This is a genomic window from Nitrosospira sp. Nsp18, from assembly GCF_900103145.1.
In the GTDB taxonomy this organism is placed as follows: domain Bacteria; phylum Pseudomonadota; class Gammaproteobacteria; order Burkholderiales; family Nitrosomonadaceae; genus Nitrosospira.
Window position 1 is genome coordinate 1 of the sequence record NZ_FMWY01000012.1, and the last position, 91,111, is coordinate 91,111.

A 91,111-nucleotide genomic window follows, 5' to 3' on the forward strand; every position below is an offset into this window, starting at 1 on the left:
GGAAATAACGCCAATTCTGGCAATTTCCTCAGACCTTGTATACCCCTCAACGTTAATATCTGTAAGGCTTGCGGACGTATTTCAGGGACGACTAACAAGTAGGCTATCAATCTCAATCACTGCTCATCCGGTGTCTAAAGTATCTAATCGCGTTCGCAGCATTTCAACTTCATCCAGCAGCTGCAGAGCCAGTGCTACGCCGGCAAGGTTGACGCCAAGATCGTGCTGTAGCCGCAGCGCCACTCTGGCGCGGCGCATTTGCGTGCCCGTAAAGCGCCAGCGCTGAGGCTCATGCTCTTCCGCCGCTTCCGGGGTGAGCAGGCCTTCGTCTACCAGTTCGATGATATAGCCGGTTTGTACGGCACAGGCGCGGCTAAGCTCGGACAGCGTCAGGGCGTTCTGCTCATCGATAACGATTGCGCTGAGCTCAGCCTGCGCTTCGGGGAGTCTTCCAGGCCGGATGTCCGGCCCTCTATTTTCCTCCATCATGACGGCACTCCAAGTTTGGCCCGGGGATTGAAAGACTTGAACTGCTCGGCCATGTTCCGGTAGAACGACTTGGCCGTTTCATCGGTGGCTGGCGGCGACACGATACGCAATACGACATAAAAATCTCCCGGCGTTTTGCCGGGGATGCCGCGTCCCTTCAACCGCAACTTGCTCCCTGTAGCGGAACCCGGAGGTATCTTGAGTTCAATTGTTCCGCCGGGTGTAGGTACTTTCACGGTTGCGCCCAGGGCAATTTCCCATGGCGCAACCGGCAGATCGAGATAGACGTCGTTGTCCTCCACCCTATAGTAGGGGTGCGGGCGAAATTCAACTTCAAGATACAGATCCCCGCGTTTGCCCTGTCCCTGGCCTGGTGCGCCCTGTCCTGCAAGGCGAATATACTGCTTGGGTCGAATACCGCTCGGGATGACGACGTTGAGCTTGTGTTCGCGCGTCGATACACGTCCCTGACCGTCGACTTCGGGCACTTGCAAAGAGATGGCGCGGGTGGCGCCCGTGTAGGAATCCTCCAGATCGATCATTACTTTCGCATAGTGATCCTCGCCCGGAGCGTGATGGGATGGGCTTCGGCCAGCGCCCGGCGCGCTGCCGGACCGGTTGCCCTGTGAGTGAAAGCCCCGGCCGAACAATGATTCGAAAAAATCGCTGAACTGCGAAGCGTCCCCCCCGGTAAACCCCTGCTGGGAAAATTCGAAACCGGCATTCCAGCCCGGCGGCGGCCGGAACTCCTGGTTTGCTTTCCAGTTCGTGCCGAGCTGGTCGTATGCAACCCGTTTTTCAGGATCCTTGAGAACTTCATAGGCTTCGCCCAACTCTTTGAAGCGGGCTTCAGCCTGTGGTTCCTTGCTTACGTCCGGATGGTACTTGCGCGCCAGCTTCCTGTACGCACGCTTGAGGTCGTCCTGCGAAGCGTCGCGTGCGACACCCATTATTTTGTAATAATCCTTGTATTCCATCGATAAGCGAGCTTCTATAAATTGCATCGTGCGGGAAAATCGCCCGCTAAATCCTGTTTACGCTTCACGGTCGCCGCTTTACGGACTGATTTTATACCCGATCGTGTTTTAAATTAAATGTTGCGGCACACATTCTTCCTGAAGTGCCAATGAACTGGCCAAAAGAACTGGCCAAAACCTGGTGCTCCTGGAACGCGAACTTTCAATATTTGAAAAAGGAAAAACGATCGTACGTTCTGGAGCTGCCGCGACAATTCCAGAACGTCATATTATTTCCCGAGGACGAGCTTATACTCGAATCTGGGCAGCTGTCTCAGATCCGCTTTGGTTTTCCCGGGAAGAATGACCTTAGGGACGATTTGTGAGAAGTCATTCGTGGGAATCGCGACCATATAGGTGCCACGGCCCGGAAATCTACCCAGGTTAACAACGGCAAAGGTCAAAGATCCGTCTTTGGTAACGATAAAGTCATCAATTTTTCCAATTTTCTGGTTAGCGTCGTTATAGACAGTTGCTTTTTTCAGCTTCGAAACGCGCCAGCCGCTCGCAATAAGACCGGACTGGACCGGGTCCCGCACGGCATCGTTGCTATCGGCGGCAGGCGTATCCATGCCGGGAGCTGTCGTAATGGCACCCGGAGCAGCAGTGGGCCCGGGAGCAGGACCCCGCATCGGCCTGCGGTCTGGTTTCATTCCGGGAGCGTTCGTCATGCCAGGAGCGGCAGTGGTTCCAGGAGTGTTATTCATATCCTTGCGAGTTGTATCCGTTCCGGGAGCGCTCGTCTGCGCTGCTGCTACACCGATCAAGGAAAAGCTGCAAATTGCGGCAATAATTATTTTTCGCATACACTTCAGGTTCATGTTGGTCTCCTATTGTCTGCCATCTAATTGCGCGGCCTTGCGGTGCGCCCACTTCCTGTACCCCCCCTGATGTCGTTCTGCGAAGCATCGCGTCCGACACCCCTTATCTTTTAATAATCTTTGTATTCCAATATTGAGCAAGCTTCTACAAATTAAATCGTGCGAGAACATGCCTGGCGAAATCTTGTTTGCGCTTCACCCCACCGCTTTGGCGCCCACCTGCTTCAGCGAGCTGACTTTATACCTGAGCGCGTTTTAATGTTGCGGCGCACATTCCTCCTCGCGTCGCAACTGAACTGGTCAAAACTTCCCGCTGGAACGCGAACTTCCAATGTGAAGCAGGAAAAACGATTTCGCGGCCGGGAGGCCCCGAGACAACTCCCGGACGTCATATTATTTCCCCAGGATGAGCTTATATTCGAATCTGGGCAGCTTTTCCAGATCAGCTTTGGTCTTCCCGGGAAGAATTGCCTTGGGAACGATTTGAGAGAATCTATTTACGGGAATAGCAACCAGATAATTTCCATACCCCAGGAATCGGCCCAGGTTAACAATGGCAAAAGTCAAGGAGCCATCTTTGGTAACGATAAAATCATCAATTTTTCCAACTTTCTCATTGGCGTCGTTATAAACGGTTGCTTTATTGAGTTTCGATACGCGCCAGCCAGTGGCAATGAGGCCGGACTCAGCCGCAGTGGGCGCAAGAGCGCTGTGGTAACCTTCAGCGGGCGTATTCGTTCCCGGAGCAGTCGTAATGGCGCCGGGGGCAGCAGTGGTTCCCGGAGCGCTCTTCATATCCTCGCCGGTTGTACCCGTTCCGGGAGCACTCGTCATATCCTTCTGGGCTGCCGCTATGCCGACCAAGGAAAAGCTGCAAATTGCCGCAATAATTATTTGTCGGATACGTTTCAGGTTCATGTTGATCTCCTATTGATTGATTGGTGCCTGCTATTTAATTGCGTGGCCTCGCGGCGCGCCCATTTACCGAAGGTGGTCCGGTTCCACATCTGCAACGTCATGCCGGACCCCTCTGGAATCTTTATGTCCGTATCCGCTTCATCATTAGTGATGGGAACCTCTCGAAGGTGACAATGCCTCCTCCGCACCGTTTTGTCGGCTCTCTGTGTGTATTACGCACCGCCAGCAACGGCGGCGTCACCCGTCGGCGCCAAGCGATGATGGGGTTTGCCTTCGGCAGCGAAATCGATAAGCCCTGGAGGAGCACAACCACCTGTTTTTTCGGGTTTCTGTTTTGGAAGCAAGGGCGTATACCTCTCCAATCGCGCATACACAGGAAGCATGACGGGTAATTACAATGCATAATTTTAATCAAAGCGCAGCCTGAATCCAAACCGCAAAGGGACGAGCGTGTTTAATCACTGAGGGCGAGGATTCACAACCGGTCAATGCCTGTGCGGACGTCAATTAGACGTCAATTTATCCCGTATTTCCCTGAACAAATGTAAGCGAATATTCCTCTATGAACAGTACGCCAGCGCACATAAGTTCGGGTGTATTGACGTATTCGTGCTGTATTTGTATGGTCGATCTCCCGACTATCTGGTAATGCGGTTATGTGCGGTGGCATACAGCGAGTAAATGCAAATGCTGTATCGTAGTCGCGGCAAAGTACAGGCTAGTGGGCCATGGGCTAAATAACGCAGAGGAGGGGAAGTGATGACCAACGCAAACAGGCACCCAGGTAAGGAAGCGCCGCCGGGGGAAACGAATTGCAAGGAAACCGGTCTGGTGACAGAGGACGTAAAGCTTACCAAACCGGATTCCGCGCAGCAGGGGCACGAGAAGGCAGAGGGGCAACCTCTGCTTCCGCACGAACGGGATGAAACGACCGGCGCCGCGTCAACCGGTAATCCTAATGAGACCGCGCTTGGACGTGCCGTGATGGGGCAGGCGGCGGATGACATCGAGCGTGGCCTGGAGGATACCGATTGCAGGGGAATACCTTCCGATATTTTCGGCTCCGGCCACTGCTCGCTTCCTTCAACCGCTGAAAGCAAGGACCCCGGAAAAAAAGGCGGGGATAATCCTTCCGGCGACAAAGACAAAAAGGCCGGTAAATCCCCTTGAGTGGGCGATCGCATTAGCGTGAAAGGTTGCCGGCCGTATGTGCCGAGCCAGGCGATGGGGCTGGCATGTGCGGGCAGGGCGTGCTGCTACCGCCAGGAATTTTTCATTAATGAGGAGCGGTTGATGAAGAGAACTGAATTCACGAAAGCAGGTTTAGCCTTGACATTTCTCGCCGTATTTTCGACGTGCGGATTTGCTGAGAGCGATAACCCGAGCCCGAGCACATCGTTGCCGCCGACACGATCGCAAGGTCACGCAGAGTTTCTTTCAGGCGGTATCGGCGGGGATGAATCGGATGCTATAAAGAAGGCAGCAATTTCATGGCCACTCATGCTTGAACTGACACAGACAAGCACACCTCGCGCTGAATATATCAGTGATGTCCCGATAACCATTAGCGATGAATCGAGCAAGATTGTCCTGGATACGGTTGCGGAGGGTCCTTTCCTGCTGATAAAACTTCCCCCGGGAAAATATTCTCTGGTGGCCAGCTACCAGTCGATAAAGCTTTATCGCCAGCTGAATATTCAGAAAGGGCAGCACGAGAAGCTTACACTGATCTGGCCTGCCATTCCGTAATAGCTCGGGCCTGTCCATTTTCGGGTTTTGTCAGGCCTGCAGGCGCGACGGTTCTTCCGCTACAGCCTTCATTAGGTGCGAGACCGGTCCAACCGGTTATGAATATCCGTCGCCGCGAGAGCGGCATGCCCGACAGCCACACTGATCTGATTCAGTTCATCAACCACATCTCCCGCGGCGTATAAAGCAGGAACCGTCGTGCGCTGATGACGGTCCACAATCAGTTTTCCTTCTTTATTGCATCTGGCGCCTAATTTGGTTGCCAGCGCCGATCTCGGACTTTCGCCCAGCATGGGGTAGATGACGTCGAAATAAAGTTCTTTTCCGTCCGAGAGAGTAATCGTGGGCTTGGCCTCCCCGAGGACGCGAATATTTCGGGGGTTATCCTCAATCACTTCAATATGTGCCCGGCGAAGTTTTCTTCGCTCGGCCTCTTCCAGCGTCGCTTCAGAGAGAATCAAGGTCAGGGCGGGAGTATAACTGCGCAAGAACAAGGCGTGCTTTATCCCTTTTTGCGCCGAAGAGGATAGCACCGCAATCCTTTGATCCTTTGCTTCATAGGCGTCGCAAATAGGGCACAGGCGAATGACGCCGCGCTTGATGCCGGTTATCCAGTCAGGGATGTTGCGGATTCTATCCGCTGTGCCGGTCGCCAATAATACGGTCGCTGCATGCACCGCTGGAGAAGCTCCGTTGCTTTCGACGCTGCCCGCAGTAGTCGCTTCGAATGCGTTGCCAGTTCGCTTCAGGGCTGTAACCTCGCCCGTTTCGACACTCACATTGAAATGCTCTGCCTGTTTGCGCAACAGATGCAGCAGTTGCGTGCCGGATACCCCTTCAGGAAAACCTGGGCAATTATGACTGGCGGGAATGAGTGAGGCGCGGCTGAATCCGTTATCCACGATCATAATCGTGCGGCGAAACCGCGCTAGATAGATTGCAGCCGTCAAACCAGCGGGTCCTGCGCCAATGATCAGGCAATCGACCCTATCGATGGGGCTCAGGTTCATCGTGTTTCATCGTTTTAATCGCAAAGAATGGGGATGCATCTGAAAGGACGCCTACACAACGCGAGTTCTGCCGGCGACTGTACTCCTATTGTCTTTTCGCTTCCGTACGAAGCAACACATTAAGCGCAGCAGCCCGCTGACGGTATGTAAGCACATGGACACTTGCCAGCCAATGTCAGTAAGTCTAAGAAAAAAAATGTAATCCTGAATGCCGCCGGTTTCACCCTCAACTTCACGCTCAACTTGAAATGTTCTGCCTGCTCGCCGCGGTTGCAGCAGTTGCGCGCGGGGCAGCCTTTCAAAGCAGGCCGGGGCAACGATGACTGGTGGAAATGAGGATGTGGCTGAACCCGTTATCCATGGATCGCAATCGGGCGAAGAAATAGCTTCCCTATGTATGATGTCGCACGGAAGCCGCTGCGTGGAGAGATCAATATGGTCGTTAACGCAAAATCCCTCGATTACATTCAGGAGCAGATCTATGAAAGCACCCGATAAAACAGACAATTGTTCTACCGTCGGTGGTCCCGCCCATCAGGACGGCACGCCAGCGAATGATTTCACTGCCAAGCTTGCCGGCGCGCAGGAACTGGCTGCGGCGATGCCTTACAATACCAACAAGGCGCTCGAATACGGAGACGTTTCCGGCGTTCCGGAAAAAGGCCAGACGGTGGAGCCTGCCGATCCCGCTACAACGGGGAGCACGTTAACCGAAATGAATGGCTCCGATAAAACGGGCAGTGGCGATCCACAGCCCGGCTTCAACGCCGGCAATGAATCGCTCGATCGGGTGCGGGCCGATTCAAGCGGCCGGGTGTTGACGACCAACCTGGGTGTGCCTGTCGGCGACAATCAAAATTCCTTGAAAGCCGGCTATCGCGGTCCTGCTCTGCTGGAAGATTTCATTCTCCGGGAGAAGATCACGCATTTCGATCACGAGCGCATACCGGAACGCATCGTACATGCGCGGGGCTCGGGCGCACACGGATACTTTGAATGTTACGAGTCATTGGAAAGATATACCCGCGCTTCCCTGTTCTCGGCCGCCGGAAAGAAAACTCCCGTATTCGTGCGTTTTTCAACGGTATTTGGGGAACGCGGTTCGGCCGACACGGTGCGGGATGCACGGGGCTTCGCCGTAAAATTCTATACCGACGAAGGAAACTGGGATCTGGTGGGGAACAATATTCCCGTATTTTTTATCCAGGACGCAATGAAATTTCCTGACCTGGTGCACGCCTCCAAGCCTGAACCGCATTTCGCCATGCCGCAAGCTTCAACCGCGCACGATACCTTCTGGGACTTTGTTTCGCTTATGCCGGAATCGATGCACATGCTGATGTGGGCGATGTCGGATCGCGGGATACCGCGCAGCTTTCGCATGATGCAAGGTTTCGGCGTTCATACTTTCCGCCTGGTGGCAGCTGATGGCACATCAAATTTCGTGAAGTTTCATTGGCAACCGCTTGCCGGGACCCACTCGCTTGAATGGGACGAGGCAGTTAAAATCTCTGGGGCCGATCCCGATTTCCACCGCCGCGACCTGTGGGAAGCGATCGAGTGCGGAGCCTACCCGGAATATGAGCTTGGCATGCAAATTTTTACTGAAGCGCAAGCCGCCGAATTCAGCTTCGATGTGCTGGACGCGACGAAAATAGTCCCGGAAGAGCTCGTGCCGGTTATGCCCGTCGGCAAAATGACACTCAACCGGAACCCGGATAATTTCTTTGCTGAAACAGAGCAGGTTGCCTTTTGCGCGGCGCATATCGTGCCTGGGCTGGATTTCAGTAGCGACCCGCTGCTGGCAGGCCGCATTCACTCTTACGTCGATACCCAGATATCGCGCCTGGGCGGGCCGAATTTCCACGAAATACCCATCAATTCTCCGGTGGCGCAAGCGCATAACAACCAGCGGGATGGAATGCATCGTCAGACTATCAATCGAGGCCGTGTTGCCTATGAGCCGAATTCGCTGGGAGGAGGGTGCCCATTCCAGGCCGGCGCAGCCGGCTTCACCTCATTTCGCGAACCGGTGGAGGGGGATAAAGTGCGTGGGAAGCCGGAGCGGTTCGCCGATCACTATACCCAGGCAACATTATTCTGGAACAGCCAGGCCCCCATCGAAAAAGCCCATATCATCAACGCATTTCGTTTCGAGCTGACGCGGGTGCAAACACCCGCGATACGGGAACGGATGGTTTCGCTGCTCGTCAATGTTGCAGAAGATCTGGCGGAAAGTGTCGCCGATGGACTTGGCATGCGTGTTCCGCCTGCTCAACCGAGGGCAACGCAAAATCCACCTGTGCCGGAAGTGATGTCATCGCCCGCACTTTCGCTTTTTGCCCGGCCGGGCGAGAGTAGTATCCGCACACGCAGAATCGCAATTCTGGTCGCGGATGGGGTAGATGGAAAGTCCGCAGCGGCGTTATACGCCGGGCTCTCGAGCGAGCAGGCCGTGCCGCGTTTTGTGGGTGCCCGCCTCGGCGCCGTACAAGCCGTCGATAGTGATGCGATCGAAGTCGACGCCACCTTTGAAACAATGCCATCTGTTCTTTTTGATGCCCTTGTAGTGCCCGGTTTCCGCGAAGGTAGCAAGGTTCTGGCGCATTCAGCGGAGGCTGCCCAATTCATCAAGGACCAGTATCGCCACTGCAAGCCCATCCTGGTACTGGGAAATGGCAGGAGCATGATCGAAAGCGCAGGTGTAAAATTGACGCTCCCTTCCGGCGAGCTCGATCCTGGAATACTTTATTTTCAGGATGGCAACCTTGACGATATCCTGCCGCAGTTCATTGAAGCGATTGCCGCGCACCGCCATTTTGAAAGGGAAATCGAGCCGCCTCTGTCAACGTAACTCGGTGAACGTAACTTTATCAATGTAACTCAGTCCATGTAATGAACCCGCAGTTACGGGCGGCCGGTGCGCCGGCCTGCCCGTTGCGTATCAAGGATGGAATAATTCTTTAGCGGATGAAAAAGATGTAACTTCACTTCCGCGATGCTGCGGGACGGCAACAAAGTGTATGCGCCGGCGATTTTACAGCGCGTACCTGGGACCGTTCCGGACGCTCTGCTTTGTCTTGTCGGGCTGCCTCGCCAGCCGCGGCACAAGCATCTCCCTCATCTGTACACGGTGTCTTTGCCCATGTTCTTCCAAATGAATTCAGTTGCCACCTTGCTGGTGGCGCTCGTTTTATCGTTGGTTAGCCCCTTCTTCAACACGGTACTCGCGAATGAACAGGTTCCTCAACCCACCGAGCCCGCACAACTCGCCCCAGCACAACCAGCGCCAGCACAGCTGACCCCGGCACAAGCGAAACGTACGCTTGCCATTCTTCAGGATGACAGGAAACGAGCAGAGCTCGAAGAAACCCTGAGCGCAATAGCCCAAGCCACAGGCGGAGTACCGCTCGATGTCACCATGCCCGCTGCAACTGCTACGCCTGTAGAGCCTGCCGAACCGGCGGTAGAAAAAAAAGCACTGCCTATAGAACTGGCGAAAGGCGGCCTGATTGCCCAGGTGTTTGACCTGTTGGCAAAACGCGTGGATGCCGTTGTTGATCAACTGCGATCCACTACGCGCATGCTGTTTCAGATCAGGACCGTGGGCGACTGGTGGGAGTATAACCTGGGTGTACCGGAGCGCCGCGCGGTGGTGCTCGATGCGCTGGCGGAAACAGCCCTTACACTGGCTGGAGCGCTTCTCGCGTTTTGGCTGCTGGCGTTCGCGCTCCGTCGCCCTCGCAAGCTGGTCGAGGATCGCGCGGCTGCCCGTCAGGCCTTCAGGCAGCCGGCCGTTGCACAACCGAAAGGGGAAGCGGTCCCTGGTCCGGCTTCCCCGAGTGAACAAACTGTTGAGTCCAAGCAAAAGGTCCCCGCCGCTGATCGACACTGGAGCCTTCTGCGCCGCCTGCCGTTTGCAGTCGCGCACTGGGTACTGGAATTGCTTCCGCTGGCTGCTTTTGTTGCTGTCTCCATCGTATTGCTCAATGCGTTCGGGGGCCGGTCCACTCCGTTTTACAGTGCTACAATCTTGATAGTCGGCGCGTTCGCCACTACGCGAATTGCGTTGAGCGTGGTTCATCTCATGGCCTCACCGCTCGGGCAGCGCCTTCGGCTCATGCACATCAGCGATGGCGCAGCGGATTTCCTCAATCGCTGGCTGCGGCGAATTGTCGTGGTCGCGGTATTTGGCACCGCCATTGCCGATATCGCCCTGCAAACGGGCGCCACCTCCGATACGCATCTTGCGCTTTCCCGGTTGGTCGGCCTGGCTGTTCATGTGATGTTGCTGATCATGGTTTTCCGCAGCCGCAAAGCCACGGCGGCTGCTATCCGTGGTACCGCTTCAGATAACCAGGACTTGTTAGGAATTCGCGGGATGCTGGCAGATAGCTGGTCGTTTGTCGCGACATTCGTTATCGTCGCCATGTGGTTACTATGGTCGGCAGGGGCGGAGAACGGTTTTCAGCACGTGCTTCAAGTCTTTGCCTGGTCCGCGGCGGTAATCGTTTGCGCGAGTCTGGTGTCAATTTTTGTTCTGGGCGCGATTGACCGCGCATTCATCGAAAATATAGAAAACAAACGGGCGCAGCTGGGCCAATCCGACCAGCCTGCGGTTACGCTGCCCGAGTCCGCCGCAAAAAACACTTACCACCTGCTGGTGTATCGCGCGGTCTCCACGTTGATCGGCATCGTCGCGTTCATTGCGTTGTTGCAAGTGTGGGGCGTGGATACCCTTTCCTGGTTTGAAAGCGGGTCAGTAGGGCGCCGCCTTGCTTCTGCTGTCGCCACAATCGCCGTTACCTGCATGATGGCGTTCATGGCTTGGGAAGCGCTCAACAGAGCGATGAGCCAGCGCATCGACCAGTGGACGGAGGTTGGGGATGCTGCGCGGGCCGCACGTCTTCGCACTTTAGTGCCCATGTTGCGGGCCACCGTGTTCTTTATCATTGGGCTGATCGTGCTGCTCGCAGCGCTAAACCAGCTGGGCATTACCATTGCGCCGCTGTTGGCGGGCGCCAGCATTATCGGTGTCGCGTTGGGCTTCGGCTCCCAGAAGCTGGTGCAGGATTTCATTACCGGCCTCTTCCTTCTGATGGAAAACGCCATTCAGGTTGGCGACTTCATCACGGTGGCGGATGTGTCGGGGTCGGTCGAGCACCTGTCGATACGTACCGTGCGTCTACGTGCTTCCGATGGCGCGTTGCATGTGGTGCCGTTCAGCTCCGTTTCAACCGTCACAAATGTCAATCGCGGCATTGGCAACGCCTCCGTCAGAGTCAGCGTAACGCCCGACTCGGATGTAGACAAGGTTCTTGAGGCGATCACGAGCGTGGGCGAAGAGATGCGGGCCAATCCAAGATTCAAGGATCTGATCCTCTCGGATGTGGATATCTGGGGGGTGGATCAGGTCGATGGCTCAATGATTACAATCCTTGGGCAAATACGCACGCTGGATAGAGGCCGGTGGCCAGTGCAGCGCGGCTTTAACCGGCTCATCCTGCAGCGCTTCCGCGAATGGGGCATTCAGTTTGCCAATCCCCAGAAAAGGCAAGTGGTGGCGCAATTGCCCGGATCTTCCCCAACACATCCGCCGGAAGCCGAGGCAGGGACCGGCACGGCCGTTATTGCAGCGCATCAGGGCGAAGAGTCCAAAAACTAGGTGAAGGAGGCTACAACCGGCATGGCTTGCCGCACCATACTACAGGCCCAGCCCGAGCCGGTAATATTCCTATCTCTATAAATTGCTTTCACTATTGGCAGGCTGTCATTCCGGCATATGTGCGCGGCCGAACAGCAGTTTCACGGCTTCCGTGTAGCATGGCCCAAAGGCAACCATGATCTTATCTTACGAGCCAATTATCAGTAATCAAATCAGGTGTGATCAATATGAGAAAAAAACAGGAATCGCAAGGCTTTCTCAAACGCGCAGTGACCTCAGGAACCATAAGTGGATTGGCAACCGCGACCGCTGCACTAGTGGAAGGAAAGCGTGAAACGGGCTCATATTACGCGCCCCTGAACGCGACGAGTCATATCTTATGGGGAGATGAAGCGGCGCTTCAGGATAGCCCTTCACTAAAATATACGCTTACCGGTTTTTTGCTGAACCATGCTTCGGCAATATTCTGGGCATTGTTTTATGAAAAGTTATTTGGCCGACGCTTTGCAGAGCATGGCCGCGCCCGCGCCTGCAGCCGCACCGCGCCGGCACCGTTGGCGGAACCCATCCTCGGGGCAGCGGCAATAACAACGGCCGCCTATGTAATCGATTATCACCTTATCCCTAACCGTTTCACGCCGGGGTTCGAAAAACGCCTTTCCCCAAAATCACTGGCTATTATTTTTGTCACACTCGCCATAGGGCTCGCTGCGCGTGACCTGATCGCTAGTCACCAGCATGGTATGGACTTTTGGGCTGATGGCGTTAAGGCGGGCTGATCTCGGAAATTTTTTGCCGAATTCTTTCGTGTGGCGCCTCGGCCATTCGCCCAGCATGGAACAGCCGGAATTACCGGAAACGGGTTTGCCAATTCCACTGATACCACCGTATACCGCAAAGCCGAAACCAAAGGCTTTCGTGAACAGCAAACGCCAGCCATGCCGATCTGCCGCCGCATATTCAGGAATGAGTCGTTTGTTCCATCATGGTAGCAGCGAAATACGAAGTGCCGGCAAACATTGCCCTGGCGGTGGTGGAGAAGGAAAGCGGCATGGCAGTGGGTACGCAACTCGAACGAGACCTGCGATGTAGGCCCGATGCGATTCAATACCGCGTATCTTTCCGATCGGGCAAAGTATGGCATTACCGCAATCCATGTCGCGCAAGCCGGGTGCTATGCATTGATCTGGCCACATGAGTTGGAATATGGCTCGTGTGGCTTCAAATATGTTGAATTCGAGCCATCAACAGGTGTTACCACAAGCGACTACCCGCCCTTGGCGACTCAGCCGGCAGCGACTTCAAATCACCTAATCCGTAGTCCACCAGCCCTTGAAAAGACCGATACATGAGCGCATGCCACCTTTAACAAATTGGACTGTCCGGATTGCCATATCGCTTGATAGCTTCCCGGTAAAGTTGCGCAACGTTATTTATGCCCAGTTTCCAATAAATATTGTGACGGTGGGTTTTGACAGTAGCCAGAGCGATTCCCAGCTTTTGACTGATTTCCTCGTTTGTCATCCATTGTGCAAAAAGCCTCAAAACCGACTTCTCACTTTCCGTCAGCCTCATGTACGGAGGCGGCTCTACACCTTCCGGGAGATTTGGATCGATAAAATTTCTTCCCGCCATCACAGTTCCAACTGCCTGCTCCATTACCGATAGATCCGTGCCTTTCAATAAATAGCCGCCTGCACCGGCATCCATTGCCTCCCATAAGTGTTCCATTTTTTTGCTTGCGCTATATATGAGGATAACCAAATCCGAATAACATCTACTGAATTCTTCAGTCAGATCGATGCCATTTTCCTTCCCATCCTCGATATAGATATCCATTATCGCAAGATCAGGTTTGCTGCTTTTTGCAGTTAGCCTTGCTTCTTCCACTGTCTGAGCGACAGCCACTACCTCAAATCCCTGCATCATGCTCAGGTAATCGCGCAATGCTCCAACTATTGCAGGATGATTGTCCACGATCAGGACTCTAACGGGCTTTGTATCGGCCATGGCAAGTTGTGATCCTTAAGAAATGGGGTATATGGCTAGTACGTTTGTACCGCTGGTTGATGATTTAATGTCAAGACTTCCTCCTACGGATTCAACACGTTTTCTCATGCTCGATAAGCCCATATGACTGCTAGAGCTGTTGTTGACGAGCGTTGTGTCAAAGCCACAGCCATCGTCGGAGATGGCAAGCTTTACATAATGCTCCGCTCCTTCCAGACGAACCGAGGCTTTTTTTGCACCCGAATGCTTATCTATATTATGTAATGCTTCATTTGCAACCAGAAATAGCACCTCCTCAACTCTCTCATTCAGGTTCTTTACCTCCCCTGTAACGTGAATGTCAATCGGTATCATGTCGGCGGTCCTATGGCTGACATGCCTAAATAGCTCGTTTGCCAACCCGACTTGGGGATTGACGATACCAATGTCATCTATTATCTGGCGGAGCCTCACAAAAGTATCTGTCAATAGTTCCTTTGCTAATTCAAGATTAATCCTTGCTGAATCTGTTTTTCTATCGATTCCAGATAATTGCCTGATCGCGATTTCTATTCTGGCTTTGATGGCAGCCAGCATAGACTGAATACCATCGTGCAAATTTTTCCGAATTCTCTCGCGTTCCTCATCTCTTGCAATTATTATCCGCTCCCTCTGTACTTCAAGCTCTGCGTTTGCCTCGCGGAGCCTGTCGTCGGCTGCTGTACGCTCCTTGATGTTCAGCATTAAACCCAGGAATATTGCGGCCACTCCCAGAAATGAAATCACGGCGATCCAAAGCATTGTGTTGGCGATATTTCGGGACACTTGCGTATTAATCTCTTCCAGAGCGACATCGACATCATCCAGGTAAATACCCGCACCCAACACCCATTCCCATTTTGGAAGAGCAATAACATAAGCAAGCTTTGGAACAGTTTTTTTTGTGGAAGGCTTTTCCATCATGTACTCGACAAAACCGCCGCCTTCATGTGCAAGATCTATTAGCTTTTGAATAATAAGTGTCCCATTGGCGTCCCTGCGATCCAGCTGAATTTTTCCTTCCCTCTCCTGTTGATTGGGCTGTACAAGAATCTTTCCATGGAAATCATTAACAAAAAAATACCCATCATTACCAAACTCCAACCTTCTCAGTATGTCTTTTACTTTCTCTATCTTGGAGTCATCCATATCGTCTGAATCATAGAACGGAGCGATGGCTTGCTCCGCCAACGTGACATAATTCTTCAACTCGGCTTTTTTGCTGGCCCGATAGATGGGCTCAATGGCTTCGCGCTGCTGCTTCATTAATGAAACAGCTTGAAAATGGATAGTTAATGCAATCGCTGAAAGTGCCAGCAGTAGTGGCAGGATGGCGAAGAGGATAATTTTTATTCTTAATTGCATGGTTTGCGCAATGTATCGTTAATTCCAAATATCTGCATACGCAGAATTACCTACGCCAACTTACCTACGCCACATTATGTAAGTAAGTTGGCGCTCGTCCCGTTTTAACCAAAAAGTTATGCTTTAAATAGTGTTGACGCAGGAATCAATGATTCCTCCCAATTCTTGGAGTCATCCATATCGTCTGAATCATAGAATGGAGCGATGGCTTGCTCCGCCAACGTGACATAGTTCTTCAACTCGGCTTTTTTGCTGGCCCGATAGATGGGCTCAATGGCTTCGCGCTGCTGCTTCATTAATGAAACAGCTTGAAAATGGATAGTTAATGCAATCGCTGAAAGTGCCAGCAGTAGTGGCAGGATGGCGAAGAGGATAATTTTTATTCTTAATTGCATGGTTTGCGCAATGTATCGTTAATTCCAAATATCTGCATACGCAGAATTACCTACACCACATTATGTAAGTAAGTTGGCGCTCGTCCGGTTCTAACCAAAAAGTTATTCTTTAAATAGTGTTGACGGAGGGATCAATGAATCCTCCCGATGCCCGGCACATCCTTGACTTGGAGATGACGCGTGGAAATCCCCCCAACGATGCCAAACCCTCGGCGAAAAGCAGAAAAGAAAACCCCCCAATGGGTGCATATTCTAATTGCGATGATGCTGGGTATTGGTACGGGTTATATGATTTTTGAAAATTACCCTGCTGACGAAGCAACGCAAATTGCGGGTTATATTTCTCTGATATCAGATATTTTTCTGCGCCTCATAAAGATGCTGATTGGCCCCTTGGTATTTTCGACGCTGGTCGTGGGAATTGCTCACATGGGAGATGCAAAATCGGTGGGGCGGGTATTCTTCAAGGCTTTTGGATGGTTTGTAATTGCCTCCGTGATATCCCTGTCGCTGGGAACGTTGATGGCTAATCTATTGCAGCCTGGCCTGAACCTTGGATTAACTCTGCCCCCCCTCGACGCTACCGCCAATCTGAAAACCTCATCATTTACGTTAAAGGATTTTGTTGTCCACCTGGTGCCAAAGTCATTTGCGGAGGCATTGGCAAATAACGAGATTCTACAGATTGTCGTATTTTCGATGTTCTTCGGTGTAGCGTTGGCCGCTCTGGGGGATGTAGGCAAAACTCTGACAAGAATAATGAATGAGCTGGTCCACGTGATGCTGAAAATCACAGCCTACGTAATGCTGTTGGCACCAGCAGCAGTATTTGCAGCGATTGCGGCCACCATAGCAACCAGTGGTCTGGGTATTTTGTCGAAATTTGCTGTTTTCATGGGTGGATTCTATCTTGCGCTTCTAATCTTGTGGTGTTTGCTGGTGTTGGCTGGTTTCATTTTTCTGGGACGGCGCATATTCAAATTGCTGACGTTGATCAGGGAGGCGTTTCTACTGTCTTTTGCAACAGCGAGTTCCGAAGCGGCTTATCCAAAAATCCTCGATGCCCTCGATCGCTTTGGCGTCAAGCGCAAAATCTCCAGTTTTGTCATGCCGATGGGCTACTCATTCAATCTGGATGGCTCGATGATGTATTGCACATTTGCAATACTGTTTATTGCTCAGGCGTATGACATCTCGTTATCAATTGCCACTCAGCTAACGATGATGGCAATCCTGATGATGACGTCCAAAGGAATGGCGGGCGTACCGCGTGCATCACTGGTGGTCATTGCCGCGTCGCTGGATCACTTCAATATTCCTGAGGCAGGCCTGCTGTTGATTCTGGGTGTCGATGCCTTCCTGGATATGGGGCGTTCGGCGACTAATGCCGTGGGTAATTCGATTGCCGCTGCTGTGGTCGCAAAATGGGAAGGTGAGTTGCTATCCGAAGCTGATGCAATTGCGAACGCAAGGATGCTCGATGCAGAACTCGCCTTGACGCTTGATCCGACCCACAAGGACTGATTTGACCGGCTTCGCAATATGCAATTCAGTCGATCAGTGGCAACAGATTCTGACTAAGTCATCGACAGGGAATCAGTGCGACAGCAGCATGATCAGATAGTCAGGTACACCGCAGCACTACGCTTGGACACGGCCGAGACCGAACCAAGCGAAGTTGCAAAGATAAAGAAGGAGTCGGGACAAGTTTTCCTATTTTAAGACGCTCAAATTCATTTTCATATACGCAACAATAGGTACGCAAAATTACCCCCTTGTGCTAGTTGCCGGATAATTTTAAGGTAATCTCGAAGTCTGAATGCGCATGCCAGGCCAGCTCTATAGAAACGTATTCGCATATACGAAAACAGAAAAGGTGCAGACAGATGATAAGCAGGAATCTTGTCTTTAATCGGCATGCGGAGGGTTTTCTCAGGATGCGCTATATTTGAACCCAAGAAGATGTATGAAGGGGACATAAAAGATAAAAAGATACTGGAATAATTATTGGACAGATGACCAGGTCACCATTAACCCAGCCTGTCACCCCGAATCACCTTCAACTTTTACTCTCTCGCAACCTTTCCATGAGCCATCTTTCCATGAGCCATAACATGACACCCATTAAAAATCTGGTAATTCTTTTTCTCCTGTTTTTTGGATTCAATGCTGTTGCAGGCGCGCAGTCAAGCGAATGGGAAGCGCTCAGTAGCGAAGCAACGTTGCTTTATCAGAAAGGCCAGTACGACAAGGCGGCAGTAGTTGCTAAAAAAGCACTTGCGGCGGCTGAGAAAACGTTCGGATCCAATCATCCCAATATGGCTTTGAGCCTGAACAACCTCGGGCTTTTTTATCGAGTCCAAGGGCAATACGCGCAGGCCGAACCGCTCTATAGGCGATCACTGGCGATCAGGGAGAAAACGTTCGGGCCCGATCATCCCGATGTGGCCCAAAGCCTGAACAATTTAGCTGGGCTGTATAACGCCCAGGGGCAATACGCGCAGGCTGAACTGCTCTATAAGCGGTCACTGGCGATCTGGGAGAAAACACTCGGGCCCGATCATCCCGATGTGGCAAACGGCCTGAATAACCTCGGGTTGCTGTACCGAACCCAAGGGGAAATTACACAGGCCGAGCCGCTCTATAAGCGATCACTGGCGATCTGGGAGAAAACACTAGGAGCCGATCATCCAAAGGTGGCCTTTAGCCTGAACAATCTTGCAGGATTGTATCAATTCAAGGGGCAATACGCGCAGGCCGAGCTGCTCTTTAAGAGATCGCTGGCAATCAAAGAGAAAGTTTTCGGACCCGATCATCCCGATGTGGCCTTAAGCCTCAACAACCTCGCTTCGCCGTATATCGCCCAGAGGCAATACACTCAGGCCGAGCCGCTCTATAAACGGTCACTGGCGATCAGGGAGAAGGCACTTGGACCTGATCATCCCGATGTGGCCCAAAGCCTGAATAATCTCGCGGAACTGTATCGAGTCCAAGGTCAATACACTCAGGCCGAGCCGCTCTATAAGCGGTCACTGGCGATCAGGGAGAAGGCACTTGGACCCGATCATCCCGATGTGGCAAACAGCCTGAACAATATCGCGTTGCTGTATCACTCCCAAGGGCAGTATGCGCACGCCGAACCGCTCTTAAAGCGATCGCTGGCGATCTTTGAGAAAGCATTCGGACCCGATCATCCTGATGTGGCAAACAGCCTGAGCAATCTCGCGGGATTCTATCGAACAACAAACCGAGTTAGCGAAGCTGAAGCGCTGGAGCAACGGGTAGCAAGTATTCAGGCAGCCAGGCAGTAAGCAACTCCAGACGGAAAGGTGAAACGGTGCTGCCAAAGTTCAATCCACGTGGAAATAATGGAGGAAAGGGGAAATGAAATCGTTTATTCAGGCACTGAAAAAATATGCAGTATTTGATGGAAGAGCGCGACGAAGGGAATTCTGGATGTTCACCCTTTTCACCGTAATCCTTGGATTTGCCATTGGTCTCATGGCCAGCTTTATTGAAGTCCTTGGGATCGGAAAAGATTTATTTGAACCTGTACACATTACTTATGGTGCCGTCATGTTTGTTCCTGGCGTCGCTGTTGGTGTTCGTAGAATGCATGACATCGGACGAAGCGGTTGGTGGCTTCTTATCCCTCTAGTTAGCCTTGTGTTTCTATGCTTGCATAGCCAACTGGGCGAAAACAAATATGGATCAAACCCCAAAGATGATCTAGCTGGTATTCAACCGAACCTGGGTGAAGTTTAGAAGATGGGTAGTTCCAGGTTGAGCATCAAGTTCCACTATGCAATAGCTACAAATGTCTCTACAATTCCGCCGCGAACGGGCAAAGCTCTAGCTCATCAATTCGTAGATCTAATTTCGTAACCTGTATTTTGAAGGCCGCTAATAAGAGGTCGCCGTCAACCTAGGATTTGGAGAACAGAAGCAGTGATAAAAAAAATATTGGTGATAGTAATTTCTAGCGTTTTGCTTTTTAGCTCGGGTTGCTCTGTTTTCATGGCTGCAAAGCAACCGGACAAGAAGAACGTTGAGTTGTTTAAACTCGGCACCCCACGAAGCATGCTGCTAGGCGAGTTCGGCCCACCGGTCCATAGCGAGTTAAGAAACAGCAAGAAATTTGAAATTTTCAAGTTCGTTCAAGGCTACAGCACTGGGGCAAAAGCTGGCAGAGCATTGTTCCATGGGGCAGCAGATGTAATGACTTTGGGCTTGTGGGAGGTCGTTGGTACACCCGCCGAGGCTGTTTTTAGCGGCGATGAGATGGCATTCGAGGTCTCCTACGATCAGGATAATAGGATCGAGCAGGTGACTGCGTTAAAGAAATAGCCAGAGCTTTTAGTGGGCTGGCTTTTCATTTTGACCCTTAAATAAATCCGAATTTCAGCCCTTAATTCAACCCATATTTGTAGGAGAAATAATTGAAAATCTCACTCTTCACTGTTTTATTAGTCGTGTTTATATCAGGCTGTTCTACATACTCAACAATTCGTTATTCAATCGCGCCTGACAATGTGGTTGCTCTAAGGTCCCTAGATGGAAAAGTAGTAAACGTTGCATCCTTTAGTGCAACGAATCCAGATCAGAAAGAGATAATGTGCCGAGGCGTAGGTCCGATAAAGACCCCTGATAATGAAACATTTGCTGAGTTTATTCGGAAAGCGTTGCTGGACGAATTACGGATGGCGAACGTATTTTCCGCCGCAGCTCCTGTAACCCTCACAGGCAACCTCAATTCAATAGACTTCTCCTCTATGAATGGAACATGGAATCTATCACTCACAGTCAATTCGTCTAACGGTAAATCCATGTTTGTGTCTGAGAGCTATCCCTACACATCAAGTTACTATGGTGAAACGGCGTGTAATCAAACTGCTCAAGCATTAATGCCCGCAGTGCAGAATTTAGTTGGACAGATTGTCCGCTCTACAGAATTCGGTAGTCTGATTACTCCTTAGATCTCTTCTTTACAAAAAAATTGAGACCGTACCAACACGTCACATAATAATTGCATGAGGTTGTCCTTTTGCAATACCCAATGGCAGCGTCGGCCATGCGGCCCACGCTGTTCCTTTCTGTCCTAAGAATTTTTTAAGAAGGCTTAGGCGGACGAGGGGCTGAGTGTCGTCGAGAATTGGAACAGCGCCAACGGTTTCGTGTTCTTCGGCAAGGCGGCGAGATCGCTACCAACTGGGTTGATGAGCAGAAAGTTTCTGTCCGGGCTTTGAACCTGCTACAAGCGTCTTTGGTCTACGTGAACACTTGCATGCTGCAAACTGTTCTGGTTGAGCCGAAAATGGGTCGCCCGGATGACGCCGTACGATTATCTACAGCCACGTCAATCCCTATGGTCGCTTCGATCTCAATCAAATAGTCGGATCGGTTTATTTGAACAACACCTTGAGTATTTTAAGTGGAATCTCTGCTGATACGCCGCAATGCTTCCTCCAAATACGTCCACGGCCCGTTCGCTCAACTGCCGTTTCCATTCGGTAATCTGGTTGGGGTAAACTTCAAACCGCTGTGCTAGTTCGGCCAGCGTCTTATCACCGACCAGCGCCGCCAGTGCTACTTTGACTTTGAATACCGCTGAATGTGTCCGTCTCGCTCTTTTTGCCATTTTTCGCTCCATATCAAAGCCCCGCAGGGGCCACCTACAAAAGGTAGCAGATTTTCCACTTATAGACTTATTCTGATTCTTTGGACCACTTCTCATTTGAAGAATACCTTAACGATCCAAGGAATATGAGTGAGGAATATGAAAAAATGTGGAGGGCGTCGTTTCGTTATTGATGGAAAACCTGTAGGATTTTTCCGGTGGCAGGAAAGTTGACCGGCTTAACGCATGCTGGTTTTAGAATATTGCCGCCTAAGTCACTAATTGTTGCTGAAGTCGTTGCTAATGTCGTGGAAGCCATATGACAATGGATCACTTATCAAGATAAAACGAGAGGATCAATATGAAATTGGAATCGCTGGCATTGCACTATGGGTATGAATCCGAAGCGACGACGAAAGCGGCGGCGGTTCCCATATATCAGACAACTTCCTACACCTTCGACAATACCCAGCACGGCGCCGACCTGTTCGACCTGAAGGTGGCGGGGAATATTTATACGCGCATCATGAACCCCACCACCGATGTGCTGGAAAAGCGCATCGCGGAGATGGAGGGCGGGGTCGGCGCGCTAGCCGTGGCTTCCGGCATGGCGGCGATCACTTATGCCATCCAGTGCATTACGAGCGCTGGCGACAATATCATCAGCACTGCCCAGCTCTATGGCGGCACTTACAACTTGTTTGCCCACACGTTTCCGCGGCAAGGCATAGAGGTGCGCATGGTCTCGCATGATGACTATGGCGCGGTGGAGAAACAGATAGATGACCATACCAGGGCGATTTTTTGCGAATCCATCGGGAATCCCGCCGGTAATGTCGTCGATATTGAAAAATTGGCTGATATCGCGCACAAGCATGGCTTACCGCTCATTGTGGACAGCACCGTTTCCACGCCTTACTTATGCCAGCCTTTCAAGTTTGGCGGCGATATCGTCGTACACTCGCTCACGAAATACATCGGTGGCCATGGCACGACGGTGGGCGGCGCGATAGTCGATTCAGGGAAGTTCGACTGGGTGGAACACAAAGCGCGTTTTCCGCTTTTGAACGAGCCCGACTCGTCCTATCACGGGGTCGTGTATACCGAGGCTTTTGAGAACGCAGCGTATATCGGCCGGTGCCGGGTTGTGCCGCTACGCAACACCGGTGCGGCACTGTCGCCGCATAGCGCTTTTCTGCTACTGCAAGGGCTGGAAACGCTGGGCCTGAGAATGGATCGGCACTGCGAAAACGCATTGAAGGTCGCGCAATTCCTGGAGCAGCATCCAAAAGTGGAGTGGGTCAACTACGCGGCATTGCCAAGCAACCGGTATCATGACCTGTGCAATCGGTTAAGCAAGGGAAAAGCGTCCGGCCTGCTGAGCTTCGGGATCAGGGGCGGGGCTGCCGCCGGTGCGCAGTTCATCGATGCGCTGAAGATGATTTTGCGCCTGGTCAATATCGGCGATGCAAAATCGCTTGCTTGCCACCCCGCATCCACCACCCATCGCCAGCTAAATCCGGAAGAATTGAAAGGGGCCGGGGTTTCGGAAGGCCTGGTCAGAATATCCGTGGGTATCGAGCACATCGAGGACATCATCGCGGATATATCCCAGGCGCTGGATGCAGCGGATTGAAACGCTTGGGCACTCGCTTGTAGCTCTCGTGGATCCATGGAGGCTGACGATGAAGAAAACCGGTTTTGCGGAAGATGTTCGCTTCAAGATGCGGGCGCTCGTGGTTGCGCTCTTGATAGTTGGGACGCCATCGGCTGAAGCCCAAGAGGCATCGTTGGAAGCGCAAATTCGCGAACGCTCGGCGGCAGTCGAAAAGCAACTGATCGATTGGCGTCGCGACATTCACCAGCACCCGGAACTTGGAGACCAGGAGCAGCGCACATCCCGACTTGTCGCAGAGCACCTGAAGCGTCTGGGTCTGGATGTCCGGACCGGAGTGGGCAGAACAGGCGTCGTCGGCATTCTGAAGGGCGCAAAACCGGGACCGGTCGTAGGACTGCGCGCCGACATGGATGCACTGCCTGTCACGGAGCCTGAGGGACTGCCTTTCGCCTCCAGGGCGAGGGCAGCTTATCACGGCGACGAGGTGGGGGTAATGCATGCGTGCGGCCACGATGCACACACGGCGATGCTGATGGCGACAGCCCAGGTCCTTGCAGGCATGAAGGAGCAATTGCCGGGAACGGTGATGTTCATTTTTCAGCCGGCCGAGGAAGGCTCCAGCATCGTCATGCCCGGCGAAGGCAAAAGCTGGGGGGCAAAGCTGATGCTGGAGGAGGGACTCTTCAAGAACGTTAAGCCGGATGCCGTCTTTGCGGTTCACGTCATGCCGGGGCCATCTGGCGAGATCAGTTGGCGCACGGGCGCGACCACAGCAAGTGGCGACATGCTCAAGATCAGCGTCCACGGCCGTCAGGGCCACGGTGGCATGCCGTGGAATACGATTGATCCGATCGTCACGTCAGGGCAAGTGCTTGCAGGTTTGCAGACCGTCGTCAGTCGGCGAGCGAATCTGGCATTGTCTCCTGCAATCGTAACGATCGGCATGATCAAAGGCGGGAGCGGGCCGAACATCATCCCGGATCGCGTCGACATGTCAGGCACTATCCGGGCCTACGATCAAAGCGTTCGCGACCAGGTCGGCCGGGATGTGAAGCTGAGCGCCGAGCACATTGCCGAGAGCGCCGGAGCGAAGGCTGAGGTTGCGGTCATACCCATCTACGCAACCACGGTCAACGACACTGCGTTGGCTGCAAAGATGGAGCCGATCATTCGCAAGGCTGCCGACGGCAAGGTCGCCGTTGCGCGGTTGACCGGGGCATCCGAAGATTTCTCCTATCTGGCGCAAGAGGCTCCTGGCTTGTATCTGTTTCTGGGCATCACGCCCGAAGGCCAGGATCCTTTAAAGGCGGCGCCAAACCACAGTCCGAATTTCTTCGTCGATGAGCGGGCGCTCGTGGTTGGTACGCGGACCATGGCACTGATGACGGCCGCCTTTTTGACGGGCCAGGTTGTGGACGTTTCGAAGTAACCGAGACCCGGGCTGCCTGACCGCGTTGGCTTATTTCCCGCTTTCCAGCGGCATATCTCCCGTATTGACCGCTTTGCGAAAAATACTCATTTGTGGCGGAGCGGTGAGATCGGTGCGGGTAAACGATACAAAAAGCAGCAACGTATGATTGTTGTAATAGGTCTCGGCAAGGAACACGGGCGTGGACTGGACAAATTGCTCTGACGGCAGCTTGAAGATATCCAGGTAGAACTTTACATATCCGGTCTGAAATTGAGCGACGAGGTTGCTTTTTGGGTAGTGGAGCAGCCTGCCGCCAGTCCGATAAAGGCAGCACTCAAGGCGATGTTCTTCAACAGACTGAACATTCGTTCCTCAGCTTCTCCGACGTGGCTCTCATGTGACATCGCGCGCCAGCCGGATACCTGAAAACTGCCAGCACGTGCTCGCCGGTAAGAAGTTGCGGAAGCTTGCGCGAATCCGCTCCTTCGGAATTGCACAGGAGCCTCCACGCAGCACGTACTGGTTCACCATCGATCTGCTGTTGTATTCGCCCACCGCCTCATCCCATACCTGCGACATGGGTTCATTGGCATTCGCTTTTGCCGGGTTGTAGCCGGGGTAGGGCGAATAGCTCGACTGCGTCCATTCCCACGCATCGCCATAAAGCTGGGCAAGCTCCCCACTATCAGCCGCATCAGCGATGGTACCCGCAGAGCAAGGATGAAAACGGTTGTTATCGGCAAAACACCCCTCTATTTTCTGTTGCGAGGCGGCATTCTCCCACTCGGCTTCGCCAGGTAGCCGCGCATCGGACCATCGTGCGAAGGCGTCTGCCTCGTACAGTGAGATGTGGATGACAGGTAAATTCAGATCCAGCGGTAGCGGGCCGCTGAGCGTGAATTCGTCCCATCCGTCGTCATTCCGGCGCCAGTATAGGGGATGGTTACGCTCGTTGGTCTTCATCCAATCCCATCCTTCCACGAGCCATACTGCGGGGTTGTCGTACCCGCCCGTTTCCATGAAGTGAAGATATTCTCCGTTGGTTATCAATCGCGATCCCAATTGGTAGGGTTGCAAATGCTGCTTGTGCCGGGGGGATTCATTGTCATAGCTGAACCCCTCGCCCTGGTAGCCTATCTCTACAAGACCCCCATCGAAATGATGCCATTCGAGCGGATGAGGTGCTGCCGGGTGCGACGTCGATTGTGGCGCCTGCGGCGGTTTATAGCACGGATTCAACGGGCTCTGCGATAAGAGGTGCTTGATATCGGCGAGTATAAGCTCCTGATGCTGCTGCTCATGATGCAGGCCAAGGACAACCAGCATGCGCAGCATTTTATCTTCGGGGGATTCTCTTAAAAGCCGACCCATCCGTTCGGAGACATTTTGGCAATAATCCCGGGTTACCAGCAATGAAGGCCGCGTGAACAGTCCTCGCTTGGGATCGGGATGGGGCTGCCCGGTGGCATTATAAGAACTGAACATTGTGCGAAACGCACTATGGAAGGGTTTGAACGGCTTTTCATAATGCTGGAGCACAAAGGCTTCAAAGAACCAGGCGACATGGCCCAGGTGCCACTTCACCGGGCTGGTCTCCGGCATCGACTGTACGCAGCAGTCCTCATCGAGCAGTGGCTCGACCAGTTCCAGTGTCCGGTTGCGGATGGCGGTACATTTAGGAAATAGTGATGACAATGTCATAATTGTTCCTTCAAAGTGGGGTTCGCAGGAGATTGGATGTGGTAATTCTAATCGAGAAGAACAGCTTGCTAAAGAAGCATGATTGCTCTGCCCAAGTTTCCACCAAAAATCTTGGGTTCCGATCCTGGCAGTACATCAATATCCCATAGCCTACGCTCATTCAGCGCGACGCAACAGTACCCTCATCCCGGTTCAGCCGGGCGGTGGAACGCCGCGAGCGATTGATGTTCTAATCAGGTGAAATGATATTGATGTGTTCACTAATGCGAGCTTGATGCGTTAAGCTAAATTGCAAAGGTGCGCTGATACAGAATTGGAGCTTATGTGAAAATTAAATTAGTATGCCTTATCGTCCTTGGGCTCGGGCTGACTTCCGGCTCCGCGTCGTGGGCAAGGGGTGGCCACCATGGCGGAGGTCACGGCGGAGGCCATCATGTGGGTGGCCACCATCATTATGGGGGAGGTTTTTATCCGGGCTATGCCTTCGGTGCATATGGACTAGGATTAGGGATGGGTTATGGCCTGGGCTATTATGGTGGTTTTCGCTACGGTGGCTATGGCGGCTATGGCGGCTGGGGCGGGTGGGGTGGCTATGGCGGTTATGGTTATGGCGCCCCGTACTATGCCTATCCCCCCGTAGTGGCTGTGCCAACGGCTCCGCCAGTATATATTCAACAACAGCAACCGCAGCCCCAGCAAGCTGTGCCGCAGCCACAAATTAATTACTGGCACTATTGCAGAAATCCGGAAGGCTATTACCCTTACGTTAAAAAGTGCCCTGATGGCTGGTTGCAGGTAGCGCCGCAACCTTCCACCCAAAATTGAGACGAGAATTTACCATGACAAAAATGCATCACGGGGCGCCTTTACTGTTGGCACTGCTTGCGCCTTTTTTCCTGGCGTCGTGCGCAAGCATTCCCAGCGGCCCCAGCGTAATGGCATTGCCTGGCTCAGGCAAAACATTCGATCAGTTTCGTGAAGACGATACCTACTGCAAACAGTACGCGAGTGCGCAAATTGGGGGAGAGACGCCGAATCGCGCCTCGATACTCAGCGGCTTGGGAACTGCCGCCATCGGTACAGGTGTTGGCGCGGCGGCAGGTGGGGCTTTCGGCGGGGGAACCGGTGCTGCGATTGGCGCCGGTAGTGGCCTCTTGCTGGGCGGACTGATGGGAACCGGCACGGCGCGTGATTCAGGCGATATACGTCAGCAACGATACGATACGGGTTATATCCAATGCATGTACGGTAAAGGTAATCGGGTACCGGTATCCGGCCAGGTCATGGATAATTCCCGTAACCAGCCTTTGGGGGCGCCGTCCCAACCTTTATCGAGCCCTACAATGCCGCCGCCTCCGCCGCCTGGAAACCCTCCACCCCCACCGCCATAAACTCCGGTACTGTATTTGGTGCAGGTTGGCGGCAAAGCGCCCTATGCTTGGCGGATCTGATGCGCAAGGGCGCTAAGTGGACAAAATGGCCGGATGCCCGTTTTGTCACGTACGAGGTTACTGCTTCGCCTGTCGAGCGGTGAGGAAATCGCGATTTTCTCGCTCCTTTCTTGCCTTGATGAAATCAGCCAGGGATCTCGAAATGCTTCATGAAAATCAAATCTATTCTGTTGGTTCGAGAGGGCGTCTTGCAGGGTCAACGCGGCGAAGAAAGCAGTTCGAACAAAGCAAATTCCTCTCGCTACGGATGTTGATCGAGGCTTAACGTACGATTTTTTTCGTTTCTTGAGCTGACCCCTTTTACTGCCCTATGGGCAGCTAGTCTGCCCCGCCTCCACTTGAGGAAAATTTATCGAGGTATTTTTTGATGATGACTTTGCCCGGTATTTTATCCGCCTGGCTGAAGACAACGTAGTTGATGAGGCCGTGCACCGCCATAGCGATCAGCAACCCTTCGAAAATTCCCACCTTATAAACCAGCAAGGCGCACACCGTAGCCATGACCATCGCATATTGCCCGTAATGGATCACATGCCAAAGCCCCATAATCATTTTCCAGCCGGTAAAAATCATGATGGCGGCCAGCGAAAACTTGGGCAGATACTCCAGGTACTGTGAGTTCATGACGAAGAAGGTGATCACGATTCCGATTACGAGCACCGAGAACTTGGTCCTGGCACCCGCCAGCTTGTTGGTCGTACTTTTCGCCAAGCCGTCCAGATTGGTCATGCCGCCGAAGAAGCTTGCGCCCATGTTTCCTATCCACATGGCGAGAAGGCTATTGTTTGTATTGCATTTGCGTCCCAGCGGATCGATTTTCTCGATTGCGGCATTGCTCATGACCTGCTCAATAACATCGATCACAGCCAGCATTGCCGCAAAGCTGATTATATAAACCCAAGTCAAGGCACTATCAAAATGCGGCAGCGGCAGCGCGAGCATAAGGTCCACGTTATCCACGTGCAGCATCGGGACGGGCAGGAACTGCGCTACAACAATGCTCGCGCCGATCAGCAAAAAGTAAGGTACAGCAGGTTTGTTGTCCTTGTATTTGGAGAACAGGTACAAAAACGCAACAAATCCAGCCAGGGAAACAAGCGCCATCTGAATACGCGCCCCGTTCCAGAATACCTCGGCCGACTCCTGCTCTGCCGGTATCTCGTAAGTAAACGTAAGGAACTTCAGCGCTATCTTCAGGCCAACCCCTGCCAGGAGGCCCTCGACAAGATAGCTTGGCACAGCCAGCAAAATATACTTCTGCCAGTTGAATTTCCATATCAGGGCTTGCATCGCGGAGGTCAGGAAAATGACGAACGCCATGTTTTCCATCCCGAAGTTTGCAACACCCATCGCCAGCACAGGCGCGAGGCCTGCGGCGACCCCAGGTGCGCCAATATAATTGCCGGGTTTGATAAAAGCATTAATCCAGCCGATGAAACATGCAAACGCGACGGTTGCGAGCGCAACCTTGATGGGGTAATCGGACATCAACGCGATGCCGACAGACAGGGGAATGGCCATTGCGCCGGTTATGATGCCGGCTTGTATGTCGCGAGCGAGGTATCTCGCTTCAAATGCGGCAGAGGCCGGTTTAATGTCCAGCTGTATTCCGGCACCGGCCGCCGCAGGGTGTGAATGATCCGGCGATACGGGAATATCGTGGTGCTTGGTTGGAGACATATAGATCATTCCTTCCGAAGGTAACTGCTGCTGGTTTACTGGAATGTGCCGGGGGGTTGAAAAAAACCTGGGTTACGCCTGTCTGATCCCGGTAAATTTCCCTATTTTTTTGCCCTCTTTGATGCTCCTTTGGCGTTCCTGACAGCGTCGCGCGTCCTTGGGGACGTGCTGCGCTTCTGTTTATCGTAGGCGGAACCAACGTCATCATCTGCAAGGAAATCAGCAGCCATGTCTGAATCTGGCCTGACGAAGTCTACGCTTGCGCAAAACTGGATCGCGTCCGGTTCTATCTCACTGGGGATCGCACGTTCCATCGCTTCGAAGGGGGCGTGCGGCGACGCGCGGGGAAGGGCCGATACTTTCTTGTGGGCGCGGTCCGCATGAGATTTTGAAAGCATGTCAGCGACCAGCTTGCGGTCAGCATCGCGTTCCTGCTTGAGCTGCTGAAGCGCAACTGCCATGCGTTCCAGCGCGGGTTGTGCCGTCAGCATGAATTCCGAAATCACGCTACTCATGCTTTGCCCGCTCGCCCCGCTGATCCGACGCAAAATGGCGTGTTGCTCCTCGGTAAGCGTAATGGTTATACGTGGCTTGGATGTAGGCATATCTTTTCTCTTCTATGGAGCCGATAGTGATGCACCTGATGCTAGTGCATCACCTAGGTGATTGTCAACTGCATCTTTCGACGGGGCTTAAAGTTTGATGTGGTGGATTCAATAGATCAGTTAGTGGTTTGACGCTTATGGAGCGCGAGGAGATCTCAAGGGGTCTTGTCTTGCGCTGCTCATTTCGACAAATCACTGCAAAGCTTGGGAGGGCGCTATCAACCATTAGTCACGAGGTTAATCGAAACGGCGGCGCTAAAAAATATCGGGCGGCTGAAGCGGACGAGAAAACCTGGCAACGAGCGCTTCGGCCCAAGCCTTGCCGACTCTCGATGCTCATGGAGCATCGCGGGCGATATGGTGACTGTGTTCGCCCTTATCGCCCATGTGAATAGGCCAGGAGCTGCGCGGAAGGACGAAGCCGCTTGCACAGCACCCGGAGCTTGCGCCGCACCGGAAGGTCCGACCCGCCGGACTCTGTGCACGAGCTGGTGCGTCGAACTACATCATTTTTTACCGTGTGCTGGCGGAGGGCCGCACTGTGGAGATTTTGCGAGTGAAACATGCGGCGCGTCACGCGCGCCATGAAAGGCATCGAATTAATGCAAACGTCGAGATGCTCAACCACTCACAAAATTACTGGAAAACCCTGTGGATAACACGGTTAAGTGACTGCTTGCCGGTACATTCTCTACCTGGTCAGTATTTAGGCGCGAACCCCCCAAGACGGGATGAATTAATGCCTGATTGGAGATGCAGGATGTGAAACTGAACTCGGCTTTAGCTCTTTAGAGAGTCAGTTTCAGGAGGGGTTTTCAGGAGAGGTTTTCGGCCAGAAATAGATCAAACCTGTCCGTTTTCCACGCTCTCCGAAAAAAAGTCTTTCACGTTTCCAAGGCATTCCTGACCTTGGCGATGTCGACCTTGGGAGCACACATTATGTCATGTCGCATTCCCGACGTTCCAGCTCAACTAAGTCATCAGCGGTAGAACCAACGCCGCCGCATACGATAACTAATATCGTTTTATACCCTGATAACGCTGCAACTTTTTCGTACACTGCAGCGAGCGCAACGCCGCAAGCAGGCTCAACGACGGTTCCATGGTCTTTCAAAAACTGCAAAGAAGCGGAAACGGCCAACTTGTCCGGCAACACAACACTTTCGATTCGGTGATTTTTTGAGTATGCCAATGCTTGTGCACAAACTATGCGTGCTCCCAACGTCGTCGCAATACTCGATATGGTTGCAAGCTCGACAAGGCGTCCCGCGTTTAAGGATTTCGCATAGGAGTCCGCACCTTCAGTTTCAACAGCGATGACAGGCACATCGGCACCTCCATTCCGCTTCAATCCTTCTATAACACCGCACAGGAGGCCGCCGCCCCCAACTGACAGAACGATCGCATCAGGCTTTAGACCAGCAAGGAATATTTCATCAATTAGACTGGCATGACCTCTCCAAATCAGCGGGTCATCGAAAGGATGTATATATGCATCGGCAGGTTGCATAAGTGATAGTGCAAATCGGTGCGCTTCGTCCAAAGACTTCCCCTGGACTATAACTTCCGCATTCTCTAAGCACATCAAATTCACCGCCCGCTTCGAGGCTGTCTCAGGCACCACAATGATTACCGGTACCGAAAGGCGCCGTCCAGCAAAAGCAACTGCCAGCCCTGCATTCCCGCCCGATGACGCAATGAAGCGTTTTGCTCCTCGTTTTAAATATTCTTCGCATGCATACCCGATTCCTCTGGTCTTGAAAGAGCCGGATGGTTGCGCGGACTCCATTTTCAGCCAAATGGATTGACCCACTTTACGGCTAATCGAGTGGGATTCAATTAGTGGCGTTTCAATATATAGCGGCATTTATGATTTAAAGTTGGGCCTGACTTCAAAGAGAGGCAGATATTCGTACAACCACGCACGGGAGGTATCCCTGGGGCAATCCAAATTAATGTGACGCCCTCGAAGCAATATAATCGCGTTTCGCAAGTTGCGACACCGTCCTGTGGTGAACAGCAGATTCGGTGGCTTTCTCTGCCGCCAGCTTGTATTTTTGCACCAGGCCGACCGCAAGCCGTTTCTCGTGTTCCGCTGCTATTTCCAGCAGTTTACTCGCCCGGTTTTCAAACCGCCTGGCGAGGCCGTCGTGGTCGACAAAAGGCCTGATATTTTGTGCAGACACACTCGTGTCGTCCTTCTTTGCTTCTATTACACCGGTCTCCGAGCAGCCCGCTAGTAGGCCCAGGGTGGATATAGCCGCTACAAACTTTCTTATTTCTTTTTGCATGATAGGTAAACTCCAATGAAATGGATGAAGTGAAAGCCGCTTTATCGTAATGCGACCCATGCTTCGAATTGTACTCAGTATTACTATAAATAAAAGTAACATGTTTTGATTGTAATCATAATATTTCATTTATATATTACGGTACCTTGAATCCTAGCTGCAGCATCCTCGAATATGCCAAAAAAATGGTGATCTGATGTGGAAATTCCAGACCAGACAGAAAGTCAATTTTTCGGCAAACTTGACCTTGAAAGGAGGGCTGTTTGCAATGAAGAAGAAGCGGTTTTCAGTGGAGCAGATTGTGTTGGTATTGAAGCAGGCTGAGCTTGGGATGCGGGTGGCGGATCTGATCCGGGAGGTGGGTATCCTGGAACAGACGTTCTACCGGTGGAAGAAGCACAATGATCAAGGATCTTCCCAAGGTCCCAAACAATAAGGTGACTGTGACGCACCTCACAGCGATGCCAACCCGCAGACTCATGCTTATATTCTTGACTTGGCGTATGCGCTTTGTGCCGATAAAGCGGCGGGACGTGAAATTTGGTCCGGTGGCGCTGAACCGCTGGCCTTTGCGCCCAACTGTACCCGACTCAACTGCGGTACATGTGAGTGCAGGGTCCGAACTCCGATGATCCAGCAGGATATCCTGCTCGAAGCGGTTCGTGATGGTGGATGATGGAAGAGCGTTTATGGCCTGCGGGGAAGCTTGACGCCGCGGATGACCTTGTCCAGCTGGAGATCCGCTTTTTTTGCCGCTCGTTCGCTTTCTTTCGTTAATTCTTTCTGCACAAGGCCTGCGAAAGCGACCAGATCCTGCCGGGGGTATGCATCCTGCACACCAGAGTCCTGAAAGAATTCCGCAATCCAGCGCGCATCCAGTTCGGTGCTTCCTGCTTCCCGCACATATTCATCCGCTGCCATTTTGACGTAGTCCGTCAGTTTAGGCATCTTTTTCTCCTTGTTCATGTCTATAAATGAATTTAGGTCTACTATGGACACGTGTCAAGGAACCTCTATTCCATGCCGAGGACTATATGATCCAGCAAAATCTCAAGCTTAGCGATGTGGCCGTGGAACGCACTGAGCTCGTGGACTTGTGCGATGTGAAATTCGACAACAGTTTTGTGCGGTGCCTCCCGGGTGACCCGGTGACAAATAATGTGCCCCGTGCAGTGCGCGGAGCATGCTATACCCGCGTCGAGCCGACCCCGGTACGCGCGCCACGGCTGCTCGCCTGGGTCGAACCCGTGGGGGAGATGCTTGGCATCTTGCCGCCGGGCTCGCCTTTAGGCATGGCGGCGGACGTACTGGGTGGCAACCGTATCCTTCCCGGTATGCAACCCTATGCGGCACGCTACGGCGGTCATCAGTTTGGCCATTGGGCGGGGCAACTGGGTGACGGCCGCGCCATCACCCTGGGCGAGATACTCCGCCCTGACGGCAGGCGGTTTGAGCTGCAGCTCAAGGGCGCAGGCAAAACGCCCTATTCGCGCACCGCAGATGGCCGTGCGGTGCTCCGTTCATCAGTCCGCGAGTTCCTGTGCAGCGAAGCCATGCATTATCTCGGGGTGCCGACAACGCGCGCATTGAGCCTGGTTGCAACAGGTGAATCGGTAGTGCGCGATATGTTCTATGATGGCAATCCGCAGGCCGAGATGGGCGCCATCGTCTGCCGCGTCGCGCCCTCGTTCATACGCTTCGGCAGCTTCGAAATTCTTGCGGCCCAGGATGAGCCCGATGTACTCAAGCGCCTGGCGGATTACGTGATACGAGAGCATTTTCCTGAACTGCCGATACCATCCTCTTCTACACATTCGATATCTTCTCCTGTTTCCGTACCTTCGATTTATGCCCGCTGGTTCGAGGAGATCTGCCGGCGCACCGGCTTGCTGGTTGCCCACTGGATGCGCGTAGGCTTTGTCCATGGCGTGATGAATACCGACAATATGTCGATCCTGGGATTGACGATCGACTATGGCCCTTATGGCTGGCTGGAAGGTTTCGATTTTCAGTGGACACCCAACACCACGGATGCCCAGGGACGGCGTTACTGCTTTGGTAACCAGGCGCAAATCGCGCAATGGAATCTTATCCGTCTCGCGAACGCGCTCGCGCCCCTGATCGGGGATCACGCCGCGCTGGAGCGGGGATTAGCGGTCTATGGCGAAACCTTTAATAACACTTGGCGTGAAATGCTGGCCGACAAGCTCGGACTCGCCTCACTGAACCATAGAGATGACGATGCGCTCATCGGCGAGCTGTTCGATTTGCTGCAACAAGTCGAGACGGATATGACGTTGTTCTTTCGCGCCCTGATGGAAATTCCTGTGAATGGCACGCCCGGAAGCACAGCCGGAACAATGGGCAACTCGGCGATGGACAACTCGGGCAACCCCGGCAACGTAGATCATATGGATGATAGGGCACTGGCGGAGCTATTCCGGAAGGCATTCTACGATGAGCAGCGAGCATTCGAACCCGCACAGCTTGGCCGCCTGTCCGGTTGGCTGCGTCGTTATATTGCCCGGCTGCGCCTGGATGATAATCCTCCGGATCTGCGTTATCAGCGGATGAGCCGCGCCAATCCCAAGTATGTGCTGCGCAATTACCTTGCTCAGCAGGCAATTGAAGCGCTGGAGCGCGGCGATGCTTCTATCATTACACGGCTCATGGAAGTGCTGAAACATCCATACGACGAGCAGCCCGAGCATGACGAGCTTGCGGGCCGGCGTCCCGAGTGGGCGCGGCACAAGGCGGGCTGCTCGGCACTATCGTGCAGTTCGTAGCTTCCGAGGAATACCGGCGTACAGGCAAAAAAGGAGACAGGAAGGACCCGGTTTCTTGAGCTTGGGTTTCTTGAGCTTGGGCTTATTAAGATGAGTGCACCATGACGTCGCCATGGTGTTGTATGGGCTGCGCGGCGGTGTGCTTTACCAGTCGTGCCCTTTATTCTTGCTACAATTCGATATGGGCTGAAGCTAGGGTTCCATACAGTATCGTACGATGGGAAAACCACCTCTCGGTTGATCTGAAAGACCAAAGCAGATAATCGCTGGCGAGAGCTACCGCCTGAAAAATCAGCGTGTGGCGGGTATGGTAAAGAGTAAGCGGGAGATCGCTCCCAACGCATAAGCCGTATGCGAACGTAATGTGGGTGTATCAGTTTCAAATCGGCGTTCGCTGCAAAAGTGTGTCAGTTTTAAATCGGTATTGACATGGGCATCAACACCTACCAATACCGGGTCGTTGCAATGGAAGATTTCGTCATGAAGTCCAACCAGAATCTGGGAGAGGTCCTGGGTTTGGTTGATGTCTGTGGCGCCCTGAGCGGCGACTTGATGCAGGTTGTGTACGCGGCCCACGCTGATGGAGACGCCCAGAATGTCGCGCATGAATTCCATCACGCCACGGTAGGAGCTGTGGCAAATGAGTGTGAGGGCAAGAGCGACCTGACGCAGCCATACTTTGGTCACAGGGAGGTAAAACAGAACTCCATCATCACCAGCCGTTTGTCCAAAGGCATCCTCCAGTGCGTCCTGGGCTTTTTGTCTTTTGCTCGTGGATAAACTTGCGGCTGACCTCATTCTCAGCGGCGAGGTGGCTGATGTTGCCCGCACCTGCCATCGCCGGAATGGCCAGCTCGATACGTTGGACCGAAAGAAGCTTGGTCGCCGGAAAAGTCGTTGTGGTCATGCCGATATGCTGCGGTAAATGAAGGGCGGCAAGTATCCATGACATTGAAGATCGCCCCTTGGCTGGTCCAATGCAGTGCTGAAACCGTGTCCACGATCAGCCTGCAACGCCGTCCACGATAGGCTGAAATATGCACCCGGTTGCGAGACGGCCTTTCGGATATTGGCGGTTTCGATTGAATCATCGAAACCGCCATTTCTTCTGAACTGAACGGATTAAAATAGCCTACTGCTCGGGTGAAGTAAATCCCACGCTCGTATGTTCAGGATCCAATCCAGTGCCGAGGATAGAAACGAGATTCTTGACCGTTACCTCGTATTCGGTATTCGGTTCCAAATCTGCTTTCAAGTGCACAATAAAGCCGGTCACTGTATCCAATGTTGCGCTCGTCACCTTTGCGTCGGGGTTCAAGCTGTAGTTGGCCACGTTTGTTCCGCTGGCGTCATCCAATGCCAGGCTGAAGTTCAAAACAACGTCGGAATCCGAAATTGCCGCAGCTTGCTGGAGCGATATTTTTGAAAGCGACTCACCACCAGCGCATTCGGGCAGATTTCCACCAGCGATCGCGACATCCACCGTTTGCGACCGGCATGCCAAAGAGGGGTCGTTGAGCGGGTCGTTCGGATTGCCTTTGGCATTGGCGGGACTGACCAATTCAAAAAGGGCGGCCCATTGCTTCCTGGCTTCCAACAGATAAGCCATGGCCGGGGCACTGGACCAGCACAACTTGCCTATCACGCCAAAGGCGTACCAGTCAGCCTGGCCGACGCCAGAATAGCCGAAACTGTTCTTCGGCTCGCCGCCATAAAAGCACGATATGCCGTGGGCCATTGCCATGAACATACCTTCATAGTTGAATCCTTTCATTCTCCCTAATCCGCCGCTTACCACAACGGTCTGGCGCCCGAGGTACTCAAACGCATAAAGATTGGGAACGATATCCAAAATATCAAAATAGAAGTCAATGTCTGGATAGAAGCCGGCAAATTGCTTCACGATCGTATTAAACGTACCCTGAGAGATGTTATTGCTAATGGGGGCTTGGGAGCCATTCTTGGCAATATCGGCGGCTTGGTCCTGCGTGAACAAGGCTTGCGCGCCATACGGTATGTATGCGGTTGCCACGCTATAGGTTTTGAAGAGGCCCGCCGCCATTATTCGCCGGCCAACATCCTGGGACTTCATATTTGAACCAACGAATTCAAACAGCGCTTCGGCACGTTTTACGGTGTTGGCATGTGTTGTGTCATACCCCGGGGTTCCCAGTGTGGGCTTGGCCTCATAGCCATCTTCTTTCATCTCAGCGGGCAACTGATCGAAATAGAGTTGCAGGGTGTAGTCGCCGGCCACCACGCCGCCAGCCAACAACAAATGGCCATCTGGTTTTTTGTGCCACGCCTGGTCGGTGGAAATGTGATGCACACCGCCATCATAGGAACCGATGCTGATCAAGTCTAAGCTCACCGGGTCGCCATCTTTGTCCACCAGTTGCTGACCGGGACGCAGCTTCTCTGCCCTGGTGTATTTGCCATCTGCCAACAGAAATACCTGATCTGTACTGCAGATCAACTCATGGGGGGTTTTTCCGGTCAGGGAAATGTAGACCATCATGGGTTGGTGACCCTTTGAACCGGTGCCTGCACTGAAGTTCACCACCGCCTCTGCCCAGTTGATTCCCAGCTTGCCATCAGAAGAGTCTGCGGATCCCGCCATGACCGCCTCGCCTACCGTGAACAGATAAATAGCTTTGCCGCCGCCTGGAATCGCAATAACGGTATCGTTGGCAAAACAGCTGCAACAACAATAACAAAATGAAGGCCCCCAACCAGTACCCTGGGCTGCGCATTGGGCAAAAAATGTGGGGGCCGGGAAGTACAAATACGACTGACCATTCGTACACGCCGTACATTGAACCGGCGTATACATCGTCGCATCTCCACCGTTACCACAGAGGGAATGGTACGACGCGCTTTGGTTAACAACGTCTTGACAATGGTAGTCACCACCACACAGGGGCAGCATGCCCTGCTGGGTCAATTTTTGATTACATACAGTGGAATCGTAGCCCATATTTCACTCCTTGATTAAAATTTATGAATATCGATTGCGTGACTAAATGACTGAAATTCGTTCTTGTTATTTGGAAAACAACTTCATCGTATCGCCTCCTTTTTTGTATCTGCATTTACAAATATTCCCTCTACTGACATCCAATCCGGCCATTGGCCGATTTGTCAGCCTCCCTGGGGAATGGGTTCGTTCCAGCGATTGAATCCTGGGCGATCAGGATGCGGCTCGGGACAGGTGTCGCTGGGTCTACGGGCCTTCACCGAAGCTACGCAACCACACTTGCTGCATACCGACCGCTCATCCGCAGCCGCACCGGCAATGGCGTACAAGGTTCGTTGATGCTCAGGCGGAGCCGTGAGGTTTGGACAGGCACTACACAGTTGGAGCCGGTTGCGGTAGGTATCTTCTGAAACTGTTGAAAAGCCGGTCTTTACCCAGCGCGCCAAAGATTCGCCAGCATTTACCAGCAAGGTTGTCGTGCTCAAACTCTCTGTTGCGGCTATTTCCGGTGGGTTGGCAAGCAGATGTGCCAAAAACTGCGGCGCCCCCCGGCAAACCAGCAAATGGTTGGCGTACGTTGAATCTGCAAGGGCGGCCTTCAGCACTGCTTCGCTTACAGGTTCGTTCAGTCCCAGTGTGGCCCCCATCTCCATGCATTGCTGCTCCATGCTGCTTACTGCGATTGTTTCCATTACGTCTCTCTCCTATGAATTACGGTCTATGGGTTGCGGTTTATTGGTTGTGCAATTTGAATCAAAATACTTTGGCGTCATACAGGGCAACCACCTGCAAATCCAGCAGTTTTTTGCCATCGATGAAACCGCCGCTCAGCAGTGGGCCGAGCGAGGTATCTTGAAGATTGAATTGAAGTTTCCAGGCTGCCGACAGCGTCTTGCCATTCCATTCTGGTGCGTCGATCACCGCCTGCCCTCCCGTGATGGTGAAGGCCGGGGCCGTAACCGTGCACGCCGACAAGGACAGAAAGCTTGCACCGTCCTGGATTTTTATTCCAGCAGCAACAGTCAGTTGCAGAATTATTTTGCTGTATGTGAGGCTCTTGAAATAGCCAAGCTGCGCTGGATTAACATTCAGGGTCAGCGTCTGGTTGGAACCGTCACTATGGTCGACTAGAAAAGTTTGCCAAGCACTGCTTTGCATACTACCGTCAACATAAACCCCACCCGTAAGAGGTGTCTGACCCAAAGCAGTCTTCACCTGCGTTTCCAAATTGCCATCGAAAAGCGCCGAGTAACGTAGCGTAATGATCACGTCCGACAACTGTTCGAAATCAAAGCGGTTGGTATCCAGGGGCATGCTCAACGTCCAGTCGGAAACCGCACCGGTGTTCTCAAAAGGCAGATAGCGTTGATCCTGGAAATCCAGCGTAAATAAACCAGAATCATCCAGGCCGCGTGAGATCGCAATGCTCTGGTTTTGCGCCCAATTCTGTCGCACGCCCTTTGGCATGTCACCCGAAGGGGCGAGCAAATACTTGACTGCTTCTATGGTGCCATCGGTCGCCACACTGTTTTTGGTTTGCGTCAAAATCGCCTTGATGTTCTGGTAAGGCCCCACCACCGCCGGTATGGAGACCGATACGGTTTTGACCTTGCGCGAATATTGGCCAGGGTAGTCGTAGTCGAATAGTGCTTCAGTCAGCGAGAATGAACAGGCACCCGTGGTTTTGAGTGTCAACAGCTGGTCGGGCGCAATCATTGCCAGCGAGATGGTTTTTTCCACCTCCAGGCGGCGCTTGTCACCGGTTTGGAAGCTGGCGTCCATGCGGTTGAGCGCAAGCCTGAGCCCTTCGCCCGCAGTCAGGCCTTTGTGCAAACTATCCCAATAGTCGAACGACAGGAAGGTTTGGTCACTATCCGATTCGAACTGGTAGGCGGCCTCGGCCTGGCGCGCGACCTGCAAGGCCAGCGAATAGGTCTGGAAATAGACCGCACTCAAACGACCCATCATCCATTGGTATAAATCCTGGTTGGTAAATTTACCCTTCAAATAGCCTTCAATGGCTTTGTTCTGATCAATGGTTTTCTTCTGCACGGCCAGGTCTTGTTGGGCCGACTGAAGTTGCAAATTGGTGGCCACAATTTGCTGGGTGAGACTGTTGGTATCGGCTTGGGCAAGTTGTTTCTGCAAGCCCCAATCTTGGCTGCGCCGGTCATAACCACCCATGGTGGAAGCCCGCTGCGCGATGTAGTTGCTGATTTCAGCACCAATCTCGAACACACCGGAGGCAGCATTGACTGCGGAGCCAATCTGGATGCCGCCATAAGTCATTGCAAAAGGTGAGCCGACTTGGGGAACCGCGTAGGCGATGGTGGCCGCTGTTTTGCTGATGCTTCCGAGGATGTTTGCAGTCAGAGCCGCCTCGGACGCTGACAGGCTGGTCTGCTCATAATTACTCAAGCCGTTGTTGATCAAATCGGTGTAAAACTTCAGGCGATTGTTGGCGCCACTTAGCGCGGCGCTCTGCGATTGCAGCGTGGCCTGCAACTCCGCAATGCGATCCAGTCGAATCTGGGTCGTCATCTCAAGAATCTGACCCTCTTGATTGGTGCGCAATGCCGCCAAGGCTTCCGCATCATTTTTCTCCAGAGTGGACAACAGTGAATTGCCCAGTTCGATCAGAATGCTGCAGAGATTTTTCGCGGCGCTTATTGCCGGACCGAAACGATAGGGCGATAGTTGTGGCTTGGAGGACGCGCCTGCCAGAACATTATTGCCCGCCAAAGATGCCTTGATCAGATCCAGCGGATTGATCGGCGGCTGGAACAATGCCAGCGAACGGGTCACGCCCTCAATATTCATGGAGTTGTTGATCTTGTACATCCGATCCTGAACCGTGTCCCAGCGGCTCATCAGGTTGCTGTTTTCAGGTACACAGAAATAGTCGTACAAATCGTTGAATGCGTGGCCCATCATCGGGTTGTCCGAGCCGGAACCACCTGGTATGAAGTGCTCCAGATCGATTAGGAACTGGGGAATACCATCCGGATATTTCGCTTTGATTTGCGCGAAGTCCAGCACAATGCCGCTGCCAGGGCAATCGCCGACCTTTTCTGGTTTTGGCCCCAGCAAATCGTAGGCATAGACATACAACATGTAGGCCCCGGTGATGGATTCCCAGGAATCCTGGGTGAACAGCTGATCGCCCCAGGCAAGCAAGTTGTCGATGTATTGCATCAAGGTCGATTTTTCGAAAGCACCGATGCGCAAGCGGGCAATCGCAAACGGATCGAAAGGATCGTCGTTGTAGACTTTGACGGCCGGATTGTCGTCAGAGAGCATGTCCTTCAGGGTTTGCAGCGTGTGATTGCGGAAGGGGCGGAACTTCCAGAAGTGGCTGGACGGGGCACTCAACTGGTAGTTGAGAAGGATGTTGCGGACCATCAGGACCTGGTCATTCGTCAGCGTTGGATCAGCCGTTTGCAAAAAGCTGAGGTCCGTACTTGCCGTGAAATCGGGATTCACCTCCCCCGCGCCGCTCAAGATCGATACGGCAGGCAATGGGGGATTTTTTTGGAGTTGTGTGACGATAGTGCCGGCCTGCTGCATCGAGATCGCCTGACCGGTCTCATTGAAAATCGTATCGGCAGCGACATATTGCTCCGGCACAGTCGGATTGAAAACATATTGCAGCCAGATCTGGGCCTCTTGAAATTGCTGGTTGGTGTTCAGGCTATAGGCCACCAACATCGGTGTATGGTAGAAGATCTCCCAAAAATACTGTCCATACAGCCCATCAAAATCAACTTGCGTGGCATCCAGTGCGCTAGGCCAGTTCAGATTTGATTTGGAGGGTGTAAACCGGTCAAATGGCAAAACGGGTACGACCGGAATTTCCTGGGTTTTCAAATTCAACAGGCTGTCAACACCATTGACAAACAGGGCACGGCTGATCTTGCTGACTGCGCCGGTGGACAGGCGCGTGACGTCAAAGTGGAAATCACCGGTTGAGGTGAAGTTTGCGGCTGAGCCTCGATTGGTATAGGTCAGGGCAATGGCTTTTGGCGCCTGTGCGAGTATTCGGTAAATTCCTGCAATCTGGCTTTGCGATATCGTCTTGAGCAATAGCAAGTTGCCCAAACATAGCTGTACATTTGCTCCGGTTAGGTGTTCTTCATCAATGCGCCCATTCGGGTCAACCAAAGGTGGCAAGGTTTGCAATGCCGCATAGATTAGTTGCGAATCTGCATAACTAATTTTGTCGCTTACAAAAGCATCGTCAAATATGATTGGCGAATTTCTAAGCGCGTTGAGTAGGTATTGAAATTGAGCCGCCGTAAGCCCAAGATTGAGCAATATTGCCTGCAGATAGGCAACAGTGACGTTAGGCGCGAGGCGGCCATTTTGAACGAGGTTAAATTGGGTCAGTATGGCGAAGATTTGTGCGGATACGCTCGCCTCAATGCTTCCAGGGGTGGTCCCTTGGTATTGCATGATCGCGAAGGTCGGCTCAATGCGCGGGTCTCCAACCGTCAGGCCTTCGGCAAATGTGGAGAAAGACTGTACTCCCTTGCTATCCTCCTTCGGAGACAGCAGGAAAATCTCGTCTTGCACGAAGAACAGGAACCAACCCGGTTGTGTGCCAACCGGCACTATCTTGGTCGAGCTGCCGCCAACCGAGCTGAATAACTCGGTAGCATCCATATGGTCAAGCAAGACTTGCAGCGCGGCCGAATACTGCAACGGGCCAAATTGGTTATAAACAGTCATTGCCGACAGACCCGAATAGAGATCCAGCGTAGCCATCGCGGCCGACAACACATTACCTTTCGCATCGATGACGTTGGCTGCCAGCAATGACTGGTAAATTTGCAAACTTTGGGCGGATGAAATCCCGGTACTGATAAATGAGTAGCCGTTGACTGAAGTCGCCTTGCTGCCCGAAGTCAAACCAACTGTGCCCCCGGCATTGCTATTGTCGGTAATAGGCTGGCCGCTTTGGGATATCTGCATGATGTCGCCGGAACTTTGCATTTCGGCGCGAATCAGTGACAGCGGCGTCTGCTGGAGGTAGGGGTCCGCAAGCAAGAATTCCTGGCGCTGGACCAGAACATCACTCTCAAGGCTGAGGTTCAAAACGGACACTGGACGCAGTTTGACGTTGCCGGACAACTGCCCAATCACCATCCGGTTATGGTCTTCCGCGCGGCGATGCAAACTGGCCCAAAAACTCCCCGCATTGGGATCGGTGGTAGGCGGAGACGTCTCCGCGTTCATCACGGCGCCAGTATCCAATACATTGGGGCCATACATCACAACCAGCCGCTCAGCCTCTGCCTTGAACGACGGTGGGGTCACATAATTTTGCGCATTGACATTGAAGGCAAAAACCTTGTTCCAACTGGCGGCGCCTATGTCGAACAAGCCATCAAAAATTGCCTGATCCTTAAGGGTAATCTTGCGGCTGTCATCTGACTGGAACAAAACGACATCCTGGTCCACGAGGGTTTGTGGTTGCACCCATTCCCCCTTCTGGTTCAAAAAGGAGTACATGACCGACACAGTGTAAGTAACACTATTACTGGTTGTGACCGTACCGTCATTGCCGGAGACCGCGGATGTATTGTTCTTCTTTACTTCATTCCAGAAAAGGAAGGGGCGGCTGAAAGCATAGACCAGTGTGCAGTTCGGGGAATCGATGGACAGGTCGATCTTTTCCCACGGTGTCCAGGGCATGCCAGCGGGCTGGCTGCAGTAGTAAAAGGTGTAGGGTCCGGTTTTGGTGCGCGATAGTAGATAGATGGTATCGGTGTCGTTTATTCTGGTCCGATAGGCGTCGACAGGCTTCAATTGGGCTACTTCTGAGAAGCCGTTGACGTAGGTCGCGAAGGCTGAACTGACATATGCCTTGGTTACGTCCGATTGCTGCAATGTTTGCGAAAGCGCTGCAAATTGCGGGGTTGTATTCTTTCGAAGGCTTGGGATCAGATAGTTTTCCGGATAGACAAAGATCTCGCGATTGGCTTCCCAAACCCGGTAATTCATCATCCATTCCCACCACACATCCTGCACCTGCGTCATATCCACGACACCAGGCTCCAACTGAAGACGGCAGCGCTGCAGATAGAGCTGTGACGCGTTCAATGCCTCTACGATGTATGAAATCGTGGTGGTGGGCCCCATCTCCACATCGGTCAACAGGAACTCGTAAACATTGCGCGCGTTTTTTATCGGCGCATCGTCTGTATTGAGCTGGGATAGCACCAGAGCCAACAAAGCATCGCGCAGGTGCACAGCCAGATTGCCGGACAACAAGCTCCAGATCTCGTCCCATTTTGGGCCATAGACACTGGCCACTCTTGCCATGACGGCAGCTGCAGTTTGGTTATAGGTAGGCCAATTATTAAGTGCCTGCAGGTCAGCCAAGGCAACGACTGAATCCATGAATCCGGGATTGGCGCCCAGACTGCGCATCAGGTTGATGCATGTCTGCAAATTCGCCAATCGCAAGCTGACGACGATTACATTGCCTAGCGGACCCGACAGAAGCTCCTCCACCACGCTTGGCTCCCAGCCGGTTGCCTTTTGCAGCACCAGCAAGCTGTCCGCAGGCGGCGCCCCAATGGACGCAAGCCGGATATAGCTCAGCAGGTTCTGTTGCAAGTCCCCATAGTCTTGCATCATTTGCTGGACCTGCCAGATGCTCTGGATGGCATCCCATGACAGGGAGTCAAATGCAGTGGTCAATTGATAGGCTTCAGGATATGCCGCCACATTTGCCAAGATGGCATCGGCAAGACCTAGTGACTGCGCCATGATCAGCCAACGCGACACCCATTTCAATACTGCCTGGACATAGTCCCCATATTTGGGTGTCTTGCCGTCACTATCCGGCGTTAAGAATGCGACCGTCCAGTCTGTCACTCCGGCCGGTAGCGTCACTGCGGCCAGTGCCATCGACATCGCGGCATTCACCACGGTGTTGTCGGCACCAAAGAGTACTGCCACCTGAGCTTGGATATCACTCGCAGCAGTGGGTGACGATAGGGGCACAATGACCCACAGGCCTTGTTGCCATGCCTCCACGTTGTCAGGTTGATAGAGCGGGTTGACGTAGACACTGGGAATTCCGTTAACGATGTAGTCCAGCTGGTAGAGCGACAACCCTATTTGCGTCAGCCACTGGCCTTTGTCCGTCAGGCTGTTGATCTCCAAGACTGTCGGTGTTGCTGGTGTCTTGACCGCCGCAAGCTTCAACAGTAAGAGATAGCGACTCATCGGCAATTGCAAGCTGCGGCTTAGCAGTACATGCCGATACAACACCGAAATCGTCTGCACCGTCAATTGCTGCGGCTTGTTCACTCCAACCAAAAACAGCCCCAGTGCATTGACATCGGCAAGGCCAATCCCCAATCCGGGCAGCACCCGGTTGATGGCATTGATGTCTGCAGTCAGTTGCGAACCGGGTGTCCATGGCAGTGGTGTATCGGTGTAGCCAGGATTCAGCGGATTTCCGGATGGATGGTAGGGCGCGTTATTGGCCACAATGGCCGTTGAATTGAAGAGTTGGTCAAACGCAGATCCCGCTGCGTTGACTCCTTGCCCATAGGTCTTGATCGGGCCCAATAGCACGGAAGACGTTGGCAAGTCCAATCCCAGCTTGGAGCCTGCTGCGATGAGTAATTGCAGTGAAGTTAAAGCGTCATTGGAAATGATCGGTGTAGCCCCCGCCTGAACGCATCGCAATGCCCAGTCGATGTCAACAGCGGGTTGTCCAACAACCGCAACCAAACGCTGGAAGCGGTTGATTTGATCCAAAGACTTCACGCCCAGGTTGCTCAGAAGCGCGGGCTGATCCTTTTGTTGAGTCAATGCAACCCATTTCCCAGCCAATCCTTGGTTGATGAAGAAGTTCACCTGCAGACCGGCCTGCTGCTCCGAATCGGACAAATCCTGATTCAACAGCGTCAACATATCAACAAAGCTCATCCAGGTTTTGGCCATGAATGTGTCAGCAACATTCAGTGTGCTGATGTCGCTAACGTTGTAGTACGGTGCTACCTGGGCATTGGTCGTGAGTTCGGTCGTAATGATTTGTTGCTGGTCTGGCGAAAGCCCCAGGCTCTGCGCTGACACAGTGCTCGGTGCAGCTTTCCAGGCAGACAATATCTGACCATAGCTGACCCCGACCTTGTCCAGCAAAACGCGAATCTGATCGAGAGGGGCGTTGAAAGGCAAGGCCTGCGGATAGACCAGGGTAGTCGCCACCTGCTCAAGCACATCAGCACCGGTGACTTGCGCCGCTCTGGCGATCAAACGTTCATTGACGATTTGCAGGTAGGGAACTGGTGTATTCGCATTGGCACAGGTCAGTTCGATTTGCCAAATGTCCGGGCGTCGGGTGGTGAAGAGAAACTGCGGGTCAATGGTTCCAGTATTCGGAGTGGTGACATACTGGTCAATGATTCTGAGCAGATCTACCAAATAAGCCGCCGGGCCAAAGATGGAGCGACATTCCGGGCAACCGCAATAATCCAGGGAGCCAAACATGTCCTGGTAACTGGGGAGATTCTGAAAGGTCTGCTTGAGCTGGGCGCTGACGGTGTCCATTCTGGAATTGCGAAAATAGGACGATGCGACGGCGCCGTTTACCGACGCCCACAAATGCATGGAGCTGTTGCGAACACCCATGGCACGCTGATGCAAGTTTTCCGCTGCCTGCGCATCAAGACCCAAGGGGCCGCCGTGCTCCGCCACAAAAGACTTGAGAGGTATGCGCGCCAAGTGGTTTGCAGAAATGATTCCACGCCCCATCAGCCCCTGGGCCACATCGGGGTCCGGATGCAGGTTGAGCAAACGCTGATAGGTTTTCAGCTCGGCCACTTTGCCGGCCATATTGTCCTCGGTGATTCCAGCCGCTCCAAGCTTGGCTTGCAATTGTGACAATTCATCCGGGTTGTGAAAATCAACCTGACGAACGTCAAAGCCTGGATCGGCTTTGTAAAATGATGCCAGACTACTGTCTGCGATTTGCGCGGTATCGCTTGTCATGTATTTCTCCCTTTATCTGGCTTTATAAAAAAACACGCATTCTGCGTAGAGAATCTATGTCATTGAATGGATGAAACCTGCATTTTTCCTCCGTACCATTTGACATATACATCCTTGAGTGGAGCAGGAAGCACTCTAAATTTGTTGGAGCTATTTCCCGAGAACACCATGTGCATCAACTCATGTTGACCGGGCCCATAAACGCTCTCTCGCGTGCTTCGTTGGGTAAGCATCATGTTTGATGTTTGGTTGGCGAATTCCGGATAGATGGCTTTGAAAAGTATGTGATGAACCTCCGCCGGCCGTCCGCTAATTGCCTTCAAGTGATCATTTAGGCTCACGCTGCTAATATTTGTGTCAACGTCGACCGATTGAAAGAAACTCGTGGTCTTGGAGCGCATCACTGAATACAGAGGAATTTTTCGCTTAGAACCTGTGTAATCCTCCATGCTCTCTCTCCATTGACTGCCCAGCAAATCATTGAATTGAAAATGAAGCGGTTTGCTGGCTTCCAAAGCCAAATGCATGTCGGAAAGGGTGGTGGAGGCCAACGCTTTGCCCCCGCCTTTCAAATCAAAATCGATGCGATCAGCCAGGTCGGTGTAGGTTTTGACCACACTCGTCGTTGGCTCGCCAAAATGATCAAGAATGCTCGTCAGATCCGTATCCGAGGTCAAATAACTGGCCGTGTGTTTTACTTGCCATTCAAATGGATTGCTTACCGGGGAGGATGAGGACGATGACGTGGCCTGAGGTTTTTTCTTGGCCATTCCCCCCACGTCCACATGTGTTATCGGGTTCCCGCCCACAAACGCATATAAATTCATCCCATCCACTGTCCCAGCCGGGTCGGGACTAAGCCACCGCCCCAACCACGGCGCGTAGTACCTGGCCCCGTAGTAATAGAGCCCGGTGCTGTCGTCGAGCTCTTTGCCTGAATAGCGGTAGTCTTTGAGCTTCACTTCGGCTTGATTGGGTCCGGCGATGATTGCGGTGCCACCATAGGGAAAATACTCTTCATAACTGATCAGTTGCGCGTCTCTATCGTATTCGGACGTGATCGACCCCAGGTTGTCACCCACTTGAAAACGTAGACTTCTGGTTCCAGCCTGTGCACCTGTGACGCAGTAATGCATGATGAGTACACACGTGGAGCCATCCATGACCCGCAGGGTTTGCCTTTCCATGCTGATGGTTTCGGCACCTTGCGCGTTGACGCTGATGTTGCGTTTTATTTGGTAATTTCCAAGGTAGAGTTTGTCTTCGATGAGCGTAACGGCACCGCCGCTTGCCATGCGCTCGCTGACTTTGCGGGTGCGCTGTTCGTTGCTGCCATAGACGTAATAGTCGCAGTCATCCAACTCCTCGGGCCGCTCAATGACCCCGGCTTTCACCAAATTCTCACAGCAGTTGTATGACAGCGCTACCGTGTTGCTGATCTCGAGTTGGCGCAGATTTCCCGAGGCGTCATAGGCATCAGGCCCAAGGTCTTTTAGGCGGTTTGAATCATCTTCGACAGGAGTACTCTTGGCCCATGATGACGACGCAGCCACATGCTGCTTATTGACCAGGTTGCCAGAATCGTCGTAGGTATAAATTTCGCTGTAATTTTCCAGCTTGTCGGCATCGTTGACGTCGGGAAGCTGGCTGAAGATAGCCTGCTTGAAATCACCGGCAGTGATGTTATTTTTGTAGGTGTCCGCATTGATCCCCGGATGCTGCCTGCCGTTGACATTGGTCAATCGGTACAGTGCATCGTATGTGTAGTCTGAAAGCGGATCGACCTTTTGGTTGTTGTGGAACACGGTTTTAAACGTATTGTTCCAACTGCGCGTAATGTTGCCGACCGGGTCATAGGTGTAGTTGATGTCCTGCACGGTTTCGATGAATGTACCTTGTCGGGTACTTAGCAGGCCCAATAGTCGCTGGGTGGTCAACTCATAAGAATAATTGCTTGTGATGCCGTTACCATATTGAATGCGTATCCTCTGCCCATTGGCGTCGTAGTCAATCTGTTGGATAACTTGATGTTTGGATTGGTCGCCAAATGTGACATCCACCTGACTCAATCGACCCGCCTGCTCATAGGTATTTGCTGTGACCGAGCCATCCGGTGTTGTTTCAGATATCAATAATTTCAACGCGTTGTAGGAATATCGGCTGGTGAATACCTCGTTCTCCAGTACCGGCAAGGGATGGCTGTTCCAGTCGATTGGTGCTTTGTAGTCGGTGACCATCTGCCGGGATGTTTCCAGCAACTCCCCCTGCAGGCCAAATTGGCTGTTTACCGCGATGCCGGACAGATCATTGAGCTTGTAGAGTTGGCCTCGCAGGTTGCGATGCGGGATCAGCGGCTGGGTTTCGCCATAAACGAAGACTTCGACCAGATTGAAATCGGCATAGGAAGTAATGGGATCATCATTCGGCAGTTTCTTGATGCACAGGGCTGAGCACCTGTTCAATCTATCGTAAGAAATCAACTGGCAGTATTGGCGTGCGCTCAACGACCAGAGTTGGTTGCCAAAAATATTACTTAAATGCCTCTCGGTTCCAGCGTCAACGCTATCGACATAGACAGGATCTTTTTGTCCCATGGCGTAGCGATATTTGAAGTTATAATAGTTGGTGGCCTGAGTTTGATTGGATTTGAACAGCCGGGGGTCGATTGACAACAGTAGTCTGTTCTGAATGTCGGTTTGCGTATAAGCAATGAGTTGTCGTTTGTCCGCCTCAACCTGCACGTGCAAAAACTTGTTCCCAACGCTATCCAGGATCTTGACGCCTGGTGTATCGTAGAAGGCCGCCGCCTTCGTCAAAGCGTCTTTTTCGTCTATCTCCTGCTGCGTCGGGTTAGCCGGGTAATTGCCCATAAAGCCGATGTAATACGCCGAGTCAATGACCGTATCATCTTGGTCGTAATGCTTTTCATCCCATGGCGTAAATTCAATTTTTGAGAAAAAACCCTTGGGAGTGTCGATTCGGATAATTCTCAGCAGCGGGTCGTAGTGGCTGACCGTAGGCGAGGGGACCAATTGCTGATCAATGATTTCCTGCTGGGATTCATACAATGGCGAGTCGCTGAAATAGGGAAAGTATTGCTCGCAGGGTTTGCCTTTGTTGTTGTAAACCGTTCTGCCGCTCACGCTCCAGCGAGCATCTGTTTTGAGCTTGCTCTCAAGCTTCCTGGCAAAACCATCCGAATAATTAATGGCTATTTTGCAATCGAACGGCGCTGGATTTTGGCCGCTATGGTAAAAACGGTCTCTGAGCAGATTGATGGCACAAGGAGGTTGTTTTTCCTCTTTCCATGCCTGCAGGTTGTAATAAAAATAGCTTACGGCGCCTTGCAGATATTTTTCAGCGCCTTGGGGGTCGTCAAGAATCGCCTCAAATGAAGCACCGCTTTGGACCACGTATTCGGCAGGCTTGCCGTCATACGCGTAAAGCCGCATACCACCCACCGGATTGCCATCTTCCAAGCCAAACAGCGTGGTTACGATGACCTGGCCAAGCGGATCAAATATGGCTTGGGCGATGTTGCCGTTAATGTCGATCAGTTGGTAAGGCTGCAGCGTGAGGTAGTCTATCGATGCAGTTTGGGTGTTGGCACGCTTGTCGGGATCGGGATTCGTTTCATCAATGTATTGAGTCGTGTTGATGATCGTAAATTGATATGGCTGATCGTAGGCGACGATGGTTTTGACAAACAGCGACGACGCCGGGTCGACAAATGAATTTTCGGTTTTACAAGGTAAATAGTAGGACTGAGGCTGGCTACTGCTGTAGTAATGCTGCACGAGCCCCTTGTTCCACCAATAGCCACTTTTCAAATCATAGAAATACCCGCCGCAGGACTGAATGGTTTCATCCACCAGTTGTGGCCCGAACACTTCGGCAACGAATTCTTTGGTAAAAGTGGCCTTTTCGTTATGGTGCACCAAGGCGCGGCTGGATATTGCTTGCAATGGCAAAGCGTCTGACTGGTCTTCATTCCAGAAAAAACTCCTTTCCCAGGTCAATTGCTGCGCCTGGACTTTGCCAGGTGTTAGCGCGCTTTGGTAGGGAAGCGGATTATCAATAGCCGCCTGAACCGGCATGACATCGGCAAAGGAACAGTATTGTTTGCCATTTAAATCGAGACCGAAGACTTCAAACGTCTGATTTTGACAAAGCACCCCTCGGTATCGGTAGCTGTCTGTGTCTGCCGTGTTGATATGGTGGTTATATGCGGCTGTTGCTTTCAGCTGTATCTGCTCAGGGTATATGGGCAGGTTACCGGGGCGTCTTGGCAAAAAAACAGAGCAGGATTTTTTGATTTCCCCGCACTGCAGATCAACTTCCAGCGTAAATTCCTGCTGGACCCTGGGGTCGTTCGGGTTGCGTTCGTAGTGATAGAAAATGCTTTCTCTCGGGGTGGTGAGAAATGCCGCGTGGTGTTGATCTACAACGGGCTGAATGAGTTCTACCGTGAAGTTGGACTCGCTGACCGTGTATGGAATTCCTTGAAGAGGGCTATCATCCAGCGCATAAATCTCTGTGCGCATCACAGTGCCTTTGAGGGCCGCATAGGCCTGCAGTATGGTTTCGGTACCGCTCTGGTACACCTCAGGGTTGAATGCACTGTCAGGAAAATCATAGGCGTCTTTGTCGCCGGAGTAATATTCCTTTTTGTATTGTTTGCTGATCACCGCGTTTTCAATGCAGGCACCAGTGTGGTGCCAAGTCTTCGTGTAGACGGGTGGCACATACAATTCTTCATTCAACCTATTGGAAGGGAAGGCGGGGTTGGAGGCGCTCTTCGTGTAGTCTTCAAAGTTTTCGGTATCCCAGCTCTCCACAAAACCAAATCCTCTGAACTCCCTTTCCAGCGGGTCAAAGTATCCGTCGTGGTATTTATATGCGCTGGTTAAACGTGAGCCGGAAATTTCATCCGTGGTCACAGATTTCTCTACCACCTGGACCGGAAAGGGAAGACGGCTTGCCCACGGTCTGCCATTTTTTTTATCTTCCAGATAAAAGTTCGTGGAACTGCTGTAGTAGATATCGGTAACAGCACCCAGGTTGTTGTCTATTTTTGTCAGCAAATAGGGCTTGAGTGCAGGCTTGGTAACTGTTTGCCCTTGTAAGGTTTCCTCTCTTTCTCCACAGAAGTTGTAGTACCAGTGCCTCATCTGCGGGCCTGCTTTGGTGAACACCAATGCGGATGTTCCCTCTCCCAGAATGTCGGCAAAGCGGATACGGTCTATCTCACCAAAGTTACTTGGCAAATACAGGGTGAGTGGTGTGTCGGCGAATGAATTGCCAGCACGGTTGAGATAGATTTCGACCCGATCGGCATACGCAAAAATCAGATCTGCCGTGCCGGAACCATCTACGTCTGCCAGGAATATGCTTGATACCGTTGTTGTCTTGTCGAAGCGCGGCGCGTTACTTAAATTTACTTTCTCCCCGAAATGGCCGTACCCAAGATTGGGCCAAACCTCTGCCGAGCCATCCCTGATCCTTACTCTGTGGGATAGCCCGTCGCCAAACAGATCGGCAAAAGTAACCAACTCCGTTTCCAGATAATTTGCGGATGCGGGGAAGCCTGCCGGTAGTGGAACTGTCTGGGGAGCACCATAGCCAGCCTTGCCCTCGGATAAATAGAAAAGCAGATCAGGGTTATGAAATACCAGAAGATCTGCTTTGCCATTCCCATCAAGATCCACGCTTTCACAATGGGGGTTGGTGAAGTCAGTTGGTACAGACTGGAAATCGTGAAACGGGGACCAGCTACCGTCATACCTTTGGTCGAAATATCCCGCCACTTGTGGAGAGCTGACAACCAATTCCAACTGCCCATTGGCATCCAAACTTTGCAAACTGACCGCTGGGTTTTTGAAATTCCTGGTGATGGGAAATGATGCCAATTCTGATGACGGCTGAAACGCACCGTCCCCCAGCGGTTCATAGTAAAGCGTGGTTTCTGCGGTGCTCAACAGCATCCCTGGCAGTCCTTCGCCCTTTAAATCTATGGGTTGAAAGCTTGAGGGTTCAAGATAGCCGGGGAATGCATCGGCTTCGCTGATGGTTAATTCTTTGAATGCCGGTGCCAGAGCAGGAGAAAAGCTGGAATAGTCGAACTCTGCTGCTGGTAAAGATTGGCAGGCATAACTGCCATCCTGATTGATGCGATAACCGGTTTGAATAGCCGATTTTAAAAAAGAAAAAACTGGGGTCTGGTCATGGGCAAGCTGGAGTGCCTTTACCAGGCAGGGGTCGCTACCCAACTCGTCAAATGTATGAAAAACAAGAACACCTCGGCAGAGCCTCAATGTGCGTATCTCAAAACCACTTCGATAGCGTGAAAACGGATCGCTGCGCTCCGCCCATTCTCTGACCGGGCGGTATGGATCGCTGCCGGGCTTGTCCAGGCCCGTTAAGTCATACTCACCATAGTCAAAGACTACTTCAAACGCAAATTTCTCGGCTTCTGATAACTGCCCCGAAAAGTAATTCCCGTACTGAATGCTTTGAATATATTTCTTGGCATGTAATGAGCGATTGACATCATAGATTTTGTTGGAGATATTCTTTGCATCTTCTGGTTTGTAGCCATAGAGAATCTTGTTTCCCTTGTTGTCGACAGCTTCCTCAATGAGCCATTCAAATATTTTCGTTTCATCATCTGGATCTGCAATACGGGCATTTTTGTTTTTGCCATAGGTGAATGTGGCGTTGTTCTTATCGGTCACTTTCCACCAGGACTCTGCAGAAGACGGATTGATCCATTGCTCAATCAAAGAAAAGCTGCTTTGCTGGATTGGCAGGAAGGTGCGGACGTTCCAGGAAACACCACCATCGTCTTTTGTGACCTCTTCGGGCACCAACTGCCCATTTTCTTCTATGAATTTTGGGGTCAGTTCACCGTCATCCGTCGAATCAAAGGTGTCATCCTCGCTGTATTTTGGGATGCCGGTATCGGTTTTTCGGGAAATGTTTTGAAGAGAAACAGAAAATCCCAGCCCAAAAACATCGTTTCCGGAGCCTGATTCGTAGTTGAGGCTTAGTTGTGGTTCAAAGCCGCGGGCCGGCGTCAGAACAATAGGAATAGAGTAACTGCCGGTACCTGACAAAGCGTTCGATTGAAACGTGTCGCCTATGCCTTTTATGGCGCCTCCACCCTTGGGGAGTGAGATGCTGGCAGCATTGATTTCAATGCCAGCGCTGCTGCCTTTTGCCTCTGAGTTTTTGTTCATGGATTTAGGCTCTTTTCATCGGTTCTTCTGGGAACATATCAATCTGACTGGAGATTATTACTGGGATGAGGAACAGTCATTCGGTCCAGGTTGGTTTCGGCCACTGCGTACCAGAGCGAACGATGAGCGTTTAGCGGCTGAGCGTACGTAAAATTCCGTTTCGTGTGTTGTCCTCTAAGTCAAGTGTAAAAATTTTCATTCTCGATTGAGAAAATCAAGGGTGGCTATCAAAGATCTCTTGATAGCTCAGCAGTACTCTAGTGCATTAAAAAATAAGTTGAGGTTAAGAAAAGAAGCTGTTTTATATGCCTTCTTTTTGTTGACTGCTCGATAAAAATATTGTAAGCGAAAGCTTCTTCCGAGATTTTCGCGTACGAAATTCCTGTACGAATGTCCGCCTTCCGGCTGCGCTAAGCCTGCACATACTCTTCTCTGGAAAACTGAATCAACGCCATTGCCGATGGGATTCGGCCTGGCTCTGGTTTCTGGTACAACAGGGTTTGCTCAAGCTGCAAGCAGCTATACCAACGTTCTTCGCTTAGCCCAGAGCTAACATCGTGAGCGAAAATGACATATGCATTTTTTTAACAACCAGCCCGGCGTCCATGATTCTGCCAGAGATGCCGGGAGCTCCGGTGACCAGGGTGCGGCCAAAGGCGCTGCCGCCGGTGCAGCCTCAGGAGGTGCGGCGGGAGGCACAGCCGGAACGCTGGTTGGCGGGGCCTGCGGTCGGCGGGATGGCGGCTGCCGTGGGGGATATGTCGGCTCGTTGGCAGGCACAGCAGGAGGTCTGCCGGAAGGAGGCGAGGGAACGAAGGGAGCCCAACATCCGAGGCCGGCCGGGATGATGCTGGCCGTGCGTATTGCGAACGCCGGTGATACGCAACAGATAATTGAGCGGTTGAGGCAGCATGGCGCAGCCGATGTCGAAAGGACGAAAGGTACCTGGGAAAACGGCTACTGGGTAGACTTCGACCCGGTGATGCCCCCGCGGCTGGTGGATTGATGGCTCGAAATTTCCCAACCCGAATCCGTTCGTAGCCAGCTCACCAAAAAGGTGGAGCTTACGGGTTACAAGAAATCCTTTTCGTTTTTAGCGCTTAGTTGGCAAATGAGTTGGCAAATGAGCTGAAAAATGAGCGGTCAACTGCCGGATTCAGGTTTAACGGACAACGGCTTGATTAGAGGCTGCAGCAAGCCCGCTAATCGCGGCGTTGGTCCGATCTGCCCGCCTAATCGTCCCTGCGGGACCCGTAATGCTGGGTACCGTAGTATGTATTGGTCTGGCTGATCCAGGACTCATCGATCATATCCGGCCAGTTGTCCTTATCGAACCCTGGGGCGGATTCAAGGCGTTCCTTCTCGATATCCAGTATGAAACGCCTGTCCAGGGTTTCGAGTTGAAGCGTTAGCGCGCGCCATGGCACTGCATGAAGTTTTTCGCCTATGCCCAAGATACCTCCGGTGGCCAGCACTGCATAAGCCACGCTGGCATGCTCCATATCAAGCATTACTTCCTTGATTGCACCAAGGATTTCGCCTTTCTGAGTGTAAACATCCATTCCCACAGGCCAGGTGGCGCCCATATATCTGGGAGCGGGACTGTTACTTTCGGGCATTATTTTATCTAAGCCTTGAGTATTGTGTTCGTAAGTCATGTTGATCTCCTGCAATATATAATAAAGATCTTCTGGTGATACATGCATTCCAAGCCTTTTCATGAAGCTTATGGCTGCTGAAGTTTGCCTGAGCCAGCCGATGAGGTCGGTTCGGTGGCGAACACAGCATATCGGCCGGGGCATCCTCGATTGCTCCGGAGGTCCATTTTTGAAAGTTTCTAATTTGTCAGAATTGACAGGATAGCGGAAAACTACCTCCGTTCCTTAGTGTCTTCAGGGCGGTGCAGCTACAGATTCAGGCTGAGATATACCGCCGCTGACTTGCGGTAATTTGAAGGCGCCAGCTCTATCCGTTCCAGATCAAAGCTATCTATATCTTGTACGATTAATGGCGCGGTAGCGTAAAAACGCAAATCCAGTATTAGAAAAGGAGAGGAGAGCAATGCACGAATGGTGGCGGGAAGCTTTTAATATGCTGGCAGCCGAATTCTCCGATCTCCCAACGATCACGGAATTTATCCGAATCATTTTGCGTCTGACGATCGCCGCCATATCGGGCGCCCTTCTGGGCTGGGAGCGAGAGAAAAGCGGCAAGGCGGCGGGGATGCGAACACACATGCTGGTTTCTGTCGGTGCCGCACTTTTTGTCGTCGTTCCTCAGCAAATGCATATGTCAGACGCCGAATTGTCACGCGTAATTCAAGGGATAATCACCGGGGCGGGATTTCTTGGCGCCGGGACTATTCTTAAAGGCACCAGTGAAGAAACAGTGCAAGGGCTGACCACGGCCGCAGGTTTATGGCTGACGGTGGCGATAGGTATTGCCGCGGGGCTTGGGCGGGAAGCCACAGCCGTCCTGGGTGCTGTCCTGGCGCTAATAATATTGCATCTGATGCCGAAAATCTGGCCAAGAACGGGCACCTAGCCAACTTGAATCACACCCTGAACCTATAAATGAATTTATGCTGTGATCAAGACCCACGGACAAGACTATCGATCTGAACGAAATCAGGAGTACTATCGATTCATTCGGGATCGTCCGATACCGGTTGTTATCCACTTATCCGGAAATATCAAATCCCTGCTCTATTGAACCTGTCGCAAATATGACTCAATCCAACTGGCAGCGGACCAAGATTGTATGCACGCTGGGTCCTGCGACGGACCGGCCCGGCGTGATCGAACGGTTGATCGAGGCCGGGATGGATGTCGCGCGCATCAATACATCGCATGGGGATCATGCCGACCATGCGCGGCGTATTCGGCAGGTCCGACAGGCGGCACACGCGCTCGGCCAACCTGTGGCCTTACTCATGGACTTGCCCGGTCCCAAGTTCCGCCTGGGCGATCTTCCGGAAGGCTTCTGTAAGTTGGAGGAAGGAACGATGGTCACGCTGGCTGAGGCGGATGACGATGCAAAGGCGGACAGTGTCAGTGCGACCGCCAACTGCTGTCTGTTGCCAGTGCGAAACCGCGGGTTGCTTCAGGCATTGCGAACCGGGGAACCGGTATTCCTGGCAGACGGATCGGTCGAGCTCAGCGTGGAAAGCGTGGCTGCAAACCCAGCCCGGGCCGTGTGCGGGGTGCGCATCGGCGGCACTGTTCGCTCCGGGTCCGGCATCAATCTACCGGAATGTGCGATAGACATGCTGATTCCGACCGACGAAGATCGAAGGCATCTCGCATTCGCAGTGTCGCAGGAGGCCGAATGGGTTGGTGTTTCATTCGTGCAATCGGCTGGCGATCTTGCACGGGTGCGGGCTTGTTTTCCCCCTGGGCCAAGTCTCAAACCGCTGCTGATGGCCAAGATAGAAAAGCGCCGCGCGTTGGAGGATCTTGACGCGATTGTGGAAGCGTCCGATGGGGTAATGGTGGCGCGTGGCGATCTGGGCGTCGAAACCAATCTTGCCGAAATACCGATTGTGCAGAAGCGCATTATTTCGGTAGCTAATGCTCAAGGTCGACCCGTTGTTACCGCTACGCAAATGCTCGAGTCGATGGTGGAGCACGAGCATCCCACGCGTGCTGAAGCTACTGACGTGGCTAATGCCGTGCTGGATGGGACGGATGCTGTCATGCTTTCAGCGGAGACAGCCATCGGCGACTTCCCGGTGGCGGCAGTGCGATTTCTCCAACGCGTGCTTATCGCCACCGAGGAGGTGTATGGCGCCCGCATGGCGCAAGACTGGATGAATTCGGCGGAAACAGCCAGCCCTGCGAACGACGCAGGAAACGCCCTGAGCTTTGCGGCGTGCCTGCTGGCTGCCCGTCTCGGTGCTCGGGCTATCATTGCTCCCGTTCAATCCATGGAGATGGCGCTGTCTGTTGCGCGCTTTCGCCCCCAGGCGCCGCTTGTCATGGTCGCTGATTCTGTGCGGTTGTATAGAAGTCTGGCACTGGTCCGCGGTATTTCGCCACTCGTTGTCAACGTGCGTGATGATGGAGCGGACCCCGGGTCTTGTCTCGCACAAGCTCGAGAGTGGTTGTTTGCGCATGGGTTGGCGCAGGAAGATGATCCGGCTGTGTTGTTATCCACCTCCGGCGCTACTGGCGACAAGGTGGATACGCTGCAGACGGTCCGGTTGAAAGGTTAATGGGCCTTTAATCAGGGGCGCCTATAACTCCGGCAGGGTTCTGATATCGTCGGCATCTTTCGCAATTATTACGCGATTACGCCCGGCGCTCTTTGCTTCATACATTGCCACATCCGCCCGCTCAAGCAATGATTCCTTGCGTTCATCCGGCCTCAGCATTGCGACGCCAAGGCTGATGGTTACCGGGATAGTCAGCTCCTTTAGATGTAACGGCGTGTCCATCACCCCTTTACGTACGCGCTCGGCAACGACGGTTGCCAGTTCCAGATCAGTATTGGCCATGATAATAACGAATTCTTCCCCGCCAAACCTGCCTACCATGTCAAAATCGCGTACTGCCGCCTGAATTCGGCTCGCGACATGCCGGAGCACGAAGTCGCCAACGACGTGCCCATGGGTATCATTGATTTTCTTGAATAAATCGAGATCGATCATGATCAGGCACATATTGCCGGGAAAACCCCTTTGACTCTTATGCAGGTTCGCGTGCGCGGCGTTAACCTGATGCTCAAGAGATTCCATGAGGCCGGCATAATTCATCAGGCCCGTGAGTTGATCGATCGAGGCCTCCTGGTGTAACCGGTATGTTTCTTTGCGGAGGTTGTCCAGCGCCTTTTGCAGTTCCGCAACTTCCGGCAAATGATAACCCTCCGCCGTCAGATATAAATCAAGGGATGAGAGCTTCAAAACACAGTCTACGAGAGGTCGGGCGGTTGAAGCAACATCCGCGAATTTAACCGATAGGCTATCTATAAGCACTTGCTGGATAAGGCAGTGCTGCACCTGAAAAATGCCCAGAGGAATTTTCGCGCGCGCATAAGCAGCGGCGCTTGCAAGCCGGTCTCCAAAATACTCGGCGGTATCAAAGTTCCGGCCGTAGTACTGCAAGCGTTCGATCCAGGCTCTCTTGAAGGATTCGATACCGATATTTCGCTCGATCAGCGTAAAGCCCCGGCTGCGCGCCAGCGGCGTAAGGCAGGAATCCACCAGCTCGTCGGCTTTTCCGGCTATTACCTCGGTGCGCATGCGCTCGGCGAGCGCGACATGCTCCGCATTGAGTCCCAATATGGAAAGTACTTCCCGGATTCGCGTGTTGTCAAATCCCAGCGTTGCACAATAAGGAGTTGTTTGAGGATTCATATCTGGGTATATACATGAGATAAAATCATCTGGAATCCATACGGGGGTGGAGAAAGTTGCAGCATGAAGGATAACGGGTTAACCTCGACATTGCTACAGCCAACACTCTCGCGTACCCATACGGAGCACATCATGAATCTCGGCCGCCACGTAATATTGGCATCTGTCGTTGTCTCCTTTGCACTTGCGGGATGCGCGTCGCCACGGTCGTTTTTAGGAAGTTCATTTCTGCCTGTAACTTACAAGGATATCAAAAAGAGAGACGTACCGCTTCGGCTGAAGCTTGTTGTCGAGTTTCAGCGAAATGGCGTACGCTTCCCCATGGGAGAGGTCCCGCTGAGAGATTATTCAGGCCGGATACTCAGGGACACTGGCGTGATTTATCCCGTTGATGAGCTTTCACTGGGGCCGGAGCAGGAAGATGGCGAAATCAGGATCGTACTGAACAATGTTGCCGACAGCGGCACCGTTGCAGTGGAAGCATCCCGCACAGGAATTCCGCTGTGGATGGTTGGAAAACTGATTACGGACGCTTATGAGCTGTCGATGTTTATCAGCGTAAATGGAAAGACGTTCAGCCGCACGGGCATCCAGCATGCCGTTCATACCGCTATCGGCAACATGAGCGTACCCGACAATGTTCAGGTTTTTCCGGCGAACCAGGCGTTCGGAAAAGTGCTTGAACAGATGATCCTGCGTGCGCTGGAGGATTTTCAGAGTCGCGGCGAGCTGGTTTGGCTGGGCCTGCCGCCTGTGGATTGGGGTAGCGCTGGAACCCCGATGTTCAGTTTCGCTTTGAAATGCGGGGGTTCGTGCTTCACCCCAACTTACCTGGCTGTCTTCACGCCGAACCGGTTGTAATCGGCGATCTTGCTTACACCTTCAATGCAGGACAGAATGCTTTATTTTGATTACTGTCCTGTCAGAAACCTGCGTTCCAGCGGTTCTATCGCAGGACCCTCGATCACTGACCCGTCGGGCGCGAAGCGGCTGCCGTGACAAGGGCAGTCCCAGCTTGTCTCGACGCTATTCCAGTGCACTTTGCATTTCATATGCGTGCATACCGGCGAGACCGCAATCAATGTCCCGTCAGGAGCCCTATATGCCGCCAGCGATTCGTCCTCGAACTCCACGATCGCGCCTTTACCGGGCATTAGCTGCGATAATTGCGTCGTCTCCCGGTTGATCACGTAGTCCTTGATGAGGGATTTCACCACGCTCGCCGTTTCCTCGGCCATGCCTTTGGCTCCCTTCAGCGGTGAAAAACGGCTTGCTTTGACGAGGGGGGCAAAAACATTATCGCGCCCGGCGATCTGGTCAGCGATGAGCGATGCAGCCAGCGTTCCATAGGTTAAACCATCGGTCGCGAAACCGGTAGCGATGAAGCATCCTGTCGCATCCCGCCCAATATAAGGCAAGCCATCCGCTGTGCTGTAATTCTGCGCGGACCACCTGAACGCCACTTCGCGTACGTTAAAATGGGCCTGCGCGGAGGACTCGAGCCGGTCCAGGCTGATTTTCGCGTTTTCCTGTCCCGTCTTGTGTTCCTCTCCGACGCAGACGAGGAATGTTGCATCATCGACATCCACGTTACGAATCGACAGCCGTTCGACGCCGGTGCCCCAGAAGATTCCCGAGGGAAAGGAATTCCTGGCAATGCGTGCGGCGAGCCCATATTCGCGGTTCGCAATCATCTCTGCCTGCACCAGGTGCACGCCCTTCGGCGAGTGAGTGGCAAACACGATTTCCCTGGCTGTTACCTTGCCTTTGTCTGTACGCACTACGCGCTTGTCTTTATCCACCTCGATAACTGTCGAGTTTTCGTAGATACGGCAGCCCTGATTTGCAGCTTGGCGCGCAAGCCCGCGAACATAAGCCTGCGGATGAAACTGCGCCTGGTTATCCAGCGCCAGCACGGGCCCGGAGGGCGGCGCAAGAGGAGTGGGCAGCGCTTTTTCGAGATGGACGGATAGTCCTGCCTTGAGCGATCCCTGGTACTCTCTCTCCACGGACTCCTGCGCGTTCCCGGAAGTGGCATAACGGTAGAGGCGGCAGCGGCGGAAAGCACAGGGGATATCAAATTTACGCACCCGCTGGTCGATCTGTTCCACCGCTGCGCGACGGGCAGTAGCAACCGCACGGGCCGTATCGCTGTCCCATTGGTCAACGATATGATGTATCCCCTTGCTGATGGTCTCGTACAGGTTGCCTGTTGAGTTACCCGTGCTGCCGTAGCCGACATTGTGCGCTTCCAGCAGCACGGCCGAGGTGCCTTTCTCAGCCAGATTCAACGCGAGTGTAACGCCGGTAATACCACCCCCGACGATGACCACATCGGCCGTAATCTCTTCCTGAAGTGTCGGAAAGCCGGCTTCAGGCGCAGTCGCGCGCCAGACAGAAATCGTGTTCATGGTATTTTCCTTTTTGTTCAGAATAAGCGATGATGCCTATCGTTGAACATAAACCGGAATTGTTCTGTACGCTATGGCACATTAAGCCCTGCCTTGACAGCGCGTAAAGTGGCGCAGGCGGAGGAAATTTTAGTGCTGTGGTTGTCGGATAAATACTGATAATTGGTGATAGTTGCGCGTGCCAGACATCAAGGTAGGTCGGGCTCCGCCCGACATCATTTTTACGATCGTCGGGCAGAGCCCGACCTACGAAAAAGGAGAGCTGCTGTGAAACCGCTATTTATCATTTCTGCCATTTTTTTCCCGTTTGCAGTTACCGTTGCCCAAGCCGAGCCGCCACATTTAAAGGACCGTCAAACCGGCAAGTATCTGGGCAATCTCAGCGCCAACCCATACGATTCCAACTCGACAAGCAACCCGTATGGCCGTTATGGGAGCGAGTACAGCGACGATTCCATCAATAACCCATACGGGCGGTATGGCAGCCCCTACAGCAATGACAGCGCCAATAACCCGTACGCGACAAACCCGCCAGCGATATATGACACGGGTGGTGGTGGCCGATGAGACCCCCGAGTAGATTATGAGCAAGGTCAACTCTGCCGCTGAGCTTAAGTCGTACCTCAGTCCGGTGTGACCAGATCGGGCCTGGCGTAGAAATTGTACCCATGATCCTGCTTAGGATTGGAAACTCCCACGCGACTACCTTGTGCGAGCGTGCTCATCGTTAAAATCACCTGCAGCTTTAAATTCCGCACGCTGTCGTGGCTGCCATCGAGCGCGAGTCTGGCTAATTGTCGGGTTCGCTGCGTGGCGTGAACCGCCGAATGAGCTGATTACCCGACTGCTCTGGTATAAGTCGTCACCTGCTACGAGTCACCTGTTACGCTGCTGCTGCCGAGGCGCCGGCAGAGGTAGTGTCTCGAACACCGATATCGAATAATCCAGAAAAAGCTCGATTTTACGCTTGAGGTCACTTGACATTGTGATGCGCCTGGAGCGCAAGTCATCTGGATCCACGTGCTCGATGAGCAAGCCGTGATCGATCGCAATCTGAATATACTTTATCGCGGTACGCTGGCTGACGTTTGGCATGAGCTGATACAGCTCCGATTTGTGGAACCTCGTGTCATTGGCATCGTTGAACCTTAACCACATCCGCGTGAAGAGGTCGTAGTAGTTCAGGTCGTGGAAAAGCGTGTCTCCCAGAACATCCATCCAATACTGATCCGTATCATTTTGCAGATGTATGAGTTGGCGGCGCCGGACGTCCGCCTGTTTTTTCGGATTGCTCATTTCTCTTCAGATTTTTTTGTTTCGCGACACCCGCCATTATCTACCGCCGCAATTATAATTCTTATTTATATGCAATTTTACATGTATAATTACGACCTATAAGGTAAGAAATATATCGAAAACGGAAAGCTGCATATTGTCGGGAATGCCCAATCATGTTTAGCAGAATTGAAAAGAGCTACTTTCGCCTTTCGGGCAGCTTGCGCCCAAACCTTTTAGCTTTCCTTTACTGCCAGTTTTCCTATTTTGGCGGGGCCGCGCTCATCCTTTCCGTGCATCCGATTCCAATGATGCTGGGTATATTCGCCATGGCGCATGGGATGACGATAGCGGCCTATCTTATTCATGATTTAGGCCACAACGCGCTGTTCAAGTCACCGCGCCACAATGCCTTGATGGGCCGCGCGTTGAACTGGCTCACTGGCGGTTGTTACGCAACGTATGACAATGTGCGTACGACGCACATGAGGCACCACGTGGATAACGCAGATGTTATTTTAATCGACTATAGGGGTTATCTTGCGCGTCACCCGATTCAGCGGCGCACCGTGGAGGCGCTGGAATGGTTGTATGTGCCGGTTATCGAGTTCCTTATGCATGTAATGCTTATCCTCGCGCCATTTATCTTCAAGGAAAAAAAGGACCAGCGGACCCGGGTAATCAGGATAACCATCATCCGTTTCAGCCTGCTTCTGATGGTATTCCTGCATTCTCCACTGGCTTATGCGTGCTATTTGTTGGCCTACGCGATATTCCTGACGATTTTGCGTTTCATGGATGCGCTTCAACACAATTATGCTCTTGTTCCGGCGCTCGGCAGCAGTGACGATCTGGCAAGGCATAGAGGCGACCGGGGCTACGAGGAATCCCATACCTTCAGCAACCTGATCTCGACTCGCCATCCGTGGCTGAATCTTCTTACCCTCAACTTCGGCTATCACAATGCGCACCACACAAGACCTACGGCACCCTGGCACGAACTGCCAAAGCTGCATGACATGTTGTATGGGAATGATACGCGCGTTGTCATTCCCTTCGGGAAACAGTTATCGAGCTTCCATAAGAACCGGATAGGACGAGTTATTGGCGACGACAGTGAAACGCAGGGAAATCAGTTTGCGCAACGGCTTCGGGATGGCACCGCGGTGGGCGCGGGCGGGGTTTCTTTTCTGACGCCGCTTTAGCTACTTCGGGAACCCTGGGATTTTCATTGCGCTAACTTGGTGGGATATGGCTTGGCTCGAAAGTAAATCAATCCCGCTTGCGCAGGTACCATTGAAGAAAATCGGATATACGATTCTCGTATTCTTTACCCGCATAGGCGTGCATATTGAAATGCCCCCCTCCGGGGACGATCCAGATTTCTTTCGGCTGCCGGGCGGCGTCAAATAGACGTTCGGCTTCCGCCACTGTGGTATGCCGATCGTCTGTGCCGGAAATCAGTAGTAATGGCGCGTTGAGATTGCCTATCCGGCTGATGGGGTTCAACTCATCGGGAGAGGCGTCCAGACGAAACGATAACTGTGACAGCAGGAGTGGAGAAAAAACGGGACCGATCTGCCCAAGATGGAGCCGCAAGCGGTTTTCAACAGCTTCCTCGATAGTGGGATGGAGCGATTCGAGCACCACCGCGTCAAGCCGCAACGGATTTTTTGCGAGTACGATCGCGGCCGCCCCGAGTGAAACCCCGATGGCTGCGATCCGTTCGCCCGGGAATGTATTACGCAGATAGGCTACTGCGGCTTCCACGTCTTCCGACTCGCGCAAGCCGAAGGTGATCCGGTCTCCTGGCGTTTCGCCATGTGCCTGGAGATCGATGAGGAGAACGTTGTACCCTTGCTCATTAAGGAACTTGGCGCGGCTCAGCATTTCAACCCGATTGCTCCGGATCGAATGAACAAGCAACACGGCGCCGCCACCTCGGACTCCCCGCACCAGCCAGCCGTGCACACTGGAATCTTCCTCTCTTGCAGGGGTACTAACGGGAATCTGTACCGACTCGACCGGAAAATCGGTGGATAGCGTATTGACGGCAGTAGGCGCCGCGCCGGATAGAAGTTCGCCAACCCCAACGGCGACCACCAATATGGCCGCGATGCAGGAAAAAAGGGCGAGCACGCCGAGCAAAATCACGCGGCGCATAGTCGGCTGCTCATGGTCGGTTGCTCATAGTCGATTCATGGCGGAAGCGGCTGATATAAAACCAGCTATTTTGCCCTGCAGGTTTTGCGTGAGACCAAAACAGTGTCGCGGCAGGTGAGTTCTCATGCGGAAAGGGCCGGCTCAAAACAAGACCGGCTAGCGATGCTCCCGCACACCTGGTTTTCGCATCAACCCGGTCAGATTTTTAATGGCGGCAACCAGTTCATGCGATTCGACAGGTTTCGAGAGATGCATCTGATAACCGGCAGTTATCGCTCTCGTCCGATCTTCAGAGTGGGCAAACGCGCTCAGGGCGATGGCGGGCGTTTTCCCACCGTCAGTTGCGGGAAGACTTCTGACTTCGCGAATGAATTGGTATCCATCTTTTTCGGGCATGCCGATATCGCTTACTATCACATCGGGCCGATGGTTTTTCAGGATTTCCAGGCCCGCAGCGGCGGTGGCAACGGTAATCACGTCGGCTTGAAATAGCGTAAGCACCTCCTTGATGAGTTCACGCGCATCCTGTTCGTCATCAATGACCAGTACCTTTACGCCGGGAAGCGCAATGTGTCCATCCTCAAAGGTAATTTGCGTGGACGCTGCGGAACGATGGTCTTTTTTTTCGCTGATGGGAGCGAGCGGCAGGCCGATGATAAACGCCGACCCTTTATCCTCGCCGTCGCTTTCCGCCCGAACCGTTCCTCCGTGAAGTCCCACGAGTTGCTTCACGATGGCAAGCCCCAGGCCCAGGCCGCCGTGATTTCGCGTGAGTGTAGAGTCAGCCTGACGGAAACGGTCAAAAACATAGGCAAGAAACTCGGGTTTGATGCCCATCCCCGAATCCTTTACGACAACATGAAGATGAGAAGACACTTTCTCGACTATAACCTCTACGGTACCGCCCTTGGGAGTAAATTTAACCGCATTGGAAAGGAGGTTCCAGATGACCTGCTGAAGCCGATTATTGTCCCCTGAAACCCATCCGGCAGCCGGGTCGATGGTTTTCCGAATGCGAATCCCTTTGGCCTCGGCCGCCGGAGCGATGGATTCAACCGCGGCCTCGGCGATGTCCGCAAAATCCAGTAGCTGCACGTCAAGCCTTACCTTTCCCGAGATGATACTGCTCATTTCGAGAAGGTCTTCGATAAGCTTATTCTGCGCACGCGCATTCCGCTCGATGGTTTCCAGGCCTCGCTGGATGTCTTCCTTGCCCATCGTTCCCTGCAATATGAGCTGCGACCAACCAAGGATCGCATTGAGCGGCGTCCTGAGCTCGTGAGACAAGGTAGCGAGAAATTCATCCTTCAACTGATTGGCGCGCTCGGCTTCGCTTCTCGCGATTCTTTCATTCTCGAGAAGTTGTTTTTTTTCCTCGTCTGCCCGCTTTATAGGGTCGATATCGGTATTTGAACCGACCCACATCAATATATTTCCTCTCGCATCGCGTCTCGCCTGAGTCTGAATCAAATGCCAGCGGTAATCCCCGTCGGCTCGCCGGAAACGGCATTCCATCCGGAAAGGCTCGCCTGTGTTCAGAGAATGCCGCCACCGCTTGAGGCTCTCATCCATATCTTCGGAATGGATGAGTTTTGTCCATTCCCAGCCTGCCATTTGCTCGGGGGCAAGGCCTGTGTAATCTTTCCATTGCTGATTGAAATAATCCAGGGCTCCGTCCGCCCGGGCGGTGAATATTTTTTGCGGCATTGCTTCAGCCATGAAACGCAAGCGCTCGGTGCTTTCGCGCAGGGCTTCCTCCGCGTGCTTGCGTGCCGTGATGTCTCTAAAGCTCCAGATGCGGCCGACGCGCCGCTCTTCAATGTGCTGTATCTTTGAAAAGCGCTCGAACACTCTGCCATCGGCCAGTTCCAGCAAATCATAACTGTCCGGTGGCCAGGTTGCGTAGATTTCCTCCAGCTTATCCAGGAATTGCCGCGGATCTGCCAAATGCTTGCAGCAGAATTTCAGAAGATGCCGGTGTTGCCCCGTATCGATAATAGCGGGGTGGATCTGCCACATCTCCAGATACCGCTCGTTGAAGCGAAGTACATTATCATGCTCGTCGGTAACCAGGATTCCATCGGCTGTCGATTCTATGGTGGCACGCAGGATAGACAGCGAATGGTCAAGTTGCCTGGTTTTCTCTTCCAACGCTTCCTTGACCTGCTTGAGCTCGTGCTTGACAACCTCACTCGCATGAAGAATGGTATCGGAAGGTTGCAAGGTACGAGAGGGTGGCTGCCTTTCGTCATTATCTTCCATCATGCATCTTTCCTTTTTTTAAATCCTGGCAACAGCTATAAAGCGACGGTAAGCAACAGGCGCCAAGCCCTGGTAATTTTTTCTTTGACAATGGTATACGTGGTAGGTTTTATTATCATAGGCATCGCCGGACGAGGGATTCCCCAAGTCATTCAATTCCAAAAGACCGAACAATACCGTTTTCGGATCAGTTCGTTACATAACCAGGAAGGCATTAGTATATATGGGACCTGTTCCTAATTGGTATTGGCGATATCGTGCCCTGTTCCGAGAAAATCATCACGATATGGCATAATTTCTTTTTTCTTGGGAATAATGCCGTAAGTTCGCGGCGTGCAAGCAATCAAAACACAAGATTATGCTAATCTGCATGGGCAACGAGAAGTGGAAAAATAGTTTGGCTACGTTCTTCCTGTATATATGGTAATCAATCGATATATCAAATATCGAGGCTGAAGTTGAAACGGAGGAGCGGATACATATGATTCAGGCAGAAATGCCGGGCTGGTTGCGCGGCAGCGAAATGGGCGAACTTATCTTTAATCATGATTGGGCTGAATCTGACCTCGGGCCAATCTCTACCTGGCCCCTGAATCTTCAGTTTTCAGTTAACTTCATGCTTTTGCTGCCTTCCCCTGCCTTGTTATTATGCGGGCCGAAGCTCATACAGATCTATAACGACGGTTATCGCGACTTGATGGGCGCGAAACATCCTATGGGTCTAGGGCAGCCAGTCTCCGCATGCTGGCCCGAGGCATCGGATTTTCTGTCGCCTATCTGTGAAGGTGTGATGAAACTGCGGGAATCATTTATTTTTGATGATCAGCGGCTCGTTATCAATCGGACGGGTACGCTTGAAGAGGCTTTCTTCAAGTTTACCTTCAGTCCTATTTCAGAGGATATCGGCCTTCCACGCAGCCTTTCCGATGAAGCCCTTACTCAAACAGGCGGGGCGCGCGCCGTGTTTGTGGCGGTTAGCGAGAAGACTGAAGTAATCAAAATACGCGCGTGGGAGTCGGAACGTCACCGCCTCAAAGAGGCGCTGCAAGCGAAACGAATACAACTGCTGGAAGAAGTATTCCGTAATGCGCCGTCTTTCCTGCATGTGCTTCAAGGACCGGAATTTGTCTTCGAGCTTGCCAATGACGCGTACTACCAGTTGGTCGGCCACCGCGAACTGCTGGGACGCCCGCTATTTGAAGCGCTTCCCGAGGCGGAGAATGGCAATTATCGTTGCAACCTTACGAGGGTGCTGACAACAGGAAAGCCGTTCATGGGATTCGAATTACCTGTGACAGTTACTCCTAATCCTGGCCAACAGCCTGAAGACCGCTTTATTGACGTTATTTATCTCCCTCTCGCGGGCGAGGACGGCACAAGCCAGCGTATCCTTGGTCACGGAATTGACGTTACCGAGCATGTGAAAACGCGCCAAAAAACCGAAAAGGCGATGCGTGAAGCACAGGAGCGCTTCCGAACTGCATTCGAGATCGACACGGTCGGTGTTATTTTCTTCACCACGGACAACCGGATTACCGAAGCGAACGGCGCCTTTCTGAGGATGAGTGGCTTCAGCCGCGAAGATGCGAGCGCGGGTCTATTGCGGTGCGACGACCTTACGCCGGCGGAATGGAGAACGGTTTCTTCGCGAGCTACGGAGGAACTCAAGGCAACGGGACGCATTTCTCCTTATGAAAAGGAATTATTTCGCAAGGACGGCTCACGCTGGTGGGCACTGATTGCAGCAAAAGAACTCAATGATAATGAGTGCGTCGGGTATCTTGTTGACATTACCGAGCGCAAGCGGGCCGAGCAGAGCCTGCGCGAGAGCGAGACAAGATTCCGCGCTATCGCGGAAGCGTCGCCGGCACTGACCTGGCAAGTGGATACGAAGGGGAATGCGGTTTATCTTAACCAGCGATTTGAGGACGTACTCGGTATTGCCGTGAAAGATCTGATGCCCACCGGATGGCGGTCGGTCATTCATCCGGACGACGCTCCGGCGTACGCGGCAGCGTTCGAGCAGGCGTTGCGCGACCGCGTACGTTTTCGGCACCGGCTCAGGATCAAGACTGCCGAAGGGGAATGGCGCTGGTTGAAGTCTTATGCGTTGCCGTGGTTTACCGCCGCCGGCGAGTATGCGGGACACATCGGCATATCAATAGACATCACCGAGGCAGTCAACGCCGAAACAGCCCTGCTGTATGCCGACCGCTGCAAGGATGAGTTTTTAGCCACGCTTGCGCATGAGTTGCGTAATCCGCTTGCGCCGATTGCCAACGCGCTGGAGATCATCGCGCGTCCGGGCGGCGCCGTGGATGTTCCGCGCCTGCTGCCGATGATCAACCGCCAGGTCAATCATATGGTCAGGCTGGTGGACGATCTGCTGGAGATATCGCGCATCACCAGTGGAAAGGTTGAGCTGCGGCTGGCTCCTTCGGATCTGGCTGTTGTGCTGTGTAATGCTGTCGAGGCAAGCAGGGCGCAGATCAGCGAGAAGGAACATAAATGGGAGGTATCCATACCTGAGGTGCCTTTAATCGTTTACGCCGACTCCGTACGCCTGGAGCAGGTATTTACGAATCTGCTCAACAATGCAGCACGGTATACCAGAAAGGGCGGGCGAATCTGGTTGACTGCCCGTCAGGAAAGCGGTAACGCCATCGTATCCGTGAGGGACAACGGTATTGGAATTTTGCCGGGTATGCTGCCTCGTTTGTTCGACATGTTCGCTCAGGAACGCCGGAATGGGGAGGGAACGCAAGGTGGGCCCGGTATTGGGCTCAACCTGGTCTATCGTCTCGTTAAAATGCACGGCGGTTCTGTCGAAGCCATAAGCGAGGGGGAGGATAAAGGCAGCGAATTTATTGTACATTTGCCATTATCGGAAACAACTATGCACGGAAAAACGCCTGAACCGCTGCAAGCGGACGCCACGGCGCGCAAGTTGCGCGTATTGGTGGTAGACGATAATCATGATGCGGCGGAAGTGCTTGTCATGCTGCTTGAATCGATGGGTCTCCATGTTGAGGCGGTTAATAGCGGTCCGGCAGCGCTTGCGGCCATTCCCAATTACCGGCCCAACGTAATCCTCATGGATATCGGCATGCCGGGCATGGATGGTAACGAAGTGGCGCGCCGCATTCGCGAGCAACCGCAATTCGACGATATCAAGCTGATAGCGTTGACTGGCTGGGGTCAGGAGAAAGACCGCCAGCTCTCGCATGAGAGCGGCTTTGATTATCATCTGACCAAGCCTGTGAATTTCAAGGTGCTCAAGGATTTGATCACCGCCATTTAAGCCGCCTGTCGGACTTAAAGGAAATCGGCCGCAAAAGCGTCTGGCCGGTTCACATTTCGCCGCTTCGACCCTTTCCCGCAGCCTGCCTTCAGGTGCTGGTTCGCCAGTCCTCTCTTCTTTCTCCCGAATCCCTGCCGACGCTGCCTATGTGCGATTCTGCACAGTCGAAGGGGTACGAATACGCCTAGTGTGAAAACGAGTGGCCAAAAGGTCATTTTGCATGATATTCGGGAATTCATCGATTACCGGGTGCGGCTTAAACGTGTAAACCGAAGCCTTTTCCAGAGGCATTGCCTCAAGAACTTGCGAATTTGCGATTGGTTTTTTTCATCAAGGAGAAATTATGCCTGCTTCTCTTAAACCTTTAAATCAACAGGTGCTCGTTATTACCGGCGCTTCAAGTGGTATTGGTCTTGCTACGGCCAGACTGGCTGCTGAGCGCGGCGCCAAATTGGTTCTTATCGCGCGCAGCGCCGAAACGCTCAAGGGTCTTGCAGCAGAAATCGGGAGTTCGGGCGGCGAGGCTATCCATGTTGTCGCGGATGTTGCTGATCGCGAAAAAATATATGCCGCGGCTCAGGAAGCTATCCATTGCTTTAATCGAATCGATACCTGGATCAATAATGCCGGTGTCTCAATCTACGGCAGGCTGGACGAAGTGAGCGAAGCCGATAGCCGACGGCTTTTCGATACTAATTTCTGGGGCGTCGTGAATGGCTCGCTTGCCGCATTGCCCCATCTCAAAGAACGCGGCGGGGCACTCATTAATCTGGGCAGTGAAGTATCTGAAGCCATTGTGCCCCTGCAAGGCATGTATTCTGCGTCCAAACATGCTGTCAAAGGGTTTACCGATGCACTTCGCGTGGAAATCGAAGAGCTTGGCAAAGCGCCGGTATCGATTACGCTGATTCAGCCGACCGCCGTCAACACACCCTTTCCCCAGCATGCCAGAAATTACATGGGCAGGGAGCCAAAATTGCCGCCTCCGTTGATAAACCCGGAGCAGGTAGCTGAAGCGATACTGAAAGCAGCCACGGAAGGTGGGCGCGATGTGAAAGTCGGCGCGATGGCGGTAGTCAATACCGCAATATCCAAGCTGATGCCGAACCTGGGCGACAAGTTGTCGGCCAGGCGCGGGAGTAGTCAACAAGAAGTTATTCCGCCGCTCCACCCGCAGGGCATATTATATGAACCGGGAGAATCAGGATCTGTCCGCGGTTATGCATCTTCATGACAAGAAGATCGTTCGTTCCTGTTTTCATTCAGGCGTAATAAATACAAATGAATTAATTTTTCAGGTCTATGTTCGCCGCCGTACATAAAAGAGCATCTACGCCCATTAAGATGGGATCACGTCTCAGCTTCTAATAGCGGAGATAAGCTTCCCACGACAGCACTGCCGCCGCTTCAAGCGTCAGAACTGGATGCCGGGGTGGTGCCACAGGGAATTCTTTATTTTTTGGATATCAGGAGATAAAAATGCCTACATCAAAAAGTAGTGGTGGCGATAGCAAGCGCGGTTTTGCCTCGATGGACGAAAACAAGCAGCGCGAAATCGCGAGCAAAGGCGGTAAAGCCGCCCACGAAAAAGGAACCGCTCATGAGTTTGATTCTGCAGAAGCGCGCGAAGCCGGTCGAAAAGGGGGTGAAGCCTCGCATGGCGGAAAAAGCGGTTCGGGCAGCCACTCTTCATCTTCTGGCCGTGGCGGGTCCTCCGGGCAACCTGCCAAGGGCGGCAGCCAGAGCCATAAGAACAATTAAGTAGATAGAACCAGAGTAAAAAAAAAGGTGGGCTTCAGCTCACCTTTTTTTGAATTTGCCCCATGAGGTGATAAAAGCATGGAAATCGCAGCGCACGGTTTTATACGCGTAAATGCCCTTGCTGATGCCACCCATGTTGATCATGGCGGGCTTGAGATTTCAGACAGCGTATCCGCAACAGATCCGATATCGGAACCCTCGACAGCAAAATCACCGAGCGCCACAATTCCTACCAGACGTTGGTCCGCATCGACGATGGGCAAGCGGCGGATCTGGTGATCGCTCATGAGCTGGGCTGCCTCCTCTACCGAATCGTCCTCATGTGCCCAGATAACGCCTTCCGACATGATATCCCGAACCGGGGTGCTTGGGTCTTTGCCTTCGGCGACCGCCCTGATTGTAATGTCCCGATCAGTTATCACACCGAGCAATTGGTCATCTTCTCCTACCGGCATGACCCCGAAATCGCCGTCACGCATTTCTTGCGCTGCTTCTTCAATCGTGGCGTCTGGACTGATCGTATGCACGTCTGCCGTCATTACCTCACTCACTGTTTGCATGTGAACCTCCTCATAAATGTTTATAAATAGACTGCTCATGGTAAACCACGTGATTCCGTTATAGTCCCGCTCTTTCTTTCCTGCTAGGCATGGGCTCTCCTAAACGCGAGTTGCCGCTGCAGTTGCGCCGAGTTCCAATGATTCGGCAGCTTTCTTTCCGGCGAGAAATGCATGGTCCGAATTATAGTATTCCCATTCACTATATCGGCCGGCCAGGATGATGTCATGTTCCGCTAACCACATCCTTATGGTTGCGACATTCTTCGCACGCTGATGATCGTAGACTACGTAAGCGTACGGCATGTCCACCAAATTGGCTGTAATGAGCCGATCGTCACCTGACAGCAGGCCAACTTCGATGCAGTCCTGCCAGCATCGGTCGATCAGCTCCTGTCCGTTCACAGGCAGGGGCTTCCACGGTGAATAGGTGATTTCGCAGGTCAAACCAAAACCACCAGGCGGATTGCACCCCGGACTTGCGTTCCCCTGCACGAAAATACGGTGAAAAATTGTATCTTCAGGATAGTAAATCCAATGCTTGTCGGTTATTTTTTCACGCGCGACACCCAGATTGACACAACACACCGAGATATGGCACAAGCCCTTTGCAGCATCCCGGACTCTATGCGGCGCCTCAGCGCCAATCATTTTGATCAGCTCGGGCAAGGGTATGGTGCTCACCAAAGCGTCATACTGGAACACCCTGCCATCCGCGAGCGTTACTAGCCGTTGAGTGGGTGAAACCTCGACAATTTCGGCATTCAGTTCAATCTTGCCTTTGATATGAGGCAAAAATCCAGACATCATCGCTTGGAACCCGCCGTTCAAAGGATATCCAAACCGGGCATTGGGTCCCATCGGCTTGGCAACGGGCTCAAGAGCGCCTTCTATTATTTCCTCAAGATCAGGTAATGGCACGCGGCCACCCAGCCAGGAAGTTTCCATTTCACTCAAGGGCACTGTCCACAGCTTTTTGTTGTAAGGAATTGCAAAATGCTTTGCTATTCCCTTGCCCCACATCTTGTAAATGAATTGCTCGAAATTTTGAGAGCCGTCCTTTTTGAAGGACGCGCAGGCCGATGCAGTGGCAGGTGATGGAGTTGATGGAATTGTCACAGTACCGTCCGCGCAGCAATCACTGCCGGCACCGGACGCGGAAACCGTGCTGTTACGGCTTTCGACCGCTTCAACCACCTTGGCAGGCTTATCATGACTCAGACTTTCGCCGAAGCGGGCCTCCATGGCACCGACAATACACTCTTTGATCACTTTGGGCGGCAATCCGTACAGCGCACCTTGAAAGGGGTAGCGCGTATAAACGCCTTTGCTGTATACCCATGCTTCGCGGTTCTGCCAGTGGACATTCTTGCCTAATAATATTTTATAAAGCTTCTGGACATAGTCATCGTTCGAAAACATGATGTGCCCGGCATGATCGAAAGTAAAACCCTTATCCTGGATAGAACGGCACCAGCCGCCCACGGTTGCATTCTTGTCGAGCAAGAGCGCGTTTTTTCCAAGATGATAGGCGGCGCTCAGGCCAGTTGGACCGGCTCCCAGGATAACGCACTCATAGTTTGTCACAGTGGATCCAGTATCAAGCCTGGAACGCTCCCGCCCAGCTGTTTGCCTGGAACTTGATCGCTTCTCCAAGGTTTCCGACATCAGGCTATGCATGCGTTCTGCGGTAGACGTCCAGGAATTGGCTGATACGATGCTTCGGGTTATTTCCACCCGGCTTTTTTGCTCGTCCGGTTTTTCATCCAGTGCCCGCTCACATGCCGAAATGAATTCGGCCCTGCTGGAAGCAATGGAAACCGCCTTCCCATAGAGTTCCACCACGTCTGCAATACTGGTGCTTACCACCGGTAGTTCCGCGACCATATATTCCAGCGTTTTGGTAGGGCTGATGAAACGGGTGGATTCGTTGAGCGCGAATGGAAGCAGACACAAATCCCAACCGGCCAGGAATTTTGGCAGAGATTCGTAGGATTGCTGGCCCAGGTAATGAATATTGGATCGCTGGGGCAGATCCGCTACATTGATTTTAACAACCGGGCCTACCAGCACTATCTGCCATTCAGGATGCGCATCAGCCAGCTCTGCAATGAGCCCGATATCAACCCGCTCATCAATCACCCCGTAATACCCCAGCCGTGGCCGAGGCATGCCCAAGTGTGAGGGGTGATCGGCTGTGCGGTCCAATGCCTGCGCAAAGTGGGCGATGTCCACGCTGCTTGGAAAACAGTGAACATCAGGATGGCGTTCACGCTTTGCCCGGAACAGACCGGGGCCGCCGGTAAAGACAATATCGGCCACTTTGAATAATGCATTTTCGCGCTGCAGCAATTGTTTAGGCGCATTTTTGAAAGCGGCCAGCTCATCCATGCAGTCATATACGATCAGGCAGGGGTCCAGTTCCGCTAGCAGCGGTAAGGCCATGGGTGTGTAAAACCAGGCGATATGGCTTTTGTGATCCGAAACCAGTTGACGCAGCAGCGGCTTGAGATAGGGCAACTGGTCATCGTGAAAGCCGGCTGCTTTTACCGGCGTATGCGGACGGCACACCATTACGTTTGGATGAGGCGTGGAAACTACGGCAAGATGCTCTCTTTCATGGAACTTCGGTTCCTCGAAGAAAAGAATCTTGTAGTGCTCCGCCAGCCGGGACAGAAGATGCTGCGGGCGTTGATAGACAAAGTCCCAACGCAGGTGTGACAGCACGATAAGTGTTTGCATTGTATCTCCCTAAACTCATCAGTTAAACCATGGCTTGGTCAGATAACTGGATTTGTGAGGGCCAGCCTCTGGCGTCGATTACTGCCTGCTACCCTTGATATCAAGCCACTAGCGCTGATCCGGTCCTGGTTTGCAGGGAAAGCACAATTGCGGCTCTTTGATGTGTAAGTGCTTCCCTTTCTTGAGGTGGACATTAATCTCGGAAAGTCATGAGTTCTGTTCGGTAAGCAACAGTGTCAACACACGCATATGGCTGGGTAACTACTTCGGCGGCCGGAAAAACTGGTCCTGAGTTATGTATGCTTCCGAACAGAGCTCGGAATTTTCGACACTTAGCATGTCGCCATTCTCTACTTTTGCAAGCCAGTCGAGATAAGGTTTGAAGGGCCCCAATATTCAGCAGGGCCTGGGAGCGACTTTAAACCGTTCGACTCTTCTCCCCGGGCGGGAAGGGAAAACTCAACCCGGCAGTTTTGTAATGTCGTTGGATATAAACTTTACTCAACGGCCATCTGCTGCATTACCTATCATGAGGAGAACAAAATGGCGTTAAATTTATTTGAAGACAAAGGCTGCGCGCTCGACAGGCAGCGTTTTACCTGGAAAGAGCTGGTGCAACCGCCTATCAGCAAACTGGACGATGACGCATTTACGCGTATGCGGGTAATCCTGATGAATGGCATCGAGATGGAGGCATTGCGTTTTTCGCATTCATGTGCCCGCATGAATGGCGCGCTGCAATTGCCCCTGGCCCAGATACGCCGGGTCGAGCAACATCAGGCGTCAATGGTAAACGGGTTGCTCGGCGCGGACCACTCGACGCTGGAGACAACCATCGGGTATGAACAGCTCGCGATCGAGGTTACGGCAGTTGTCGCGCAAAACGAGCCCGACCCGTACCTGGCCCAGGTATACCGTTTCGGCATGCTTGAGGATTTTGACCATCTCTACCGCTACACCGCGCTGCTGGACCGGCTGGAAGGCAAGGATGCCAATAACATTCTGCAGTGTTATACGGACGTTGTTCCAGGGCGTCCCACCTCAGTCGAGCACCGCGCACCGCTGGATGACCTGCGAGAACATTATGACCGCTCGAACGCTGCGCCGATTTCGAAACTGCACGCTTTGACCATCATGTCCAGCGAACAGCAAACGCATAACTTTTACATGAATGTAGGTCCGCTTTTTGCGGATCCGGTAGCGCGTCTGTTGTATGCCGAGATTGCTTCCATAGAGGAGCAGCACGTCACGCAATACGAATCCATAATCGATCCCAATGAAACCTGGCTGGAGAAATGGCTGCTGCATGAAGCCAATGAGGTCTATAACTACTATGGCTGCGTGCAGCAGGAATCGAATCCCCGCATCAAAGCGATCTGGGAACGTTGCCTCGACTACGAATTGGGACACTTGCACGTCGTATCGGAGTTGTTCAAGCAGCATGAGCGCCGCGATCCTGCCGAGATTCTGCCCGCGGCGCTCCCCGAGCCGATCAAATATGAAAGCCAGCGCGAATTTGTACGCCAGGTGCTGAGCCAGGAAGTCGATCTGCGCGCCCTTGGCACACAGTTTGTGGACAAGTCCCAGGAAGGCGCGGCATCACAGCAATACCGGAACCACATGAACTCGTCCGGTTCGCCGACGGATACCGTTGCGGCAGGCTATCAGTGGTCCCCCGGTACGGAGCTCGCCCGGCGCACACAGCTTGCCTACGAGGACGCGCTCGCTCGCGACAAAGAGTTGACCCGCTAGCAGCCCGTCGGACTTAAAGGAAATCGGCTGCAAAAGCATCTGGGCGGTTCATATTTCGCCGCTTTTTCGACCCATAGAATAACTATTAGCCTTCCAAATCCGCAAAATCTGCCCTCACTCAGTCACTTTTTCGCTGCGATTCTTCAAGCCCGGCAGGCTGCCAGGAACGCGATAGACATCGATAGACATAAGGAGATAAAGATCATGGAGAAAAGCACAGTGATAGGAACCAATCGTACCGGTATTGACATGTCGCCGATCGATATCAAGGAAATGGTGGCACTGGCCAATGCCACGCCCGCTTCCTCGCCGGGCGACGAACAGGCGATTGCAGACATGCGCGGTCAATACGTCGCCGAAGCCGGCGTGCCGGGTTCAATCCCCCCTCCTGGTACGCTGAAGGGGGTTGCAAGCACTGCAATGCAAAAACTGACGGGGAAGAATCCAGAGGCGTTCATCGACAAGCTCGGCTGCAGACTTGCATTCGAGCGCAGCGGCGTCCGGCTTTACGATGCGCTCATTGCAAAGTGTTCGTCGGTGTCGGCGGGAAGCTCCGAAATTCCGCTTGAGACGTTACGGAAATTTCGAAATGAAGAGTTGCAGCATTTCAAGATGGTGGAAGGGGCGATGCGTTCGATTGGCGCCGACCCAACCGCTCAGACGCCGTCGGCCGATGTTGACGGCATGGCCTCGTTGGGCTTGGTGCAGGTATTGACCGACCCGCGCACTTCGGTGGCTCATTGCCTGGAAGCAATTCTCATCGCCGAGCTTGCCGATAACGATGCATGGCAACTGCTTATTGTACTTGCAGAGAGAATGGGTATGGATGATATGGCGCGGGAATTTGGCGTCGCGCTCAGGGAGGAAGAAGACCACTTGATACATGTTCGGCAATGGTTCAGGAAGGCAGTGCTTGATGATGCGGCCGTGACTCATTAGTCCCGGCGCTACAAGCTGGCTGGAGTTACAAGATCGGTGCAGGAATATGAGAGAAATTCATTTTGACTTTTGATTCCTGTATGGCGCCGGATTCCCGCTAAAAACTGGAAACAGTGAAAATACTTATTCATACCTGTAAGCGGGCTGCCGCGCTCGAGAGCCGGCCGGGTGATCCAAGTGAAATTGCTGAAGGTAAAACTATGAATGAGAAAGAAGGCGGGGTTTTTGTGGAAGAGGTGGCGCTGTGGGGGGGGCTCGAATGCACGGTAAACCGAGTGGAAAACCGGTATTTCAGCCAGATGGACCGCAATGGGCATGCCGAACGAATATGCGATCTCGCGCGGTTTGCCTCCCTGGGCATTCGGGCGATACGTTACCCGGTTCTTTGGGAGAATACGGCCCCCGATGGGCTTGACCAGGCAGATTGGTCCTGGCCGGATGCCCGACTGCCAGAGTTGCAGGCACGCGGCATTACCCCGATTGTAGGGTTGGTGCATCATGGAAGCGGCCCGATGCATACCAGCCTGACCGACACCCATTTTGCAGGGCAACTTGCCGCTTTTGCCGGGGCCGTGGCGCAGCGCTACCCTTGGGTGGAGTATTACACGCCGATTAATGAACCGTTGACTACGGCACGCTTTAGCGGCCTATATGGCTTGTGGTACCCGCATGGACGTGATGAGCGGACATTTATCCAGGCATTGCTGAACCAGTGCCGCGCCATCGTGCTATCGATGCGAGCTATCCGTCAAGTCAACCCCCATGCAAGGCTTGTACAGACAGATGACCTGGGCAAGACCTATAGCACGCCTGAAATGGCCGAACTAGCGAGTTTTTATAACACTCGCCGCTGGCTGGCCTGGGATTTGCTGTGCGGAAAAGTGGGGCAGGAACATCCGCTCTGGGAATACGTCACCAGCACGGGCATCGACCCTTCCGAATTCCTGTGGTTCAAGGAAAATAGTTGCCCGCCCGAAATCATTGGCATCAACTACTATATTACCAGCGACCGGTGGCTGGATCAGCGCGTCGAGCGGTACCCCGCGCACTGTGTGACTACTTACCGGGGTTATCACTTCGCCGATATCGAGCCAGTGCGGGTGCTTGCCACCTCGATGTCCGGTGTGGGGCCCTTGCTTGAGGAAGCCTGGGAACGGTACCGGTTGCCGCTGGCGATCACCGAAGCACACTTAGGCGCCAGCCGGGAAGACCAGATGCGATGGCTTCTGGAAATCTGGCAAGCCGCCAGCCAGGCGCGGCGGCAGGGCGTAGATATACGTGCTGTCACGGTATGGGCGCTTTTGGGTTCTTACGACTGGAATTGCCTGGTTACGGAATGTAGAGGTTATTATGAGCCCGGGCCATTCGACGTGCGCTCCCTTACACCGCGACCCACTGCCGTTGCAACCCTGATGCAGGAACTGGCTGCCGGTCGCGCCCCTTCTCATCCCGTGTTGAAAGGGCAGGGCTGGTGGCGCCGGGCAGGGCGCTTTACCTGCAAGCCGGTCGCATCACGCACAGCCGTCGCTTCTCTTCATGCCAAATACCATGGTGCGAGAAACGGAGCCATGCAGCCGATTCTTATCGCAGGAGCAACCGGGACGCTGGGCAGGGCATTTGCAAAAATTTGCGAGCAGCGCAATCTGACGTGTAAATTGCTAAGCCGTAAGGAAATGGATATCGCTGTAAGGTCTTCGGTCGAGGGAGCCATTGACCGGCATCAACCGTGGGCTGTTGTCAACGCCAGCGGCTATGTCCATGTCGACAACGCGGAAAGTGATGTGAGCCGCTGTTTCCGCGAGAATGCCATCGGGCCATCCGTCCTGGCGGAAATTTGCGCGGCGCAAGGCATCCAGTTGTTGACGTTCTCCACTGACCTTGTATTTGACGGGAGGCAGCAGTCCCCCTATCTGGAAAGTGATACGGTCGCGCCTCTGAACAACTATGGCAGAAGCAAGGCCGAGGCCGAGCGCAGGGTTCTCGACCTGTGCCCCGAAGCTTTGATAGTGCGCACCAGCGCATTTTTTGGGCCATGGGACGCTTACAACTTCGTTACCCTTGCCCTTGAAGCCTTGGCCCAGGGTAATCCGTTTGCCGCCTCAAGAGATGTCACCGTTTCTCCGACCTATGTGCCAGATCTTGTGGATGCCAGTCTTGACCTGCTTATCGACAGAGAGGCGGGGATCTGGCATTTGACCAATGGGGAACCGCTAACCTGGGCGGATTTCGCCCTCAAGATTGCTGCAAAGGCATGTATAGACCACAGCAGCCTGGAAGCGCTTACACGCGGGGAGATGGGTTTTCTGGCCCCTCGCCCCGTTTATAGCGCGTTGGGCAGTGAACGAGGGATTCTTTTACCCACATTAGAGGATGCAATGGATCGCTATATTGAATCGAAGCGGCAAGAAATCGCATCGGGCTATTCGGGAATGGCGTCTGTGACGGGTGGGAATAGAACAACCGCCTAGCAGTAATCCCTTCGAATCCTTCGCCAACACTGCCATCCAATCCGTATGCTAATGGAAAAACCGGCTATGCCAACCGGGCGCCGTGTCACGCGTTAGTCCTGTACGGAGACACAGAGACGAATTGATTCCAATTGCACAGCCGGAGGCGGGCAAGTACGCCAAGGCTATAAAACCAAGGTTTTCTTATGTTCGCATTTTTCGAGCAGCGTATTCGACCCACTGTCGTTCCCGATAAGCCCCCACCCCCGGGTTTGCTGGCCTTCTACTGGCACTTCGTGAGCCAGACCAAGGGCCTGTATGCCGCATTGTTCGCTACTGGCATGGCGGTAGCACTGATCGATACGCTGGTTCCTGTTTTCATAGGACGCCTTGTCCGGGTTATGGAAGCAACAGGGCGTGCTACCGCCATGCATGAGGCCATGCCCATGCTGATCGGAATGGCCCTGCTGATATTGGTCGGGAGACCCCTGGCCATCCTGATAGACAGCCTGATACGCCACAACGCTGTTGTGCCGGGCGTGAAGAGCCTGATCCGCTGGCAGAGCCACTGGCACGTCATCCGGCAGAGCTGGTCGCTCTTTCAGAATGACTTTGCAGGGCGTATCGCGAACCGCGTGATGAACACGAGCGAGGCGGTACGGGAGTGCGTGGTGTCGAGCGTCCACGCCGTCTGATATATCTCCGTTTACGGTATTTCAACTTTGGTGCTGATGAGTGGCGCGGACTGGCGCCTCGCCATGCCCACCGCGTTATGGCTCATCGCCTACGTTATATTCCTGCGATACTTCGTGCCATGGATGCGAGATTTGTCCAAGAACAGCAGTGAGCGGCATTCCGCGGTAATGGGCCGAGTCGTGGATAGCTACGCCAACATCCTTACCGTCAAGCTGTTCTCGCGGGCGAGCGACGAAGACGCGTACGTACGCAAAGCGATCGACGAGCACACCGAAGCTATCGCGCAGCACATGCGTTTGATCACGAAATTCACCACCGCATTAGCCGTGCTTAATGCCTTGCTGCTGGTCGGCACGTCTGCGATCGGCGTCCTGTTATGGGGAAAGGGGGAACTGGATGCTGGAACCGTGGCGATGGCGGTCCCGCTGGCCTGGACGATCGCCAACACTGCGGGATGGGTGAGCTGGGAGATGGGCAGAGCGTTTGAAAATATAGGGGTGGTGCAGGAAGGAATGGAAACCATTGCCGTGCCGCATGCGATAAATGATACCGTCACCGCACGAAACCTGGATATCGCCAGAGTACGCGGGGAAATTCGCATCGAAAGGCTGACTTTTACCTACGGCCGGGATGATGGCCGGAAAGTGCTGGATAGCCTCAACTGCGTCATTCGCCCTGGTGAGCGGGTCGGGTTGGTCGGGAGTTCGGGCGCCGGCAAGTCAACATTGATTAATCTGCTGCTGCGCTTTTATGAGATCGAGACCGGCAGAATTCTCATTGACGGCCAGGATATCCGCGAAGTGACTCAGGAAAGCCTGCGCCGCGCTATCGGGGTGGTGGCGCAAGATACTTCGCTACTGCATCGTTCTATTGCCGAGAACATCGCATACGGCAGCCCAGGGGCTAGCCAGGCGCAAATCGAGTTCGCTGCGCAGCGCGCGCAGGCGCACGAGTTCATCATGCGGCAGAGAGACTGGAAAGGAAGCGTCGGCTACGAAGCCCAGGTAGGCGAACGGGGCGTGAAACTTAGCGCCGGCCAAAGACAACGCATTGCGATTGCCCGTGTCGTGCTGAAAAATTCCCCTATTCTGGTGCTGGACGAGGCCACGTCGGCGCTGGACAGTGAAGTGGAGCTCGCAATCCAGGATCAGTTGCTTGGACTGATGGAGGGCAAGACGGTGATCGCGATCGCGCATCGCCTATCAACCATTGCCTGCCTGGACCGGCTGCTCGTACTGAACGAGGGGCGCATTACCGAGGGCACACATGATGAGCTGTTACGCCTTGGGGGACAATATGCCATGCTTTGGCGCCATCAGTCAGGTGGGTTCCTGTAACTTGAGTCAAATTCTATTTTTTATGGATGATCGGCTCCTGCTTGCCCCCGGAGTTCGCAGCGAGGTACAGTATTCAGGAGCCGCGGACATCTGCTTGCGTCATTCTTCCATCAAAACCTCTTTCCGTTCGGCTATTTCCGAGCCGATTTCCTCAAGGTCCATTTTCGACTTCTGCACCTTGGGAAACATTTCATTCTCCTCTTCTTCCACGTGATGGTTGACATATTCACCGAGGACACTGACTGTTGCCTCGTACATGGGATCGGAAGTTTCCATCGATTGAATCTGGGCGATCAGATCCTTGGCTGATGCGTGCTCAACCATCGCCTCGTTCATCAGGTCGTCGTCGTCGATTGCCTCGCGAGCAGCGGGATAGAATATTTCCTCCTCCAACTGCGCGTGTACCGTCAGTTCCTTGCAGATTTGTTCCACCAGCTCTTCCTTTCCTTCCTCCTCATTCTTCTTGCATAGTTTCTCGAACTCCTTGAACATTTTTTTTACCTTGGCATGATCGTCAGCCAGCAACTTGATGGCGTCGTGCTTGGATCTGCGCGTGGTAGTTCGCGGTGCCGGGCTTTTTTTTGTCGTAGTACTGTGCGGGGTGGGCATGATTATCTCCAATATGATAAATGTGTAATTTGCGGTCAGAAGCAAGCAAATGGCGTCTACTCAAATTTCAAACAAACCAGCATTGCTTGTTTTCAGGAAGATAGCTCGTCGTTTTCACCCGTTCTGTTCGTTAGCCCACATTTTGAATAATCGCCGCAGGCCGCTCGCGTTGGCTGTCCGTTGGACGACCGTCGGCCGGTTGGGTGGGTGAACGGCAGGGGCCGCAAATAACAGGAAGAGCGGTCAGTTAGTACGCTGGCGAACAGAGGGGGCTCTACTTTGCCGTTTAAGATTAAATTTGCGCGGGCTACACGAAGACCAGCAGGACGGCGGGCAGTGTTAACCCGGGATGCCATGGGAGAGTTGCTTACGGTGGCGCTTAGGGTTTTTATCGGCAGGACTTCAAAGTATGAAGATAAAACCTCAACGTCATGGCTTCATGACTTGTAACGTGATGACTGATGATCTTCAATAGTAAATGGGGGAGTAGAGATGAGATATTTATCAATGGCAGATAAAAAGAGCGCGGTAGTCTTTGCCGGGCTTGTTTTCGCATTCGCTGGTCTTGCGCATGCGCAGGGTGGTTCGGGGAGCGACACCGGTAGCGGAAGCATAAGCAGTGAATCAACACGTGGAACCGATAAAAGTTTAGGTAACAGCAGGAGTGGCAGTTCCGGGAGCGGCGCCGCAAGCGGGTCGAGCAGTTCAACTCCGCCACAGGGAAGCGCGCGCGGCGGGTCCACGGGGGATAAGGGTTTCAGCAACGTCAGAGAGAATAAAGGAGGAAGCGGTTCGGGAAGCGTACTGGGCGGCGGGACTGACAGCATTGGGAGCGGCAGCGCAGCCAGCAGTCCCGGAGCAGGGGCGGGAACCGCGGGAGGCAAAAACCCGGGCGGACTTGGTAACGGCGGAACGGGAGGCGGATCGGGTGGAGGCAATACTTCAGGTGGTGGCAAATAAAACGTCGCAGCAGTTCAGGTTTGTGCTGTACGGGTGGCGTGACAGGAACAGGCCTGATTCAGGTATTCACGTATTCACGGCCCCGCGTACTTCCATGACGCAATGTCTCTAAGCGCTTCTTATCGGAGAGTTGACGGATAACATCGTATGGCGGCCGCTTATCGAGTTCGCAGAGAAAATGGCATGGACGAGATGGCGCAAAGTTTCGGCGTCCCGCTACGGCAGGAAGAAATCCACCTTGCGAAGGCTGAAAGGCGATTCCGATTCATTACAACGACTATGATGTATTCAAATGCCCGCTCGGCAACCTTCAGAGAGAAATAAAGCGAGCCGGACTTCAGGATAAAATCGTCTACCTCGAGCATGGCGGCAAGTACGAATTTGGTCCGATTGCTGAATAGCAAGACAGGAATACCGAAATAAAGAGTTGAAATTTCTGATGAGTCCGAAAGATGCGTTCCAGTTCCCCAACAACTGAGAGTTTTATGGTTTGTGGGACAACGTACGGAACGCGTCGGCATTCTGAGTAGTATTTCAATTCAGCAATTCCGCTGGCAAAGGAGATAGTTATCATGGAAAATATTCTTATGCTGAAAAAAACGGCCCGATCTGTAGTTTTTACGGGCATTGTGATCTTTGGCGCTACTGGCGCGGCTTATGCTGCAGGTGCGGGAGACCAGACAGGGCAGTATGGCGATATGTCCGGGCATGGCGGACCGGTGGACAAGAAAGGGTCCTCGGCGGGGCAGTCCGGGCAAGGTGTTTCTTCAGGGCAAGGCAGCGACAGGCCTCGCAGCTCTACTTCCGGTCAAAGCGGGTCGAGTCGGGACGGGTCTTCGTCCGGGGGATCATCCATGGAGCAGGGGGCGGGTTCATCCGGCTCATCGGGCCAAGGAGCGGGTTCTTCCGGGCAATCGGGTGGATCAGGAGGTGGCTACTAATTTCTTATAGTGGAAGAGTGGCTGAGGCAGATCCGGACCTTCCGCTATGGCTCCCGGTGGCTCCAGTTTAGCTAGAGGTACGGCTGGAACCTGATCTGGTAATAGTCGAAGCGGGCTATAACACCGACGGCCGCACGAGCTTGCTGTATGTGGTCCGAGGATGGCAGTCTTCGGTTTTCGCATGGTTGGAAGGTCCGCTCAACCCATCAATAGTGCAATACCAGCACAGCTTCCTAGTTGTTACAAGCAGGGGGAGACCAGGCAAAACGATACAACTTGGCCTCCTTCCGCTTTTAGCTTCAATACTTTTATTTCAATTTCGCCTGGATTTTCTGCGCATGCTCAAGGTGGGAGACAAGCGTGGGGCGTACCTTTACCAGCAAGGCTTTCAACTCTTCGTTCTTGACGTTGGGCACCAGCTTATTGTCAGCCACATCGATTACTTTGGTGTGGAGGTCGATTTCGCCGTCAATGTAGGCTTTGTCGAAATCCTTGCCGCTCAGGCCCTTTAATTTTTCGAGATTCTTCTTGCCATCCTCTTTCAGGCTCTTGCTGATCGGGTTGTCCTGAGGTGTTACATTGAGCTTGGCAGCCAATTCCTTCGCTTCTTTATTGACGTCGGTGTGCTCGCCAACCATACGATGGGCGTAGGCATGGACATCTTCATGAGATGCTTGTTTCTTGGCAAGATTGCCGGCATCAATATCAACCTGGTTGGCGGTAACGACGATATGAGCAATTTCTGCATCATTCAGATCGCCTTTCTTGCTTGTTTCCGCGTGGACTGCAAACGCGGGAAGCATCAAAGCAATTGTCAGCATGAGTAAATTTTTCATCGGTTTCTTCTCCTTAATATTCGATTTATACGGAATGACTGCCACGTCAATAAAAAGCTGGCTCGACAATAATGGGGGATATGCCGCGCAAAACTCTGTTCGATAGCAAACATAAGAATCCCATTGTATTTGCATGGTTTTTATTGCCTTTATTGCAAGGTAATGCTGAATAGCCGGGGCTGTGCGCTATCGCACGGAACTTGCGCTCGCGCTTCAGGAAAATCACTGATATCGCAGCTTTCGCCAAACTAATTTTAATTGCAGGAGACATTCATGGAAAAATCCGAAAAAAGCAAAGGTGATGAATTAAAGGCAGATGAGCCAGTGGATCAACTGCCTGAGGAATCGGATGAAGGTATTCTTGTCAGCGAAGAAACCCATGGGAATAGAGTCGAAGAAAAAAAAGAGAATCGCGGCAACAAAAAACAAGAGACGCACGAGGAGGCGAAATCTGTCACCGGATCTGAACCGCATCACGATACCAGAAACGAACATCCGGATTCCGGACCTGCTCCTCTCGACCGGTATTAGCCAGGATCTTCCTAGAAGATAGCCACGGCATGAACCTGACGGTTTAAATGAAACGGGCACCCAGCAAGCCTCCCGCTCCCGATGCCAGAGACGCGACCCTCGCGGCCTATCGCAGGCATAAAATGGCCCGTTCCGTCCATGCTTTTGTCAGGGGCAATACGGCCCAATTTTATGAGTGGCTGAGCGGTGCCGAAGGGCGCGCGCTACCCCAGGGCCCGCCTATCTGGATAGCGGGCGATTGTCATGTAGGCAATCTGGGCCCGATCGGAAATATCGAAGGCAAAATCAACGTACAGATAAGGGATCTGGATCAGACTGTAATCGGAAACCCGGCGCATGACTTGATACGACTTGGCCTGTCTCTTGCAACCGCTGCCCGGGATTCTGATTTGTCGGGAGTTGTGACTACGCAGATGATCGAGCAGTTAATGGCAGGCTACGAGGACTGCTTTGACAGAAATAAGGAAAAAGGCGGATCTCCTCGGCCTGAAATGATCAAGGTGACGGTAAAAGAGGCCGCAAGCCGGTCCTGGAAGGACTTGGCCAAGGAACGGATTGAAGATCCTACGCCGCGCATTCCGGTGGGAGAAAAATTCTGGCCCATTTCAAAAGAAGAAAAAAAGACTATCGAAAAGATTTTCGAGAAAAAAAACGTATTTTGTCATATCACCCCTACCGGAACGAAAAACGAAGACACTGCCGCCAAAGTTCTTGATGCGGCCTATTGGATAAAAGGCTGTAGCTCGCTCGGAAAGCTTCGATATGCCGTTCTACTGGATATTAAAAACGGCAAAAACGGGAAAACAGGCCGCTGCCTGATCGATATCAAGGAGGCAGTTAAAGCCGTGGCGCCTGCGTATCCCGGCAGCAGCATGCCGGAGGGAAATGGCGAACGGGTGCTGGAAGGGGCGCGTCGCCTAGCGCCTTATCTCGGTGATCGGATGATTACAGGGCAGATTTTGGGGCGTTCTGTCTTTATACGGGAGTTGCTTCCGCAAGATATGAAAATCCAGATAAAACAGTTGACTCAGGATGAAGCCCGAAAGCTGGCACGATATCTCGCCGCTATAGTAGGCAGGGCCCATGCACGGCAGATGGACGTTGCCACCCAGAAGCTGTGGAAAAAAGAACTTCAACATAACCGGGAAAAAAATCTGGACGCACCTTCCTGGCTATGGTCAAGTATCGTAGAACTTGTCGCGAACCACGCTGGAAGTTATCTGGAGCACTGCCGGAAATACAGCAACGAACAGGCTGCCCATTGATCAACCACGGCTGAGTTATGGATTTTTCGTACGTGAATGGTTAATCGGAAACGGGCGGCGGCAACTGCTCAGTCAGAGTCGACAGACCATAGCCGCTGGTGGCAACGCCTTCACCTTGAATGCGGAATGTTTGGCTAAAGCATAAGAGCACCCTCGGGTTTCGCTCGGCCCATCGGCACTGCTCTGCCCTGCGCGGTTGCATTCCGCGTCGTTGTGTTTTGCTCCGCACCCCAAAAAACCGCTCACTCCACCCCATCCGATTACCAGATTCAGGTTTAAGGGCTGAAGGGGAAAGAACACAACCTCCTGAGGCTGCTCGAACCCGTCCGGCATCGATCTCATCGGCGCTGCCATGCTGCTGCACGGCAGCGGCGAAACAGGAGCGTCTTCTTCAGTCCGGATCGCTGGACTCCTGACGCCTTTCACGCGCTCTCGACTATCGATAGGTGTACTTTAGTCCAATTGGACTTTGCCACGGAATGAGTGTGATGCATTCCTATCGTTCGGACCAAAATGATCAGTCAGTTAAATTCTGCACGGTTTTGAATGGCGAAACGATGAATACGGTTAATAGACGAGGTTTCCGCGTCCACGGAATAGAGAGGGCCGATGGATGAAGGTGCCTGGTCGAGGAAACTAATGGAATAAGACGTTTCCATCCATACAACATATTATTTTAACGGCGACATGATGAGATTGATATCGGAATTCAGGAAGTTTTGCGGGACACTTGTATTGGCCGGCGTTTTAGTGGCGGCGCATCCCGTCCATGCCGGCATTTACCATGAAATGGACAACGCAGGGATCACGGCAGAAACCGCCGAATACATTTCCTGGGATACGACAACCATATTCGGTGCGCTTCACGTTAACGATGGCGCTGACGTCTACGGTTTTGAATGGGCGGGCGGATTCTTCTTTGCCGATACCTTAGGGAAACACTGATTTAAGCCCGCACTGTAGAATATCTGAGTCATCCCATCCTTCACAATGCCCCCCGATGAAACGCCAGACGAGCTTTGCCGACATGGAGTACTCGGCGCGTCGCAAGCCGACGCGTCGCGAGCAGTTTCTGTCTGATCTTGACCGGTTGGTGCCGTGGTTGCAGTTGATTGCACTGATTGAGCCGCACTACTACCGAGGCAAGCGCGGTCGCCCGCCGGTGGGACTGGAACTGATGCTGCGCATGTATCTGTGCCAGAACTGCCTGGGCCTGTCGGATGAAGGGATTGAGGACGCCATCGTCGACAGCATCGCGGTGCGCCGCTTTGTCGGTGTGGACCTGATCGAACGGCAGGCACCGGATGCTACGACGCTGCTGAAGTTTCGCCGGCTGCTGGAACGTCACGAGATGCCCGCGCGCATCTTCGGACTGATCCGGGAGCAGTTGGGACAGCAGGGACTGATCCTGCGCGAAGGCACCATCGTGGATGCCACCTTAATTGCCGCGCCATCCTCTACGAAGAACAAGGCACATGAGCGCGATGCGGACATGCATCAGACGAAGAAGGGAAACCAGTGGTACTTCGGAATGAAGGTACACATCGGCGCGGACGCGTACACCGGCCTTGCACACTCGATCGTCACCACGGCGGCGAACGAGCCGGATGTGAGCCAGATGCACAAGCTGCTCAACATGGTGGGATAGGCGACAGGTTTGAGTAGCCGGGCTCAGGCAATGCCACCCCTTGTTGCAGCGAAGCGTCACCCTTTTCGACGGGTTACGCTTCGTTGCACTCATTCTACCGAAAACTGATTCTCCGGAATTGAGGACCCATTTTATGGTGCTAAAAGTATGACAAAAAGAAGGAACCGGCGAGTTCAACTGATCATCGCAACACTTTTAGCAAGTCTAACGCCTGGCGTCATATATCCAAGCGTTTTTCTTGGTCTCGTATTGAGCCTCAAAGCAATCGTGTCCAGGTCTTGCTGCCCGTAGCCAGATAAGTCAGTGCCTTTGGGAAAGTACTGGCGAAGCAATCCATTGGTATTTTCATTTGTTCCCCGCTGCCATGGGCTTCTCGGATCGCAAAAATACATATCCACATCGGTCGCAACCGTGAATTTCTTGTGCTGAGCAAGTTCACTGCCACGATCCCAAGTCAGTGAAGACATGACACCGAAGGGGAGTTGTTTGACCTGTCGCACCAACGCGCTGACGACGCTTGCTGTATCTTTGCCATCAATCTGCACAAGCATAACGAATCGGGAGTGCCTCTTAACCAAAGTGGCGATGTGGCTGTTTTTCGATCCCGATATCAGATCGCCTTCCCAATGGCCTGGAACGGCCCGGTCTTCAACTTCTGCCGGACGTTCTCGTATCGATATAGCATCAATAATCTGCCCTCGGGGCTGACCCTCGGTAGTAGATGCTTTCCCGCGCCGCATCATCCGCTTACTGCGAAGATGCGAGATGAGTTCCTTCTTCAGAACGCCACGAGCCTGAATAAACAAGCTGCGGTAAATGGTTTCATGAGATACACGCATGCTTTTATCATCCGGGAATCTCAACCTAAGCCACCCGGATATTTGCTCAGGCGACCAATCTAGACTCAGCTTGGTCGCCACGAGGCTTTGCAGACTATCATTCATGCCCAGCCTACACTGTTTGGGGCGCCTGGATTGATCCCAGGTTTGTGAATCTGCATCCGAGGCTCGATATTTATCTCGACCTCCATGGCGCGCAATTTCACGACTCACTGTCGAGGGCGCTCTACCAATCTTGATTGCTATCTGACGCACTGATGAGCTGGCAGCTATTCCTCGAGAAATCTCTTCGCGCTCAGCGAAAGTCAGCGCCAGGCGAGAACGACGACGCGCTGCAGGAGCAATCCCACCATTAGACGAAACAACACCATGTATCGACCCCGCGTGTTTACCTAATGCACGGCCAATATCACTTAAAGATTGCCCATTCTTCCATCTGTGCCAAAGTTCCGTCTTTTGACTAGCAGATAAACCTGGACGCCCCATCTGCGCCATAAACACCTCCAAATCTACATTAGATCAGATGGTGTTGCATTGACCAATTGAATGCACGAATTGCGCCGAATTAAATGTAACCGAAAGGTATTCTGAGAAATAACGTTGCGCCATATTGAAGGTTACCGAAAAGGAGACCTTGATATGGTAA

Annotated in this window: 70 protein-coding genes and 3 pseudogenes; 40 read left to right on the plus strand and 33 right to left on the minus strand. The window is 52.9% G+C overall.

Annotation, left to right across the window (positions count from 1 at the left end):
* Nucleotides 1-123: 123 nt before the first annotated feature.
* The 4 genes from BLS94_RS07215 to BLS94_RS07230 form a co-directional block, all read right to left on the minus strand.
* Nucleotides 124-489, minus strand: a complete 366-nt coding sequence (locus BLS94_RS07215) for a chaperone modulator CbpM (protein WP_256325320.1) — start codon at nt 487-489, stop codon at nt 124-126.
* The gene (locus BLS94_RS07220) at nt 486-1,466 is read right to left on the minus strand and encodes a DnaJ C-terminal domain-containing protein (protein WP_090959200.1); all 981 of its coding nucleotides are present in this window, start codon (nt 1,464-1,466) and stop codon (nt 486-488) included. The genes BLS94_RS07215 and BLS94_RS07220 overlap by 4 nt, the downstream gene beginning before the upstream one ends.
* Before the next feature lie 269 nt (nt 1,467-1,735).
* Nucleotides 1,736-2,326: a PRC-barrel domain-containing protein gene (locus BLS94_RS07225; protein ID WP_090959042.1), complete on the minus strand. Its 591-nt coding sequence runs from the start codon at nt 2,324-2,326 to the stop codon at nt 1,736-1,738.
* A 393-nt stretch (nt 2,327-2,719) separates the two neighbouring features.
* Entirely contained in the window at nt 2,720-3,244 is a 525-nt protein-coding gene (locus BLS94_RS07230) for a PRC-barrel domain-containing protein (RefSeq protein ID WP_090959045.1), read from the minus strand.
* A 759-nt stretch (nt 3,245-4,003) separates the two neighbouring features.
* Between BLS94_RS07230 and BLS94_RS07235 the strand changes: the two genes are divergently transcribed.
* On the plus strand, nt 4,004-4,414 hold the full coding sequence (locus BLS94_RS07235) for a hypothetical protein (RefSeq protein WP_090959048.1): 411 nt from the start codon (nt 4,004-4,006) through the stop codon (nt 4,412-4,414).
* Between the two features lie 123 nt (nt 4,415-4,537).
* Nucleotides 4,538-4,993 (plus strand): carboxypeptidase-like regulatory domain-containing protein, encoded by a 456-nt coding sequence (locus BLS94_RS07240; protein WP_090959203.1) that lies wholly within the window; start codon nt 4,538-4,540, stop codon nt 4,991-4,993.
* A 71-nt stretch (nt 4,994-5,064) separates the two neighbouring features.
* On the opposite strand, the gene BLS94_RS07245 is transcribed toward BLS94_RS07240, so the two are convergent.
* Complete coding sequence (locus BLS94_RS07245) at nt 5,065-6,003, minus strand: NAD(P)/FAD-dependent oxidoreductase (protein WP_090959052.1); 939 nt, start codon at nt 6,001-6,003, stop codon at nt 5,065-5,067.
* Between the two features lie 481 nt (nt 6,004-6,484).
* On the opposite strand from BLS94_RS07245, the gene BLS94_RS07250 reads away from it, so the two are divergent.
* The 4 genes from BLS94_RS07250 to BLS94_RS07270 all read left to right on the plus strand — a co-directional run bounded on the left by BLS94_RS07250 (nt 6,485) and on the right by BLS94_RS07270 (nt 12,866).
* A complete protein-coding gene (locus tag BLS94_RS07250; RefSeq protein ID WP_090959054.1) occupies nt 6,485-8,857 on the plus strand; it encodes a catalase in 2,373 nt (790 codons plus the stop codon).
* A gap of 303 nt (nt 8,858-9,160) precedes the next feature.
* Complete coding sequence (locus tag BLS94_RS07255) at nt 9,161-11,668, plus strand: mechanosensitive ion channel domain-containing protein (protein ID WP_218124757.1); 2,508 nt, start codon at nt 9,161-9,163, stop codon at nt 11,666-11,668.
* A gap of 227 nt (nt 11,669-11,895) precedes the next feature.
* Nucleotides 11,896-12,447, plus strand: coding sequence for a hypothetical protein (locus tag BLS94_RS07260; protein ID WP_090959205.1), 552 nt, complete (start codon nt 11,896-11,898; stop codon nt 12,445-12,447).
* Between the two features lie 206 nt (nt 12,448-12,653).
* A complete protein-coding gene (locus tag BLS94_RS07270; protein WP_256325321.1) occupies nt 12,654-12,866 on the plus strand; it encodes a hypothetical protein in 213 nt (70 codons plus the stop codon).
* Between the two features lie 167 nt (nt 12,867-13,033).
* Here BLS94_RS07270 and BLS94_RS07275 read toward each other — a convergent pair whose 3' ends face one another.
* The 3 genes from BLS94_RS07275 to BLS94_RS07285 all read right to left on the minus strand — a co-directional run bounded on the left by BLS94_RS07275 (nt 13,034) and on the right by BLS94_RS07285 (nt 15,456).
* Nucleotides 13,034-13,678, minus strand: a complete 645-nt coding sequence (locus tag BLS94_RS07275; protein WP_090959065.1) for a response regulator — start codon at nt 13,676-13,678, stop codon at nt 13,034-13,036.
* 15 nt (nt 13,679-13,693) lie between these two features.
* A complete protein-coding gene (locus BLS94_RS07280; RefSeq protein ID WP_090959068.1) occupies nt 13,694-15,061 on the minus strand; it encodes a cache domain-containing protein in 1,368 nt (455 codons plus the stop codon).
* Between the two features lie 116 nt (nt 15,062-15,177).
* The gene (locus tag BLS94_RS07285) at nt 15,178-15,456 is read right to left on the minus strand and encodes a hypothetical protein (protein ID WP_090959070.1); all 279 of its coding nucleotides are present in this window, start codon (nt 15,454-15,456) and stop codon (nt 15,178-15,180) included.
* Nucleotides 15,457-15,636: 180 nt separating this feature from the next.
* Here BLS94_RS07285 and BLS94_RS07290 point away from each other — a divergent pair, with 180 nt between their 5' ends.
* The 6 genes from BLS94_RS07290 (at nt 15,637) to BLS94_RS15425 (ending at nt 20,848) form a co-directional block, all read left to right on the plus strand.
* A complete protein-coding gene (locus BLS94_RS07290) occupies nt 15,637-16,980 on the plus strand; it encodes a dicarboxylate/amino acid:cation symporter (protein ID WP_256325322.1) in 1,344 nt (447 codons plus the stop codon).
* A 590-nt stretch (nt 16,981-17,570) separates the two neighbouring features.
* Nucleotides 17,571-18,767, plus strand: coding sequence for a tetratricopeptide repeat protein (locus tag BLS94_RS07295; RefSeq protein ID WP_090959076.1), 1,197 nt, complete (start codon nt 17,571-17,573; stop codon nt 18,765-18,767).
* A gap of 73 nt (nt 18,768-18,840) precedes the next feature.
* Nucleotides 18,841-19,221: a DUF805 domain-containing protein gene (locus BLS94_RS07300; RefSeq protein WP_090959079.1), complete on the plus strand. Its 381-nt coding sequence runs from the start codon at nt 18,841-18,843 to the stop codon at nt 19,219-19,221.
* A 252-nt stretch (nt 19,222-19,473) separates the two neighbouring features.
* A complete protein-coding gene (locus BLS94_RS07305; RefSeq protein WP_256325323.1) occupies nt 19,474-19,803 on the plus strand; it encodes a hypothetical protein in 330 nt (109 codons plus the stop codon).
* A 92-nt stretch (nt 19,804-19,895) separates the two neighbouring features.
* On the plus strand, nt 19,896-20,432 hold the full coding sequence (locus tag BLS94_RS07310; protein ID WP_090959082.1) for a hypothetical protein: 537 nt from the start codon (nt 19,896-19,898) through the stop codon (nt 20,430-20,432).
* 176 nt (nt 20,433-20,608) lie between these two features.
* Nucleotides 20,609-20,848: a Tn3 family transposase gene (locus BLS94_RS15425; RefSeq protein ID WP_218124758.1), complete on the plus strand. Its 240-nt coding sequence runs from the start codon at nt 20,609-20,611 to the stop codon at nt 20,846-20,848.
* 72 nt (nt 20,849-20,920) lie between these two features.
* Here the strand turns inward: BLS94_RS15425 and BLS94_RS07320 are convergent.
* Nucleotides 20,921-21,094 (minus strand): annotated as a pseudogene (locus tag BLS94_RS07320) (transposase); the annotation flags it as partial.
* Between the two features lie 340 nt (nt 21,095-21,434).
* Here BLS94_RS07320 and BLS94_RS07325 point away from each other — a divergent pair.
* Nucleotides 21,435-22,709 (plus strand): O-acetylhomoserine aminocarboxypropyltransferase/cysteine synthase family protein, encoded by a 1,275-nt coding sequence (locus BLS94_RS07325; protein ID WP_090959085.1) that lies wholly within the window; start codon nt 21,435-21,437, stop codon nt 22,707-22,709.
* Nucleotides 22,710-22,758: 49 nt separating this feature from the next.
* Nucleotides 22,759-24,120 (plus strand): amidohydrolase, encoded by a 1,362-nt coding sequence (locus BLS94_RS07330; protein ID WP_218124759.1) that lies wholly within the window; start codon nt 22,759-22,761, stop codon nt 24,118-24,120.
* A gap of 30 nt (nt 24,121-24,150) precedes the next feature.
* Here BLS94_RS07330 and BLS94_RS14865 read toward each other — a convergent pair whose 3' ends face one another.
* Complete coding sequence (locus BLS94_RS14865; protein ID WP_176767823.1) at nt 24,151-24,297, minus strand: hypothetical protein; 147 nt, start codon at nt 24,295-24,297, stop codon at nt 24,151-24,153.
* A 198-nt stretch (nt 24,298-24,495) separates the two neighbouring features.
* Nucleotides 24,496-25,803 (minus strand): ergothioneine biosynthesis protein EgtB, encoded by a 1,308-nt coding sequence (gene egtB, locus BLS94_RS07335; protein ID WP_090959089.1) that lies wholly within the window; start codon nt 25,801-25,803, stop codon nt 24,496-24,498.
* A gap of 324 nt (nt 25,804-26,127) precedes the next feature.
* On the opposite strand from egtB, the gene BLS94_RS07340 reads away from it, so the two are divergent.
* Both BLS94_RS07340 and BLS94_RS07345 read left to right on the plus strand, forming a co-directional pair.
* Nucleotides 26,128-26,628: a hypothetical protein gene (locus BLS94_RS07340; RefSeq protein ID WP_371130242.1), complete on the plus strand. Its 501-nt coding sequence runs from the start codon at nt 26,128-26,130 to the stop codon at nt 26,626-26,628.
* 14 nt (nt 26,629-26,642) lie between these two features.
* Entirely contained in the window at nt 26,643-27,194 is a 552-nt protein-coding gene (locus BLS94_RS07345) for a hypothetical protein (protein ID WP_090959094.1), read from the plus strand.
* Nucleotides 27,195-27,572: 378 nt separating this feature from the next.
* On the opposite strand, the gene BLS94_RS07350 is transcribed toward BLS94_RS07345, so the two are convergent.
* Both BLS94_RS07350 and BLS94_RS07355 read right to left on the minus strand, forming a co-directional pair.
* On the minus strand, nt 27,573-28,934 hold the full coding sequence (locus BLS94_RS07350) for a SulP family inorganic anion transporter (protein ID WP_090959211.1): 1,362 nt from the start codon (nt 28,932-28,934) through the stop codon (nt 27,573-27,575).
* Nucleotides 28,935-29,035: 101 nt separating this feature from the next.
* Nucleotides 29,036-29,539 (minus strand): hypothetical protein, encoded by a 504-nt coding sequence (locus BLS94_RS07355; protein WP_090959097.1) that lies wholly within the window; start codon nt 29,537-29,539, stop codon nt 29,036-29,038.
* Nucleotides 29,540-29,667: 128 nt separating this feature from the next.
* Here BLS94_RS07355 and BLS94_RS07360 point away from each other — a divergent pair.
* A pseudogene (locus BLS94_RS07360) lies at nt 29,668-29,868 on the plus strand (helix-turn-helix domain-containing protein); the annotation flags it as partial.
* 74 nt (nt 29,869-29,942) lie between these two features.
* Entirely contained in the window at nt 29,943-30,305 is a 363-nt protein-coding gene (locus BLS94_RS15430) for a type II toxin-antitoxin system RelE/ParE family toxin (protein WP_371130247.1), read from the plus strand.
* A gap of 171 nt (nt 30,306-30,476) precedes the next feature.
* Here the strand turns inward: BLS94_RS15430 and BLS94_RS07370 are convergent, their stop codons facing one another.
* Together BLS94_RS07370 and BLS94_RS07375 are read right to left on the minus strand one after the other, a co-directional pair.
* The gene (locus BLS94_RS07370) at nt 30,477-31,406 is read right to left on the minus strand and encodes a pyridoxal-phosphate dependent enzyme (protein ID WP_090959104.1); all 930 of its coding nucleotides are present in this window, start codon (nt 31,404-31,406) and stop codon (nt 30,477-30,479) included.
* A gap of 85 nt (nt 31,407-31,491) precedes the next feature.
* The gene (locus BLS94_RS07375) at nt 31,492-31,830 is read right to left on the minus strand and encodes a hypothetical protein (RefSeq protein WP_256325324.1); all 339 of its coding nucleotides are present in this window, start codon (nt 31,828-31,830) and stop codon (nt 31,492-31,494) included.
* Nucleotides 31,831-32,098: 268 nt separating this feature from the next.
* On the opposite strand from BLS94_RS07375, the gene BLS94_RS07380 reads away from it, so the two are divergent.
* On the plus strand, nt 32,099-32,266 hold the full coding sequence (locus BLS94_RS07380) for a transposase (protein WP_256325325.1): 168 nt from the start codon (nt 32,099-32,101) through the stop codon (nt 32,264-32,266).
* A 251-nt stretch (nt 32,267-32,517) separates the two neighbouring features.
* Here the strand turns inward: BLS94_RS07380 and BLS94_RS07385 are convergent, their stop codons facing one another.
* Nucleotides 32,518-32,778 (minus strand): hypothetical protein, encoded by a 261-nt coding sequence (locus BLS94_RS07385; protein WP_090959106.1) that lies wholly within the window; start codon nt 32,776-32,778, stop codon nt 32,518-32,520.
* Between the two features lie 86 nt (nt 32,779-32,864).
* Between BLS94_RS07385 and BLS94_RS07390 the strand changes: the two genes are divergently transcribed.
* On the plus strand, nt 32,865-34,616 hold the full coding sequence (locus tag BLS94_RS07390; protein ID WP_090959109.1) for a protein adenylyltransferase SelO: 1,752 nt from the start codon (nt 32,865-32,867) through the stop codon (nt 34,614-34,616).
* Between the two features lie 291 nt (nt 34,617-34,907).
* On the opposite strand, the gene BLS94_RS07395 is transcribed toward BLS94_RS07390, so the two are convergent.
* The 6 genes from BLS94_RS07395 to BLS94_RS07420 all read right to left on the minus strand — a co-directional run bounded on the left by BLS94_RS07395 (nt 34,908) and on the right by BLS94_RS07420 (nt 53,840).
* Complete coding sequence (locus BLS94_RS07395; protein WP_143021663.1) at nt 34,908-35,222, minus strand: hypothetical protein; 315 nt, start codon at nt 35,220-35,222, stop codon at nt 34,908-34,910.
* A 106-nt stretch (nt 35,223-35,328) separates the two neighbouring features.
* Entirely contained in the window at nt 35,329-35,568 is a 240-nt protein-coding gene (locus BLS94_RS07400) for a hypothetical protein (RefSeq protein WP_090959115.1), read from the minus strand.
* A gap of 180 nt (nt 35,569-35,748) precedes the next feature.
* The gene (locus BLS94_RS07405) at nt 35,749-37,593 is read right to left on the minus strand and encodes an Ig-like domain-containing domain (protein WP_143021664.1); all 1,845 of its coding nucleotides are present in this window, start codon (nt 37,591-37,593) and stop codon (nt 35,749-35,751) included.
* 164 nt (nt 37,594-37,757) lie between these two features.
* Entirely contained in the window at nt 37,758-38,285 is a 528-nt protein-coding gene (locus BLS94_RS07410; protein ID WP_090959121.1) for a hypothetical protein, read from the minus strand.
* A 61-nt stretch (nt 38,286-38,346) separates the two neighbouring features.
* Complete coding sequence (locus BLS94_RS07415) at nt 38,347-46,602, minus strand: Tc toxin subunit A-related protein (RefSeq protein WP_090959124.1); 8,256 nt, start codon at nt 46,600-46,602, stop codon at nt 38,347-38,349.
* Between the two features lie 59 nt (nt 46,603-46,661).
* Nucleotides 46,662-53,840 carry a SpvB/TcaC N-terminal domain-containing protein gene (locus BLS94_RS07420; RefSeq protein WP_090959127.1) on the minus strand — a complete coding sequence of 2,393 codons (7,179 nt, stop codon included), beginning with the start codon at nt 53,838-53,840 and terminating at the stop codon, nt 46,662-46,664.
* 574 nt (nt 53,841-54,414) lie between these two features.
* Here BLS94_RS07420 and BLS94_RS07425 point away from each other — a divergent pair.
* Nucleotides 54,415-54,846, plus strand: a complete 432-nt coding sequence (locus tag BLS94_RS07425) for a hypothetical protein (RefSeq protein ID WP_090959130.1) — start codon at nt 54,415-54,417, stop codon at nt 54,844-54,846.
* 226 nt (nt 54,847-55,072) lie between these two features.
* Here BLS94_RS07425 and BLS94_RS07430 read toward each other — a convergent pair whose 3' ends face one another.
* Nucleotides 55,073-55,498, minus strand: coding sequence for a PRC-barrel domain-containing protein (locus BLS94_RS07430; RefSeq protein WP_090959218.1), 426 nt, complete (start codon nt 55,496-55,498; stop codon nt 55,073-55,075).
* 403 nt (nt 55,499-55,901) lie between these two features.
* Between BLS94_RS07430 and BLS94_RS07435 the strand changes: the two genes are divergently transcribed.
* Both BLS94_RS07435 and pyk read left to right on the plus strand, forming a co-directional pair.
* A complete protein-coding gene (locus BLS94_RS07435) occupies nt 55,902-56,384 on the plus strand; it encodes an MgtC/SapB family protein (RefSeq protein ID WP_090959133.1) in 483 nt (160 codons plus the stop codon).
* 181 nt (nt 56,385-56,565) lie between these two features.
* On the plus strand, nt 56,566-58,053 hold the full coding sequence (pyk, locus tag BLS94_RS07440) for a pyruvate kinase (RefSeq protein WP_090959137.1): 1,488 nt from the start codon (nt 56,566-56,568) through the stop codon (nt 58,051-58,053).
* A 21-nt stretch (nt 58,054-58,074) separates the two neighbouring features.
* Here the strand turns inward: pyk and BLS94_RS07445 are convergent, their stop codons facing one another.
* Nucleotides 58,075-59,193, minus strand: coding sequence for a GGDEF domain-containing protein (locus BLS94_RS07445; protein ID WP_090959140.1), 1,119 nt, complete (start codon nt 59,191-59,193; stop codon nt 58,075-58,077).
* A gap of 63 nt (nt 59,194-59,256) precedes the next feature.
* Between BLS94_RS07445 and BLS94_RS07450 the strand changes: the two genes are divergently transcribed.
* Nucleotides 59,257-60,054, plus strand: a complete 798-nt coding sequence (locus BLS94_RS07450; RefSeq protein WP_143021665.1) for a hypothetical protein — start codon at nt 59,257-59,259, stop codon at nt 60,052-60,054.
* A gap of 50 nt (nt 60,055-60,104) precedes the next feature.
* Here the strand turns inward: BLS94_RS07450 and BLS94_RS07455 are convergent, their stop codons facing one another.
* Nucleotides 60,105-61,604, minus strand: coding sequence for an FAD-dependent oxidoreductase (locus BLS94_RS07455; RefSeq protein ID WP_090959143.1), 1,500 nt, complete (start codon nt 61,602-61,604; stop codon nt 60,105-60,107).
* Between the two features lie 267 nt (nt 61,605-61,871).
* Here BLS94_RS07455 and BLS94_RS07460 point away from each other — a divergent pair, with 267 nt between their 5' ends.
* Nucleotides 61,872-62,171, plus strand: coding sequence for a hypothetical protein (locus BLS94_RS07460; protein WP_218124760.1), 300 nt, complete (start codon nt 61,872-61,874; stop codon nt 62,169-62,171).
* Between the two features lie 309 nt (nt 62,172-62,480).
* Here the strand turns inward: BLS94_RS07460 and BLS94_RS07465 are convergent, their stop codons facing one another.
* Nucleotides 62,481-62,900, minus strand: a complete 420-nt coding sequence (locus BLS94_RS07465; protein WP_256325326.1) for a MarR family transcriptional regulator — start codon at nt 62,898-62,900, stop codon at nt 62,481-62,483.
* A 155-nt stretch (nt 62,901-63,055) separates the two neighbouring features.
* On the opposite strand from BLS94_RS07465, the gene BLS94_RS07470 reads away from it, so the two are divergent.
* Nucleotides 63,056-64,084, plus strand: coding sequence for a fatty acid desaturase family protein (locus tag BLS94_RS07470; RefSeq protein WP_090959146.1), 1,029 nt, complete (start codon nt 63,056-63,058; stop codon nt 64,082-64,084).
* 67 nt (nt 64,085-64,151) lie between these two features.
* On the opposite strand, the gene BLS94_RS07475 is transcribed toward BLS94_RS07470, so the two are convergent.
* Nucleotides 64,152-65,042, minus strand: coding sequence for an alpha/beta hydrolase (locus BLS94_RS07475; protein WP_090959150.1), 891 nt, complete (start codon nt 65,040-65,042; stop codon nt 64,152-64,154).
* A gap of 156 nt (nt 65,043-65,198) precedes the next feature.
* Nucleotides 65,199-67,307: a PAS domain-containing hybrid sensor histidine kinase/response regulator gene (locus tag BLS94_RS07480; protein ID WP_256325327.1), complete on the minus strand. Its 2,109-nt coding sequence runs from the start codon at nt 67,305-67,307 to the stop codon at nt 65,199-65,201.
* A gap of 478 nt (nt 67,308-67,785) precedes the next feature.
* Between BLS94_RS07480 and BLS94_RS07485 the strand changes: the two genes are divergently transcribed.
* The 3 genes from BLS94_RS07485 to BLS94_RS07495 all read left to right on the plus strand — a co-directional run bounded on the left by BLS94_RS07485 (nt 67,786) and on the right by BLS94_RS07495 (nt 72,366).
* Nucleotides 67,786-70,605: a PAS domain-containing hybrid sensor histidine kinase/response regulator gene (locus BLS94_RS07485; protein ID WP_090959153.1), complete on the plus strand. Its 2,820-nt coding sequence runs from the start codon at nt 67,786-67,788 to the stop codon at nt 70,603-70,605.
* Nucleotides 70,606-70,948: 343 nt separating this feature from the next.
* Nucleotides 70,949-71,839, plus strand: coding sequence for an SDR family oxidoreductase (locus BLS94_RS07490; protein WP_090959156.1), 891 nt, complete (start codon nt 70,949-70,951; stop codon nt 71,837-71,839).
* Between the two features lie 245 nt (nt 71,840-72,084).
* Nucleotides 72,085-72,366 (plus strand): KGG domain-containing protein, encoded by a 282-nt coding sequence (locus BLS94_RS07495; protein ID WP_090959159.1) that lies wholly within the window; start codon nt 72,085-72,087, stop codon nt 72,364-72,366.
* A 140-nt stretch (nt 72,367-72,506) separates the two neighbouring features.
* On the opposite strand, the gene BLS94_RS07500 is transcribed toward BLS94_RS07495, so the two are convergent.
* A complete protein-coding gene (locus tag BLS94_RS07500) occupies nt 72,507-72,926 on the minus strand; it encodes a CBS domain-containing protein (protein WP_090959161.1) in 420 nt (139 codons plus the stop codon).
* A 99-nt stretch (nt 72,927-73,025) separates the two neighbouring features.
* On the minus strand, nt 73,026-75,665 hold the full coding sequence (locus BLS94_RS07505; RefSeq protein WP_090959164.1) for an NAD(P)-binding protein: 2,640 nt from the start codon (nt 75,663-75,665) through the stop codon (nt 73,026-73,028).
* A 543-nt stretch (nt 75,666-76,208) separates the two neighbouring features.
* Here BLS94_RS07505 and BLS94_RS07510 point away from each other — a divergent pair.
* The 5 genes from BLS94_RS07510 (at nt 76,209) to BLS94_RS07525 (ending at nt 82,836) form a co-directional block, all read left to right on the plus strand.
* On the plus strand, nt 76,209-77,417 hold the full coding sequence (locus BLS94_RS07510; RefSeq protein WP_090959167.1) for a hypothetical protein: 1,209 nt from the start codon (nt 76,209-76,211) through the stop codon (nt 77,415-77,417).
* A 204-nt stretch (nt 77,418-77,621) separates the two neighbouring features.
* Nucleotides 77,622-78,356: a ferritin-like domain-containing protein gene (locus BLS94_RS07515; protein ID WP_090959170.1), complete on the plus strand. Its 735-nt coding sequence runs from the start codon at nt 77,622-77,624 to the stop codon at nt 78,354-78,356.
* A gap of 200 nt (nt 78,357-78,556) precedes the next feature.
* On the plus strand, nt 78,557-80,824 hold the full coding sequence (locus tag BLS94_RS07520) for a family 1 glycosylhydrolase (RefSeq protein WP_176767824.1): 2,268 nt from the start codon (nt 78,557-78,559) through the stop codon (nt 80,822-80,824).
* Nucleotides 80,825-81,009: 185 nt separating this feature from the next.
* Nucleotides 81,010-81,498: an ABC transporter ATP-binding protein gene (locus tag BLS94_RS15045; protein ID WP_218124761.1), complete on the plus strand. Its 489-nt coding sequence runs from the start codon at nt 81,010-81,012 to the stop codon at nt 81,496-81,498.
* Nucleotides 81,499-81,525: 27 nt separating this feature from the next.
* The gene (locus BLS94_RS07525) at nt 81,526-82,836 is read left to right on the plus strand and encodes an ABC transporter ATP-binding protein (protein ID WP_371130244.1); all 1,311 of its coding nucleotides are present in this window, start codon (nt 81,526-81,528) and stop codon (nt 82,834-82,836) included.
* 99 nt (nt 82,837-82,935) lie between these two features.
* Here the strand turns inward: BLS94_RS07525 and BLS94_RS07530 are convergent, their stop codons facing one another.
* A complete protein-coding gene (locus BLS94_RS07530) occupies nt 82,936-83,445 on the minus strand; it encodes a hemerythrin domain-containing protein (RefSeq protein WP_090959227.1) in 510 nt (169 codons plus the stop codon).
* A 507-nt stretch (nt 83,446-83,952) separates the two neighbouring features.
* Between BLS94_RS07530 and BLS94_RS07535 the strand changes: the two genes are divergently transcribed.
* Both BLS94_RS07535 and BLS94_RS14870 read left to right on the plus strand, forming a co-directional pair.
* Nucleotides 83,953-84,405, plus strand: coding sequence for a hypothetical protein (locus BLS94_RS07535; protein WP_090959173.1), 453 nt, complete (start codon nt 83,953-83,955; stop codon nt 84,403-84,405).
* Between the two features lie 572 nt (nt 84,406-84,977).
* Nucleotides 84,978-85,346, plus strand: a complete 369-nt coding sequence (locus BLS94_RS14870) for a hypothetical protein (protein ID WP_176767825.1) — start codon at nt 84,978-84,980, stop codon at nt 85,344-85,346.
* Nucleotides 85,347-85,654: 308 nt separating this feature from the next.
* Here the strand turns inward: BLS94_RS14870 and BLS94_RS07545 are convergent, their stop codons facing one another.
* Nucleotides 85,655-86,182 carry a DUF4142 domain-containing protein gene (locus tag BLS94_RS07545; protein WP_090959177.1) on the minus strand — a complete coding sequence of 176 codons (528 nt, stop codon included), beginning with the start codon at nt 86,180-86,182 and terminating at the stop codon, nt 85,655-85,657.
* Nucleotides 86,183-86,455: 273 nt separating this feature from the next.
* Here BLS94_RS07545 and BLS94_RS07555 point away from each other — a divergent pair, with 273 nt between their 5' ends.
* The 4 genes and pseudogenes from BLS94_RS07555 to BLS94_RS07575 form a co-directional block, all read left to right on the plus strand.
* A complete protein-coding gene (locus BLS94_RS07555; protein ID WP_090959183.1) occupies nt 86,456-86,713 on the plus strand; it encodes a hypothetical protein in 258 nt (85 codons plus the stop codon).
* A gap of 47 nt (nt 86,714-86,760) precedes the next feature.
* Nucleotides 86,761-87,978: a DUF2252 family protein gene (locus tag BLS94_RS07560; protein WP_090959186.1), complete on the plus strand. Its 1,218-nt coding sequence runs from the start codon at nt 86,761-86,763 to the stop codon at nt 87,976-87,978.
* A 687-nt stretch (nt 87,979-88,665) separates the two neighbouring features.
* On the plus strand, nt 88,666-88,923 hold the full coding sequence (locus tag BLS94_RS07570) for a hypothetical protein (RefSeq protein ID WP_143021666.1): 258 nt from the start codon (nt 88,666-88,668) through the stop codon (nt 88,921-88,923).
* A gap of 55 nt (nt 88,924-88,978) precedes the next feature.
* Nucleotides 88,979-89,614, plus strand: a pseudogene (locus tag BLS94_RS07575) (IS5 family transposase); the annotation flags it as partial.
* Between the two features lie 185 nt (nt 89,615-89,799).
* Here the strand turns inward: BLS94_RS07575 and BLS94_RS07580 are convergent.
* Entirely contained in the window at nt 89,800-90,960 is a 1,161-nt protein-coding gene (locus BLS94_RS07580; RefSeq protein WP_090959194.1) for an IS30 family transposase, read from the minus strand.
* Nucleotides 90,961-91,111: the final 151 nt, after the last annotated feature.

Excerpts from the sequence above, each read along its gene's own strand:
- BLS94_RS07215 (WP_256325320.1), bottom strand. The coding sequence starts at position 489 with ATGATGGAGGAAAATAGAGGGCCGGACATCCGGCCTGGAAGACTCCCC.
- BLS94_RS07220 (WP_090959200.1), bottom strand. The coding sequence starts at position 1,466 with ATGGAATACAAGGATTATTACAAAATAATGGGTGTCGCACGCGACGCT.
- BLS94_RS07225 (WP_090959042.1), bottom strand. The coding sequence starts at position 2,326 with ATGAACCTGAAGTGTATGCGAAAAATAATTATTGCCGCAATTTGCAGC.
- BLS94_RS07230 (WP_090959045.1), bottom strand. The coding sequence starts at position 3,244 with ATGAACCTGAAACGTATCCGACAAATAATTATTGCGGCAATTTGCAGC.
- BLS94_RS07235 (WP_090959048.1), top strand. The coding sequence starts at position 4,004 with ATGACCAACGCAAACAGGCACCCAGGTAAGGAAGCGCCGCCGGGGGAA.
- BLS94_RS07240 (WP_090959203.1), top strand. The coding sequence starts at position 4,538 with ATGAAGAGAACTGAATTCACGAAAGCAGGTTTAGCCTTGACATTTCTC.
- BLS94_RS07245 (WP_090959052.1), bottom strand. The coding sequence starts at position 6,003 with ATGAACCTGAGCCCCATCGATAGGGTCGATTGCCTGATCATTGGCGCA.
- BLS94_RS07250 (WP_090959054.1), top strand. The coding sequence starts at position 6,485 with ATGAAAGCACCCGATAAAACAGACAATTGTTCTACCGTCGGTGGTCCC.
- BLS94_RS07255 (WP_218124757.1), top strand. The coding sequence starts at position 9,161 with ATGAATTCAGTTGCCACCTTGCTGGTGGCGCTCGTTTTATCGTTGGTT.
- BLS94_RS07260 (WP_090959205.1), top strand. The coding sequence starts at position 11,896 with ATGAGAAAAAAACAGGAATCGCAAGGCTTTCTCAAACGCGCAGTGACC.
- BLS94_RS07270 (WP_256325321.1), top strand. The coding sequence starts at position 12,654 with ATGGTAGCAGCGAAATACGAAGTGCCGGCAAACATTGCCCTGGCGGTG.
- BLS94_RS07275 (WP_090959065.1), bottom strand. The coding sequence starts at position 13,678 with ATGGCCGATACAAAGCCCGTTAGAGTCCTGATCGTGGACAATCATCCT.
- BLS94_RS07280 (WP_090959068.1), bottom strand. The coding sequence starts at position 15,061 with ATGCAATTAAGAATAAAAATTATCCTCTTCGCCATCCTGCCACTACTG.
- BLS94_RS07285 (WP_090959070.1), bottom strand. The coding sequence starts at position 15,456 with ATGCAATTAAGAATAAAAATTATCCTCTTCGCCATCCTGCCACTACTG.
- BLS94_RS07295 (WP_090959076.1), top strand. The coding sequence starts at position 17,571 with ATGACACCCATTAAAAATCTGGTAATTCTTTTTCTCCTGTTTTTTGGA.
- BLS94_RS07300 (WP_090959079.1), top strand. The coding sequence starts at position 18,841 with ATGAAATCGTTTATTCAGGCACTGAAAAAATATGCAGTATTTGATGGA.
- BLS94_RS07305 (WP_256325323.1), top strand. The coding sequence starts at position 19,474 with ATGGCTGCAAAGCAACCGGACAAGAAGAACGTTGAGTTGTTTAAACTC.
- BLS94_RS07325 (WP_090959085.1), top strand. The coding sequence starts at position 21,435 with ATGAAATTGGAATCGCTGGCATTGCACTATGGGTATGAATCCGAAGCG.
- BLS94_RS07330 (WP_218124759.1), top strand. The coding sequence starts at position 22,759 with ATGAAGAAAACCGGTTTTGCGGAAGATGTTCGCTTCAAGATGCGGGCG.
- egtB (WP_090959089.1), bottom strand. The coding sequence starts at position 25,803 with ATGACATTGTCATCACTATTTCCTAAATGTACCGCCATCCGCAACCGG.
- BLS94_RS07345 (WP_090959094.1), top strand. The coding sequence starts at position 26,643 with ATGACAAAAATGCATCACGGGGCGCCTTTACTGTTGGCACTGCTTGCG.
- BLS94_RS07350 (WP_090959211.1), bottom strand. The coding sequence starts at position 28,934 with ATGTCTCCAACCAAGCACCACGATATTCCCGTATCGCCGGATCATTCA.
- BLS94_RS07355 (WP_090959097.1), bottom strand. The coding sequence starts at position 29,539 with ATGCCTACATCCAAGCCACGTATAACCATTACGCTTACCGAGGAGCAA.
- BLS94_RS07370 (WP_090959104.1), bottom strand. The coding sequence starts at position 31,406 with ATGCCGCTATATATTGAAACGCCACTAATTGAATCCCACTCGATTAGC.
- BLS94_RS07375 (WP_256325324.1), bottom strand. The coding sequence starts at position 31,830 with ATGCAAAAAGAAATAAGAAAGTTTGTAGCGGCTATATCCACCCTGGGC.
- BLS94_RS07380 (WP_256325325.1), top strand. The coding sequence starts at position 32,099 with ATGAAGAAGAAGCGGTTTTCAGTGGAGCAGATTGTGTTGGTATTGAAG.
- BLS94_RS07385 (WP_090959106.1), bottom strand. The coding sequence starts at position 32,778 with ATGCCTAAACTGACGGACTACGTCAAAATGGCAGCGGATGAATATGTG.
- BLS94_RS07390 (WP_090959109.1), top strand. The coding sequence starts at position 32,865 with ATGATCCAGCAAAATCTCAAGCTTAGCGATGTGGCCGTGGAACGCACT.
- BLS94_RS07395 (WP_143021663.1), bottom strand. The coding sequence starts at position 35,222 with ATGCGCGACATTCTGGGCGTCTCCATCAGCGTGGGCCGCGTACACAAC.
- BLS94_RS07400 (WP_090959115.1), bottom strand. The coding sequence starts at position 35,568 with ATGTCATGGATACTTGCCGCCCTTCATTTACCGCAGCATATCGGCATG.
- BLS94_RS07405 (WP_143021664.1), bottom strand. The coding sequence starts at position 37,593 with ATGGGCTACGATTCCACTGTATGTAATCAAAAATTGACCCAGCAGGGC.
- BLS94_RS07410 (WP_090959121.1), bottom strand. The coding sequence starts at position 38,285 with ATGGAAACAATCGCAGTAAGCAGCATGGAGCAGCAATGCATGGAGATG.
- BLS94_RS07415 (WP_090959124.1), bottom strand. The coding sequence starts at position 46,602 with ATGACAAGCGATACCGCGCAAATCGCAGACAGTAGTCTGGCATCATTT.
- BLS94_RS07420 (WP_090959127.1), bottom strand. The coding sequence starts at position 53,840 with ATGAACAAAAACTCAGAGGCAAAAGGCAGCAGCGCTGGCATTGAAATC.
- BLS94_RS07425 (WP_090959130.1), top strand. The coding sequence starts at position 54,415 with ATGCATTTTTTTAACAACCAGCCCGGCGTCCATGATTCTGCCAGAGAT.
- BLS94_RS07430 (WP_090959218.1), bottom strand. The coding sequence starts at position 55,498 with ATGACTTACGAACACAATACTCAAGGCTTAGATAAAATAATGCCCGAA.
- BLS94_RS07435 (WP_090959133.1), top strand. The coding sequence starts at position 55,902 with ATGCACGAATGGTGGCGGGAAGCTTTTAATATGCTGGCAGCCGAATTC.
- pyk (WP_090959137.1), top strand. The coding sequence starts at position 56,566 with ATGACTCAATCCAACTGGCAGCGGACCAAGATTGTATGCACGCTGGGT.
- BLS94_RS07445 (WP_090959140.1), bottom strand. The coding sequence starts at position 59,193 with ATGAATCCTCAAACAACTCCTTATTGTGCAACGCTGGGATTTGACAAC.
- BLS94_RS07450 (WP_143021665.1), top strand. The coding sequence starts at position 59,257 with ATGAAGGATAACGGGTTAACCTCGACATTGCTACAGCCAACACTCTCG.
- BLS94_RS07455 (WP_090959143.1), bottom strand. The coding sequence starts at position 61,604 with ATGAACACGATTTCTGTCTGGCGCGCGACTGCGCCTGAAGCCGGCTTT.
- BLS94_RS07465 (WP_256325326.1), bottom strand. The coding sequence starts at position 62,900 with ATGAGCAATCCGAAAAAACAGGCGGACGTCCGGCGCCGCCAACTCATA.
- BLS94_RS07470 (WP_090959146.1), top strand. The coding sequence starts at position 63,056 with ATGTTTAGCAGAATTGAAAAGAGCTACTTTCGCCTTTCGGGCAGCTTG.
- BLS94_RS07475 (WP_090959150.1), bottom strand. The coding sequence starts at position 65,042 with ATGCGCCGCGTGATTTTGCTCGGCGTGCTCGCCCTTTTTTCCTGCATC.
- BLS94_RS07480 (WP_256325327.1), bottom strand. The coding sequence starts at position 67,307 with ATGATGGAAGATAATGACGAAAGGCAGCCACCCTCTCGTACCTTGCAA.
- BLS94_RS07485 (WP_090959153.1), top strand. The coding sequence starts at position 67,786 with ATGATTCAGGCAGAAATGCCGGGCTGGTTGCGCGGCAGCGAAATGGGC.
- BLS94_RS07490 (WP_090959156.1), top strand. The coding sequence starts at position 70,949 with ATGCCTGCTTCTCTTAAACCTTTAAATCAACAGGTGCTCGTTATTACC.
- BLS94_RS07495 (WP_090959159.1), top strand. The coding sequence starts at position 72,085 with ATGCCTACATCAAAAAGTAGTGGTGGCGATAGCAAGCGCGGTTTTGCC.
- BLS94_RS07500 (WP_090959161.1), bottom strand. The coding sequence starts at position 72,926 with ATGCAAACAGTGAGTGAGGTAATGACGGCAGACGTGCATACGATCAGT.
- BLS94_RS07505 (WP_090959164.1), bottom strand. The coding sequence starts at position 75,665 with ATGCAAACACTTATCGTGCTGTCACACCTGCGTTGGGACTTTGTCTAT.
- BLS94_RS07510 (WP_090959167.1), top strand. The coding sequence starts at position 76,209 with ATGGCGTTAAATTTATTTGAAGACAAAGGCTGCGCGCTCGACAGGCAG.
- BLS94_RS07515 (WP_090959170.1), top strand. The coding sequence starts at position 77,622 with ATGGAGAAAAGCACAGTGATAGGAACCAATCGTACCGGTATTGACATG.
- BLS94_RS07520 (WP_176767824.1), top strand. The coding sequence starts at position 78,557 with ATGAATGAGAAAGAAGGCGGGGTTTTTGTGGAAGAGGTGGCGCTGTGG.
- BLS94_RS15045 (WP_218124761.1), top strand. The coding sequence starts at position 81,010 with ATGTTCGCATTTTTCGAGCAGCGTATTCGACCCACTGTCGTTCCCGAT.
- BLS94_RS07530 (WP_090959227.1), bottom strand. The coding sequence starts at position 83,445 with ATGCCCACCCCGCACAGTACTACGACAAAAAAAAGCCCGGCACCGCGA.
- BLS94_RS07535 (WP_090959173.1), top strand. The coding sequence starts at position 83,953 with ATGGCAGATAAAAAGAGCGCGGTAGTCTTTGCCGGGCTTGTTTTCGCA.
- BLS94_RS14870 (WP_176767825.1), top strand. The coding sequence starts at position 84,978 with ATGGAAAATATTCTTATGCTGAAAAAAACGGCCCGATCTGTAGTTTTT.
- BLS94_RS07545 (WP_090959177.1), bottom strand. The coding sequence starts at position 86,182 with ATGAAAAATTTACTCATGCTGACAATTGCTTTGATGCTTCCCGCGTTT.
- BLS94_RS07555 (WP_090959183.1), top strand. The coding sequence starts at position 86,456 with ATGGAAAAATCCGAAAAAAGCAAAGGTGATGAATTAAAGGCAGATGAG.
- BLS94_RS07560 (WP_090959186.1), top strand. The coding sequence starts at position 86,761 with ATGAAACGGGCACCCAGCAAGCCTCCCGCTCCCGATGCCAGAGACGCG.
- BLS94_RS07570 (WP_143021666.1), top strand. The coding sequence starts at position 88,666 with ATGATGAGATTGATATCGGAATTCAGGAAGTTTTGCGGGACACTTGTA.
- BLS94_RS07580 (WP_090959194.1), bottom strand. The coding sequence starts at position 90,960 with ATGGCGCAGATGGGGCGTCCAGGTTTATCTGCTAGTCAAAAGACGGAA.